We start from the raw sequence: 94678 nt of genomic DNA, 5'->3' as shown, positions 1-94678 counted from the left end.
ATGACCAGCCCTCCCCCACGCCCCTGACCAGGCGCAATGCGGTGGGCCCGAGGCCAGGGGTGCCACCCGGCAACGAGTCTCAGACACCAGCTTGCACCCCAACCACCCACCAACGGCCCGACGCTAAGCCGGTGCCGCCACCGCCCCATTCCACTGCCGCGCAGACCACCCACCGGCCAGCACCCGGCAAAGAAACGCCCCCCACAATCAAGCGCTTCCGGGGACCCCTCCCCCGGGCCGCCCCTCCCACTCACTCGCACTTGCGGGGGCGGGGCGGGTGTCAGGGGTTAAGCGCAGCGCAATCGGCGAAGCCGACGCGACGAAGGAGCGCCCTTGACACCCGACACGACCCCGCGAAACTCAAACCAGGAGGGGCGGCCCCCACCCGCATCCAACGGCCCCGGCCCACCCCAACTACCTCTTGGTATGAACCCCCACCCCCTCCACTACCCTCCCCCCATGCCCCCGCCCAAAAAGCGCCCCCGCGCCTACGACTCCAGCAAGATCCGGACCGCCGTGCTGGCGCAGTTCGGGTACGTACGTGAGGCGGTTGCCGTCCTTACGCCTGAGCAGCTCGCCCTGCCGACCGCCCTCGGTGATTGGACCGTTCGCGAGCTGGCCGCGCATCTTGCCACGGGCGTCGAGTCCGTCAACCGGTATCTGGAAGAGCCTGAGGTACGGGGCGCCGGCGGGCCCGTTCTCGTACTGTCCGAGTGGCCGTTCGTGACCGCCGCCTTCGCCGGGGACATCAGCGAGAACGTCAAGGCGATCGCCGCCGCCGCGCCCCCCGACGAACTGTTCGGGCGCACCGCCGAGCGGATCGCCGCGCTGCTGCCTGATGCGTCCGACGGCCGGCTGCTCGCCACCCGGGTCGGTGCGATGAGCCTCGGGGACTATCTGGTCACCCGGACCGTCGAGCTCATCGTCCACACCGACGACCTCAACCGGGCCGTCCCCGGGCTCGACATCCCGTACGACCGGCAGGCCCTCGCCGCCTGCACCCGAATGCTCGCCGACGCCCTCGCCGCGAAGGCGCCCGGCGCGTCGACAGAGGTGCGGATTCCGCCGTACGCCGTGGTCCAGTGCGTGGAAGGTCCCCGGCACACCCGTGGCACCCCGCCCAATGTCGTGGAGACCGACCCGCTGACCTGGGTACGGCTGGCCACCGGCCGTACGACCTGGCGCGAGGCGATCGAAGGGGCGCTCGTCAGCGCGAGCGGGGAGCGCGCGGACCTCGGGGATCTGCTTCCGCTCATGGGGTGACGCTGGTGACGCTGGGGTGACGCCAGCGGTGGCGCCGGCGTAGACCCGTTGGGGACGACGGAACCGTACGAGACAGCTCCCCGTCCCAAGGGTATGCAAAGGCAGAGGATCACTAACGTCACTGCGGTCACCGCAGTCACTACCGTCGCACTGTTCACTCTGGCCGCCTGCGGCACAGAGTCCGGCACCGGCTCCTCAAGCGGCTCCGGCTCAGGATCCGGCTCCGGCTCAGGATCCGGCTCCGGCTCAGGATCCGGCTCCGGCTCAGGATCCGGCTCCGGCTCAGGATCCGGCTCCGGCTCAGGATCCGGTTCCGTACAGACCGACCTCCCCCTCACCGGCGTCCACTGGAGCGTCGACAGCCTGACCGTCGGCGGCAAGAAGACCGCCGCGCCCGCCGGGGCCAGCGTGGAGATCGACACCAAGGGCCGGGCCAGCGCCCGTACCGGCTGCAACACCATCGGCGCGGACGTCACCATCGACGGCGACACGATCACCGTGGGGCAGCAGCAGTCGACCCTGATCGGCTGTCCCGAGGAGCTTCAGGCATTCGAGAAGGCCTTGAGCGGCGCCTTCTCCGGCACCCTGAAAGCCCAGGTCAAGGACAAGCGCCTCACCCTCACCACCCCCGAGGGCGACGCGATCGCCCTCACCTCCGAGCCGGCCGCGCCCCTCGCGGGTACGCGGTGGACCGTCAACGCGCTCACCGAAGGCGCCGTCGCGAGCTCGCTCCCGCAGGGCAGCGAAGGCAAGGCGTACTTCACGTTCGGTAAGGATGGCTCCGTCGAGGGCAGCTTCGGCTGCAACACCTTCCGTGGCACAGCGAAGATCACAGAGCCCGAAACAGGGCCCGGCGCCATCACCTTCGGTCGCCTCTCCTCCACCCGCAAGCTCTGCCCCGGGCCCGAAATGACCCTGGAACGCCAGATTCAGAAGGTGCTGGAGGGCAAGGTCACATATGAGCTGCGCCACCGTGCCCTGACCATCAACAAGTCCGACACCAAGGCCGACAACAAGTCCGACGTCCCGGACAACGGCCCAGGCCTGGCCGCTGCGGCGGCCCCCACAGCGAAGTAATCCGACGGGCGAACGCGGAGCCGGCCCGCGTCCCCACCCCGTCCCTCGCCCATCCCCCACTCATCCCCCACCCATCCCCAATTCGGACCAGTGGTCGATCTCGCCTACACTCGGTGGCGTGCCTCGTGGTGATGGACGACTCAGCCACGACCTGCTCCCCGGAGAGAAGGGCCCCCAGGACGCTTGTGGCGTCTTCGGAGTCTGGGCCCCGGGCGAAGAGGTCGCCAAGCTCACCTATTTCGGACTGTATGCCCTGCAGCACCGCGGACAGGAGTCCGCGGGCATCGCAGTGAGCAATGGTTCCCAGATCCTCGTTTTCAAGGACATGGGCCTGGTCTCCCAGGTCTTCGACGAAACCTCGCTCAGCTCCCTCCAGGGGCATATCGCGGTGGGCCACGCCCGCTACTCCACCACCGGAGCCTCGGTGTGGGAGAACGCCCAGCCGACCTTCCGGGCCACCGCCCACGGCTCGATCGCGCTCGGTCACAACGGCAATCTGGTCAATACCGCCCAGCTCGCCGAGATGGTCGCCGATCTACCCAAGGAGAACGGGCGGTCGACGCGGGTCGCCGCCACCAACGACACCGACCTGGTCACGGCCCTCCTGGCCACCCAGACGGACGACGACGGCAAGCCCCTCACGGTCGAGGACGCCGCCGCCCGGGTCCTGCCGGAGGTCAAGGGCGCCTTCTCGTTCGTCTTCATGGACGAGCACACCCTCTACGCCGCCCGTGATCCGCAGGGCATCCGCCCGCTGGTCCTCGGCCGTCTTGAGCGCGGCTGGGTGGTCGCCTCCGAGGGCGCCGCCCTCGACATCTGCGGCGCCGCGTTCGTCCGTGAGATCGAGCCGGGCGAGCTGATCGCCATCGACGAGAACGGTCTCCGTACCCAGCGATTCGCGGAAGCGAAGCCCAAGGGCTGTGTTTTCGAGTACGTCTATCTGGCCCGTCCCGATACGGACATCGCCGGCCGGAACGTCTATCTGTCCCGGGTGGAAATGGGCCGGAAACTGGCCAAGGAAGCACCCGTCGAGGCCGATCTCGTCATAGCGACTCCCGAGTCGGGCACCCCCGCCGCCATCGGCTACGCGGAGGCGAGCGGCATTCCGTACGGCTCGGGCCTCGTCAAGAACGCCTATGTCGGCCGGACCTTCATCCAGCCGTCCCAGACCATCCGCCAGCTCGGCATCCGCCTCAAGCTGAATCCGCTGCGGGAGGTCATCCGCGGCAAGCGGCTGGTCGTCGTCGACGACTCGATCGTCCGCGGCAACACCCAGCGCGCCCTGGTCAAGATGCTCCGCGAGGCGGGCGCCGCCGAGGTCCACATCCGGATCTCGTCCCCGCCGGTGAAGTGGCCCTGCTTCTTCGGCATCGACTTCCCGACCCGTGCGGAACTGATAGCGAACGGGATGAAGGTCGAGGAGATCGGCGTCTCCATCGGGGCCGACTCCCTCGCGTACATCTCGCTCGACGGGATGATCGAGGCGACCACGATCGCCAAGCCGAATCTCTGCCGCGCCTGCTTCGACGGCGAGTACCCGATGGACCTTCCCGATCCCGAGCTGCTCGGCAAGCGGCTCCTGGAGAGCGAGCTGTCGGCGGGACCGGCCGCCACCGCGGCCACGGACGCGCTGCGCCGCCCGTAACCCCGCCGCACCGCCATCACGCCGACGACCCGGCGATCCCATCCCCTCGTACAACCGAGCCCGTACCCCCCGCCCGCAGAACACGCCCGCCCGCAGACCCTCACCGACCGAACGCCGACCGAAACGCCGACAGGACGACAGGAAAGTACCCAGCCATGTCCGAGACGACGTCCGAGACGACCACTGGTGCCAGCTATGCCGCCGCGGGCGTCGACATCGAAGCCGGTGACCGCGCGGTCGAGCTGATGAAGGAGTGGGTCAGGAAGACCCGGCGCCCCGAGGTCCTCGGCGGCCTCGGCGGCTTCGCCGGCCTCTTCGACGCCTCCGCCCTCAAGCGCTACGAACGCCCCCTCCTCGCCTCCGCCACCGACGGTGTCGGTACGAAGGTCGACCTCGCCCGCCGGATGGGCGTGTACGACACGATCGGCCACGACCTGGTCGGCATGGTCGTCGACGACCTGGTCGTCTGCGGCGCCGAGCCGCTCTTCATGACCGACTACATCTGTGTCGGCAAGGTCCATCCCGAGCGGGTCGCCGCCATCGTCAAGGGCATCGCCGAAGGCTGTGTGCTGGCCGGCTGCGCACTGGTCGGCGGCGAGACCGCCGAGCACCCCGGACTGCTCGGCGAGGACGACTTCGATGTCGCCGGAGCCGGTACGGGCGTGGTCGAGGCGGACCGGCTGCTGGGCGCGGATCGTATCCGTACGGGTGACACGGTGATCGCCATGGCATCGTCCGGTCTTCACTCGAACGGGTACTCACTGGTCCGTCATGTGCTCTTCGACCGGGCCGGGTGGGCGCTGGACCGGCAGATCGAGGAGTTCGGCAGGACGCTGGGCGAGGAGCTGCTGGAGCCCACCAAGATCTACTCGCTGGACTGTCTGGCGCTCACCAGGACGACTGACGTGCACGCGTTCAGTCATGTCACCGGCGGCGGTCTGGCCGCCAATCTCGCGCGGGTGATCCCGGACGGGCTGCACGCCACGGTGGACCGTTCGACCTGGACGCCGGGACCGGTCTTCGACCTGGTCGGGACGGTCGGCCGGGTGGAGCGCCTGGAGCTGGAGAAGACGCTGAACATGGGGGTCGGCATGATCGCCGTCGTCCCGGCGGAGTCGGCCGACGCCGCGCTCACCACCCTGGCCGACCGCGGGGTGGACGCCTGGATCGCCGGGGAGATCACGGAGCGCGGCGAGCACACCACGGGCGCCGCACTGACCGGCGACTACCGGAGCTGACCTGGACAGTTACCGACCGAATCGCCGACCGAATCGCCGGCTGAACCGCCGACCGAATCACCCGCCGCCCTACCGACCGTGTTCACCAGCCGGGAAACAGCCACGACGTTCACCGGCCGGGACCAGCCACGACACGGCTGCGGCGAGCAGCCACGAAGCCGTTACGGGTGAGCAGCCACGAGGCGGTTACGGACAGCCACGGTCACGGGCAGCACAGAACCCGGTCCAGGACTACGGCCCCGGACCGGGCCACTGAGGTACTGCTCTGGGTATACGGACGTCAAGCGCCGCGGCGCTGCGCCGAGGGCCCGGACTCGTCGTCCTCGTCCTCGTCGTCGTTGTACAGATCCGCGTACTGTGCGTACGGGTCGTCTTCCTCGTCGTCGTCCTCGAACGGCTCGCCGTTCGGCGGCTGACTCGAGGTCGACGCGCCCAGCTCGTTGGCCAGACGCGACAGGTCTGTCCCGCCGCTGTTGTACTTCAGCTGGCGGGCGACCTTCGTCTGCTTGGCCTTGGCCCGGCCGCGCCCCATGGCTCGACCCCCTCGGTGACGGGGCTCGACGGCCCCAGAGTCTTGACACGCGTTCATGAATCAGAACGAGCTCTCCGCGGAGAGACCCGTCCGTAGGGCTTCAACGGTACCTGCTTCCGCGGCCATACGGTACGCCGCCCGCATGACGCGCCCCGGCGCAGGACCAGCGAGGCGCCCCGTCCTCCCTGGTCAGCCCCGATTTTAACCTCTTCTGGAGGGGCGACCCGCCGACCGGCGTGAGTCTCGTCTCCCGGGTGGCCCGCCGCCCCTCCCGAGCGGTCAGCGGCGGCGCGCCTCCGCCATCCGGTGCTCGGCGATCCGGTCGGCTGCGGCGGCCGGCGGAATACCATCTTCCTTTGCACGTGCGAAGATCGAAAGGGTTGTGTCGAAGATCTTCGCGGCCTTCGCACGGCACCGCTCGAAGTCAAAGCCGTGCAGCTCGTCGGCGACCTGGATCACGCCGCCGGCGTTCACCACATAGTCGGGCGCGTACAGGATTCCGCGGTCGGCGAGATCCTTCTCGACACCCGGGTGGGCGAGCTGGTTGTTGGCGGCCCCGCACACGACGGACGCGGTGAGGACCGGGACCGAGTCGTCGTTCAGGGCGCCGCCGAGCGCGCAGGGGGCGTAGATGTCCAGCCCTTCGGTACGGATCAGCGCGTCGGTGTCGGCGACCGCGGCGACCTGCGGGTGCCGGTCGGTGATCCGCCGTACGGACTCCTCCCGTACATCCGTGATCACCACGTGCGCGCCCTCCTCCAGGAGGTGCTCGACCAGGTGGTGCCCGACCTTTCCGACGCCCGCGATCCCGACCGTACGATCGCGCAGCGACGGGTCGCCCCAGCGGTGCTGGGCGCTGGCCCGCATGCCCTGGAAGACGCCGAAGGCGGTCAGCACCGACGAGTCGCCCGCGCCGCCGTGCTCGGGGGAGCGGCCCGTCGTCCACGCACAGGTTCGCGCCACGACATCCATGTCCTCGACGTACGTGCCGACATCGCAGGCCGTGACGTACCGGCCGCCCAGCGACGCAACGAACCGGCCATAAGCGAGCAGCAGTTCCTCGCTCTTGATCTGCTCCGGGTCGCCGATGATCACGGCCTTGCCGCCGCCGTGGTCGAGACCGGCCAGCGCGTTCTTGTACGACATGCCGCGGGAGAGGTTGAGCGCGTCGGCGACGGCCTCGTCCTCGGACGCGTACGGGTAGAAGCGGGTGCCGCCGAGGGCCGGGCCCAGGGCGGTGGAGTGGATGGCGATGACGGCCTTGAGGCCGCTGGCACGGTCCTGGCAGAGCATGACTTGCTCATGGCCCCCCTGCTCCGAGCGGAAGAGGGTGTGCAGGACGCCGTCGGTCAGATCGGTCACGGTGGTGACTCCCAAGTACGAAGCGGCGGTGGGAAGTCCCTCCTGTGGGTGGGGAGGGACCGGCTGGGCAACCAAGAGGGTAAGTCCTGCGGGGGCGCAGATCAGCCGCAGTGCCCAGGATCACCCCCTGGAGGAGTACAGGCGTGGGACGATGCGCGGCATGCCTGCGGTGTCTTCCGTCCTCGTTCCGTACGCGTCCTACCTGCGGGTCTATGAGCCGCTGGCGGCCTTTCCCGAGCCCGAGAGGAACCACTGGACGCGCTACGCCAGACGGGACCGTACACCCACCGCTCAGGACGAACTCAGGCGCTCCCTGGCCGACTTGCTGCCCACCCCGCCGGTCGCCGTGCCGGTGCACGAGAGCGGGGACGCGTTCGTGGCCGTGGTGGACGGGGTGGTGTGCGTCTGTCCGTGGCGTACCCGGCTGCGCGGCTGGCTGGCGCTGGAGGAGCTGACGGAGTCGCTTCCGACACCGCTGCTGGACGCGGTGCTGCCGCCGGTGGTGCGCGGGCAGGCCGTCGCGGACTACGAGCGGTGGCGGGACCGGAATCCGGACGCGCGGCCGTGGATCAGGACGGCGGTCTGGCAGGTGCCGGTGGGCTGGTTCGCGCTCTTCTCGGACGACGAGCGGGAGTACGAGGCGGCAGGACCGGGCGGCCTGGGAGTGCCGGTGCTGCGGTACCGGACGCCCATGGTGCAGGCGCGGCGCCGGCTGGCCCGGGCGCTGAAGACCCTGCGGGACACGGTGGACGACGGGCCGCTGATCGCCGGACTGGTGGATGTGGGGCGCTGGCTGGAAGAGTTCCATCCGCGCTCGCTGGTCGAACTGGACTACGGCGGACTGGTGCACACCCTGTCCGGCGAGCAGCTCGCCGAGGACCGCTCGGCCGCCGATGTGGCGACGGGGATTGCCGCGCTGCGGAACGGGGACGGCGACGGCGCGGGAGTGGCGTACGGTCGGCTCACGGAGCGCTGGAGAGCGGTACGCGAGCGGCTGTTCGCGAACTGACCGGGCGCTCTGCCCGTTTCGGGCGCACGAGGCAGGAACGGGCAGTCGGACGGGTATGGACCAGGCTTGAACCGGGCTTGAACGGAGCCTGAATACAGGCCTTTGTGCAGAGGTTCTGATCCGGAATATTGCCAACAAGGGTGACGGACCGCACTAACGGGGCTCTTGCGCCCATCACCCCTCCTCGTGTCAAAATAGGACAAGGAGTCCGGGGAGGGTTCCTTCCGCCCAAGTACGGGCGGATCGCTCAGCATTGCATGTTCTATGGGGGGTCCGGTGACTCCTGATCGCTCTGTGACTGATCGTATCTGTGACGTGACTGTCCGCTATGGCATGGTCCATCGGCTTCCGCCGCTGATGAACACCTCAGAGGGCAATTCCATCGGTTTGGCCGACGTGGCTGGACGGATGGTGTAGTTGTAGTGCCGAGGACAAGCCGTTCGTCCTATAACCGACTCGGCCCGCGTCCGCCATTTCGGGCAACGCGGGTCAAGGTGCAGAATTTAGAGGAAAGAACCGAGATGGTTCGGTTCTCCCGAGGAGGCCGCTCATGACCGCTCGCACCCCTGATGCCGAGCCGCTGCTGACCCCGGCTGAGGTTGCCACGATGTTCCGCGTGGACCCGAAGACGGTCACTCGCTGGGCAAAAGCCGGCAAGCTCACGTCCATCCGCACGCTCGGTGGGCATCGCCGGTATCGCGAGGCAGAGGTCCGCGCACTGCTTGCGGGTATTCCGCAGCAGCGCAGCGAGGCCTGACGCCCTTTTTTTGAAGGCTCAGCAAGGCAAAGCTAGGCGCAACACAGCGAAACCAGGCACAACAGGGCACAAATTGCAGGGTACTGCCGGGTCCCCCATATCCGGTCGTCCCGACCCATAGCTCCACACGACGGGCACCTGCCCCAACAGGTCCCATGCCCACGCAACACGGGTAAGTCGTCGATCGCGCTGGACTCCGCCGGGTCCAGCGCGATCTTTTTTATGTGCCGGCGGAGGCTTCGGAGGCGGGGGTTCCGCCCCGTTCGGGCGCTGTGTGAACGGTGGGGCGGGAGTTTCCGGAGGGATTCCACGGGAAGTGCAATTGCACATATTAAATTGGTGGATTGTAGGCAGGGTGTAAGCGCAGCCCTTCGTGAAAATTGTTCCGTGATGCCCGTCACACCGCATACCCCTTGCATGGGGCGCTCGTCTCACCTGATGGATCGGCGCGCGCTCCCGTGTCAGGGCGTGGACGGGGCCAGATCGTCAGGTAACTCGTCGTCGAGGAAGCCGCCGAACCCGTCGAACCCGTCGTCGCCCGCCAGGGACTCCATGGCGAGCCGCTGGAGGCGATGGCAGATCGGGCAGTAGCCCGTACGGTGCGGACGGCCTGACGCGGCCGCCAAATGGGCGCGCAGCAGCGCGCTGGTCCTGTGTCTTGCTGTCGATGACACCCGCACACCACCCCCGGTGCGGGCCCCGGGCTGGGACGAACAAGGGGCCCTGATGCTTGGGTACCCCCGGCGGATGACCCCGTCAAGACACGGAGGACGGGGCCCCGTGGATTTGGGTGCGCCATTACCGCGCCCATACCGCCACGTCGCCGACGCTTGCCCGAACCGATGAAGTCGGCCGGGTGCGCGTGCCGGGGGCCTCGCACCGTACGAACCGGGGGCCCGGGACCGTACGGATACGGGCCCCGCGCGGCGGTCCTGACGGGATTTGCTGGGTCTGATTGCGGCTCCGCTGCGGGCGCGGTCTCCTGGGGCCGGCGGGGTCCGGGGTCTGGGCATGCGAAAGGCCCGCACCGATCGGTGCGGGCCTTTCGTTACTGCGGTCCTGACGGGATTTGAACCCGCGGCCTCCACCTTGACAGGGTGGCGAGCACTCCAAACTGCTCCACAGGACCAGGTTGCGCGGCCTTGTTTCCTCGGCTGCGGAACGAGACTCTACAGCAGCTCGGAGGGTGCGGTCGAACTGACCGATCGCGGCGACTCCGGCACCGGCGCCGTCACGGCGCCACCGCGTCGATCGCCTTCATGATGCGCTTGTCCGAGACCGGCTGCGCCGTACCCAGCGCGTGCGCGAAATAGCTCACCCGCAGCTCCTCGATCAGCCAGCGGATGTCCAGGACCTGCTGCGGCACCGGCCGCCCCTTGGGGAGCTGTTCGAGCAGCCAGGCGTACTCGTCCTGCATCTCATGGACCTTCTCCATGCGTGTCGTGTCGCGCTGGACGGCCGTCGGCATCTGCTGGAGCCTGCGGTCCACCGCGACGAGATACCGCATCAGGTCCGGCAGCCGGCGCAGCCCCGTACGGGTCACGAAGCCGGCCGGTACGAGCGCCGCGAGCTGGTCCCTGACGTCCTGGACGTTGTTGATCAGGGTCAGGCTGGTCGTGGCCTTCAGACGGCGCTCACAGGCCTGCCAGGCGGCGAGTATCTGCTGGACCTGGCCGACGGTCCGTACCGTCGCGTCGACGAGATCGGCGCGCACCTTGTCGTACAGCTTCCGGAACGATTCCTCGTCCCACGCGGGCCCGCCGTGGTCCGCGATCAGCTTGTCGGCCGCGGCCATGGCGCAGTCGTCGAACAGCGCCTGGACCGAGCCGTGCGGATTGCGGGACAGCGCGAGCTTCTGCTGGTTGGTGAGCCGGTCCGAGGCGAACTTCGCCGGGTTCACCGGGATGTTCAGCAGGATCAGCCGGCGCGTGCCCGCCCACATCGCCTGCCGCTGCTCGGCCTCCGTGTCGAAGAGCCGTACGGCCACGCTCGCGCCCTGGTCGACCAGCGCCGGGTACGCCTTGACCGGCTGGCCGGCCCGCCGGGTCTCGAAGATCCGGGTGAGGGTGCCGATCGTCCAGTCCGTCAGCCCCGTACGTTCGATCGCCTCGCCGCCCGAGCGCTCCGCGGTGGCCGCGGCGGCCTGGGAGAGGGCCTGGCGGGCCTTGGGCCGCAGCTTGAGCCGCAGCGCCTCCAGATCCTTGTCCTCGGCGATCTTGCGGCGCCGTTCGTCGACGATCCGGAAGGTGATCTTCAGATGGTCGGGCACCCGCGACAGATCGAAGTCGTCGCCCGAGACCGGCACCCCCACCATCCGCTGGAGTTCCCGGGCGAGCGTCACCGGAAGCGGTTCCTGGAGCGGTACGGCCCGCTCCAGGAACGCCTTCGCGTAGTTCGGCGCGGGCACGTAATGACGGCGGACCGGCTTGGGCAGGGAGCGGATCAGCTCCATGACCACCTCTTCGCGCAGGCCCGGGATCTGCCAGTCGAAACCCTCCGAGGTGACCTGGTTGAGCACCTGGAGCGGTACGTGGACGGTCACGCCGTCCGCGTCGGCGCCCGGCTCGAACTGGTACGTCACCCGGAACGTGAGCGGCCCCTGTCGCCAGGTGTCCGGATAGTCGTCCTTGGTGACCGAGCCCGCCTTCTCGTTGATCAGCATCGACCGTTCGAAGTCGAGCAGCTCGGGCTCGTCGCGGCGCTTCTTCTTCCACCACGAGTCGAAGTGCGCGCCCGAGACCACGTCCTCGGGCACCCGCTGGTCGTAGAAGTCGTACAGCGTCTCGTCGTCCACGAGGATGTCGCGGCGGCGCGCGCGGTGCTCCAGCTCCTCGACCTCGCCGAGAAGTTTGCGATTGTCATGGAAGAACTGGTGGTGGGTGCGCCAGTCGCCCTCGACCAGGGCATGGCGGATGAACAGCTCCCGCGAGGCCTCCGCGTCGATTCGGCCGAAATTCACCTTGCGCTGGGCCACGATCGGTACGCCGTACAGCGTCACCTTCTCGTACGCCATCACCGCCGCCGCGTCCTTCTCCCAGTGCGGCTCGCTGTATGTGCGCTTGAGCAAATGGCCGGCGAGGGGTTCGATCCACTCCGGCTCGATCTTCGCGTTGACGCGCGCCCAGAGCCGGGAGGTCTCCACCAGTTCGGCGGACATGATGAAGCGCGGCGGCTTCTTGAAGAGCGAGGAGCCCGGGAAGACCGCGAACTTGGCGCTGCGCGCGCCGAGATACTCATTCTTCGCGCCCTCCTTCACGTCCTTCATCCCGATGTGGGACAGCAGCCCCGCCAGCAGCGAGACATGGACGGCCTGGTCGGCGGCGTCCTCCTCATTGAGATGGATGCCCATCTGCCGGGCGACCGTACGGAGCTGGGAGTAGATGTCCTGCCACTCCCGGATCCGCAGGAAGTTCAGATACTCCGACTTGCACATCCGGCGGAAGGCGGACGAGGAGAGTGTCTTCTGCTGCTCCCTGATGTACCGCCAGAGATTCAGGTACGCCAGGAAGTCCGAGGTCTCGTCCTTGAAGCGGGCGTGCTGCTGGTCGGCCTGCGTCTGCTTCTCGGCGGGGCGCTCGCGCGGGTCCTGGATGGAGAGCGCGGCCGCGATGACCATGACTTCCCGTACACAGCCGTTGCGGTCGGCCTCGATGACCATCCGGGCGAGGCGCGGGTCGACGGGGAGCTGGGAGAGCTTGCGGCCGAGCGGGGTGAGCCTCTTCTTCGGGTCCTTCTGCGCGCTCAGCGCGGCGTCGAACGCGCCCAGTTCCTGGAGAAGCTGCACACCGTCGCGGATATTGCGGTGGTCCGGCGGATCGATGAACGGGAACTTCTCGATGTCGCCGAGGCCGGCCGCGGTCATCTGGAGGATGACGGAGGCCAGATTCGTACGGAGGATCTCGGCGTCGGTGAACTCCGGGCGGGACTCGAAGTCGTCCTCGGAGTAGAGCCGTACGCAGATGCCGTCGGACGTACGGCCACAGCGGCCCTTGCGCTGGTTGGCGCTGGCCTGCGAGATCCGCTCGATCGGCAGGCGCTGGACCTTGGTGCGGTGGCTGTAGCGGGAGATACGGGCGGTGCCCGGGTCGATCACGTACTTGATGCCGGGCACGGTCAGCGAGGTCTCGGCGACATTCGTCGCCAGCACGATCCGGTGGGTCACGCCCGCTGAGGGACGCTGGAAGACCCGGTGCTGCTCGGCGTGGGAGAGCCGCGCGTACAGGGGGAGGACCTCCGTACCGCGCAGCTTGCGTTTCTCCAGGGCGTCCGCCGTATCGCGGATCTCGCGCTCGCCGGAGAGGAAGACCAGGACGTCGCCGGGGCCCGCCGACCGGAGTTCGTCGACGGCCTCGGAGATCGCGGTGATCTGGTCGCGGTCGCCCTCCTCGCCGTCCTCCTCCAGCAGTGGGCGGTAGCGGACCTCGACCGGGTACGTACGGCCCGAGACCTCCACGATCGGCGCGTCGCCGAAGTGGCGGGAGAAGCGCTCCGGGTCGATGGTCGCCGAGGTGATGACGACCTTGAGATCCGGGCGTCTGGGCAGGAGCTGGGCGAGATAGCCGAGCAGGAAGTCGATATTGAGGCTGCGCTCATGGGCCTCGTCGATGATGATCGTGTCGTACGCGCGCAGCTCTCGGTCCGTCTGGATCTCGGCGAGCAGGATGCCGTCGGTCATCAGCTTGACGAAAGTGGCGTCCTGGTCGACCTGGTCCGTGAACCGGACCTTCCAGCCGACCGCCTCGCCCAGCGGGGTCCGCAGCTCCTCGGCGACCCGCTCGGCGACCGTACGGGCGGCGATCCTGCGCGGCTGGGTGTGCCCGACCATGCCCCGGACGCCACGGCCCAGCTCCAGACAGATCTTGGGGATCTGGGTCGTCTTGCCCGACCCGGTCTCGCCCGCGACGATCACGACCTGGTGGTCGCGTATCGCCTCCAGGATTGTGTCCTTCTTCTGGCTGACGGGGAGCTGCTCGGGGTACGTGACGGCCGGCACGCGCGCCGCGCGCAGCCGCATCCGCTCGGCGGCCTTCCCGGCCTCGCCTGCGATCTCGTCCAGCACGGCCTGCCGTGCCTCGGGCTTACGGATGCGCCGGGCGCCTTCGAGACGGCGGCCGAGCCGCTGCGCGTCGCGCAGCGAGACATCGGCCAGCAGGGTCTGGAGGTCGGCGAAGGAAGTAGACATACCGAGCCAAGGATCTCACCCGCGGCTCGGGGGTGGCGAACCCATTTCGCCGGGGGTGCGGGTGGGGGACGCGGCTGGGGGTGTGGGGTGGTTGCGGGCGGCGGTACGGGCGGGGGTGCGCGGTGCTGCGCCGGGGGTACGGGGGCGGCGGGTCGGGCGGTCATATTGACGGATTTGCGGGGGTCTGCCCTTACGGTACGAAGGACATACCGCCATACCGCACCGGTCGAGCTTTCCGTACCGCGGGTATAGGGATGGACTCAGTGCCGGTCCGTACCTTTCATCCCTTCTGCCCCCTGTGTTACGGAGAGTCGTCCGCCCATGTCTGACACCCCGTCCCCCGCGCCGAAGCCCTCGCCTCCCGCGCCGTCGTCTGTGCCGCCTGAGCCGTCACCGTCACCGTCACCGTCGCCCGAGCTGTCGCCTGAGCCGGAGTCCTCAGGGCCGCCCAAGCCCGAGCCCTCCTCCTCGTCGCCCAAACCCGCGCCGCCGACTCCGCCCAAGCCTTCCGCTCCGCCCAAGCCGGTGCCGCCGTCGGCTTCGCCAAAGCCTTCCGCGTCTCCTGGGCCCAAGCCCTACCCGTCGTCTCCGAAGCCGCCCGGGCCACCCGAGCCGCCCCAGCCGCTTTCGCCCAAGCCAGCCCAGCCGCCCGAGTCGCCTGAGTCGCCTGTGGTCAAGCCGTCCGTCCCGGCCTCACCGAAGGCTTCACCCGAGCCGAAGCCGGCTCCTTCGCCTTCGCCTTCGCCCAAGCCGTCTCCGGCGCCGAAGCCCGGTCCGTCGCTGTCCAAGTCCGGCCCGTCGCTCATCAAGTCGGGGCCGTCGCTGTCCAAGCCGGGGCCGTCCCTTTCGAAGTCTCCGGCGCCTGCTACTCCGGCCCCGGCGCCCGCCGCTCCCGCTCCCGCTCCCTCTGCCCCTCCCGCTCCTGCCCCCGCCCCGGCTCCGGCGGGACCTCCCGCTCCTCCCGCTCCCGCCTCCCCGCCCCCGCCCTCCGGGTGGCCGCGGCCCTCTCGGCAGGCCGTCGCCGTCGGCGGGGGAGTGGTGGCCGCCGCCGTGCTGCTCGGGGTCGTCTCGTACACCGCCACCAAGCCCGAGCCCTCCTCCCGCGCCTCGTCCGGGGCCAGTACGGTCGCCGAGGTCTCCGCCGAGCCGCGCCCCGGGGTCTATCCCGAGCTGGTCAAACTCGCCCGCCGCGACGCCACCGACCGGCTCGCCGTCGGCCGCCCGGACGCACCCGTCGTCATGGTCGAGTACGCCGACTTCAAGTGCGGCTACTGCGGGAAGTTCGCCCGCGACAGCGAGCCCGCGCTCGTCAAGAAGTACGTCGGCGACGGCACCCTCCGTATCGAATGGCGCAACTTCCCCATCTTCGGCAACGAGTCCGAGTCCGCCGCCCGCGCCTCCTGGGCCGCCGGACGGCAGGGCCGCTTCTGGCAGTTCCACGCCGCCGCGTACGCACAGGGGTCCAAGGAGAAGGGTTTCAGCGCCGACCGGCTCGACGATCTCGCCCGTACGGCCGGGGTGAAGGACATCAACCGGTTCCGGGACGACCGCGAGAGCGACGCCGCCGAGGCCGCCGTGCGGAAGGACCAGGCGGAGGCGTACGGCCTCGGCGCCACCTCCACCCCGTCCTTCCTCGTCAACGGCCGCCCCATCGCGGGCGCGCAGCCGACGGAGACCTTCACCCGGGCGATCGAGGCGGCGAAGAAGGACGCGGAGAAGAACGGTCCCGTGCGGCCCGTGACGAGCGACCCCGCCAGGATCGTGCCGCCGAAGACCGGGTCCGCCACCGCCACCACAGGGCCCACGACCTCCGCGTCCACCTCCGCGTCCGCGAACGCCGAGCCATCCAGGAGCGGCACTGAGAAGAAGGACAGCGAGGGCAGCGAAGACGGGAAGGGCAGTAAAGGCGGCAAAGGCGCCGAGGGCGACCGGTGACGACCGACATCGGCTATCCGGTCGCGCTGCTCGGCGGCCTGCTCGCCCTGCTCAGCCCGTGCAGCGCCCTGCTCCTGCCCGCCTTCTTCGCGTACTCCATCGACTCCACGGGCCGCCTCCTCGCCCGTACCGGCATCTTCTACGCGGGGCTCGCCACCACTCTCGTCCCGCTGGGCGCCGCGGGCTCCTTCGCCGGGCGGCTCTTCTACGGCCACCGCGATCTGCTGGTCGCCCTCGGCGGCTGGCTGATCATCGCGCTCGGGCTCGCCCAGATCCTCGGCCGCGGCTTCGTCTGGCGCCGTATCACCGAGCTGTCGGGGCGGATCCGGCCCACGACCGTGCTGTCCGTGTACGCGCTCGGCCTGGTCTACGGGCTCGCGGGCTTCTGCGCGGGCCCGATCCTCGGCAGTGTGCTGACGGTGGCGGCGCTGGGCGGCAGCCCGTTGTACGGCGGGCTGCTGCTGGCGGTGTACGCGCTGGGCATGGCCGTACCGCTGTTCGTGCTCGCTCTGCTCTGGGAACGGTTCGGCCTCGGCCGGCGTTCCTGGCTGCGCGGCCGTGCCTTCCGCGCCGGCCGCTTCGAACTGCACACGACCACGCTGCTCTCGGGGCTCTTCTTCATCACCCTCGGCACGGTCTTCCTGGTCTTCGACGGGACGACCGCGCTGCCCGGGCTGCTCTCGGTCGACCAGTCCTTCGAGGCCGAGCGCTGGGCCCGCGGGGTCGGCGCGGCCGTACCGGACTGGGCACTGCTGGCCGCGGTGGTGCTGGTGACGGCCGCGGTCCCGCTGGTACGCCGCCTCCGCGCCCGGGACGCGGGCGATCCGGCTCGTACTCGTACTCGTGCCGGCACCCGTGCCCGTGCCCGTACTCGTACGGAAGAGCCCGAGACGGGCGTACCGGCCGGACAGACCGCATCGGCCAGCACAGGCACCGCCGAAACGGGCGCATGAGAAAGCCCCCTGCCGAGAACCTCGGGAGGGGGCTTCTGCCCTTACGGGCCTGGTGGCTGGGGCCGGGATCGAACCGGCGACCTATCGCTTTTCAGGCGATCGCTCGTACCAACTGAGCTACCCAGCCACGCAACCTGACGGCTGCAAGCGGTCCTGACGGGATTTGAACCCGCGGCCTCCACCTTGACAGGGTGGCGAGCACTCCAAACTGCTCCACAGGACCAAGCATTGTCGCGAGCACCAGTCTCGCACACGGAATCGCATGCCCCCAACGGGATTCCGGCACACTCTCCGCGACATCCACTCCGCGGCAAGCCCCACCGGCCTGGTGATTCCCAGTGACCGCCCGGACACATTCCGCTTGGCTGATGTCGCTGAATCAGCGTAGCAGACCCCACGTCATACCCCGTACGCGTGACCTGCAACCTCGTCCCCGGGTGGCCTTCTGCGCGGTTGTACGGCGTCGGGGCGGGGGGAGTACGCCGCGGGGCCCGGGCACGTAGTGTGCGATGGGGGTTACGCTGTGCGAGTGACGGCGGAGGGCGGGGACCTGGTCGCGGGGCGGTATCTCCTGGAGGAGCGTATCGGCGCCGGCGGGATGGGGGTCGTCTGGCGGGCGTACGACAGCAAGCTGGACCGGCCGGTGGCGGTCAAGTGCGCGCGGGTGGACGACGCGCGCCTGGTCAAGCGGCTGATGAGCGAGGCGCGGATCGCGGCGCGGCTGCACCATCCGCATATCGTCTCCGTCTTCGACCGGATCGACGAGATCGACAAGGGCGCAGGGTGCTGGCTCGTGCTGGAGTACGTGCCCTCGCGCAGTCTGGCGCAGATCATGGCGGCCGACGGGCCGCTGGCGCCGGAGCGGGTGGCGGCGATCGGCCGGCAGATCGCGGGGGCGCTGGCGGCGGCGCATGCCAAGGGGGTGGTGCACGGTGATGTCACGCCGGAGAACATCCTCATCACGGAGGACGGGCGTACGGGCGGCGTCGTGGGGGCCCTGGACGGGATCGCCAAGCTGACCGACTTCGGGATCGCCCGCGCGCTGTGGAGCGACGCCGGCCACAGTCTGAGCGGTGGGGTGCCGGGGAAGCCGCGGTACATCGCGCCGGAGGTGGCGCGCGGGGGGCCGCTGAGCCGCGAGGCGGATCTGTTCTCGCTCGGCGCGACGCTGTTCGCGGCGGTCGAGGGGCATTCGCCGTACGGGCAGGCCGACGGGGCCATCGCGTATCTGGGGCGGGCGATCGAGGGGCGTGTCGAGGCTCCGCGCCGGGCCGGTGCGCTGACCGGGCTGCTGACGGAGCTGTTACAGAAGGACCCGGAGGGCCGCCCCACCGCGGTCAGGGCGCGGGAGCTGCTGGGGGAGATCGCGCCGGAGCTGGGCGGGGCCGGCGGGGCGTTCACGGCGGGGGGCCGGTCGCGGCGGGGCCGTTCGTGGCGGACCGTACGGCTCCCGCGCCGGCGTACGCTCCTCGGCTCGGGCGTGGTGGTGGCGCTGGCGGCTGCGGTGGTGGCCGGTCTGCTGGTGTACGAGCCGGGCGCCGGGCGGAGCACCACCACCGGGCACGGCACTTCCGGGCACACCACCTCTGGGCACGGCAACAAGCCGGGCACGCCGGTCTGGACCCTGGGCGATGCGCGTACCGCCGATCCCTGCTCCCTGCTCGACACCGCTTCGCTCGACGGGTTCGGCCGGACCGAACTGACCGCCGACTACGGCAACTTCGACCGCTGCGACGTGCTGGTGGAGGCGGGCGACGAGTCCGCCGCCGATATCGCGGTCACCTTCATCGGCGCGGACCTGGAGGCCGGATCCCAGGTGCGTACGGAGCGGCACGGCCGGGGGACCGTCGTCAGGGAGCCGCTGAGCGGGGACGAGTGCGAGCGGATCCTCGGGCTCGCCGACGGCCAGTACGTCCAGGTCAGGGCGCGTCGTACGGAGGCCTCGTCGCCCGGTCTGTGCGCCATGGCCGATGCCGCCACCGATCACGCGCTGGTGGTGCTCGACCGTGGCCAGGTCCCCCGCCGCCCGGGGCCGCCGCCCCCGGGTTCGCTGGAGGGGGCCCACGCCTGTGCGCTGCTGGACGCCGCCGCGCTCGTCCGGGTCCCGGGCATGGACACGACGGGCGGCGGCGCGGCGCGCCCGGAGGCAGGGTTCGGGGACTGGGAGTGCCGCTGGGACGGTACGGCCGGGGACACCGGCGTACAGGTGCTGTTCGACCGGAACAGTCCGCTGGACGCCGAGGACGGGCAGCCGGCCGTGCTCGGCGGCAGGCAGAGTTTTGTGGCGCCGGAGTACCAGGACGAGGGCACCTGCACGGCCCGGATCGTGAACCGTACGTACAAGGACCTCGCCGGGGACGCCGGCCAGGAGCTGGTGGAGCTGACGGTGTCGGGGTCCGGACCGGTCGGGCAACTCTGCGATACGGCACGGGAGTTGGGGGCGGTGGCGGCGGCCGGGCTGCCCAAGCCGTGACCACCGGGCGGCGGGCTCTGTCCGGGGTGGCTGCCCGCCCCGGGGAAATGTGTATACAGTCGAATAAGGGGTAAAACCGGCAAATGAGTTTTCCGCATATACGCGCGGACCGCTCTCTTCTGCGGCAGTGGCAGTGGCTGCCGCAGCGGCTGCGGCTCCCGGGCCGTGGGCTGCTGGCGATCCCGCTCGCACTGGTTGTGGCGATCACCGCCGCGTGTCTTTATACGCCCGCGCACACCCATCTCGTACCGCTGCTGGTCGTCGCGCCCGCTCTCGCCGCCTCGTTCGCCCGGCCGCGGGTGACTGCCCTGTTCGGGGTGCTGGCGGTGGCGGCGATGGCGCTGGTCGTCGTGGTCCACGGTTGGCAGGCCACGAACAACCCGATGATCCAGTTCATCTCGGTGAGCGCGCTCTCGGCGCTGGTGGTTCTTTACTGCTACGTATGGCGGCGGCGCGACCGTGAGCTGAACCGGGTGCGGTCGGTGGCCGAGGTGGCGCAGCGGGTTCTGCTGCGGCCGCCGCCCCGCCGGATCGGGCCGCTCCGTATCGCCTGGATATATATGACGGCCGAGGACGAGACCCAGATCGGGGGTGATCTGTTCGCGGTCGCCCGCGGTGCCCATGCGGGCAGCCGGGTGATCATCGGCGATGTACGGGGCAAGGGTCTGGCCTCCATAGGCGAGGCGTCGGTGGTGCTGGGCGCGTTCCGCGAGGGCGCTCACCGGTGCGCGACCCTGCCCGAGCTGGTGGCGGCGCTCGAAGACAGCGTCAGCCGGAACATGGAGCAGGTCGCGGACACCGCGCACGACGCCGGCGAGCACTTCACCACCGCGCTCGTGATCGACATACCGGACCACGGTCCGGAGGCCGAGATGATCAACTGCGGCCATCCGCCGCCCCTGTTGGTGCGCGGCCACGAGGTCACGGTCCTGCACGCGGACAGCCCGGCGCCGCCGCTGGGGGTGAACGAACCGTCCGCTCTGAGCCATCGCACCGACCCGTTCACCTTTGAGACCGGCGATGCGCTGCTGCTCTACACGGACGGTGTCATCGAGGCGCGCTCGCCGGGCGGGGTCTTCTATCCGCTCGCCGAGCGGCTTGCCTCGTTCACCGACTCCGGCCCGGAGGCCCTGCTGCGCCATATCCAGCGCGATCTGCTGGCGCATACGGGCAGGCCGCCCGCGGACGACGCGGCGCTGCTGATCATCGAGCGCGCGCCGGCCCCGCGCTATCTGCACGCGCCCCGGATCACGGCGTATCCACGCAAGAGCCACCGGCGCGTGGACGCGGGGGGCGCGCCGTCGGCTTCGGCGCCGCCCGCGCTGCCGCCGACGGCTTCCCGCTGAGATGAGCGCTGAGATGAGGCGGGGCCCCGTCGGCTTGCCTCGTACGCCTCGTACGCTCGTACGCCGGCCGGCTTTGTAACTCCGCCTCGCGAATTCCGCGGAATTCGCTGGGGAATTCGGTGACAGCGCCGGGGACATTGTCACGGTCGAGTCTTCGGACGGTACGCGTCGAACAGGGCTCTGACCAGGTCCGTAGCTCCTGATGAGAACGCTCCGGAGTCGCCGGAGCGTCAGCGTCACCATCCTTCGGGGGTTACTCGATGTTCCGTACACGGTCCCGTACCCGCACCACCGCGCTCGCCTCTCTCGCCGTTGCGGGAGTCCTCCTGCTCTCCGCCTGCAACGGGGATGACACCGCGGCCGATTCGGCTGCGCCCGCCGGCGGATCCGCGGCGCCCGCCGACGCTTCCGGCTTCGCCTTCAAGTCCGGTACCGCGCAGCAGAACAACGCGGACCTGAACGCCGGCGACCTGGCCACCAACGCCGCGCCCGCGAAGGCGGCGGCCGAGAAGAAGCCGGTGGTCCGCAAGTGGGTGCAGCTGTCCGCCGGCAAGGCCGGGGCGCTGGACCCCGTGGTGATCAATGGCGCCGGTTTCACCCTCTACCGGTTCGACAAGGACACCGCGGACCCCTCCGTGTCCAACTGCTCCGGTGAGTGCGCCACGACCTGGCCGCCGTACCTCGTCGCCCCGGGCGGCCGGGTCTTCATCGACGGGGTGGACAAGTCGGCGATCGGCTTCATCAAGCGCGACGGCGCGTTCCAGGTGACGATCGGCGGCTGGCCGGTCTACCTCTTCAGCAAGGACACCAAGCCCGGGGACACCAATGGCCAGGGCGTGGGCGGCACGTGGTTCGGCGTCACGCCGGACGGCCAGAAGGCGGGCGAGACGGGTGGCGGTACGGACGGTGGTGACGGAGGTACGGACAGCGGTACGGGCGGTCAGGCCGCGAGCAGTGTCGTCCTCTTCGAGGGCCCGGCCTTCGCCGAGCCCGCGGAGGGCGTGGCCGGCCCCGGCTGCCAGAACGTCCGCTTCTCCGGCTCCCTCCGGATGACCGGCTCCGCCAAGATCTGGGACGGCCCGGACTGCACCGGCACGTCGAAGACGGTCGAGGGCGACATCCCCGACCTGGCGGCCATCGGCTTCCCCGCGGTGAAGTCCATCCGCTTCTCCAACTGAGGCCGGTCGCGGACCGAGTCCGATCCCGGGGCGGGCGGCCCTTCCGAGAACCGCCCGCCCCGAGCGCGACTCACCCCTGCCGGGACGGCTCCTCCGCACAACTGCCGCCGGGCGGGGGCGGCGACTGCCCAGGAGGAGGCGGATACGGTCGTGCGGTTGCTCGCAGCCGCGGCTTCAATTGAGCGGCAGCAGCTCGGCATTCAGTTGGAAGGTGAAGGCCACCACTGAGGCCCGCGCCGGGGACCCGCGTACGGCCGACTGACCCGACGCCCGCTGAAACGCCGCCGGCCCCCGCTGATCGAGCGGGGGCCGGGAAAGTATGCGCAACCGCGCCCCGGCCGCCTCGTACCGAGGCAGCCGAAACGTGCGAGGTTTGTACGTGCCCCCAACGGGATTCGAACCCGTGCTACCGCCTTGAAAGGGCGGCGTCCTGGGCCACTAGACGATGAGGGCTAAGGGCTCGCCTGGGCGCTTTCCAGCGCGTCGGGGACGCGTCAGCAGCATATGGGATGGCGGAGCGATCGCCAAAACGGGTTTACGGGGCCGGTACGGGGAGGCTCCTCGGGGTCGGGGAGGGGGTGGGCGAGGGGGCGGGGGGCGAGGCGCCGGGCCCCGGGCGCGCGGCAGTTCCCGGGCCGCCCGGCGGACCCGTGCCCGTACCCCTGCCCGTCCCCGTCCCCGTCCTCGTACCCGTACCGCCGCCCATGCGGCTCTCCGACGGGCGGGGGCCGTTCAAGGAGCCCGAAGAGTCCGATGAGCCCGCATCGTCAGGCGCGCCCGCGACCTCGCCCGGGCTCAGTGACGGGCTCGGTGACGGGCTCGCCCCCGGGGTGCCCGCCTCCTGCGGCAGGTGGCGGCTGACCTCGGCCGTCGTCAGGCCCAGGCCGCCCAGCGTGATCTCGTCCCACGCCTGGAGCCGCTTGGTCGTCCGGTCCAGATAGAGGACGGACGTGCGTACCTTCTCCGGCTCCTCGTTCTGTACGGCGCGCAGCCCGCCGCCCCCCGTCGAGCCCTCGATCTTCAGCCGCGTACCGTGCGCCATCACCTCGGTCTCGCGGTGGTGCACATGACCGGACAGGGCGAGCGGCACCAGCCCGTCGGTCTCCCGGGCCGCCACCGGGTTGTGCGCGACCGCGATATGTACGGGGGTGCGGGCCGCCGCCTGGTCGCGCAGGGCCGAGGCGAACTGGATGCCCGCCATCCGCTCCGCCGGATCGCCCCCCGCCGCCGTCGAGCGGTCGGGCGTGAACTGCGGATCGCCCATCCCCGCCACCCGCAGCCCGGCGACCGTCACGGCCCGCCCCTCGTCCAGGACCCGGACGTTCTTCATGCGCCGGAGGTAGTTCTGCGTGATCTCCGAGTCGTGATTGCCGCGCACCCAGATATAAGGGGCACCGAGGTCGGCGATCGGGTCGAGGAAGGTGTTCTCGGCGGAGGCGCCATGGTCCATGGTGTCGCCCGAGTCGATGATCACATCGATTCCGTACTGCTCGACGAGCGAGCCGATGATGTGCCAGGACGCCGGGTTCAGATGGATGTCGGAGACATGCAGGACGCGCAGGGTCGCCGGGTCGGGCTGGTACGTGGGCAGGGTCGAGGTCGCGTCGTACAGCTTGGTCACATTGGTGACCAGCCGCGCCAGCTCCTTCTGGTACACGTCGAAATCGGTCACGATCGAGCGGGCGTTGCCGACGACCTGGGGCGCGGAGGAGAGCAGTCCGGAGAACTTGGGCTCCAGCACCGACTTGGGGTTCCAGGTGGCGTACGCGCCGACGCCCGAGGCGGCCAGGAGCACGAGCGCGAGCCCGCCGGCGGCGAGGGCGCGGCGGGGGCGGCGGTAGACGGCGAGGCCGAGGGCGGTCGCGCCGGACACGACGGCGACACAGGACCGTACGGCCAGTTCGGAGGTGCCGTCGGCGACATCGTGGGTGACCTCGGCCTGGAGCCCCGAGAGGCGTTCCGGGTGCTCGACGAGGGCGGTGGAGCGTACGGGGTCGAGCTGGTCCACATCCACGTCGAGACGGATGGGCGCGGTGTGCGTCTTCAGCTCCAGCGCGCCCAGCGGCGAGACGTTGATCTTGGTCCCGCCGGTCAGGGACGGCCGCAGGGTCATCCGGGTGTCCATGGGGCCGACGGGCGTCCGTACGCTGCCGACGACCAGCAGACCGAGCCAGGCGCCGAGCATGACGACGGTGATCAGGCCGAGGGCCCGGGAGTAGGGGTGCGGGGAGTGGACCAGCGCGCTGGTCGGGCCCTCCCGGCGGGAGTGGAGATGGCCCAGGATACGGGTGCGTGTGGCACGGAACGGGATACGCGGTACATCACGGGCCATTGGGTCCGTATGCCCGGAGGGGCGGGCGGCCATGCCTTGGCTACGCCATCACGCGTAGTGGTGTGGTCCTCTGGGGGCTTGTTCCGTGTTTCGTGAGTGAGGTGTGGGGCGGGTGGTACGTCCGGAGCCCCTGCCGGATCGTCCGGGGCCTTTGCCGGATTGTCCGGGGCCCTTGCCGGGCGGGGCTCTGTAGGGCTTCGGCCTTCGGGCTTCGGTACGGGGTCAGCCCCAGCCCAGTTCGTGCAGGCGCTCGTCGCCGATGCCGAAGTGATGGGCGATCTCATGGACGACGGTCACGGAGACTTCGTGGACCACGTCCTCCGGGCTCTCGCAGTAGCGCAGGGTCGGACCCATGTAGATCGAGATGCGGTCGGGCAGGACCCCCGCGTACCACTCGCCCCGGTCGGTGAGCGGCGTTCCCTCGTACAGGCCCAGGAGTTCGGGGTCGGACGGGTCGGGCTCGTCCTCGACGAAGACGGCCACATTGTCCATGACCCGGGTCAGCTCCGGGGGGATCTGGTCGAGGGCCTGGCCGACCAGTTCTTCGAACATCTCGCGTGTCATCTCCAGCACATGGCCATTCTCCGTGATGACCGCTGTTCTGGTGAGGTCGCTCACAGGATCCACTTTCGAGTGATACGGCCGATACGGCGCCTATGGGTGGGGCGGCTTGGGCAGCGTGCGGGAGGGCGAAACGCCCGTAGCCCGTAAGCCAGAACAATCCGTACGTGCGAGCAGTCCGTGCGGCAGAACAATCCGTACGTCCGAACAAGAGGGGTTCCATTCCATGCGTCTTCGTCACACCCTGGCCGCCGCCGCGGGTGCTCTCGCGCTGCTCGTCTCCGTGCCCGGTTCCGCGTCGGCCGCCGAGGGCGAGTTCAGCTATCTCTTCACGGGGATGGACGGGCGGCCGACGAAGGGGATGCTGATCGATCCGCCGAGCGGAGTGTGCGTCACGCTGCCGGAGGTGGCAGGGGAATACGTGCCCCCGGCGCACTCACCTCGTAACGGCACGGCTTCTGTCGCGACGGTCTTCACGGGAGCCGACTGTGACGGGTATCACTACAGGCTGCGGCCGGGGGGATCGGCGAGCGAGCGGCTCAAGATGCGGTCGGTGGTGTTCTTCTGAGGGGCTGAGGGCCGGGGCGGGGGGCGGGGCGCTTCGGGGGCGCCCGGGGAAGGCGCTTCGGGGGCGGATACGGCATGAATGGGCCATGGGCCGGGCGTGAATGTGCCCCTGGCGTGTCCCCGGCGGGGCAAAGGGAGTTGGGCAGTGAAACCCTCCTCGCCCTCGGCGGGGAGCCCGTTCCTGTGCCCCGGAGGTGCCGCCCGTGCGCCAGTTGTCCGCCTTGTCCGCCCCAGGCCGTTTCGCCGTCCGGATCGTCACCTCACTGGCGGTCGTGGCGTCCGCGGGCTGCATGAGCGTCGGTGACGACGAGGGAAAGCCGGCTCCGTCGCGCTCCGCGGACCGCCGGGGTTCCGCGGCCGAGCCCGACGGGGGTACGGGCGCGGGACCCGGCGCGCCCCACGCCTGGCAGGGGCGTACGAGCGAGGGCGGCGCGGGAGGCGCCGGCGGGGGCGAGAAGGGTACGGCGCCGGGCGCCTCGCCGAGCGCCAGTTCCGCTGCGAAGCCCTCGTCCGAGCCGTCGAAGGGCGCGCGGCCCCGGCCCGGGGAGCCGACCCCGCCGCCCGGGCACGAGCCCGTACCGTCCAAGGAACCCACCCGCCCGGTGCCGTCCCCCACGCCGCCGGTGCCCCAGAGCCCGGACCCGGTCCCGGAGCCCGAACCGGAGCCGTCGAAGCCGCAGGACACGCCGACCGGATCGCCGGCGGGGGACATGCGTACGAGCCTGATGTCCGCGCGGGAGATGGCGGGGGAGGGAGAGGGGCCCGGGCCGGGGGCCGGACCCGGGTCCGGGAAGGGGAACGGGAACGGCAACGGGAACGGCAACGGGAACGGCATGCGGAAGGAGACGGCGGCATCACCGCAGATGGGACCGGTGTGACCGGGCCCGCGGCGTAAGCGGTTTGCCTTGGAGGGGGGAGGGTGCGTATGGTAGTAGATCGTTTGATCATTGCCTGGCGCCGACACAGAAGAGCGCCATGTGGCGCGTACTCTCCCTTGCCGTGGCTGACCGCATCGAGGCGGTCGATTTGCGAATCACGGGGTTTGGGCGCGTGCCGAGACTCCGGAAGGTTTCGCATTTCGCATGTCCATTTCCAGTACTGACCACGCCGTCATGCCCGAGAACGAGTCCACCGATTCCACCGGGCCGGTGGAGACCGTCGAGGGCCTGGAGGCCACTGTGGCCTCTGAGGCGGCGCCGTCCATGTCAGCCGATGCTGATGAGGCATCAGAAGCTCATGAGGCTCCTGTGAACGAGGAGACTCCTGGGGCCTCTGACGACTCCGAGACCTCTGACGACTCCGAGACCTCCGACACACCGGGGCTGACCTTCGGCGACCTGGGCCTGCCCGAGGGCATCGTCCGCAAGCTCACGCAGAACGGTGTCACCGCCCCCTTCCCGATCCAGGCCGCGACCATCCCGGACGCCCTGGCCGGCAAGGACATCCTGGGCCGTGGTCGTACCGGCTCCGGCAAGACCCTCTCCTTCGGGCTGCCGCTGCTCGCCACCCTGGCCGGCGGCCACACCGAGAAGAAGAAGCCCCGCGGCATCATCCTCACCCCGACCCGCGAGCTGGCGATGCAGGTCGCGGACGCGCTCCAGCCGTACGGCGATGTGCTCGGCCTGAAGATGAAGGTCGTCTGCGGCGGTACGTCCATGGGCAACCAGATCTACGCCCTGGAGCGCGGCGTCGACATCCTCGTCGCCACCCCCGGGCGGCTGCGCGACATCATCAACCGCGGTGCCTGCTCCCTGGACAAGGTGCAGATCGCGATCCTGGACGAGGCCGACCAGATGTCCGACCTGGGCTTCCTGCCCGAGGTTACCGAGCTGCTCGACCTGGTGCCCGCGGGCGGTCAGCGGATGCTCTTCTCCGCCACCATGGAGAACGAGATCAGCACGCTGGTCAAGCGCTATCTGACCAACCCGGTCAGCCATGAGGTCGACAGCGCCCAGGGCAATGTCACGACCATGACGCACCACGTGCTCGTGGTGAAGCCGAAGGACAAGGCCCCGGTGACGGCGGCGATCGCGGCGCGCAAGGGCCGCACGATCATCTTCGTACGGACGCAGCTCGGCGCGGACCGTATCGCTGAGCAGCTGCGGGAGTCGGGCGTGAAGGCCGACGCGCTGCACGGCGGTATGACGCAGGGCGCGCGGACCCGGACGCTGGCGGACTTCAAGGACGGTTACGTCAACGCGCTGGTCGCGACCGATGTCGCCGCCCGCGGTATCCACGTGGACGGCATCGATCTCGTACTGAACGTGGACCCGGCCGGGGACCACAAGGACTATCTGCACCGTTCGGGGCGTACGGCGCGGGCCGGCAAGTCCGGCGTCGTCGTCTCGCTGGCGCTGCCGCACCAGCGGCGGCAGATCTTCCGGCTGATGGAGGACGCGGGCGTGGACGCCTCGCGCCACATGGTCGGGGGAGCGGGCGCGTTCGACCCGGAGGTCGCCGAGATCACCGGTGCGCGGTCGCTCACGGAGGTCCAGGCGGACTCCGCGAACAACGCGGCCAAGCAGGCCGAGCGCGAGGTCTCCGAACTGACCAAGCAGCTTGAGCGTGTGCAGCGCCGCGCCGTCGAACTCCGCGAGGAGGCGGACCGGCTGGTCGCCCGCGCGGCACGTGAGCGGGGCGAGGACCCGGAGGCGGCGGTGGCCGAGGTGGCCGCCGAGGCCGAGCGCGCGCTGGAGGAAGCGGCGGCTGCCGCGGCTGCCGCCGCCGTACCGGCGCAGCGCGAGGAGCGCAGGGACGGCCGGGACGAGCGCGGGAACTTCGGCCGTCGCGACGACCGTGGCGAGCGCAGCGGCCGGGGCGGGGCGCGCGGGTACACGCCGCGTGACGGCGGGAGCGGCGAGCGCAGCGGCGACCGTGGTGGCTTCCAGCGCGGTGGTGACCGTGGTGGCTTCCAGCGTCGGGACGACCGGGGTGGCGAGCGCGGTGACCGTGGTGGTTTCCAGCGGCGTGACGACCGCCGGGACGACCGGGGTGACCGTGGCGACCGGGGTGACCGGGGCGGGTTCCAGCGCCGGGACGACCGCGGCGGCGACCGTGGTGGTGACCGCGGTGGCTTCCAGCGCCGCGACGACCGGGGCGCCGAGCGGGGCGGCTTCAGCCGTGACCGTAACGACCGCCGGGACGACCGTGGCGGCCGTTCCTTCGAGCGCGACGACCGTGGTGGCCGTCCCATCGAGCGCCGCGACCACCGGGCGCCCAGCGACCGCCCGTTCAACCGTGACCGCCGCGACGACCGCCCGGCCGGCGGCGGCTTCCGCTCCAGCGGCCCCAGCGCCCACGACCGCCCGTCCACCCGCCGCGACGACCACCGCGGCGGCTCCACGGGCACCGGCACCGGCTCCTTCGGCCGCCGCGACGACAAGCCGCGCTGGAAGCGCAACGGCTGACGTCCGGCGTCACCCGATCTGATGCCCCACCAGGGCCCGTGGCCCACCCCCAAGGTGAACCACGGGCCCTCCGGCATCCCCCACTCCCCCCGCCCTTCCCCACCCCCCGACACCCCCACCCCGATACCCGATCGGCGCACGTTCCCCGGCGGGCTATGCTCGTGTGTGTCGCACCGAGGGCCGTTAGCTCAATTGGCAGAGCAGCGGACTTTTAATCCGTTGGTTGTGGGTTCGAGTCCCACACGGCCTACTGTCGGCGGGCAGGGGATACCCCGTCTGACCTGCTATGAAGTGCCTCGATCGGTCCAGACCAGTCGAGGCACTCCGCTGTTGAGGGGCCTGTGCGTGAGCGATGCGTGATCGGATGTGCCCTCACCCGGCCGTGCCAGGGCGGACGAACGAGCATGGATCATCAGCATCGCGGACGCCCCAGAGGTGGGTCTGATCGACCACGGACAGGCGGGAATGTCGATGCGCCCTCGACGAGGCCGAGGACACAACGAGGTCAAGGCGCTGAGTGAACGGCTGAGCGCCGCCGAGGGTCTGCTGACATCGGTTCTGGCCGAGAAGGCCGAAGGCGATGCCGACCCCGAGACCGATCACAAGCCAGGCCGAGAGAAACGTTAGTACCGATTCTCCAAAGTGCGCCGACCAACCGCTTCCTCCGGCGACGAGCGGGCTACGGGCGTCCACCGTGAGCCGACCACAGCCACGGGAGTCCCAACATGGCGTATCGCCAACCAGCCGGACAGGCGATCAAGCGCCGCTCTGGCCCGGGGCGGAAACGCCAGCCGAACCACCACGCCCGCACCAGCCACCGCGCCTCGCGTAGACGGAGTGGATCGTCGCCGTCGCCGATAGCACCGCGGGCCGGCGGGCCCACACCGTGTAATGCGGCCTCAAGGCGGAGTCCGGGCCGAGGGACGGAGAGCACTCCGCGGCCCCGCACGCTGCGGTGGTCCCAGCGGGCTGATAGCCGCAGATACGGAAGGCGACTCCAACCGGACCACGCGGGCACCGGCCGGAAGTCATCGACAGGGCAGACGGCTTCTCGTCCAAGTGACATTCTTGGAGCTGCACGGCGGCGAAGGGGAGTTGGCTCATGCGGTGGACGGTTCATGGCGAGCGTCAGATTTACAGCAACCCGTGGGTCAACCTCTGGCTCGTGGACGTCCAGCAGCCGGACGGCCGACGCTGGGAGCACCATGTGGTCCGGATGCGGCACCTCGCGGTCGCCGCCGTGGTGGACGAGCAGAAGCGGGTGCTGATGATGTGGCGCCATCGGTTCATCACGGACACCTGGGGCTGGGAACTGCCGATGGGCCTGATCGAGGCCGACGAGACCCCGGAGCAGGCGGCGGCCCGTGAGGTGGAGGAGGAGACCGGCTGGCGGGTGGAGGGCCTGAAGCCTCTGGTGTACGCGCAGCCGGCGAACGGCATCACCGACTCGGAACATCACGTCTTCCGAGCTCAGGCCGCCACCTACGCTGGCCCGCCGACCGAACTGAACGAGTCGGACCGTATCGAGTGGATCCCGATGTCCGATGTCCGCGGCATGATCGACCGTCGTGAGGTGGTCAGCAGCGGCAGCCTGGTCGGACTGCTGTACCTGCTGCTGGACGAGGCCACCAGCGCTGCGAGTTAGCCGAGGGCCTCGCGCATGCGCTGCTCGAAGGCGAGCACGGGCGTCTCGCGGGCGTAGGGGGCGAGGCGCTGGTGGAACTCGTGGACGTGGCCAGCAACCCGGGGTGAGTCGAGGGACGCGCTGAGGTCCAGGGCGAGCCCGGCACTGTGGCATGCGGCGTCCAGCTTGCCCTGCTGGAGCTGGGCCGTGGCGAGCCAGAAGGCGTGGAAGGCGCGGCCACGCTGCTGGGCGCCTGTTTCCCGCCGTAGGCCCTCGGCGATCAGTGGCTCGGCGCGTTCCGACTCACCCAGTTTGGCGAGGGCGATTCCTGTGTCGACGATCAGTTTCGTCTCGTCGAAGTAGCGGACCCAGGAAGGCGCCTCGCCTTCTTGGCCGCGGGCTTGCTCGTACGCGTCCCGGGACCGTCCGATGGCCTGGTGACAGGAGGCGGCGTCGCGGAGTGTGGCGTGGGCGAAGGCTTCCCGCATGTGGAGCATCGACATCACCAGCGGCTGTCCGCCGGCGGCGCGGGCGCTGTCCTGGGCCTTGCAGGCCAGCGCCACCGCGTCAGCGGGCTGCCCGTCGTAGGTTGCCTGCAGGCTCATGCAGGACAGGACGTTGGCCATGAAGAGATAGTCGTCTTGCCCGTGCGAAAGCCGCAGGGCCTGGGTGAAGTGGGTGCGCGCGGTGCTGTACTGGCGGGCATCGAAGTAGGCCCATCCGGCGAGGCGGGCGAGTTCCGCGGCGAGTGACTGGAGATCGCGGCGCAGAGGGGCGCGGACGCTGCGCATCATCTGCGTCACGTACCGAAGGTGCCCCACGACAGCCGGGCGCAGGGAAGCGCCGCCGTGCTCGTCGTCACGGCGCCAGTAGTCCTCGACCGATGACCGCAGGGCGAGGAGCGTCGATCGCGTCACTCTTCCGTCGGCGAGCGTCAGCAAGTCGTCGAGATCACTGTGGGATTCGGCGTCAGGACTCCGCTCGGCGTCGGCGGAGGTCTCGGACGCCTGCACCGAACGGCTCGGGAGGCTCGCGAGGCGGTCTCGCGACGTCGCCGGGGACGGGATTTCCCAGGGCCTGTGGGCGAGCCCGATCATGGCGCCGGGGATACGGAGTCCATCGGCCACGCGCTCGATCACATCGATGTGGGCGAGCCCGCGCCGCCCCGACATGATCTCCCCGACCCGGCTCGGCGTCATCCCGCACAAGGCGGCCACACGGGACGGATAGATGCCCGCCTTCACCTTCACGAGGTGGAACACCTTCGCGAAGTCGCGCTGCCGACACGCGCGTTGCCACTCGGGGCTCGTGAGCAGTTCGGGGGGAAGTCCCTGATGAGGCTGGGATCCGGGCACATGCGCTCCTCTGCCGCATCAGGCGGTGGCGTCTGGCGGTTGGTCAGCCACTTTGGATATTACCCACGTTGGGTAATCACCGTGACCTGATTACGTGATGGCCCTTCGCGGTGAGCTGGTCCTCCAACCGCCCGCGATGAGGGAACGCGATGTACGCGATGGCCACGCACGACCAGCAGACCGCCCAGAGATGGCACATGCAGTTCACCTCGACCGCCGCATGCGTCTCCCTCGTCCGGCACCAGACCGAGAAGACCCTCAGCGAGTGGGGATACGTACTCGACGACATCGACCGGGTCGTCCTGGTCTCAAGCGAGCTCGCGACGAACGCCGTGCTGCACGGACACGTCCCCGGGCATCTCTTCGAAGTCGCTCTGACCTCGACGGACCACAGCTGCTTGATCGAGGTGTCGGACGCAAGCCCCCGCACTCCGATGGCACTGCGTCCTACGGCCGAGGAGGAACACGGTCGTGGGCTGCCGCTCGTCAGCGCCCTGGCTGTACGAGTCGGCCATCAGGCGCGCAAACCGACGGGCAAGACGGTCTGGGCCCACATCCTGCGTACATCCCACGGACCACGATGAGACGGCATCACACGAGCGCGTCCCACGACAGGCGCACGAGCTACCGCCCCGTCGAGACCAGCCCCCGGACCCGCCGTCGGCGAGAGGCGACAGCCATGATGCGCGTCATCGGCCGCCACGCCGGGGTCCTCTTCATCATCGGCATCAGCGCGTCATGCGGCCTCGTCGTCGGCCTGACACTCGCGACGGCGCCGACTCCGTAGACCGGTCCGCCCTGGGCGAGTACCCGCCCCGCGGGTCGGCTCCCCCGTGCCCACCTGGGGCGGACCCTCCGCCCTCCGTCGGCTGCCTATGAGCGAGCTCGGCAGCCGACGGAGGGCCACCCGTCGCTCTGCACCCCCGGCCGCAGTCGAGCCCTGTCAGCAGCGAGGGACGCGTCCTGCGCGCCGAGGCCCGTCGTACCGCAATCCGCTTCGATCCCACACAATGAGGCACGCCGAGTGATTCAGCACCCAGCACTAGAGAACATCGACCGCGCGGTCCCGATCACGGTCACCACTGACCGGACCCTCCGCGTCAAGGTCATCGACTCGTGTGGCATGACCTGCACCTTCTGCCACAACGAAGGCACCCCCGTCAGCGTGGACAACCGTGCCCACGCCGCCAGCGCATTCACCGACTCGGGCAGCTCCGGACGGGTATCGATCTACGTGGCCACCAACGGCGCGAACTTCCTCAGCGCGCCCGTCTTCCCGGACGAGTCCTTCCGCCGCGCACTGGAACAGCTCCGGAACGCCCTCGGCTTCAACGAGGTACACCTCACCGGAGGCGAGCCGACCCTCCACCCCCGGCTCCCCGAGATCGTGGCCACAGCCAGGGAAGCCGGCTACGCGGTGAGCATCACCTCGAACGGCGAGAACGGCGCCCGGATACTGCCCAGTTGCGCCCTGTCCGGGCTCGGGCGCGTCAACTTCTCCGTCTTCGGAACCACTCCCGAAGAACTGGTGCAGGTGCAGCACGTGCGATTCCGGAACAAGGCCCTGGCCCAACGCAAGATCGCAGCACTGGACGAGTCGATCAGGCTCGCGACGGAACTCGGCGTGGACGCACGCGCGAACATCGTCCTCCCGCACCGAGACCACGTGCCGCGCGTTCACCGCCTCCTCGCCAAATACTCCTCCTCCCTGTCCGTCCGGATCCTCTCCTCGCTGGCGGACGGCGACGAGTCCCTGAACGCCATCGACACCCTCCTCGACGAACTCGGCGCCGAACTCGAAGAAGTCCGCCTCATCGCGGGTACCTCGGGCTTCCGCATGTCCTACCGGCTGCCCGACGGCCGTCCGCTCATCGTCAAGCACATCCGGCCCGTCAGGCTGCCGACGACCTGCGCTGGCTGCCGTTTCAACAACAGCACCGACTGCGAGGAGGGCTACTACGGGGTGCGCCTGTACCGAGACACCGCCGGGCGCTTTCACGTCGGCGTCTGCATACAGCGCATGGACCTCTGCCAGCCCGTGGAAGAGTTCGTAGCCGGCGACGCATGCGACGAGGTCCTCCGGTTACGCGAGAACGACCTCCGAGACCTGACCGCCTGAAGACCGACCAACAGGAGCAGCACAGCGATGGCCCAGCACGAGTACGAGGCGAAATTCCTCAGCATCGACGTCGACGCGGTACGCGACCAACTCCGCGCCGCAGGCGCACAACAAGCCTTCGACAAGACCCTGTTCACCCGCCTCATCTTCGAGAACGACGCGGTCCAGGGCGAACAGTGGCTGCGGCTGAGGGACGAAGGAGGCAAGAAGACCCTCACCCTGAAGCAGGTCAGCGACGCCACCACCATCAACGGCACCACCGAAATCGAGATCGAAGTCAACGACCTCGACAAGACAGCCGAACTCCTCACAGCACTCGGACTCCGCCAGGTCCGGTACCAGCAGAACTACCGCGAGGAATGGCAGCTCGGCGACATCACCTACGACCTCGACACCTGGCCCGACCTCCCCACCTTCATCGAAATCGAAGGCCCCTCGGAAGAAGCGGTCCGCAAGGCAGTGGCCGCACTCGGCTTCGACTACGAACAGGCCCGCTACGGCAGCATCGACCTCATCTACAAGAGCGAACTGAACCGGGACATCCTCGCCGAGCCGACACTGCTCTTCACGGAGTAACTGATGTGCAGCGGGTGGGCCGCGCCCAGCGAGGGTGACGGCCCGCCCGCAAGTCCCACTCTTCAAGCCCGAAGCTGGGCTGATAGAGAAATGCAATACGACCGTGGATACGGATGACTGATCGGCCACGCCGAGTCGACTTGCCGCATGCTCCGGACAGGCCGTAGGGACAGACCGAGCCCTTCCCGCCCGGGGGCGCTTTTGCGCCGCGCGTAGGACGTTGACGACGGGCATCTTTTCTGTGATGGCGGCATGGGTGTGAGGACGTCCGCACAGGCGTCGGCGTCCTCAGCGGAACGCCCTTGCCTGAACAGGGGAACACGCAGACGGGCTGCTGTTGACGCTGTTCAGCCCCGGAACACCCCCGCCTGCGCGGGCACCACGCTCAGGACCCGGACGCGGCGGATACGGCGGTCGGAACACCCCCGCCTGCGCGGGGACCACAATGCGATCCCGCTCCGCGTACGGCCCTGCGCCGGAACACCCCCGCCTGCGCGGGGACCACAGCCCCGGATCCCACCTCGATGATCTGGACAACGGAACACCCCCGCCTGCGCGGGGACCACTGCTGGAGCCGGGCGATCATCCCGGTGACCCACGGAACACCCCCGCCTGCGCGGGGACCACCGATGCGCGACGCCCCGCCGTCCGCCGACAAGCGGAACACCCCCGCCTGCGCGGGGACCACTTCGTCGGCTCCAGCCTCAGAACCGTGCCCAGCGGAACACCCCCGCCTGCGCGGGGACCACTTGAGCGGGCGCAGGCCGCGCTCGGCGGCCGGCGGAACACCCCCGCCTGCGCGGGGACCACCGGATGACCGACCCAACCGCCGTCGGCCGTGCCGGAACACCCCCGCCTGCGCGGGGACCACTCGGCCGTCAGGTCACGGACCTTGTTCTCGGCCGGAACACCCCCGCCTGCGCGGGGACCACGGCAGGGGTGGAGCCGGGGCCCTGACCAGGGACGGAACACCCCCGCCTGCGCGGGGACCACCCGCCTGGACTGCATCCGGGGAGTTGCCTTGCGGAACACCCCCGCCTGCGCGGGGACCACGGTCCGACACGGCACACTGTGCATACGGAAACGGAACACCCCCGCCTGCGCGGGGACCACTTCTCCTCGACCCGGGCATCCTCGGCGGCCTTCGGAACACCCCCGCCTGCGCGGGGACCACGCCCAGCGGCCGGACTCCATGTCCCTCTGGTACGGAACACCCCCGCCTGCGCGGGGACCACGCGGCGGCCAGCCGATCGTCGTCCAGCTCCAGCGGAACACCCCCGCCTGCGCGGCGACCACGATTTCACTGCTCAGTCAGTCGGGGCGGTCAGCGGAACACCCCCGCCTGCGCGGGGACCACCTGACGGCCGCCGGGCTGCGGATGACCGCTGCCGGAACACCCCCGCCTGCGCGGGGACCACCTCAAGCGCGGTGACGGCGCGGGCCCCGAGGTCGGAACACCCCCGCCTGCGCGGGGACCACGCCCTGGCCCGCCTGGAGGCGTTCGAGCAGGTCGGAACACCCCCGCCTGCGCGGGGACCACGCTTCCTGACCTGCGACGTTAGAGGGGCTTTGCAGTTCCTTGACCATCGCTCGTTCTCACGCCTCCATGGTGTCAGAGGCATGTGGTGAAGTACCCCTCACTGGGAGAACGCACTCGGAGGGGCGGGACATGATCGACGCGCGTCTTTGGGGGAAGTCCGACGGGCTTGCGAAGCCGTACCCCGTCATCGGGCACTTCGTGGATTCGGCGATGGTCTGCGGGGCCGTTTGGGATGGGGTCCTGACTGCCGCTCAGCGCCTCAGTGTCGCGGAAGCGTTAGGCGTCGAGTTACAGCAAGCCCGGCGGGTTGTCATGTTCTGGGCCGGGCTTCATGACCTCGGGAAAATCATGCCGCAGTTCCAGGACTTGGCCGTCCGGGAGAGGCCGGCTCACTGCGGATTTCTCCGTGAGGCTGCTTACGCGCATGACCGGGTGAATGACAGCAGGGTCAAGAAGGTCCGTCATGAGTACGCCACTCATCGAGCGCTTCCACAGTTACTCGCCCAGTTCGGCTATCCCGCGTCCGGTGGGCGGATCGCGAAGCTGCTGCTTGCTCAAGTGGCTCAGATTCTCGGCGGGCACCACGGGTGGTACCCCGAAGGGATCGAACCGCAGGATCTGCGCGACCCGCTGATCGGCTTGCCGGAGCTGGGGGCCGGTGCCAGGGCGGAGTAGAGGCAAGAGCACGTTGGGGATCCGTTGCGGCGGCATATCGTCGACCCAGTGGCTCGGCCGGGGGCTGCGGACGAGGCTGAGGCGGGGTGGCAGCATGGATGTACGGGTGGTGTGGGGCAAAGCGGGGAGTGGCGGGCGCCCGCATCCGTTGGTGTGTCATGTGCTTGATACTGCGGTTGTGGCGGATGCGCTCTTCGATGTGGTGCCGGGGCCACATTGCCAGCGGGAGCTGACGGCAGCGTTGGAGCCGCTGGGGGATGCGCGCGGCTGGGCGGCGGTGCTGTGCGGGCTGCACGATCTCGGTAAATGCTCGCCGACCTTCCAGGGCCTACGGGCGGATTTGGTGGAGAGTCTGCTACCAGCCGCGCCGGCTGCCGATGTACGCCGACTCATGGGACGGCAGGGGATCGGGAAGCGGCTGGATACTCACCATGGTGTGCTGACGGCCCTTCATCTGCATCGGATCCTGACTCGATGGGGGGCATCGCCGAAGGTTTCCAAGTCCCTTGCCTGGGCGCTTGGCGGGCATCATGGAGTGATCCCTGAGAGCGCTACGGTGCAACAGGCCCGGTATGCGACGGGTGAACACGGTTGTCCGTGGTGGGCTGGGGCATGCGACGCGTTGGTGGCGACTGTCGCAAAGCTGTGGGGGCTGGCCGCTCCGGAGCATCTGCCCTGGGAACAGGTGCGGTTGAGTCCCGAGGCAGTGGTGGCCTTGGCGGGGCTGACGTCGACGAGTGACTGGATCGCCTCGTCTCGCGCGCAGGCGGACTACAGCGGTCCTGAAGTTGATCTGTCCGGCTATCTCGCTGAGGCACGGCGTACGGAGTCGGTGAAGCTGGCCGCGCTTCAGTGGTTGCCCTGGACGCCTCCACGCGAGTCCGGATTCGCGGCTTTGTTTCCCCAGGTGCAACTCCCTTTTCCGGTGCAGACAGCGGTGGAGCGGGCGGTTGCCGGGATGCGGGGTCCGGGGATCGTCGTGGTCTCGGCCCCGACTGGCGAAGGCAAGACCAAGGCGGCGTTGCAGGCAAGCACCGCCATGGTGGGGACGCTGGGGCTGCGGGGCTTCTACGTAGCGATGCCGTCCCGGGTGACGAGCAATCAGGTTTATGACGTGACCGAGCAGTTTCTCTCCGAGGCTGGCGACGGGGCTGCCCTCCGTCTCCTGCATGCGGCGGCCAAGGAGTACCTGAAAGGTCGCACTGCTCAGGAACCGCTGCTGCCACGTGACGTCGGCGTCGACGGGCCTGGAGACGGGGACGGCGAGGGCAGTGAGTGGTTCGCAGGCAAGCGCGGCTTGCTGGCACCGCTGGGTGTGGGCACGGTGGATCAGGTGCTGATGGCAGGATTGCGTTCCACTCATGTGTTTGTACGTCTGCTGGGCCTGTCGGGGAAGGCCGTTGTCTTCGACGAGGTTCACGGGTACGACGTGCATATGTCGAGGCTGCTGGACCGGGTGGTCTGGTGGCTGGGGCGTCTGCGGGTCCCGGTGGTATTGCTCTCCGCGACGCTGCCGTCGCGTCGGCAGGAGCAACTGGTGGCTAGTTGGCGGGCGGGCGCTTTGGGTGTTGCGGGCCGCGCTGATGAGCCGTCCGGGGACGCAGCGGTGGCTTATCCGCGTGTGGTGTGGGCGGACGTCGGCGGCGTCCCGCCTCGGCAGATCGCCGTGAAGGCGTCGAAGCTGAATCGGGACCGTCCGATCCGTCTTGAGCGAGTGTCACTGGCCGACCACGCCACCTGGGCGCTGAAACGGGCGCAGCGAGGGCAGTGCGTCGCGATCGTGCACAATCTTGTCCGCTGCGCGGTTGCCGTCTACAAGGAGTTGGCCAAGGCGATCTCCGAACTGCCCGAGGAGAACCGGCCGGAGCTGGTGCTGCTGCACGCCCAACTGACCGCTGCCGAACGTGCGTCGGCGGAGACCGCTGTGCGAACCCGGTTCGGTCCGCCGGAGGCGAGGAGCGGAGAGCGGCCGACGAGCGCGATCGTGGTCGGTACACAGCTGCTGGAGCAGGGCATCGATGTGGACTTCGACGTGATGATCAGCGCACTCGCGCCCGTAGACAGCCTGATCCAACGCATGGGACGTATTCAGCGGCACAGTCGGCGCGGCCCCCTGCTGCTGGCGTTGACCGGCGTACGGGAACTGGACAGCAAGGTCGAATTCCCGCAGTACACGACCCTGGTGTACGACGAGGCGGTGCTCCTGCGGACCTGGGCACTGCTGCGTGGCCGAGTGGAAGTGCGCTGTCCCGAAGAGGTGCAGGTACTGGTGGACGCCGTTTACGGCGAACAAACGGCGGTCACAGGTCCTCCGGGGTGGCGCGGTCAGTGGGACCGAGCAGCCGCGCGGCATGAGGGGCGCCGTCGTCGGGACGAGGCGGAAGCGGTGTGGCTGCGTCTGCCTCAGCCGCGCGAGGACTTGCAGGTGCAGGAGCTGACGCGACGGCCCGGAAGCGCTCGCCGTACACGTATCCAACGCGGCGAGCCTCGTGAGGCGTGAGGGCTGAACCCCGTGAGGCATGAGGAGAATCCGGTGGAGAGCAGCGAGGTTCTGTCGTGGGACGCGGCGACAGCCAGCATTGAGGTGGTGGTGACGCACCAGGTACTCGGCACACATCTGGTGACGCCACATGCCGGAGGCGATCCGTTGGACTTGGAGTGGGAAGGGCCACCCTCACGGGATCTTGTGGAGGTGCTGCGCGGGTCGCTGCTGCTGCTTCAGGCTGGCGGGGACGTGCCGCAAGCGGTGATCGAGGAGTTGCGGGGGTGGCCGGTGCCTGCGCTGTTCAGGGGTTCTCCGTGGCTGCGTCGCGCCCGCGCGCTGGTACTCATCGACGGGCGGAGCGAGGTCGCCGGAGCAGGCATCGGCTACCTGGCCGGCCTGGGGCTGTGGGTGGATGTCGATACCACCGATGAGACCGGATAGTTACCATCTGTAGCGTTCGCCCTCCGATTGTCAGAGGCGTCTGCAAGACTCATCTGCCGTTGCGCAAGTTGGCGTTGAGGGGAATTGTGAGCTTCGATCTGCTCAGTGAGCCGTGGCTGCCTATGGTGGACAACGGAGGTGAACCCGTCGAGGTCGGGCTTCGCCTGGTGTTGCTCGAGGCGGGTGCATTTCGTCGGTTGGCAGGGGAGACACCGACGGTGACTGCGGCCCTGTACCGTCTGGTGCTGGCGCTGATTCACAGAGTGTATGGGCCGGCGAGTCCGGACGAATGGGCTCTGCTGTGGGACGAGCACGAAGGACTTCCCGCCGGACCGCTGGACGAGTACATCGCCAGACATCCCGGTGCGTTTGACTTGCTGCATCCCGAGGTGCCGTTCCTGCAGTGCCCGCATCTGAAGATCACAGCCCCGGGCACAGTGGGGAAGATTGTCGCGTTCCGCGCCACCGGCAGCAACCGTACGCTGTTCGATCACACGACTGCCGACGACCGCCTGACGCTGTCCCTCGCAGAGGCCGCTCGCTGGATGGTGACCACCCTTGCTTACGACACGTCCGGCACCAAGCAGAGCTTCACCACGGTCCGTACCTCCGAGGGGGGACTGGCCAACAGGTTCGGCACCGCGCTGATCGAAGGGAAGACGTTCCACGAGACGCTGTTGCTGAACGCAGCGCTCTACAACCCCGACGCCGAATTGCCGCTGGGCACCACCGCCCAGGACCGGCCTGCCTGGGAAGCATCGCCTCCTGAGCCAGAACCCGACGAACGCCCTCCGTATGGCTGGACGGACCTGCTGACCTGGCCCTCGCGGCGCATCCTGCTGCACACCCGGCAGGAGAACGACGCCACCCTGGTCGACGGCGTTGTCCTCACCCCCGGCACGCGCCTTACTGCCGACCTGGACCGCGTCGAACTCATGGCGGGTTTCCGCCGCCCCTGGCTCAAGGGCAACCAGCAGGGCCGGATGCAGCCCGTCGCGTTGGACGAACTGCGAGGAATCTGGCGACACAGCCAGGATCTGCTGCTCTCCAGCGATCGCCGGTGGTGGAACACCTTCCAGGCCAAACTGCGCGACCGCGGCCTGCTGCCCGCCGAGGAACCCAAGCGGCAGCGCCCGGCCGCGCTGGACCACATCGCCGATCTGGTCGTGGACGGCCTCATCCCAGAGGAGACGGTCTACACCCTGCGGGTCTTCGGCCAACGGCTCGGCGATAAGGGCGGCGACACTTACTTCTGGCAGGAGGAATCGATGCCCGCCCCGGTCGCTCTGCTGCGCGCGGAGAACGCCCGGATTGGCTACCTGATCGGATACGCCGTATCCCTGGCCGATGACCTCGGCGAAGCCCTGGCCATGATGCAACGCGATTACCACACCACCTTCCACGGGGACCGTCCGGCGAAGGGCCGTCGGCAGGGCACGCCGGTCGAGGTAGTGACCGGCTACTGGCCGAGGCTGACCGTTCCGTTCGCCGACCTCCTACGGGAGTTGGGCACGGCGGTCCTCACCGGAGCCAGCGAAACCGTCCCCATGGAGCGCTGGGGGAATCGCACGGTGGAACTGGCCGATCAGGCCGCTGGGCGCTGGCTGCATGGCACACCGCGCCGCGACCGACTCGTTCTCGCGGCCGCAGACTGCTGGGACGCCTACGACGACCGACGCCAAGACCTGAGGCGGATCTTTCGCAACGGCCTGGCCCGCTACAGCACGCCGCAAGAAGAGAGGGTCTCGTGACGACCTCTGTCGACAACAACTCCGCGCCTGCTCTACGGCAGCGGCGCGGAGCTTTCGTCACCCACCTTTACCGGCTGCAGCGTGACTTCTCCTCGCCACGCCGTCCGGTCGCCTCCGACGCCCGCCGACAGCTGGCCGTACTGCGCCGCGCCGGCAGTGGACCGCGCTACGAGGCCCAGGGCTACCAAATCCTCTTCGCGTTCGACCCACCGCGCGAGGAAGAGCGTATGTGGTTGACCATTGCTGCGCTATTCGCCCAGAACCCCCAACCGCAGCCCGCTGAGCCGTGGCGCCGTGCGTCGATCGGCACCGCGATGGGCCTGCTGGCTCAGCAGCGTCAGGGCTCGATCGCTCGGCGCTTCACCCAACTGGTGTCCGTGGAATCCGCAGCATTGCCCTATTACCTGAGGCAGGCCCTACAACTGGTCGGCGATGCCTCTGTCGGGGTCGATTTCTACCGGCTCCTGGACGAACTGGTTGTCCTGCTCGGTAACGACCGCACCAGTGCCGGCGAGGACCACCGGGCCCAGATCCGGCTGGACTGGGCGCGTGACTACAGCCGTGCCCAGCGCGGTACTCGGGGTCGCCGCAAGATCTTGCCGCCCACAGCTCCCGACCCCGTCCCCGATGCCCCGACCGACTGACCGCTTCACCCAAGGAACTTCCATGCTCATCGAGTTGCACCTGCTCCAGTCCTTCCCGGTGTCCAACCTCAACCGGGACGATCTTGGCCAGCCCAAGACCACCCTGTTCGGCGGACACACCCGTGCTCGGATCTCCAGTCAGTCCCTCAAACGGGCGGTCCGGAACCTGCTGCCCCAGCATGGTCTGGATGTGTCCGAGACCGGCGTGCGTACGAAACGGCTGCGTGACGCCGCTGGCGCTTTGTTGAAGAGCGCAGGCGGAGACGAGGAGCAAGGCAAGGAAATCGTCCAGGCCGGCCTGGAAAGCCTCGGCTTTGGCGTCGACGCTCGCGGTCTAACCGAGTACCTGCTCTTCGTCGGTCACCCGGCTGCGAAGACACTCGCCGACTACTGCGACAGTAACTACGACCAGCTCGCCAAGGTGCTCGCTGCCAAGAAGGCCGCCGCCGCGAAAAGCGCCGCGAAGAAAGCTGTCGCGGACGATGAGAAGAAGCCGCGAGCGGTCAAGGCCACGAAGACCAAACCTGACAAGACTGCGATTGAGGCGGCACGCCGCATCCTGGACGCCACACGTGCCGCAGATGTCGCTTTGTTCGGACGCATGATCGCCGACAACAAGGACTTCTCCGTCGACGCGGCATCCCAGGTCGCTCATGCACTGTCCACTCACGCGGTCACTACCGAGTTCGATTACTACACGGCAGTCGACGACTTCCGTCCCGGTGACGAGCCCGGCGCGGACATGATCGGTACGGTCGACTTCAACACCGCCTGCTACTACCGCTATGCCAACCTCGACCTCGGCCAACTTACCAAGAACCTCGCCTCTGATGCGGACCTGGTCACGCGTAGCGCCCACGCCTGGCTGCACGCCTTCATCTGCGCTGTCCCCGGAGGCAAGCAGAATTCCACCGCGGCGCGGACAATGCCACACACCCTGTTGGGAGTCGTCCGCGACAACGGCGCGTGGAACTTGGCCAACGCCTATCTTCAGCCTGTAAGCGGAAGCGCTGATCTGATGGCGGCTTCCACCGAGCGTCTCATTCAGCACTTTCAGCAACTGAGCACCTTCTACGGCTTGGGCTCAGTACGCCGTACTGTCTTCTCCGCCATCGACGGCTATCTGCCTGGTGTTCCGGCGGACCAGACCGCACCGACCGTCGACGACTTCGTCGGCCGCCTCGTCGCCGCCAGCGCCAACTGAACGCCTACGACCCCATGTCTATTCTGTTCCTGCATCTTGACGCCCCCATGCAGTCCTGGGGCACCCGTTCCCACTTCGGCAGCCGCGACACCGCGACCGAACCCACCAAATCGGGTCTCGTCGGACTCATCGGCGCCGCTCTGGGCGTCGCCCGTCACGACACCGAGGCGATCGGGAGGCTCGCCGCCCTCCGTCTGGGTGTGCGCGTCGACCGGGAAGGCACGGTCGAAGAGGACTTCCACACCGTGCAGAACGTTCCCGATACGACAGGTAAGGGCCACCGCGGTGTGATCACGCGTCGCTACTACCTGGCTGACGCGCTCTTTCTTGCCGCACTTGAGGGTCCTGCCGAGGATCTCCACGCGATCCATCACGCTCTGGAACATCCACGGTGGCCCCTGTTCTTCGGCCGTAAGGCATTCCCACCGGCCCGTCCGCTGGTCGTACCCGTGGGAAACGAACCGTTCCCGCCCATCACCGACCACACCCTGGAGGAAGCCCTCCATCACCACCCTTGGCTCGAGGTCGGCACCGCCGTTCGTCGTCGTGCCATCCAGCGAGCCGAATCACTCTGGCTGCGCGCGGTCGTTGACAGCGAGCCCACCCACCCCGAGGCCGAACTGCGCCACGACCACCCGGTCACCTTCCAGCAGAACAACCGGCAGCACCGGACCCGCACCGTACGCACATTCCACATCCCCGTCTCTCCTGAACTTCTTGCCCGTGCTCAGCCGTAGCCCACACGCCCCAGCGCAAGAGAGCCCGGTCGCTTCACCCGGGCCGCCCATCTCGAAGGACAAGGACATGACCACCCTCTGGCTGACGCGCCTTGTGCCCGATCCGCGTAACCGCGAGGTCGCCAGAGACCTTGCGAGCGCCGTCAGTCTGCACCGTCGGATCATGTCGCTCTTCCCCGACAACGTCGGCAGCCAGGCTCGCCATGCCCTTGGCATCCTCTTCCGCGTTGAAGACGGTCCCGCAGGATCCCACTTGCTCATCCAAAGCGGCCATGAACCCGACATCGAGCGACTCCCCAACGGGTACGGACAAGCCCGCACGAAACCGCTCACCCCGATGCTGGACTTCCTCCGCCCTGGGCTTCCCCTGCGCTACCGCATCGCGGCCAATCCCATCCGCAAGCCGGGCAAGACCACCCGCGAACTGTACGGACTGAAGTCCGTCGTTCCCCTCGGTGGCGACGCCGCCCGGCAATGGTGGCTTCGACAGGCCCAGCAGTCCGGACTGCATATCCACACCGCCCACGCATCACCCCTCAGCGCCGTCGGCGGCCAACGCGACAGCGGTCAGCGCGTCCACCATGCCCGTTGCCTCTTTGAAGGCACGGCCACGGTCGCGGATCCCGACCTGCTCCGCACGAAAGTCACCGAGGGCATCGGGCGTGGCAAGTCCTACGGCTGCGGTCTCCTCAGCCTCGCCCCGACTGCGATGCTCAGTTAGCTCACGGCGGGCGGAAATGGCCCCCGTGTTCATGGGGTTGGCCCGGCATGGGCAAGGGTCAGGATGGTGTTGCCTGTTTGGGCGATTGAGTGGCCGTAGCGAAGGTGATCCGTGGCCATGAAGCGGCGAAGGCTGGACATGCGACGCGCCTCAGCAGGTTTATTTGCTTGCTGAGGCGTTCCGGCCATCGCCGACATCACCTGGGAATGACCCGCAGCCTTGGAGGCGGCAGAAATGTGCACTCTCGGTGAGGAAGATGGGATCGGCAGTTGCTGCGATCATTCCTGCGCGGCAGGAAGGAAGGGCTATACCCGTGCCCAGGTACTGATAATTGCCACTTCTGCCAGACCGAGGAGACTGAGACATACCTGCCACCACGCTGGCTGAGACCACCATGGCGATCGATCTTCCAGAACAATCACAAACATGTTCGCCTCCTACTTATCTGCGCCTGGTGGACTCACTGTCCGACGTGCCTAACTCACCTTAAGCCTCGAAGTCACGCGTTTCCCAAGAATCTATGTGATGGTAGAGGAAGGCGACCGCGCGGAAGTCCATCTTGGATCAAGCGGGGGAGTCGAATCCTCCTGAGTGGAACGTGTACGGCCGCTGCACCAGACGTCACTGGTGCAGCGGCCGCATATATGAAAGAAGTACCCCCGCGCGTGCGGGAATTGGTGTTTCTTGATGCCCCTTCCGTTGCAAAGATTAGGGTCACCCCCGCAAGAGCAGGGATTAGGTCCACTGGGACAGAGTGTCAGAGAGCTTGGGGGAGTGGACCCAGAGAGTCGTTGCGGCACTGAATCAGGTGAAGAGGCGCCAAGGCTTCCCATTTGCGGCAACTCGGTTGGCCGCCTGACCCAGGGCAGGACGAAGACGCATCGCTCGGAGGATGCTGTGGGTGAATTCGTGCGCTACCGGCTCCTTGGCAACGCGGTCCGCCGGTGCGGTCGCAACAGCATGGCGGGCAGGTGGAAGCAGGCCATCCCGCTGCACGGTGAAGAAGCCGACCGCTGGTGGACGGAGCGGGCGCCGGCCGCCGGCCTGTCCCTTCGTACGGTCCTCTCCGACTCGGCGGAGACGCTGAGCACGTGGCATGCGGGCGCCCGCGATCGAAGTGCCGGGCAGAGCAAGGCCGGGGCGGGCAGGGAAGGAGGCGGTGAGCGCCGGTCGGAAGTGCCCCGAGTGGCCGGCGGACGCCGCTGGCGAGAAGGGCAGGTGCTGGTGCCCCGCCAGGCCACGCTGTTCGAAGGGACCGCCGTCGTGCGCGACGCGGAGGCACTGCGGAACGCGCTGCTCAACGGCATCGGCCGCAGCAAGTCGTACGGATGCGGGTTGCTCAGTCTCGCGCCCGGCGCCCAGGACGGGTGAGGGCGGTACACCATGAGTGACTCCAGCTCTCCCCACAACAAGGGCACAGCGCGCCGTCGTATCGCCGCACCCACACTCGCCATGCTTCCGCGGGTGGGTGACTCCCTCTCGTTCCTGTACGCCGACGTGGTCCGGATCGTCCAGGACGACACCGGGGTTTGCGCCGAGACGACATCCGCAGACGGCGAGACGACACGCGTCTACCTTCCGACATCGTCCCTCTCCTGCGTCCTTCTCGGTCCCGGAACCTCCATCACCCAGCCCGCCATGGCCACCTTCGCCAGGCATGGCACCACGGTGGTGTGCGCGGGATCCGGGGGTGTCCGCTGTTACTCCGCGACCACGTCCGACGCCCTCACCACGCGATGGCTCGAACACCAGGTCCATCAGTGGAGCGACCCCGAACGTCGGCTGGCGGTGGCCAGGCAGATGTACCTCATGCGTTTCAACGACGCGGTCCCGGCGACGACGCCGCTCAACGCGCTGCGTGGCCTGGAAGGACAGCGCGTCAAGGCGCTCTACCGGCTCCTCACCCAGCAGCACGGCATCGGCCGGTTCCGCCGCAACTACGACCCTGCGGCCTGGGACGATCAGGACCCGGTCAACCTGGCCCTGTCCTCCGCCAACACCTGCCTCTACGGCATCGTGCACGCGGCCCTCGTCGCCCTGGGCTGTTCCACCGCGTTGGGCTTCGTCCACCAGGGCAAGCAGCACGCCATGGTGTACGACATAGCCGACCTCTACAAAGCGGAACTCACCATCCCGCTGGCGTTCTCCCTCCACGACTCGCCCCGCCCCGAGGCAATGGCCCGCCGAGGCTTCCGCGAAGGGCTCCGTCTGTACAAGCTGCTGCCGAGGATCGTTGCGGACGTACAGGCCCTCCTGGCACCGGGCGAGGCGCAGCCGTTGCCGGACGGGCACGCTGTGGAGATGGTCAACCTCTGGGATCCCGAGGTCGGTTCCGTACCCGCAGGCGTCAACTACGCGCAGCAGTCGGACACGTCGTACGTCCTCGGCCTCGATGAAGCGCCGCCCGAGACGGGGCCGAGCGAGCCGCGGTGAGATCCAAGCCTGCGAGCCGGGGGGGGGGCTCCCAGCCGCCGCCCCCGAGCCTTTACCAGCCCTCAAGGAAACCGGTGATTCATGCCGTCCATGACGGTCCTCTCCACCACTGCTGTTCCCGACCACGTGCGCGGCGCCCTCACCCGCTGGATGATCGAGCCCACCCCCGGCCTCTACGTCGGGACGCTCTCCGCCCGCGTCCGCGACGAACTCTGGCGCGTGGTCAGCGCCTCGATCGGCTCCGGTGCCGCCGTGCTGATCCACCCGGAAGCGAACGAACAGGGCTACACCCTCCACACGGCGGGCGAACGTCGCAGAGCCCTGGCTGATTTTGACGGCTTGACCCTTGTCGCCTTCCGCCCGGAGGAATACCAAGAACTGGCAAACCGCGCCTAGAACCCCAGCTCGGGAAGCGTGCTTCCCGCGCGGGCGGGGGTGAACCGCGTGGCGGCGACCGTACGAACCAACGGCGATTGTGCTTCCCGCGCGGGCGGGGGTGAACCGATCAGGCCCGGCGCCACCACCGGCGGCGCTCCGTGCTTCCCGCGCGGGCGGGGGTGAACCGCCCTCAGCCAGGCCCGCGGCCGGATCCGCGCCGTGCTTCCCGCGCGGGCGGGGGTGAACCGAACCTTGCTGGTGAGAAGGCTGCGGCCGACAAGTGCTTCCCGCGCGGGCGGGGGTGAACCGACATCCAGCCATGATCATCAGAGCGTGGGCGGGTGTTTCCCGCGCGGGTGAGGGTAAACCGGCGGAGGAGTGGCTCTGCGGTGGTTCGCGGAGCACCCCCGCCTGCGCGGGGACCACGGCAAGTACCTGACCGGCGACCTGGGCGCGGTCGGAACACCCCCGCCTGCGCGGGACCACTTCACGCGCAGCAAGTTGGGCGGGAAGGGGAGCGGAACACCCCCGCCTGCGCGGGGACCACGGGTACTCGGAGATGGCTGTGCCCATGGCGCACGGAACACCCCCGCCTGCGCGGGGACCACCGGACCGTGGTCGGCCCGAAGGACTTCATGGACGGAACACCCCCGCCTGCGCGGGGACCACGACGCTTCGGCCTGCGCCACCGCAGCCCGGAGCGGAACACCCCCGCCTGCGCGGGGACCACATGACCGCGCGCGGTAAGTGGCTCACTTGCAGCGGAACACCCCCGCCTGCGCGGGGACCACTGTCTCTGTACCGGGTCGGCTTCAAGCGGCTCCGGAACACCCCCGCCTGCGCGGGGACCACGGCTGGCCGGCCGCAGGGCCCGCCTGTGGGTGCGGAACACCCCCGCCTGCGCGGGGACCACTGCAGGTCGCTCCACCGATTGGAGCCCTGCTTCGGAACACCCCCGCCTGCGCGGGGACCACCGGTGAGTCCGCCGGCAAGGAGCGGGGTGCCGCGGAACACCCCCGCCTGCGCGGGGACCACGAGACCCGGCTCCACTGCTCGCTCCCGGCCACCGGAACACCCCCGCCTGCGCGGGGACCACCCGCACACCCTCTGCATGATCTGGGCCACCGCCGGAACACCCCCGCCTGCGCGGGGACCACCTGTCCGACGCTGGGTTTCACAAGCTGCTCTCCGGAACACCCCCGCCTGCGCGGGGACCACGCCGTCACCAGCGGCGCGCACATCTGCGCCAACGGAACACCCCCGCCTGCGCGGGGACCACGCCGTCACCAGCGGCGCGCACATCTGCGCCAACGGAACACCCCCGCCTGCGCGGGGACCACATAAGTGATCACACCGGGAATCGGGCCCGCGCCGGAACACCCCCGCCTGCGCGGGGACCACCCTTCCTGAGCTGCGGCGTTAGAGGGGTTTTGCCGTTGCTTGACCAAAGCTCGTCTGCATAACCCCATGGTGTCAGAGCTGTGTGGTGAAGTCCCCGTCGCTAGGAAAGCGTGCTGGCCAGGCGGAACGGTGCTCCTCCATAGTCGTGGCTGAACCGAGTGCCTACCTGGTCGCGCGACAGGTCGTCGGCCTAGCCCGGTCGGGGAGGGCTGCCGAGGTGTCCGAAGAGCCAAACGCGGCTGGTCAGGGCGGTGGATTGCGTGAGCGATGCGTGAGCGGATGGGGTGGCACGAGGCGTTTTGGGGTGGATCCCACGGCATCGTGGAGTGTTCTGACCAGGTGGTTCTGGACAGCGAACCATCATGCGGAGCGGGCCGGCACCGCCCGACCGGGACTTTTCATCCGTTGGTTGTGGGTTCGAGTCCCACACGGCCTACTGTCGGCGGGCAGGGCTTACGCCCCTGATCTGCTACGAAGCGCCCCACCCGGTCCCGCCGGGCAGGGGCGCTCCGTCGTTTCGGGGTCTGTGCGTGAGCGGATGGCGAAGCCCCGCCGCGGTGTTCGCGGCGGGGCTGAGTGCTGGTTTGGCCTAGGGCGTGTCCGGCGGATCATGTGACTTTCCGACCGGTCACTCGTTGGTTGGGTCATGGGTCGGGGGGATCTGACGAATCGCGAGTGGTCGCTGCTGGAGCCGCATCTGCCTTCGCCAGGTGGCCGGGGCGGCCGGTGGAACGACCACCGCACCGTGCTCAACGGGATTCTGTTCCGGATCCGCACCGGTGTCCCGTGGCGTGACCTGCCGGAACGCTACGGGTCCTGGAAAACCGTCTACGAACGGCATCGTCGCTGGTCGGCGGACGGCACCTGGGACTGGATCCTGCAGTCGGTCCAGGCCGACGCCGACCTCGCGGGCCGGATCGACTGGTCGATGGTCGGTGTCGACTCGACGTCCTGCCGGGCCCACCAGCACGCGGCCGGCGCCCGCAAGGCCAAGCCGCGGGTCCCGAAAAAAGGACGACGCCTCGGCACCACCGCCCCGACGAGGGACTCGGCCGGTCCCGGGGCGGCCTGACCTGCAAGATCCACCTCGCTGGCGAAGGCGGCTGCCGCCCCATGGCCCTCCTGCTCACGCCTGGCCAGTGGGGCGACGCCCCGCAGATGGTCGAGGTCCTGGACCGAATCCGGGTCCCCAGGCCACTGGGCGGACGGCCCCGGACACGGCCCGACCACGTCAGCGGCGACAAGGCATACAGCTCCCGCCGAAACCGCCGTTACCTGCGAAGACGCCACATCCGGCACACAATTCCTGAACCGAGGGACCAGCAGGCCAACCGGAGACGCAGAGGCAAAGAAGGCGGCAGGCCCGCCGGCTTCGACCGTGACCGCTACCGGCGCCGCAACGAAGTTGAGAGGACCATCAACCGGCTCAAGAACTCCCGTGCAGTCGCTACTCGTTACGACAAGCGGGCCTACGTTTTCCACGGCACCGTCACCGCTGCAGCGGTCCGACTCTGGCTCCGGCCATGATCCGCCGGACAGCACCTAGGCCCAGACGTAGAGGTGGTACTTCCACCTGCCGTCGGTGCCGTAGCCGCCCTCGCAGTACGCGGCGTCGTAGCCCTGGTTGATGACCGCGATCGCACCTCGTTCGCACTCGGCCATCGTCCAGTAGCTCCGCCAGAAGCGCCACGTTGCCATGGTGCCGACGTCGCCCTGCGCCCGGTCCACGGTGCCGTAGACCGTCGCGGCGGCGGGAGCGGTTGTGGTCGGGCTCGCGGCCGGCGCGGCCTGTGCCGGTGTGGCCAGACCGGCCACTGTGATTGCCGCTCCGAGTGCGAGCCCCGTAAGGGCGCTGCGGATTCGCATGGTGTCCCCTTTTTTTCGGTTGCATCTGAGTGGTGTGCATGTGCGCTGTTCGTGCTGTTCTCTGTGCAACTGTTATTGGCGGGCCTTGGAGGAACCTTGCGGAAACCTTGCTTCGGTCCTTGGCCGCTGTCGCTCGACGACGCCGGTGAGGTCGAGGTCGTGGAGGGAGACGACCCGGAGGCCCGGCTCACGCATTGACGAGATCGGCCATAGGTCACGAGTTCGGGGGTGGCTGGGGCTGTGACTTTGGCTGAGGTCTTTCGTTTTTTGCTCGGGGGCGCACGTGTAGGGATGTTGAATGCTTCCCCTGCTCCTGCGCCGCGCCTTGACTGCTTGGGCAGGGGCAAAGAATCTAATTCTCCGGCCAATTCACAAAGGTGAATCCATGACTACGAGTGACTCCGAGGGGAGTTCGGCGGCGGCTCCTGAGCCTGCGGGGCCCGCTCCTGGCGGGCGTCGACGGTTCAGTCTGAATCGCAACGCGGCGGCGTTGGCCCTGGTGTCCGCCGCTGCGGGGGCGGTTGCGGCTGCTTTTCTGACTCCGCTCGCGGAGCATTGGATAAATGATCTCTTTGATGAGCCGAGCTGTCCCGGCGAGGCGTGCGAGGGGAAGAATCCTCAAGGGCAAGGTTGTGCGGAGGGTGCCCGCACATTCAAGCCCGAAGTCGATAATCCGGCCCTTCTCCAGATCCGTTACAGCGAGGACTGCAAATCGGTGTGGGCGAGGATTCAGCAGGGCAGCCCCGGGGACCAGGTCACGGTGAAGGTCGCCGGCGGTACCGCGCGGGCCGCGGAGATCGATTACGACAATGACAAGTTCACCGACATGGCCGCCGTCCCGGACGGCGAGTTCCAGGTGACGGCCTGCGCGGTCCCGAAAGCGGGCGGGAAGAGCACCTATGAGGCCTACTGCGTGCATGCCACCGAGGCCAGCGCCTGGCGCTGACGTCATGCGCGCCTCATCGCGCTGACGTCACCGCGATGACGCCCTGCCCAGAGGGCGCCATGCGCAGAGAGCAGAGAGCAGAGAGCAGAGGGCAGAGGGCCGTCCGCTCGTGCCTCGGGGCGCTACTCGATCGTGGTAATAATCGTACTAATTGGGGTGTTTGGTGGGGGACGGTGGCATGCGTCTCGTGGTTGCGGTATCTCCGTGACACGTCGAACAAGGAGCCTCCTTATGCGTCGTACTCTCGCGTCCCTGGCCGCGGTCGGGCTGGGGCTGTCTGTACTGGTCGGGGTTGCCGGGACTGCCTCGGCCGCCCCCGCACCCGCCCCCGCCGGGCCCGGGGACTTTGTGCTGGCTTTCCAGTGCACCGGTGGCGGTGGGACGGTGGTGTACCCCATCGGGTCCGTCAGGTGTGAGGGCGGAAGGTTCGCCGGGTCCTACGTGCTTCTGTAGCGGCCGTGCTTCCGCGGCGGCAGCGTCCCTCCGCCCGGCCCTTACGCGGCCGGGCGGAGGGACGCGTGGCTGGTCGGGGGTTCTTTCGGGGGGCCGGGTTGCTGCGGGACGATCTGCGGGTGGTGCGTGCTCAGCACCTTCCCATCCGCCGAGATCTCGGAGGCCCACGTGACGGTGATAGTCGGACTGGTGCACAAGAAGCGTGTCTATCTGGGTGGCGACTCCGCCGGGGTCGCCGGACACCAGATCACCGTCCGCCGTGATCCCAAGGTGTTCACCAACGGGCCGTACGCCATGGGCTTCACCACCAGTTTCCGGATGGGACAGTTGCTCCAGCACGCCTTCAAGGTGCCGCGGCCCAAGGGGGATCTGGATCGGTTTATGGTCACTACGTTCGTCAACGCGCTGCGGACCTGCCTCAAGGACGGCGGCTGGGCGCGCAAGGAGTCCGAGCAGGAGCAGGCGGGGACGTTTCTGGTGGGGGTACGGGGGCGGCTCTTCGCGATAGACAGCGACTACCAGGTCGGCGAGGCGGCGGACGGATACGCCGCGGTCGGCGCCGGTGACGAGTTCGCCCTCGGCGCGCTGCACGCCACTGCCGACCTGCCCATGAAGCCACGCGTCCGGCTCGCCGCCGCGCTGGCCGCCGCCGACCATCACAGTGCCTGGGTGTGCGCGCCGTACACCTACGCCGCCACCCCGCGCCCGTCGTGAGCGGCCCCGTCGTGAACAGCCCCTCAGGCTCCTCAGACCGCTCAGGCTCCTCAGACTCCTCAGGCCCCTCAGACTCCTCAGGCCTCTCAAGCTCCTCAAGCTCCTCCGGCCCCTCAGGCCCGTCGGCCTCCGGTGCCGGTACCGCGCAACTCGTCCGCCGTCTCGGGCTGTTCGACGCCGTGACCATCGGGCTCGGCGCGATGATCGGCGCCGGGATCTTCGCCGCCCTCGCCCCCGCCGCCGCGGCGGCCGGCTCCTGGCTGACCGCCGGGCTGGCCGTCGCCGCCGTCGTCGCGTACTGCAACGCCACCTCCTCCGCGCGGCTGGCCGCCCGCTACCCCGCCTCCGGCGGAACGTACGTATACGGGCGCGAGCGGCTCGGCGACTTCTGGGGCTATCTGGCCGGATGGGCCTTCGTGGTCGGCAAGACCGCCTCCTGCGCCGCGATGGCGCTGACCGTCGGCGCGTACGCCTGGCCCGGGCAGGCGCACGCCGTCGCGGTCGCCGCCGTGGTGGCGCTGACCGCCGTGAACTGCTTCGGCGTACAGAAGTCCGCCTGGCTCACCCGCGCGATCGTCGCCGTCGTCCTGGCCGTGCTCGCCGCGGTGGTCGTCGCCTGTCTGACCGGTGACACCGCTGAAGGCATGGCACCCGCCTTCGGTACGGGAGTGGGCGCGGGCGGCGTGCTCCAGGCGGCCGGGCTGCTGTTCTTCGCCTTCGCCGGGTACGCGCGGATCGCCACGCTCGGCGAGGAGGTCCGCGACCCCGCCCGTACGATCCCCCGCGCGATCCCCCTCGCCCTCGGCATCACGCTGATCGTCTACGCCGCCGTCGCGTTCGCCGCGCTGTCCGTACTGGACACGGAGCGGCTGGCCGGTGCCGCGGCGCCGCTCGCCGAGGCGGTACGCGCGGCCGGCGTGCCCGGTCTTGTGCCGGTGGTACGGGTGGGCGCGGCGGTCGCCGCCGTCGGCTCGCTGCTCGCGCTCATCCTCGGTGTGTCCCGTACGACCCTGGCGATGGCCCGCGACCGGCACCTGCCCCACGCCCTGGCCGCCGTACACCCGTGCTTCAAGGTGCCGCACCGGGCCGAGATCGCGGTCGGCGCCGTCGTGGCGGTGGCCGCCGCGACCGTGGATGTACGGGGCGCGATCGGCTTTTCCTCGTTCGGTGTCCTGGTCTACTACGCCATCGCCAACGCCGCCGCCCTCACCCTCAGCGCCGCCGAGCGCCGCCCGCCGCGCGCCGTCCCCGTACTGGGACTGGCCGGCTGTCTGCTGCTCGCGTTCGCGCTGCCCGTGTCCTCGGTCGTGTCGGGGGCGGCGGTGCTGGCGGTCGGCGCGGCGGTGTACGGGGTACGGAGACGGACCGGGAAGGCGGCCTGAGCGCAACCCGGCCCGGACGGCCCGAGCCCCTTGGCCCGGCGGAGGGCGATGTGACGCGAAAGGAGATCCCCAGGGGCTGCGGAGCGGGCGCGGAGGTCGCACTCTTGGCCGTATGAGTGATGCACCGATCGTCGTCCACCGGGCGTCGGGGACAGGCGGGCGGCGGGTCACGGTCCGCGGGCGGATCATGGGACTCGCCCACTCCGACGACCACCTCATCGAATTCCTGCGGCTGGCCGGTCTGCCCGACGCCTGGGAACTGCTCGATGACCCGGCCTGGGTGGAGTGGCAGGGCGGCCCGGCGCACGAGTACGACGCCGGGTGACGGTACGGGTCGGGTGATGGTACGACGCCGGGTGACGGTACGGGGCCGCGTTCGGCCGTACGTACGGAACCGCCGGCCCCGGCCACCGCGCCCCCAGGCCACGGAGCCTCACTCGGTCCGAAACCCGGTCCGAAACCCGGTCCGAAACCCGGTCCGAAACTCAGTCCGGAGCGATCGTCGCCGCGATCGACGTGAGCTGTGTCAGGCTGTCGATCCGCCAGTCCGCCGCCTCCACGACTTCCGGGTCGTCCGCCCACAGATAGCCCCAGGGCCCGCGCCGCAGATGCGCCGTGCGCAGGCCCGCGCGCCGGGCGGGGAACACGTCGTACGCCGGGTGGTCGCCCACGTACACCGTCCGGCCGGCCTCGGCCCGTCCCACTTCGATCACGTGCTCGAAGAATTCCGGGTCGGGTTTGGCGACTCCCCATTCGGCTGAGGTGGCGACGAGGTCGACGGGCAGGTCGAGGCGGCGTAGCAGGTCGCCGGACTTGACGGTCTGGTTGCCCGCCAGGACGACCCGGATGCCGAGTGCCTGAAGACCGGCCAGGGCCGGCCGTACATCCGGGTAGAGGTCGGACTCGTCGAGATGCTCACCGCGGCCGGCGGCTTCTCTGGCGCGGTTGGCGGCGCCGATGTCCATACCGGGCTTGATGAGGCGGAGGGCGTCGGCGTCGCCCTTGTTCTGTACGGTCGCGGCGCCGATGAGCGCGGAGATGGTGTGCCGGGGGACACCCAGCCAGTCGGCCCAGGAGGCCCAGTAGCGGTCGTCGCGTACGAGGGTCTCGCCGACGTCGAACACGATGGTTTCGATCACCGGTCCACGCTAAAGGGACACGCTCTGCCGATTGTCAGTGGCTGGCCGTAGCCTGTCTCCTATGTTCGCTTCCTCGTCCGGTTCGCCTTCGACTTCTTCGTCCTCTGCCCCTTCGTCTCCTTCGTCCCCTTCAGTCGATGTTTCGACGGATACGGCCGATGTTTCGACGGATGCGGCTCCCGCCTCGGTGCCCGCGGACGGTTCCGTACGGTCCGCCGCCGTTGTCAATACGGAGATCCGCGCCCTGTGGGGCCGGGCCGGCGGCGCGCTGTCGCCCGCGGAGCAGGAGCGCTACCAGCGGCTTCTGGTGGAGTGGGCCGCGGCGGTACGGGCCGATGTGGTCGAGGCGGCCTAGCTTGTCCCCGGGGCCGGCCCGGCCCGGCCTGGACAGGCAATGGTGATGATCTTGCTCCGGATGGCGTAAGGTTGTGTTTACCGACGCGGGGTGGAGCAGCTCGGTAGCTCGCTGGGCTCATAACCCAGAGGTCGCAGGTTCAAATCCTGTCCCCGCTACTGAAGAGAGCTGAAGGCCCGGATTCCAAGTGGATCCGGGCCTTCGCCGTGTGCTGCCACAGGTCGTCGTGCGCCGCTGGCAGGTCGTCGCCGCGTGCCGCCCGCAGGGCTTGACCTTTACGTCTGACAGGGCTTGACCTTTACGTCGCGTCAACTTCTACCGTCGATGTCATGGAGTGGTCGATCCAGGAGATCGCGAAAAAGGCCGGGACCACCAGCCGTACCCTCAGGCACTACGGCGACCTGGGGCTGCTGATGCCCAGCCGGACCGGCAGCAACGGCTACCGCTACTACGACCAGGACGCCCTGGTCAGGCTGCAGCGGATTCTGCTCCTCCGGGAGCTGGGCCTCGGCCTGCCCGCGATCGCCCGCGTCCTCGACGGCCAGCAGGACACGGCCGCCGCCCTGCGCGCCCACCTCGGGCTGCTGGAGCGGGAGCGCGAGCGCATCGAGCGGCTGATCGCGTCGGTGCGGACCACTCTCCACAAGACCGCGACAGGAGAGGAACTCATGGCCGAGGAAGTGCTCGACGGCTTCGATCACACACGGTACGAGCAGGAGGTCACCGAGCGATGGGGCCGGGAGGCGTACGAGAAGGGCGACCGCTGGTGGCGCTCGCTGAGCGAACAGGAGCGGAAGGAGTTCCAGGACCGGCACGAGACCATCGCCCGCGACTGGGGACGGGCCAAGGAGGCGGGACTCGCCCCCGACAGCGACGAGGCTCAGGACATCGCCCGGCGTCACTGCGCATGGCTCTCGGTGACGGTCGAGACCACGAAGTCGTATGTCATCGGGGTCACGAAAATGTATGTGGATGACGAACGCTTCACAGCCGCATATGACAAGTACCGTAAAGGGACAGCAGTGCTCGTACGGGACGCCATGAAGGTGTACGCCGAGCGCCACCTGACCGACTGACTGACTGAACGAACGAACGACCGACCGGTTTACGGACCTACCGGTTCACGGACCGGCTGGTTCACAGGCCGACCGGTTTACGGACCGACCGGTTCACCGACCGGCCGGTTCACGGACCGGCCGGCCGCAAGAACGACCGGCCGTATCGCCGACTGGCCGTCTGACCTGCTGAGAAGCGGGCCGGTCCGACCGGCTTCCTAGCCCACTCGGCGGACGGCGAGTCGCCCCCGGACGTGGCAGCGGACAGCCTGGGTGGGGCGCGGTACCGTCCGTAGCCCTAGGCAGGTGACCACTGGTGGCGAAGGTGCGGAAGCTCACGGAGCGGCTGAGCGGCGGTGGCCGGCGTGCCGACGACATCGCCGGTCCCGTGTCGGGCGACGGCGTGCCGATTCCCACCGGACGGGTCCGTACCGGGCGGCGGCTGGTCCGCTTTCTCCCGGTGCTCGTGATCATCGGCGGAGTGGTCTTCGACTTCCTGACCCCGACGCGGGTCACGGCCGGCCCTCTCTACGCGGCCGCCCCGCTCGTCGCCGCCCCGTTCTATCCGATGCTCGGCACGCTGCTGGTCGCCGTCGCCTCACTCCTCGCCGAACTGGCCGTGCACATCTACGCCAAGTCGCTCATGTCGCTGGAGTCCCTCAGCGAGGTGCTGACCGTGGTGGTCGTCTCGCTCCTCGCGCTGTACATCAGCGGGGTGCTGCGCCGCAGCGGTCAGCGGCTCGCCTCCGCCCGCATCATCGCCGAGACCGCCCAGCGTGCGGTGCTGCCGAGACCCGCGGAACGGATCGGGGGGCTCCGTATCGCCGCGCGGTACGAAGCGGCGCAGGAGGGCGCGTTCATCGGCGGCGACCTCTTCGCCGTACAGGACACGCCGTACGGGGTACGTCTGGTGGTCGGGGATGTACGGGGGAAGGGGCTTGAGGCGGTCGAAGCGGTGGCGGTGGTCATCGGGTCGTTCCGGGAGGCCGCCGAGCAGGAGTCGTCGCTGGAGGGGGTCGCGCAGCGCCTGGAGCGCGCTCTCAGACGCGACGGGTCCCGGCGGGGCGGTCTTGACGCCTTCGAGGGGTTCACCACGGCCGTACTGGCGGAGATCCCGCACGACGGGGGAGTGGTACGGCTCGTCAACCGGGGCCATCCCGATCCGCTGCTGATGTGCGAGGACGGAGCCGTATGCATGCTGGAGACCCGGGACCCCGCGCTGCCGCTCGGGATGAGCGATCTGGGTGCCTGGCCGGACCGGGCGGAGCAGGCCATCTATCCGACGGGGGCGACGCTGCTCTTCTACACGGACGGGCTCACCGAGGCGCGCGATTCGCACGGGGTGTTCTACCTGCCGCGCGAGCGGCTCGACGGGCGGATCTTCCAGGGGCCCGACGAACTGCTCCAGGCGCTGATCGACGACGTACGGCGGCACACGGGCGGCAGCGGGAGCCAGGACGACATGGCGCTGCTGGCGGTGAACCGGCCGACGGAGGGGCAGCCGGAACGACGCAGGACCATGCCACTGGTTCCCTGACCAGGGTCCGTGGCGGCCGAGCGGCTTTGTGACGGCCCGCCGATCGGCCTTGTGACGGCCGAGCGGTACCTGTGACGGCCGAGCGGGACCGGGTCCGTGACGGGCGGCCGGGCCCGTGGCGGGCGTCGCCACCGTGTGTGATCGGTAGGTGCCACTCCGCATAACATTTGACATACCGTCAGGTATGCGGGGCGCACTGAAAGGCAGTCAGCTCGCCCGATTGCATGTGCATGTGCCCTGGTGTGTCCGATGCGAAGTTGTTAATGATCACCCGGAACGGCTTGGAATAAGGGCCCGGTCTCTATTAACGTTCGATAACGCAGCGCGGTCGTCCCAGCCGTCGCAAGAGATGGCACCGTGCGCACGCGCCGAATCCCGCAAGGGAACCGGGGAACCACCAATTGGGGTGAATCGGGAGTTCTTTGCTGCTCCGTGCAGCTCAGAGCCCCCGTAGGAGACCTTCCTGCTCCGAACCCGTCAGCTAACCCGGTAGGCGAGAAGGAAGGAAAGGAGTGCGCCTCAGTGGCGTCCAATCAGCCTGCCCCCACCGCCCCCTTCGAAACCTCCCCGTTCGGTGACGAGCCGGAGCGGGCCTGGGGAGAGTGGAACCCGACCGAGGAATCCGTACGGCCGGTACGCGGCAGGCACCGCGTCGGCAAGCAGCGCAACGGCTTCGCCCGTAGCTCCACGGTCCTCGGCGTCGGCGTCATAGCCGCGGTCGGCGCGGGCGGCATGGCCACCGCGCAGGACAAGCCCGCGGTCTCCATATCCCTGCCGGACGCCATCACGGACAACCTCCCCGACGCCACCTCCCTGCCGGGCATGGGATCGCTGGCCGGCGACACCGACACCGAGCCCGACCTGCTGGCCAGCGCGCCCCTCACCACCGCCGGGATGACGACGGCGGACGCCGAGCAGGGCGCCACCGACGCCGGCGAGGCCCTGCGGGCCCGGATCCTCCAGCAGGCCGAGCAGCAGCAGAACGAGGCCGACGCCGCCGAGAAGGCGGCCGCGGAGCGCGCGGCGGCCGAGCAGGCCGCGGCCCTGGCGAAGAAGCAGCAGACCGAGGCCGAGAAGAAGGCCGAAGAGGCGCGGAAGAAGGCCGAGGCGGAGGCCAAGGCCAAGGCGGAGGCGGAGCGCCTCGCGAAGCTGGCCGCCAGCTTCACCCTCCCGACCTCCTCGTACACGATCACCTCCACCTTCGGCCAGTCCGGCTCCATGTGGTCCTCCGGCTACCACACCGGACTGGACTTCGCCGCCCCGACGGGCACGCCCATCAAGGCCGTGCACAGCGGCACGATCACCTCGGCCGGCTGGTCGGGCTCGTACGGCTACCGCACGATCCTGGAGCTGGACGACGGTACGGAGCTGTGGTTCTGCCACCAGTCCTCGATGACCGTCACCGCCGGGCAGAAGGTCACCACCGGCGAGACCATCGGGCGGGTCGGCGCGACCGGCAATGTGACCGGGCCGCATCTGCACCTCGAAGTGCACACCCCGGACGGCACGGGCATCGACCCGATGAGCTGGCTGGCCGACAAGGGCCTGACTCCCTGACGTCTCTCACCGGTCTGACGCTCCTCACCGGTCCTGACGCTTCTCACCCATGAGGGCGCTCAGTGCGCTCATGGGTGAGGGCGTTCAGTTCTGGCGGGCTGAGGGTGTTCAGTACTGGCGGTACGGGTTGTAGCCGTCGTAGTCGATGTACGGCGGCGGCACCCGTACCCGTCCTGTGGCCCGCGCGGCGAAGGTCAGCGCGGGCCCTGCCGTACCCCCACGGGCCCACAGCCGGTCCAGCAGCTCACGCTCGCGCCCCGCGAAGTCCGGCCCCGCCGTGCCGCGCCGTGCGCGGTGGCGCAGAAACGCCAGGGTCGTCGCGGACGCCTCGTACTCCACCACCGCTCTGGCCGCCTGCGGTCCGAACGTGCGGTGTGCGAAATCGCGCGCCATGGTGCGCGCCCGCATCGAGGACAGCGCCTGGGGCGCGGCCGGAGGCAGCCAGCCGGCCTCGGCGTACGCGGGCAGCTCGGCCGCGACCGTCCGCAGCCCGCGCTGTCTGCTCCATATCGCCAGCCAGGTCACCAGACCGAAGACCGGGACCATGAACAGCCCGTACACCGCGTAGAAGCCGTACGGGCCGAAGAGCGACGACGAGCCGTTCCACAGCGCGTGCAGGCCCATCGCCAGCGCCAGCCCGAGCGACGGCAGGGCGAACCTGCGTATTCGCCGGCGGCGCGGGGCCATCGCCGCCAGTCCGAAGCCGATGCCCGTGAGCACGGTGAAGAGCGGGTGCGCGAACGGCGACAGCACCACCCGTACGAAGAAGGTCGCGGCCGTGACGGAGGCCAGGCCCGCGCTCCCCATGCTCCGGTCCTCGCCGAAGGCGCTGCCGAGATACAGGATGTTCTCGGTGAAGGCGAAGCCGGTGGCGGTGAAGGCCGCGAACACGATCCCGTCGACCAGCCCGGTGAAGTCCCGCCTGCGGAACAGGAACAGCAGCAGGACCGCCGCGGCCTTGGCGCTCTCCTCGACGACCGGGGCTATCACCGTCGCTCCGAGGGACTGCGCGCCGGCCGGGTCCGCGGTGGCGGTCGCTATCCACTGGGTCGCGAAGGTGTTGGCGATGATCGCGACGAGCGCGGCCGCGAAGGCGCCCCAGGCGAAGGAGAACAGGAGATTCCGCCAGGGGCCCGGATCGACCCCGTCCAGCCAGCGGAACGCCGCCATCAGCAGCGGTACGGGCAGGACGGCGAGCCCGAGTCCGACCAGAAAGCCTTCCGTGCCGGTCTGGTCGCGCACCAGCGCCAGGATCACCAGTCCGCAGAGCGCGAGCAGCGTGATCACGGCCGCCGCCCGCACCGCCCGTCGGCGCCAGAACGCACGGCGCGGCCGAAAACGCCCGGGGGCAGGCTCGGGACCGGCGGCCCCCGGTCCTTCGGGCCGCTGCGAGGGCACGTGGACAGGGATCGCCGGACCCGGTTCGAGCCGCTGCTGCGAGAGTTCCGACACCCGATGACAGTAGCGAGCGGCACTGACAACGGCGATGGTGCCTGTGCGGCTACCGGCGGTTACGCGGGGTCGGGGGCGCGTACGGGCGCTCCGGTACGGCGAGACTTCCGCGGCCCGGGGGCCGGGTCGGCGTTGCGTACGGGCGAGACTCCCGCGGCCTCGGCAACCGCCGTTACGCGGGCTGCGCGGGCTCCGCGGGCGGCAGTTCCCGTACGCGGCGGAACAGCAGGTCGTGGACGACATGGCCCTTGTCGAGGCCCTGGCCCTCGAAGCGGGTCAGCGGCCGGAAGGCCGGCCGTGGCGCGTATCCGCCATCCCGCTGGGTGTTCTCGAAGCCGGGGTGGGCCGTCAGTTCCGCGAGCATCTGCTCGGCGTACGGTTCCCAGTCGGTCGCGCAGTGCAGCACGGCTCCCGGCTTCAGCCGCCCCGCCGCCAGGGTGAGGAACTCCGGCTGGATCAGCCGCCGCTTGTGGTGCCGCTTCTTGGGCCAGGGGTCCGGGAAGTAGACGCGTAGCCCGTCCAGCGACTCCGGCGGCAGCATCTCCCTGAGCAGGATGATCGCGTCGCCGTTGGCGACCCGGACATTGGTCAGCCCGTTCTCCTCCGCGAGCCGCAGAAGGTTTCCCTGGCCGGGGGTGTGCACGTCGACCGCGAGGATTCCGGTGCCGGGATCGTCGGCGGCCATCCGCGCGGTCGCCTCGCCCATTCCGAAGCCGATCTCCAGGACGACCGGCAGCCCGCCGAACAGCTCGCTCGGATTCAGCACCCGCTGCCCGTCGATGTCCAGGCCCCAGACGGCCCACAGCCGGCGCAGCGCGTCGGCCTGGCCCGGGGTCACCCGGCTGCGGCGCGGCTGGAAGCTGCGGATCCGGCGCTCGAAGTGGGAGCCCGCGGGGTCGGCGGCGGGCCCGGTGCCGCCGGGGAACATCCGGCTCATCATCCGGTCCCCGGCCCGCCCGCCCGCACTGCCGCCACCGACGCCGTTGGCCGTACCGACGCCACTGGTCCCGCCGGCGCCGTTGGCCGTATCGGCGCCGTCGGTCCCTCCGGCCATGCCTCGCTCAACAGACTCGGTCGCCTCGGCCATCTCAGTCATCCCGGTCTTCTCGCGTTCGCCCACAACGCACCGATTCTACGGAGCGCCCACGGAAGCCCCCGCCGCACCCGTTCACACCCCGCCTCTTCACACCCCGCCCGTCTGCCAGTGTCCCTCGCCGAGGCGCCGCCCGGCCCACCCGTCGGCCACTCCGGGCACCGAAGTTGGTCGTCCCGAGCCATGAGCTGCCCGAGCCATGAGCTGAGGGGTTCATCGGTCGCGGGGAGTAGGTCCTGCGCCTCAGGCGCGCTTCGCGCCTGCTGGCTAGGGTCGGTCCTCATGGAGTCCACGGGGATCGTTCGTCGCCGGACGGCGGAGCGTGTGCGCGATGTTCTGGAGCGGCTCGTTGCCGAGCGGGATGTATGGGTGTCGACGGCTCATCCTGATCACGGGCCGCACCAGGTGCCGCTGTGGTTCTTGTGGGACGGGCGGGCGGTGTGGATGTGTACCGGCGCCGCTTCCGTGACTGCGCGCAACGTCCGCGCGGAGCCGCGCGTGCGCCTGGCGCTGCCGGACACCTTCGACGTGGTGCTTCTCCAGGGTGAGGCGGAGTGCTTCCCGGACCAGGAGGTGCCCGGAGGCGCGGCGGAGGCGTTCACCGGCAAGTTCGGGTGGGACCCACGCGTGGAAGAGGGTTCCTTTCTGTACGTACGAGTGGTCCCGAAGACTGTGCGCGCTTGGCGCGGCGAGCCGGAACTGCGCGGGAGAGTCATCATGCGCGACGGGATGTGGCTGGAATAACGGCCGTCCCTCACCGACACGCCTCTCCCGGATCACGATCTACAGCCATCTTTGGGCCGGTCAGTCCAGCAGCGCGGTCGTGAACATCTCATGGTGGGCCGTAAGCCACTCCTGGATGCGGTCCCACCGTTGCCATCCACCGCGCTCGGCCAGCGCCTGTGTGTAGACGGGATCGCCACCGGTCACTCGGTCGGCGACGAAGGCCCGGCAGGATGCGGTGGCCTGTTCGATGATGCCGGGTAGTTCCGCCCGCTCCTGCGGGGAGAGGCCGTAGCCGTCGGCGAGGAGTCGCAGTCGCGTCGAGACATCCAGCCCGGCGGGGTAGAGGGGGGCCGCGGACGTGGGATCGAGCATGGGGACCCAGTAGCGGGCCGTCATGGCGACATCCCACAGTGGCCGTCCGGGCGCTGCCAGGTCGAAATCGATCAGGGCCGTGGCGCGGCCGTCGCGGAAGACGACGTTTTCCAGGCACACGTCGTTGTGGCACAGCATCGTTCCTCCCTCCGGGTCGGCCAGAGCCCGCGGCCACGCGGCGCGGGTGTCCACAGCGATGGCCACGCTGGCGTCGTGCAGGCGACGCAGCAGGCTTCCCACCGAACTGAGAGCGGTCTCCGTCATCACCCAGCGGGGAAACGGCGGCAGGGCGACGTCGCCGGGGATGTAGGTCAGCTGTTCGCGGCCGTCCGCGGTGAGCCGGACCGGGGTCGGAGCCGCATCGAAGCCGTGCTCTTTGAGTGCGAGGAGATGGGCGTGGAGGGCGCGCGCAGTAGGCGGGGCCGGGCGTTCGACGAGGGAACCGCGGCGGAAGACCGCGCCCCCGTTCACCATGCCGCCGGCCAGTGCTTCGCCGTGTGCCGCCTCGTCCTCAGCTGTCATGCCGATCACGCTACCGACAGGTCGGCGGTCGTTGGGCCGGCTCCGAAATGCGCTTCGAACTCGGTGGCTCAGCTGGGTCATGAGGTCGGCAGTTGCCGTCCGTGGAGCCGGCGGAGGTGGGGGCGAGGACTGAGAACTGTGGGACTGGCGGTGGTGTCCGTGGTGAGGTTTTCGCCGTCCTGGGTCGCTCAGCGGGATCCCGCAGGGGTACGGAGTTGTTCGGCCAGTTGCTTGAGTTCGGCCGCCGTGGCAGGCGAGGGGTCGTTGAGTCCGCTGTGCACGGCCGTCGGGCTCTTCAGGAAGCGCCGGAGCACGGCCACAAGGAGCCCTTGCGGCAGAGCCCGCAACGCGGCGAACGCGCGGGGTACCGGCGGCGTCTCCATCGCGGCGAGGTTCTGCCGCATGAGGTGGAGCATGCCGCGGACCGCGTCCGGGGCGTCGGCCAGCGCTACCGGGCCGCCCGCCGCGTGTACCGCCTGGCCGAGCGGGACCTCGAACGCGGCGTGCGTCCTGAGCCAGGCGTCCATCTGCGGCTCGGCCCTGGCGTTGATCCCGGCGGTACGGAACGTCTCCACGATCCGTACCAGTCGCGGGGTGGTACGGCCGTCGGGCTCGCCGATCGGCATCGCGACCCGGCGGGTGATGAAATTGGTCTTGCGGTAGCGGACCACGTCGCCGTCCATCGTGCCGCCAGTGTTGGGGAAGCCGAGCAGCACCCGCTCGTGGCCGATCACCGTACCCAGCGTCTCCGGGCCGGCTGCCCAGTTGAGCAGGAACAGCACGTCGCCTTGGACACCAGCGAGTGATTCCAGCACCGCATCCACCTGGTGGGTGCGGACGAAGACGGTGATCAGGTCGTACCCGCCGTCCGGGTGCTCGGTCACCGGTATCGGCACCTGCCTGACAGGGCCGTCTTCCTCGGCGAGCTGCACTCCCTGCCGGCGCAGGGCGGTCAGGCGCTCGCCCCGGGCGAGGAGCGAGACGTCGTGGCCGGCCTCGTGCATGCGGGCGGCGAACAGGCTGCCGCAGACCCCGGCGCCGTACACGAGCAGCTTCATGGCAGTCCTCTTTCACACGTTCGTTTGATTCATACGTTCGTTTCATTCAAACATATGTAGAGTCCCTCGTGTGGCGACCCCAGACACCCGCACCCAGATCCTCGACGCGGCCGAGCACCTCTTCGCCGAGCACGGGTACCGCGGCACCTCGGTCCGCGCGATCACCAAACTCGCCGGAGCGAACCTGGCCGCCGTCGGCTACCACTTCGGCTCGAAGGCGGAGCTGATGGCGGCGGTCGCCCGCCGCGTGGTCGAGCCCATCACCGCTGCCCAGTGCGCCGGGCTCGACACATTGCTTGCCCGGACCCCCGACCCGCCGGTCAGCGAACTGGTGGAGGCATTCGCGGGGCCGCTGTTCGACGAGATGCCGGCCGGCGACGAGGGCGGCGCCCGGACGTCCCGGCTGATCGTGACGATCCTCAGCGACCCGGCCGAGGAGGCACGCAGCTGGACCGGCCCGGCCGAGGACTCGGTCCGCGAACGCTACTTCGCAGCCTTCGCACGCGTACTGCCCGGCCTTTCCCCGGAGGAGCTGTGGTTCCGGATGCGGGGGATCTTTGCCGTGACGGCCGTCGACCGCCTCCAGGTCCACCAGCAGCCCTCCCCCGGCTGCGCGTCCCCGGTAGCGGGCGAGGCGGCCCGGCGATGGGCGATCACGTTCCTGACGGCAGCGATGAGCGCGCCACCGCCCCGGACCTGACGACCCAAGACAGACGCCGGTGGCTGCCCGGAACGAACGGCCGACCGCCAAGGCACGGGCCCAAGTTCCGCTTCGCCAAGCCGGAGACCTGGCCTGAGCCCGCGGTCACCACCCGCACCGGCCCGGGTCCGCCGAACGTTTCGGAACCTCCGCCAGCGCATGCCCTGCCCCGCCAGAGCAATGGCACCAAGTCAGTTCTCGCGGGCCGGACTGCGCCCGGGTGTGAGGCGTTTCTGCCCCTCGGGCATGGGCAGGACCGCCAGTGCGGTGTTTGCGATGTCCCGCAGCGTCTCCGGGTCCAGGCCGGCCTTGCCTACCGCCTCGATACCTCGGACCACCGTCAGCAGCAGTGCCGCCAACCGCTCCGGATCCGCAGCGCCATCGATGTCGCCGTGACGCTGGGCGGCGCTGATCTCCGTCCGCAGCAGGGTCAGCAGTGCCGTCATGGTCTCGGCCGACCGTCCGGCGACCGTCGGATCGTGCTGGGCCGTCGTTCGTCACCGGCGCCGAACTCTTCGCCGACGGCGGCTACACCCGGGCCTGAAGCACGGCCGGTGGTGCGCATCCGGTTCCCCCGAAGCGATGGGGCGCACTCCCGGCCGCGCGTGTGCGTCGTACGAGGCCCAGTGCGCCGGGAGCAACGAGATCGTGGCCGCGGCCTCTTTGGATGACGTCGGCCGCCACCCCGGCTGCCGCTCCGGCAACGCCAACCTCCGCTGGATGCCCATCCATCTCGTCGATGAGACCAGCTCGTCGATGAGACCAGACGGCACGCGGGGCATGCGGACATCGTGAGGGAGCTGCTTGACGGGGCGAAGGGGTACTACTAGGCGTGTGCCTGCTGGCGGTGGCGGTGGCGCCGACCAGGCTCCTGGCGGTGCAGTACGCGGTGCTCGCCGCCGCCGTCGCCGTCGCCGCGCGCAGCTGCGAGTACCGGGTGGAGTTCGGGCGGGTGGCGGCCGAACCGGCGAGCCAGGGCGTGCGTCCGCCCTGTGTGGTGACCGGTAGGGAGGCCGTCCGTATCGCCGTCCGCGCGGGCTGCGCGTCCCGGCAGGCCGGCGGCCACGACGCCGGCATCACCCCGGCGGCCTCGTGGCCGCCGCCCGTGAACGCCCGGTGGCCGTCGTGGTGGCGGGCGGGGACGGACCGCCGGAGTACGCCAGGGGCCGGCGGCTCCGGCACCTGCCTGACCTGCGCGACTGCCGTGCCTACCTGGGTCCCTTCCGCCCTGCCGGGCGGGACTTGACGGCCGTTTTCTCGACGAGATGCCTCGTACGGAATCACCTGACTCGCAGGCGTCCGTCAGGCCGTCGACGCGCGGGCGAGTACCGCGTCCATGACGCGTACTACATCGGTGACATCCTGTGGCCCGTCCTGCCAGCGCGCCGCCACATGACCATCCGGCCGCACAAGGACGGCTCCTCCCGGCCTCTCGGCATCGCCGATCCGCAATTCGTAGAGCTCGGCCAACGCCTCAGGTCCCATGAGACCCAGATAGTCGTCCGCACGCAGCCCACCTGTCGGTTCGAGCCCGTGCACGCCGAACGTCCGGACCGGAACGCGGGCCGCGTCTTCTACGTCTTCCGCCCACTTCGCCGCGGGTCCGGCGAACGCCAGGCTCCAGTGCCCGTCGAAGAGCTGGACCGACGACCACGAGTCACCATGGGCGTCTCGCAGGAGTACATGCGGCGCGCGAGCCCCGGGACGCGCGGTGACGTTGTACTGAGTGACCGTGGAGTCCCGTCGCGGGCTTCCGTCGTCGACCAGCGCGTCGCTGCGGTAGACATACCCGAACTGCTGTCCCAGCGACTGGAACTCCTCATGCAAGTCATGCAGTCCGGAAGCCACGGCCGCTCGCAGGCCGCCGCCCTCGGGGCTCGCGAGCAGCGCCAGGAAGTCCGGGGACGCCATCGCCCGCGCGGCTTCCTGCTGCCGTCGGGCGTTGACCATGCTCTGCGTCGCGTTGTGAACGGCGACCGGACGGCGCTCGGCCTCGTACGTGTCGAGCAGCTTCTCGCCCGCCTGCCCGTTGAGGACCGCGGTCAGCTTCCAGGCGAGATTGTGCGCGTCCTGAATCCCGCTGTTCATGCCCATTCCCCCTGCGGGCGGGAAGGTGTGGGCGGCGTCGCCGACCAGAAACACCGGGCCGTTCCGGAGCTGGTCGGCGACGCCCATGCCCACTGTCCAGGTGAGGGTGGAGCGGATGTCGGGTTCGATGTCCGGGACACCGAGAGCGGCACGCAGGAGCGCGCGACACCTGGTTGCCGGGTAGTCGTCGGCCGACTCCCCGGCACTCATCTCGACGCTGTACACCCATCTGGTGCGACCGTCGAGGGAGATGAAGATGCCCTGGGTCGCGACATTGTGGATGAACCACAGGATGAACGGCCGGCTCCGCACCTGGCTCGTGAGGTCGGCGTGGAAGTAGATGTTCAACCGGCGCCCGAGCGGAGTGGCTCGGGGCATCTCGATTCCGGTCAGGTCCCGGAGCCAACTGCCGGCCCCGTCCGCTGCGATGAGGAACCGCGCGGACATACTGCTCGTCCTCCCCTGCGTGTCACGCGCGCCGACCGTCACATCGTCCTCGGACACATCGATATCGGTGACCTCGTGGCCGAATTCGACACTGACGGTGGGCAGCGCGCGGACCGCCGCCAACAACCGAGCCTCGATCCTGTCCTGCGGACAGTTGCACAGCCGCTCGGTCGAATACAACGCGGTCGCGTCCTCGTCGATGTCCAGTCTGCCGAACTCCTCACCGGACAGCTCGGTCAGCACACCGAAGGACGTCGCCAATTCGGGTGCGAGGCCGTCCTCGCGCACATCGTCGGCCACGCCCCAGCTTCGGAACAGCTCCATCGTCCGCGCGTTGAGAACGTGTGCGCGTGGCTGGTCCGAGGGCGTACGGCGGCGTTCGAGGAGCCGCACCCGGACGCCGGCCTTTCCGAGCTGAAGTGCTGACGCCAGTCCGCTCGGACCCGCTCCCACCACTACGACGTCACTGGTGTCGATCATGAAATTCCTTTCTTCGGCACAATCGGTATTCAGGGCACTGGAAACTTGTCCGTGAATTCCGAAGCATTCCGCGACTCTTCGTCGGAGCGGCTGGGGCCTGACATTTCCCTTCGGATTTCCATTTCCTTGCCGAAGGGGGCGTGCCTGAGCGTTGGCTTTTGAGGCTGCTCAGCCGCTCTGCGCGCAAGGTCAAGTGTGAGAGACTCGCTCCCGTGAAGGAAGACGGCACTTTAATGTCGGGAACGAACATCGATGTTCGTGCGCTGGAAAATTCCGGCGCGGTAAACGCCTGGATGCGTGGCATCCTCGCGCGGGTGGCCGACAAGTGGGGGGTGCTGATCATGGCCGTGCTCAGCCACGGCCCCCTGCGATACGCCGATCTTCACCGTCACGTCAACGGGGTCTCCCAGCGCATGCTGACGCTGTCCCTGCGCAGGCTTGAGCGGGACGGGCTGATCATCCGTACCGTTGTGCCCAGCACACCGCCACGGGTCGAGTACACCCTGTCCGAAGTCGGCCGGTCGCTCTACGAGCAGCTGTTGGGCCTGCTCAACTGGGCGATGGCGCAGGAAAACACCATCCGTGAGAGCCGCAGGCGCTTTGACGCGGCTTACGGCGACGGCGGTGCCACCGCGGACGGCGATGGCGATGGTGGGGGCGAAGAAGCCTGACTCGGTCGCACCGCCGCTACGAAGATCCGCCGGACAGGACCTAGGTCTCTCCGGTGGGTCGCGACCTCAAAAGAACAAGCTGAGCTTGTCGTTTAACCTCCGCTGTCGGTCTGGGCTGTCTCGTCACCGCGGACGGCGATGACTTGGCCGGTCCAGGTCGAGGGTTCTTGGCGTGGGTCCCAGGTCACTTCGACGGTGGTGCCGTGGGAGTCGCGTGCGAGTTCCTTCAGCATCGTGGTGGCGGCGGCCAGCGCCACTTCGGGATCGAGCAGTTCGTCGTTCCGACTCAGGTGCGGCGGCGGGGTTGGGTGCCGGTCGCAGCCGCGCCTGGAGGTTCCGGAACCCGCGGCGGACGCGGGCCGGGGTCGGCTTGTTCGGGTCGGCCGGTTTCTCCCAGGGGCGTCACAGGTCGACAGCGAGCCGGCGGGGCAGGCGGTGCTGGGCGTGTGCGGCGATGACCAGCCAGGTCCAGTCAGCGTCTGCCGAAGATCCTGCCTCGTGCCTCGGCCCGTTTCAGGTAGGCGGCGTGTTCTGCTGCCAGGTCCACGACCGTGAACTCCTGGAGTTCCATGATGAGTTGGCCGGCGAGGACCCAGGGGAGCCGTCGGCTCTTGAAGGCGACGCCGCCTGCTTCGTACATGACCGGGAGTATCCCGTTCGGCTGGTACACGACCCCGTGTACGCCGGCCACGACGAATGTCTTGACGCGCAACGCGACGTGGCGTTTGCGTAAGTGGGGGCAGGCTCCGACCGAGGTGACAGCGCAGGGTACGCACAGGGGTGGATGCGTGGTGACGAAGCCGGGTTTGTGCAGGTCCGGGTAGTCCGCGTTCTCGCCGAGCGCCCAGAGGGTGCCGTTGTCGGTACGGTCGGAGGGGCCGCCGCAGATCTGGCACAGCAGTTTGCGCATGGCGCGGCGCTGGCGGAGGAAGTGGACGTTGCCGAACTCCGGCCGTCCCTTCCCGGGGCTGATCCCCACCCGTTTCCACAGGACGCCCAGGTCGTCGCGCTCGTACGGTCCTTCGTCGGCGTACGCGATGCCGCCGCCCCGGACGACCAGCGTGCCCTGGGGCCGGTGCTCCGAGGACCAGCAGGCGATGTACGGGACGATGTCCGGCCGCCGTACCGCGCCGAGCGGAGGGCGCTCGCCCTCACCCGTCGTCGACAGGTCAGCCACGTCCTGGCCCCCCGTCCGTCGCGTTACGTTCCGCCGCGCCCTGCAACGACAATGAGGCCCAGATCATCTTCCCCGGGCCGGCCCGGTCGGCCACGCCCCACTCGTCCGCCAGCGCGTCCACGAGCAGGAGCCCGCGCCCGTCCGGCGCCTCGGGGTCGGGGGTACGCGGCTGCGGGCGGTCCGGACAACCGTCGTGGACCTCGATCCGCAGAGCGCCCGAGCTGCGGAAGTAGCGCGTCTCGATGATCTGTTCCGGCGTCACCTTGGCGTGCAGACCGGCGTTGCTGAGCAGCTCGGACACGATCAGGACGGCCGCGTCCTCCAGCTCCGACAGCCCCCAGCCGGCCAGCGCCTTGCGCAACTCCATCCGCGCCAGCGCCACGCACCTCGGGTGACTGCTCCACCGCAGCACAACGCTGTGGTCGGTTTGGTCCGGCCTGCGGTTCCCGTACATGTCACACGCCCTCCATCTGCCCTTTTCACTCTCGGCCAACTCGGCTGCGCCGCCACGGGACTTGCGAGGAGTGCGCTTGCAGGGCAAGGCTGGTTCCTCTCCGTAGCCAAACGACTACCGGGGGCACTCAGAGTGGCGTAGAGTCGAGACGCCTTCAAGTAATCAGGAGCGAAGGAAGGCTTGGGCAACGCATGGTCAATCGCAAGGAGTTGAACCCCGAGAGCAGCCCGCGAGCGGCGTTTGGGGCCCGTGTGCGTAAATTGCGGGAGGAACGCGGCTGGAACCAGGAAGACTTAGCCGGGCGTGTGTCATGTTCCAGCCAGCATATTTCGGCCCTGGAAACTGCCCGCAAACCGCCGACCCTCCCGCTCTCGCGCAAGCTCGATCTCGCCTTTGGGATTGTCGGCACTGCCGCCTCGTTCGAGCGCGAGTGGGGCGAGATGCGGCACGGTTCGCTGCTGGAAGGGTTTCCTGAGTACGTCGGACTTGAGGGCCGAGCGGTAGAGATCAGGGTGTTCGAGGTCGGGATCATTCCGGGGCTTCTTCAGACCCCGGAGTACGCACAGGTGCTGGCGGACAGCGCCGTACATCGGGGTGCCATCACACGCGAACAGGCAGATGAGCGAGTTTCATTCCTGGCCGAGCGGCAGTCCGCGTTGGTACGGGCCCGTCCTCCCATGGTGCTGGTGGTCATGGACGAGAGCTGCATCCGCAGGCCGGTGGGCGGACCCGGGGTCATGGCGGCTCAACTTGATCGGTTGATTGAGTTCGCCGCGCTCCCCAACACCGCGCTGCATATCGCCCCGTACGCGATCGGGGAGCACAGGACGTTTGACCGATCGGTCAACCTGCTCACCCTGTCCGATTGCTCCGTCGTCGCGTATATGGAGTCTCAGACCCAGGGACACCTGGACCGTGAACTCGTATTCGTCCGGGGCATGTTGACGGCCTACCATCAACTACAGGCCGTATCGCTGTCGCAAGCGGCATCAGTGGACATGATCAATGAGGTACGAAAGGGCACCCCGTGACAACCACGACCACGACCGAACTCCGTTGGGTCAAGTCCTCCTACAGCAACAACGGCGGCACCTGCGTCGAGTGGGCTCCCGCGTACGCGTCGGCTACCGGCGTGGTTCCCGTCCGCGACTCCAAGAACCCGAGCGGTCCGGTTCTGAACCTCCCTGCCGGTGCGTTCGCCTCGTTCGTGGCGGGCGTCAAGGCGGGCGAGTTCGGCCGTACCTTCGGCGCGTGATCTGCGCGCCTCCGCGCTGAGCCCCGCCTTTCCTTCCGTTCGGATCGGCGGGGCTCTTCGCTGCGGAGACGAATTCGAAGAACTCCTCGAAGCCGCCATCCTCGGACGGCTTCGTCAAGCCGAAGTCGTACGGGTCCGGCGTGCGGGCACTGGCCGTCTACCTGATCAACCGCCAACATCTGCCCTACGCACGGTGCGCGGAACTGCCGGCCGACTGCCTGGGCCTCCAGGTCGCCACGGCCTCGCTGCTGACGTGGAGCGAACAGGCCGCCGGCGCGGTGGCCGCGCACACCGAGACCGTCCGCGCCCAACTGGTCGACTGCGAGGTGGTCGGCTTCGACGAGACCGGGACCCGGGTGGCGGGGCGGACCTGCTGGGTACACACCGCCTGCACGCGCGCGCTGACCCTGTACTCCGTCTGGACGAACTGGAGCGATACGCGGACCGCTACGACACGCTCATCGCCGCCGGACGCCTACGGCACCCGTCCGGCGCACCAGGAACTCGAACGAGACGGTCGAAGACGGCGAACCTCTCCTCGACGTCACCCGCCGACTCTTCGACGACCGCGGAGCCTGGACCCCCGTCCCGACCTGACCCCTCGGGCATTTGACCCTCACACTCTGGGAGACCCTGTACTGGAGGAGTCATGTTCACCATCGGAGATTTCGCCGCCTACGGCCATGTTTCGGTCCGAATGTTGCGCCACTACGACGCACTCGGTCTGCTGCCGCCTGCCCGAGTGGACCCGTCCAGTGGCTACCGCTACTACGACGCGGCCCAGTTGTCCCGGCTCAACCGGATCATCGCGCTCAAGGACCTCGGCCTCAGCCTGCAGCAAGTGGGCGAGGTACTGGACGCGAAGGTCGACACCGAGCAACTCCGCGGCATGCTGCGGCTGCGGCGGGCCGAGTTGGCCGACGTCATCGCGCAGACCGCGGATCGGCTGGCACGGGTCGAGCGAAGGCTCCGCACCATCGAGAGCGAGGGCGTCATGCCCACCGACGAGGTCGTACTCAAGTTCCTGCCCGCCACCCGCGTGGCCGTGCTGTCGGCCACCGCCGAGAGCTTCGACCCCCGACACATCGGGCCGGTCATCCAGCCGCTCTACCGACGGCTGCACGCCCAACTGGAGGCAGCGGGCATCGCCATGACCGGCCCGGACATCGCCTGGTACGAGCTGGCCGGGGGCGGGAACGGTGACCACGGGGACTCGGGCTCGAACGCGATCACGGTCCACGCGGGCGCGTCGGTGTCCGTCGACGCGAGCGCGGCCGACACCGGCTCCACGCAGAACTTCGCGATCGTCGACCTGCCCGCCGTCGAGCAGGCGGCGACCATCGTGCACCGGGGTTCCATGGACGCGCTGCTCCCCACCATCCAGACGCTCGGGCGTTGGATCGAGTCCTCCGGGCGGCGGGCCGCCGAATTGGGGCGGGAGTTCTACCTGGAGTCCTGCGGCCCGCAGGACTCCTGGGTGACCGAGATCCAGGTGCCGCTGGAGGCCGTCGCTTCTTGATCCTCCGTGCCGTCGCGGCTCAACCCGCCGCGACGGCGTCGGCAACGCGGAACAGGGCGTCGCACCCCGCGCACCGGGCACGGCCCCAGCAAACCAGTCACCACTCGCGCTGCCACGCGCAAGATGCTCGGAGTCCGGCCAATGGATCTGAAGCGCTACACGCACGCGGACGCACGGGACGTGCGTTCGCTGCTGCTGGACATCCACGACGAGGCATACGCCGGTGATCCGGACCCGTTCCACTCGCGTGAGCGCTTCGCCTACTTCGTCGACCTCTGGTCCTCACGGAAGGACTGGCGGTGCGTTTCCGGCTGGGAGGAGGGTGGCCCGGTCGGCTATGCGTACGGCTCGATGTTCAAGCCGGGCGGCTGGTGGAAGGGGCATCGGCGTCCCTGCGGCCTCAGGGGCTCCGTGTTTGCTTTGTCCGAACTCATGGTGACTCCGCAATGGCGCGGTACGGGACGTGCGCGGCGGATCCACGACGCGCTGCTCGGGTCGGTGCGGGCCGACATGGTCACGCTCTTGGTGGACGCCGCACACCCAAGAGTCCAGGCTCTGTACGAGCGTTGGAACTACCGCAAAGCAGGCGAGGCAAAGCCCTCCGACGACTCCCCGCTGTATGCCGTGATGGTCCGGAAGCTGTGAGCGGGCCGCACCGCTGGTGCGTTCGCTTCGTTTTGAGGGGGGTAAGCGTGTGGTGACGCTGGCGGTGACCGGGCACATGGACCTGACCGTGGCGAGCGCGCCGCTCGTACGGGCCGCGCTGCGTGAGGTGTTGGCGCCGTATCGCGAGGACCTGACCGGGGTGTCGTGCGCTCGGGGGGCGGCTGGTCGTGGTGATCCCCTCCCGGGATTACCGGGAGAGGAAAGTGAAGCCGGACCACGCGCCGGTCTTTGACCTCCTGGTGCGGATACGAGACGGCCAACGCCGAGCTGTTGAAACGGGCGGATCGGCTGGTCGCGGTATGGAACGGCGAGCCCCCCTCGGGTAAGGGCGGCGGCACGGCGGATGTGGTGACCGAGGCGCGCGGGGCCGGGCTTCCGGTGGATGTGGTGTGGCCGAGCGGCGCTGCGCGCCGATCTGTGTGAGTAGTTGTCGTGCGGGCGGTCTGAGGTGCGTATCCGTGCGCCGGCCGTATACGCGAGGTTGCGTACGAAGGGGCGGGATCGCGGGACGTCGGGCTGTGGGTGGACGAGAATGTCCGCAGGGGCGAGCGGAACGGCTGCCTCAATTGCCCGTAGGGGGAGGAGGGTGAGCTGTGCCGGTTCCCCGAAAGTAAGCGAAACCAGCCCACGGCCCGGATAAACCCCCAGCTCAGGAAGAGTGCTCCCCGCGCACGCGGGGTTGGTCCCCCGAACAACCCGTTCGGATATTTCATCGGACGGTGCTCCCCGCGCACGCGGGGATGATCCCCGCCCAGGCCCCACGCCCCCGCCCGACCCCCTCGCCTCAGGCCTCCCCCAGCATCGCCAGCGCCCGCCGCGACACCTCCCTACCGATCGGCAGCGATGCCGTCGCCGCCGGCGAAGGTGCGTTGAGGACGTGGACTGTGCGGGGGCGTTCCTGGATGAGGAAGTCGTCGGCCAGGGTGCCGTCCCGTAGGACCGCCTGGGCGCGTACGCCGGCTGCAGCTGGGCGGAGGTCCGTCGGCGTGACCGCGGGGAGCAGCCGCCGTACCGCTGTCGCGAAGGCGCGCTTCGACAGGGAGCGGTGCAGTTCGCCCGCGCCGTAGCGCCAGTGTTTGCGTGCCGTACGCCAGGAGCCGGGCCAGCCCAGGGTGTCGGCCACTTCCGTGGGGCGTACGGCCTTCCAGGTGTAGCCCTCGCGGGCCAGCGCCGGGACCGCGTTCGGGCCGACGTGGACGGTTCCGTCGATGCCTCGGGTCAGATGCACGCCCAGGAACGGGAACGCCGGGTCCGGTACCGGGTAGACCAGCCCTCGTACCAGACCGGGCCTCGCCAGTTCGTAGTACTCGCCGCGGAACGGCACGATCCGCATCCCCGGGTCGTCGCCCGCCAGCCGTGCGACCTGGTCGCACTGGAGCCCCGCGCAGTTCACCAGGACCTGTGACCTGACGATGTCCCCGGCGGCCGTGCGGACCGCGACCCCCCAGGGGCGCCGGTCGACCGCCGTGACCTCCGCGCCGTACCGTACCGACGCGCCCGACCCGCCCGCGGACTCGGCGAGCTGCTCCGCGACCGCGAGGAAGTCGCAGACCCCGGTCGTACCGACCTGGATCGCCGCCAGGCCGCGCACGTGCGGCTCGTACTCGGTGATCTGCGCCGGGCCCAGCTCCCGTACCGGAATGCCGTTCTCCCGGCCGCGCTGGACCAGTGCGTGCAGCCGGGGCAGCTCGTCCCGTCCGGTCGCCACGATCAGCTTGCCTGTGACCTCGTGCGCGATGCCGTACTCGGCGCAGAACTTGACCAGCTCGGCGGAGCCGCGCACGGCGTAGCGCGCCTTGAGCGAGCCCGGGCGGTAGTAGACCCCGCTGTGGATCACTCCGCTGTTGTGGCCGGTCTGGTGCCGTCCGGGGCCCGGCTCCTTCTCCAGCACCACCACACGGGTGCCCGGCGCGGCGCGCGTGATCGCGTACGCCGTCGACAGGCCGACGATCCCGCCGCCGATCACCAGCACATCGCAGTCGAATCCCACGCGTCCGCTCATAGCGCGCGCCACCTCCCACCCCGATAGTGCACTGGCCCGCGGGCGACCTGCTTAAACCATGGATCTGTGAAGATCCACAGCACCCACCATGGCATCTGTCGCAGGCCCCGCGACAGCCACCCGCCCTACGCCGGCGCCACCAGCAGCGGACGCGCCCGCTCCCGCAGCTCCGCGACCCTGGGCTCGTCCCCGTACGGCTCCAGCCGGTGCAGCAGATCCCGTACGTACTCGGTGGTACGCGCCGAGGAGATACGGCCCGCCACCTCCACCGCCCGTACGCCCGCCGCGCATGCCGCGTCCAGGTTGCCCGACTCCAGTTCGGCGACCGCGCTGACGACCAGGCGCAGGCCGTGCGAGCGTACGAACTCCTCCGTCGGCCGGGAGAGCGCCTGCTCCGTGAAGCGCCGTACCTGACGTGGTGCCTTCAGGTCCCGGTAGCACTCGGCGGCGTCGGCGGCGAACCTGTCGTACGAGTAGAAGCCCAGCCAGGACGGATCGGCGTCGCCCTCGCGCGAGCGCTCCAGCCAGCCCTCGGCCGCCTTGAGCGCGGCCCCCGCCGCCACCGCGTCGCCCGCCTTCGCGTGCGCGCGCGCCTCCACCAGCCGGAAGAAGCTCATCGTCCGGGCGGTGGCCAGGCCGCGGTTGCGCTCCAGCGCCGCCTGCGCCAGGTCCACGCCCTCGTCCGCGAACCCGCGATAGGTCGCCTGGAGGGACATGGAGGCCAGCACATACCCGCCGAGGGGTACGTCGGCGGCGGCGCGCGCCAGCCGCAGCGCCTGGATGTAGTAGCGCTGCGCGGCCTCCTGCTGGCCGGTGTCGAAGGCCATCCAGCCGGCCAGCCGGGTCAGTTCGGCGGTGGCCCCGAAGAGCCCGCGCCCCACTTCGTCGCTGTACGCGCCGAGGAGCAGCGGTGCCGCGTCGACCCGCAGGCACTCCGGCACCATCGACGAACGCCAGTCCCCGCCGCCGTACTTGGAGTCCCAGCGCCGGGCGTCGGACGCCGCCTCCCGCAGCTTCGCCACATCGCTGTGGCCCACCCGCAGGGGCGAGACCTCGGCCGACGGGTCGGCCCCAGGGCTGCTCGTACTGTTCGTGCCGTGCGCTCCCTGCGCCGCCTCCGCGACCGCCGGATCCCGGGCGACCGAGGGGTCGGCGGGTGTTATCAGCCACCGGGAGGCCGGTGTCGCGTACGCGCTGACGGCGAACGATCCGGCCAGGGACTGCCAGATGCCCCCGCTGCCGGCGCGCCGGCCCGCCAGGTCCAGCCGGTACAGCTCCGTCGCCGCGCGCACCGCCTCGCCCACGTCGCGCGGGAAGGCGAGCCCGACCTCGGGGGCCGGATCCGCGTCCGCGAGGCCGATCTCATGAAGGGGGACAGGGCGTCCCAGTTTGGCTCCGATGGCGGCCGCGATGAGATGGGGCGCCGCACCCTGCGGAACCATCCCCTTCGACACCCATCGCGCCACGGAGGTCTTGTCGTAGCGAAGTGTCAGACCGCGCTGCGCCCCGAGGTCGTTGACCCGCCGGGCGAGACCGGCGTTGCTGATTCCCGCGAGGGCGAGAACGGTGCCGAGCTTTTCGTTCGGCCCGCGTAGCTCCCTGGACATGCGTCACCCCTCGACACACAGACGGCCGCCGCGTCGCGGCATAGGCGCGCGGCATTCGTAAACCCAGCGTAGTTCGCCACATCCCGACCGTTAAGGGGCGGACTTCCGTATGGCGGGATTGTTGTCCGTGGCATGCCTTGAGCGTAAGTCCCTTACCGGTGGTACGTGCTCCGGGTGTGTGGCCGTGCGCCCGGCCGTGCGCTCTTGGCCCGGGAACGGGGGGAGCGCTTCCATGAGACCTGCGTGGGTCGGCCCACTGCGTACTGGAACCAGTGGGCTGGGGGATCCCGCCGCCCCAATCCCCGCGGGCGGTGGATCAGTCCGGGAGGCGGGAAACGCCTCCCGGACTGAGCGTGTGCCGGTGCTGAAGTGCCGTACCGGGCCCGGAGTTTGGCTGAATCACGTCTGTCCGCGTACCGCTGGCGAACACCCGGTGAAGCCCGGCGAAGCACCGGTTCTGCGCCAAACGGCCCATGCCAGGGGCGCGTTCGCTTTGCCGCGCGTGCTTCCGTAGGCCCTCCTGTGCGCTGTTGTCGTGGCAGCATGTTCCCGAACGGGTTTGGTCGGCGGGTTCGGTGGACGGGTTCGGTTTCGGTCCGCTCGGATCGGGGTTCGGTCCGCTCGGAGCGGTTTCCGATCCTGCTCCGGGGGCTCTTGGGCCTGCTCGACTTGTCCACGGGCTGTGGAGGCGGCGATGCGCTGGTTGGTGGGATGGAGCAGTATCGCCGCGCGCTTCGGCACGGGAGGGCCGGTACGGACGGCGAGTACGGTCCGGTCGAACGGATCCACAGGGTCCGGTGGGTCTGGTGGGACCGGTGGATCTCTCGGGTCTTCCGTGGCGGCTGATTCTGTTGGTTCTGTTGGTACGGACGGGACTTCCGGGTCCGCGGGGGCGGTGGGCGAGGACTACGAGGGCCGCAGCGTGCACCCCGTCGGCTCCCAACTCCTGTGGGGCGACCCGGATCCGCTGTGGGCCGTGGGCGACTGGCGGCCCGACGAGGTCCGTGTCATCACCGTCGATCCCTTCACCAGGCTTGCCGTGCTGGGCTGTTGCGGGGCCAGCGACGAGGAGCTGAGGGTCGGTCTTTTCGCCGCCCGCGGCGGGGCGCTGCGCCATCTCACCGCCTGGCCCGGCAGTTACACGGCGGTCGCCCAGATCGGACGCCGTATCACCGTCGCCGGCGATCTGGCCGGGGCCAGACCGGTCTTCTACACGCCCTGGGCTGGCGGCACCGCGTACGCCACCGCCGCCCTGCCGCTCGCCGACCTCATAGAGGCGCAGCTCGACATCGGGCACCTCGCCGCGCTCCTCGCCTGCCCCGAAACCCCGGAGGCGCTGCGCGACTCCACTCCGTACGTGGGGGTCAAGCGCATCCCGCCCGGGCACGCGCTGGTGCTGCGCGAGGGGTCGCGCGAGATCACCGGGTACGAAACGGTCTCCTCCCTCGCCGTCGCGGGCCCCCAGCGGGACGCCGAGCGCGCGGTGGAGGGCGTACGGGACGCCCTCGTCGACGCCGTACGGGCCCGGCTCATGGCGCCGCGCCACGCGCCCGAGACCATGCCGCCCGACCCGGGGCCCGTCCCCGGCATGGGGCCCGCGGACCGGCGCGCCGCGCGCGGGGGCGGGCCGGTGCCGGGCATCGGCGCCGATCTCTCCGGCGGCAGCGCGTCCGGCACCCTCGCGCTGCTCGCCGCCGGGCTGCCGGGCGCACCGGGCACGGTCCTCGGGCACGGCACCGGCGCCGGGGAGCGGCTGCTCGCCGTCACCTTCAACGACCTGGCGACGGGGAGCCGTGACGAGGCCGAGCTGGAGCGGGCCCGGACCATCGCCGCCAACCCGCGGCTGCACCATGTGGTCGTCGCGGCGGGCGAGGAGGCTCTCCCGTACGCCGAGCTGGAAGGGCCGCTCACGGACGAGCCGGGTCCTTCGCTGGTCACCGCCGAGCGGCACCGGCGGCGGCTGGCGGCGGGCAGCGCCGACCATTTCGTCGGGGCGGGCGCCCGTGAGGTGCTGGACGCGCATCCGGCGCGGCTGGCGGATCTGCTGCTGGACCGGCGGCGACGCCATCTGCTGCATCCGGTGACCGCGCTCGCCAGGGCCGAGGGGCCTTCGCCGGCCTCGCTGTTCGTACCGCTGACCGTGTACCGCGCGGCGCGCCGGCTGGCCCGTACGCCGTACCGCGCCGGTCTCGAAGAGGCCGCGGCCCGGCTTCCCGAGGCCAACCGGGCGCTGATGTCGGCCGCCGCGAACGGGCCGCTGGACGCCTCGCTGGCCGCCCTGACCTGGTCCCGGCCCGGTCCGGCCGCGCGCTGGCTGACCGGGGAGGCGCTCGCGGAAGTATCGGTTCGGCTGACGGCTGCGGCGACCCGGCCGACGTCCGTGCAGCGGCCCGGCGAGGCGCGCGCCCGCGCGGCGCTGGCCCGGTACGCGGCGGACCACCGGGTCCTGGAGCAGGCCGCGGAGATCCGCAGCCAGCGGCTGCACGCGCCGTACCTGGACAACCAGGTGGTACGGGCCTGCCGCGAGCTGCCCGAGGCGCTGCGCGTCCAGCCGGGCGCCCGCGCGGAGGTCCTCCGTACGGTCCTCGCCGGGGCCGGTATCCACGACCTGCCGGAGGGCTGGGGAGCGACCTCCCGGGCGAGTTCGGGGGCGGCCACGAGGGCGGGGCTGCGGACCGCTGTCGGCGAGCTGATCAACCTCTTCGACGCGCCGCTGCTGGCGGACGCGGGCCTGATCGAGGCCCGTGTCGTACGCAAGGCACTCCGCGCGGCGGCGGAGGGCGAGCCGGTACCGCTGGACGGCCTCGCCGACCTGGTCTCCACGGAACTCTGGCTACGCCGCCTCCTCTCCCGCCGAGGCACCTGCTGGACAGGCACGGCGGCCCCGCGCCAACGGGCGGTGGCGGGCGGAGTAATCGCGAGACCTACGCTGCGTCCGTAGGGGCCTGGCGCTGGGCGCGGCGCAGCCGGCCCGCCCGGGGCAGCACCCGGCCTCGCGCGTCACTGCCGGCCCGCCCGGGGCAGCATCCGGCCTTGCGCGGCACTACCCGCCCGTCCGGCACCACCCAGCCGGTCCGGCACCATCCAGCCCGTCCGGGCAACACCCAGCCCGTCCGGCGTTTGAGGACAAACCGGCAGCTCGGGCGGACCCGGCAAATACAGCCCGTCCGGCGATTGAGGACACAGCACCCCAGCCCGTCCGCTGCCTGAGGACGGCGTCCGGCCTCGTCCGGCACCATCCAGCCCGTCCGGCGCTTGAGGACGAACCGCCAGCCGGGCGGCCCCGGCCACGGTCGCGCACCCGGCACCACCGCGGACCCGGCACCGTCACCGCCCCCGTTGTCATACCCGCCGTCCACAATGGCCCCGTGCGGTATCTCATCCTTGGCGCCACCGAGGCGCGCGACCAGCACGGCAAAGGCCCGACGCTCGGCGGCGCCCGCGTCCGCGCCCTGCTCTGCGCCCTCGCGCTGCGCCCAGGGCGGGCCGTCCCCGTCCCCGAGCTGGTCGACGACGTATGGGGCGACGAGCCCCCGCACGACGCCCCCGCCGCCCTCCAGGCGCTCGTCGGACGGCTCCGGCGCGTCCTCGGTAAGGAGGCGATCGATTCGGTGCCCGGCGGTGGCTACCGGCTGGCCGCCGTACGCGACGACGTCGATCTGTACGTCTTCGAGCGCCTCGCCCACGAAGGCGCCGCCCGGCTCGACGCGGGCGACCCCGAGACTGCCGCCCGCACCCTCCGCGAGGCGCTCGCGCTCTGGCGCGGACCCGCCCTCGCCGATCTGCCCGGCCATGACCGTGACCATGCCGTACGGCCGGAGGCCCAGCGGCTGGCCGCGCACAAGCACCGTATCGAGGCCGATCTGCGACGGGGCGCCACGGGCACGCTCGTACCGGAGCTGATGGAGCTGGTCGCGGCCCATCCGTACGACGAACCCTTCCGCGCCCAGCTCATCCGGGCCCTGTGGGCGGAAGGCCGCCGGGCCGACGCCCTCGCCGCGTACGAGGACACCCGCCGCGCCCTCGCCGACGGATTCGGCGCCGACCCCGGGCCCGAACTGGCCGCGCTGCACGAGAGAATGCTGGCCGGCGACGGGCTGTCGGTCGGTGAGACCGGTACGAGCCCACTGTCCGGCCCCGGCACCACCACCGGCACCGTCCCGGGCACTGGCACCGTCCCCGCCCCGGGCACCGGCACCGGCACCGGCCCCCGCACCCGCACGGAAACCGGTCGTCGCGCCGTCGACGCCCAGCCGTCGCGCGGCAATCTGCGCCCCCGGCTGACCTCCTTCGTCGGCCGCGAACCCGAACTCGACGCCATCCGCGCCGACTTGAGCCACTCCCGCCTTGTCACCCTCACCGGCCCCGGCGGCTCAGGCAAGACCCGTCTCGCCGAGGAGTCCGCGCCCCCCGACGCCTGGCTGGTCGAACTCGCCCCGCTGGAAGCCCCGTCGGCCGTGCCGGGCGCCGTCCTGAGCGCGCTCGGCCTGCGTGAGACCCAGCTCGTCACGCACGAGGGCAGGACCGTCCAGGACGACCCCACCGCCCGTCTCGTCGAGCACCTCGCGCGCCGCGACACGCTGCTGATCCTCGACAACTGCGAGCACGTGATCGGCGCGGCCGCCGCCCTCGCCGAGACCCTGCTCACCCGCTGCCCCGGTCTGCGGATCCTCGCCACCAGCCGGGAGCCGCTAGGGGTGGGCGGCGAGCTGATGCGCCCGGTGGAGCCGCTGCCGCCGGATCCCGCGTTCCGGCTGTTCGCGGAGCGGGGCCGCGCGGTGCGGCCCGGCTTTGACGCGGGTGAGGACCCGGGCGCGGTGGAGGAGATCTGCCGGCGGCTGGACGGTCTGCCGCTGGCGATCGAGCTGGCGGCGGCGCGGCTGCGGATGCTGTCCCCGCGGCAGATCGCGGACCGCCTGGACGACCGTTTCCGGCTGCTGACCAGCGGAAGCAGGACCGTACTGCCCCGCCAGCAGACCCTCCGCGCGGTCGTCGACTGGTCCTGGGACCTGCTGGACGAGCGGGAGCGTACGGTGCTGCGCCAGGTGTCCGTCTTCGCGGGCGGCTGGGACCTGACGGCGGCCGAGTGCATATGTGCGAGCGCTGCCACCGGCCCGAGAGCCCCGGCCCCGCCGGCCCGCGCCCGGGCGGCGACCGCCTCAGGGCCAAGCGGTCCGGTGGCGGCTCCGGTGGCGGCCGGTCCGGCGGCTCCCGGCCCGGGCGCCCCCGTCCTCGACGTCGCCGATGTGCCCGATGTGCTCGGGGCACTCGTGGACAAGTCCCTGGTCCTTGCCGCGCCCGCCGCCGGTGGCGCGATGCGGTACCGCCTGCTGGAGACCATCCACGAGTACGCCGCCGAACGCGCCGCCGAGGTACCTGCCGTACGGGCCGCCGCCGAGCGCGCGCACCTCACGTACTTCACCGGCCTCGCCGAGGAGGCCGATCCGCTGCTGCGCTCCGGGGAGCAACTCCACTGGATCCGGCGCCTGGAGACCGAACTCGACAACATCCGCGCGGCCCTCCACCGCTCCGTCGCGGCGCGCGACGAGGAGCCGGCGCTGCGGCTGGCCCTCGCCATGGGCTGGTTCTGGTGGCTGCGCAACTACCGTGCCGAGGGCCTGTCCTGGACGGAACACGTCCTGGCCCTCGCCCCGGACGAGACCGCCCCTGCCGGGACCTCCCTTGCCGAGACCTCCCTTGCCGAGACCGCCCCCGCCGACCCGTCGTACTGGGCCCGGATGCAGCTCCAAGTCCTCTGGCTCTTCTTCACCGGCGAGAGCGGCCAGACCGAACAGGTCCATACGGACCCGCTCTTCCGGAGCCGGGTCCGCCGGATGCTGGAGGTCTTCGGCCTGCCGGGACCGCGCTCCGCCCGCCTCCCCGGCCTGCTCTGGTGCATGTTCGCCCAGTTCGGTGACGAGACCGTCGACATGCGCGCCGTCATGGACGACGTCATCGCCAACTGCCGTGTGTACGCCGGGGACTGGGAGGTCGCCGTGGTGCTGATGGCGCGTACGCACATGGCCGTCGACCACTCCGGCGGTTTGCCGGGCGTCGACGAGGACCTGGCCGAGCTGCGTGAGCTGACCCGGCGCGTCGGCGACCGCTGGATGCTCGCACAGGTCGCGAGCGCCACCGGCGAGGCGCGGGTGGCGCGCGGGCGGTACGAGGAGGCGCGCGAGGCGTACGAGGAGGCGCTGCGGTTCGCCCGCGAGGTCGGGGCGCACGCCGAGGCGCCGTTCCTGCTCGCCCGCCTCGCCGAACTGGCGTACCGCGCCGGTGACCCCGGCGCCGCGGAGAAGGGCCTGGACGCCGCGTCCGCCGAGGCCGAGCGCTATGGCGTCCATGACACCCGCGCCTTCGTCCCCTTCATGCGCGCCGTACTCGCCCTGGACCGGGGCGAGTACGGGCAGGCCAGAGAGCTGCTGGACGCGGCGCGCGCCGCGGGCGAGTTCGGCACCCCGCCGCCGCACTTCACCGCCGGGATCGACGCGGTGGACGCGCGGATCGCCGCGCACGAGGAGAAGGGGCCGGTGGCGGCGGCGCGTTCCCTGGCGGCCGTGCTCCGGTCGGCGAGGGAGAGGCGCCTGTCGGACCTCTTCGTCGCCCAGCTCGCCGAGATGGCGGTACCGGTGCTGGCCCTCGCGGGCGAACCGGGCCTCGCCGTACGGCTCCTGGCCGCCGCGGGCACCTGGCGGTCCGGCAGCGTCCGTTCCGTACCGGAGCGCGCCGAGGCGGAACGAATCGAGGCGCACGCCCGCGCGGTCCTGGGGGCGCGGGGGTACGAGACGGAGCGCGCGGCGGGCCTGCCGCTGACGCCGGAGGACGCGGCGGAGCTGCTGGACCTGCCGCACCGGCCGGAGCACCCGGCCGCGGTGCTGGGCCCTTAGCCTTCGGACCGGCCCACTGTGCCATGCCCTGAGCCGCGGGACGGCCTGGCTGCGCAGCGTCCTCAATCGCCGGACCGGCCGGCTGTGCTTGGTCCTCAATCGCCGGACGGGCTCGGTTTTGCCGGATCCGCCCGGCCGGCGGTTCGTCCTCAAACGCCGGACGGACTGGATGGTGCCGCACAAGGCCGGACAGGACCGGACAGGACTGGCCAGGACCGGGACAGACCCTAGCGGCAACTGATCCGGGACTGGGCCCAGTCGGCGAGCGCCACCCGGTCGAACGGGCGGTGCGGCTCGACCACCAGCCGGATCGTCTTCTGCCCCGCGATCCCCACCTGCATCGGCACGGCCGCGTCCCCGCCGCGCAGCACCGGCGAGCGCCAGAGCCGCCCCCCGTCCCCGTACAGCGAGAAGCGCACCGCGCCGAAGCCATGCGTCAGATCGTCCACCCCGACCATCGCCGCGTAAGTGACACAGCTCCGGTTGAGGTCGATGGTGACCGACGACGACGCCTGTACGGTCACGCCGTCCCCGTACCGGGTGCCGTCCATGGTCATCCTGGAGCGCTGCCACAGCCAACTGCTTCCGAGGAGCCGCACCTCCGGCTCGGTGCCGTCGCCGAGGAGGTCGTACGAGAGCCGGTTGAGCCGGTAGTCCGCAGGCGGGGGAGGCGGCGGTGGCGTCGGGCTCGGGGTGGGGCTCGGTACGGGCGGGGGCACCGGCGGTACGGGAGGCCTGGGCTTCGCGGGCGTCGGCCGGGGGGTGGGTTTCGGCTTCGGCGGTGTTTTCGGGCTCGGGCTCGCGCTGCGCTTCGGGGACGGGGTCGACTTCGGGGCGGGGGAGGGCGTGGGCTTCTTCGGGGGCGGGCTGGGCTCCGGCGCGGGCGGCTCGGGCGAGGGGGGCGAAGGAACCGGCTTCGGCGGTACGACGGGCTGCGCGACCGGGGGCTTCGGCTTGGGCGGCCGCTGCGGCGCCGAGTCGTTGACCAGCGCGTACACCAGACCGGCCGCCGCCGCGACGGCCACCAGACCCGCGATCCCGGCCTTCGCGGGCGCGCCCAGCCCCTCGGACGCGGCGGCCCCTCCGGCCGCCCCGCCCCCGGCACCGCCAGAAGCCGCACCGCCGGAAGCCGCCCCGGCCGCACTGCCGGAAGCCGCGCCCGCCGCCCCCGCCGCGCTGCCCGAGGTCGCCGCGCCACCGCCCCCGGTGGCCGCCGCCGCGGCACACGCCCCGGCCGCGCCCGCGGCTCCGCCCGCCACGATCCCGGCGGCCTTGAGCGAATAGCCCGCGGCGAACCAGCCGATCACCGCGACCGGCAGCACCTGCGCCGGGATCTTGTCATTGATGTGCGCCAGCTCGCCCGCCGCGAGACGGCACTTGGCGCACTCCTCCAGATGCTTGCGCAGCCCGCGCTCCGCCCGCATCCGCAGCCCGCCGCGGGCATACGCCCCCAGCCGGTCCGCGTACCGGGCGCAGTCGCCGCCCGAGGTGTGCGCCGTATTCACATGGGCCTGCAAATAGGCCTGCTTGAGCCCCTCGCGCGCCCGATGGGCCAGGACCGCCGTGGCATTGGCGCTCAGCCCGAAGAGCGGCGCGACCTCGCTCGGCGACTCCTCCTCGACCGCGGTGTGCCAGAGCACCGCCTGCCAGCGCTCGGGCAGACTGCGGAAGGCCTGCATGGCCATGGAGTGCTCGGCCTCGCGCATCGCCAGCACATCCGCGCCGAGATCGAGGGTGTCCGTGTCCGAGACCTCGGAGGAGCGGGCGGCCTGGGCCGCGAACACCGCGAAGTCATCGACCAGTTGCTCCCGTTTCGCAGACTTCGTCCAGGAAGCGGCCACCCGCCGTACGGTCGTGAGCAGATACGCCCGCACCGCCTGCTCCGGCCCGGCCCCGCCCCGTACCGCCTGGAGGGTACGGGCGAACACCTCGGCCGTGAGATCGTCCGCGGTGTGCGCGTCGCGGCAGCACGTACGGGCATAACGGCGCACCGCGTCCGAGTGTCTGCGGAACAGCTCCTCGTACGCGCTGTCGTCGCCGTCCCGCATCCGCTGGATCAGATCGGCGTCCGAGGGAGGCCCCTCGGACGCCGACGGATCGACGACGGCCGGTGGGGCAGGGGCGGCCGAGGACACACCGCCGCGCTCGCGCTGCTGCGGCACACTGCTCTCCGCGTCGGCCGGCCCGCCGCCGGCCGGCGAACCCGTCGAGGGATGAGGCATCAGACCGCCCGGAAACCCGGCCGGCCGTCCGGACCCGCCGGGCCCGCTCTGCTCAGGAACGCTCGGCACACCCTGCACACCCTGCACGCCCGAAGCGCGTCCGCCAGGACCGCCGGTCCCGGCCGGACTGCCGGGACCGTCCGGGCCCGGAGCGCCTTTGGGGCCGCCCTGGTTCGGCACCTGCCGAGGGACCGTCCCGCCGGGTTCCGTACCGCCGTCGGCACCACCGCCACCGAGCGGCTCGTCCCGTCCGTCACCGCTCATCGCGGAAGCCCCCGTACGCGCCCTCTGAACGCACCCTCTGACCCGAACACCGGGACAGAGTGCCACAGAGCGCCCCGGCGCCCGGACCTTCGAGCCCGGCAACCACTCATCCGGGGACGTTTCCCGGACCCCGGCGTTAACGTTCACCCGTTCGGGGAAGGCTCAACCCCTTTCAGCGCTAAGCCAGTTCGAACAGAACCCCCGCCAACTCCCGGGCCCGAGCGGCCACAACCAAGCCGCAACGGTCATGCCTCAAGGCCGTAACCCGCCCGCGCCTCGGCCACAACCAGCGCGCCCCCAAGCCCCGATCGACCGCGCCCCTCACGAAGGCCGCGACCGCAGCCCCTCCAGCAGGATGTCCAGCAGCCGCGCCGAAGCCGCCGCCTGCTGCGCCGCGTCCGGCAGCGAGGGCGCCGCCGTGGCTATCACCAGCAGTACGTCCGCCACCGACACATCCCCGCGCAGCTCGCCCGCGGCCCGTGCCCGCTCCACCAACTGCCCGACGACCTCCAGCAGCTCCGCGGCTCCCGGATCGTCAAGCTCCTCCGCCGACGGCCGCTGCCCGACCACCCGCAGATCGGGCTGCCCGGCCTGCCGCTGATGCGGCACCCGCGCCTCGCCCTGCCCGCCGGGGCCCATGGCCGTCTCCTCGACGTCCACCCCGACCCGCAGCACATGCGGCGGCAGCAGCCGCCCCGCGCCCGACGCGACCGACGTACGCAGGAACCGCGAGAGCGCCGACCAGGGCTCCTCCTCCTGCCCCAGCGCCGTCCGCGCCTGGTCCGTCAGCCGGGCGGTCTCCTCCTCGGCTATCCGCCGCACCAGCACGTCCTTGCTGGGAAACCGCCGGTAGACCGTGCCGACCCCGACCCGGGCGCGCCGCGCCACGTCCTCCATCGGCGCCCCGTATCCCAGCTCGCCGAACACCTCGCGCGCCGCGCGCAGTACATGCTCCAGATTGCGCTGTGCGTCCACCCTTAACGGCGCCGGGCGACCTGCCCCGCCCGTACCGGCCCGTCCGCCGCCATCCGTGACGACAGCGGTCTGCCAATGCGAATCCTGAATGTGCATAACCGTTCCCCCGGTAATGATGTCTCCCCCCGGAGACCCCCGCCTCGACTGGCCGTGTGTACCGGCCCAGTCACGGACCGGAACACTCCGACGAGGTACGAACATAGTTGAGCCCGGGTCAATTCAGAAGAGGGTAGTTCCGCACGGAGCGCCCCCCGATCGGAGCAAGGACCGGAACGTGCCTGATTCACCCCCGGCCCGCCACCCCCCGCGCCCCCGCTGACCTGCGCCCCTCCGTCAATACCTGCGGTTTTGCCCGTCCCGGCCCGGCGAACGCCTCCGGTCACACAATCTGTCGCGGCTGTGGACAAACACGGGGCCCCGGTGCGTCATGGGATGGTGAAGGCAGAGATCTCCCCGAGGACGACCCCCGCATCCACGCCCGGTGCGCGCATCCTGATCGTCGGCGGCGGCTACGTCGGGATGTACACCGCGCTGCGTCTCCAGCGGAAGCTGAGGAGCGGCGAGGCCGAGGTCATTGTGGTATCGCCCGACCCTTATATGACGTATCAGCCGTTCCTGCCCGAAGCGGCCGCCGGGAACATCTCGCCCCGCCATGTCGTCGTCCCCCTCCGCCGCGTCCTGGAGAAGTGCACGATCATCATCGGCGAAGCCACCGCCATCGACCACTCCAGACGCACGGCCACCCTCAAGACCCTCGCCTCCGAGGAAGAGAAGGGCGACGGCACCGTCGAGATCGGCTACGACGAACTCGTCCTCGCCCCCGGCTCCGTCTCCCGTACCCTCCCGGTGCCCGGCCTCGCCGAGCACGGCATCGGCTTCAAGACCGTCGAGGAGGCCATCGGCCTGCGCAACCATGTCATCGAGCAGATGGACATCGCCTCCTCCACCCGCGACCCCGCGATCCGCGACGCCGCCCTCACCTTCGTCTTCGTCGGCGGCGGCTACGCAGGTGTCGAAGCGCTCGCCGAACTGGAGGACATGGCCCGCTACGCCTCGCGGTACTACCACAACATCAAGGCCGACGACCTGAAGTGGATCCTCGTCGAGGCCACCGGCCGCATCCTGCCCGAGGTCGGCGACGAGATGGGCCGCTACGCCGTCCGCGAACTGCGCGCCCGCAATATCGACGTACGGCTCGAAACCCGCCTCGAATCCTGCGAGGACCGCGTCGCCGTCCTCAGTGACGGCGCCCGGTTCCGTACCCGTACGGTCGTCTGGACCGCCGGCGTGAAGCCGCACCCCGTCCTCGCCGCCAGCGGTCTGCCGCTCAACGGCCGCGGCCGGCTGAAATGCACCGCCACGCTGGCCGTCGAGGGCACCGAGCACGCTTGGGGCGCCGGCGACGCCGCGGCCGTACCCGATCTGACCGCGGACGAAACGGGCGCCCTGTGCGCCCCCAATGCCCAGCACGCCGTCCGCCAGGCCGGAGTTCTCGCGGCGAACATCGTCGCTTCCCTGCGCGACGAGCCCCTCCAGGACTACCGTCACGCGTACGCGGGTTCGGTCGCGTCCCTCGGCCTCCACAAAGGCGTGGCGCATGTGTACGGCCGTAAGCTCAAAGGCTATCCCGCATGGCTGATGCACCGTGTGTACCACCTCAGCCGCGTCCCCACCTTCAACAGGAAGGCCCGCGTTCTCGCGGAATGGACCCTATCCGGGCTCTTCAAGCGCGAGATCGTCTCGCTCGGCTCGCTGGAACACCCGCGCGCGGAGTTCGAACTCGCCGCGGGCGGCGAACGGCCCAAGGACACGTGATGGCAGCCATATCACCGTCCCCAGGGCAGTACGGAACTCCCGCGCACCGCTGACACCGGCCGACCGCAACAGGCCACGGCCGGCGTCAACGACCTGAGTACGACCCGGACACGGCCGGCGCCCCCGTCAGTGTGCCCGACCAGACCGGACGTGTGACCATAGGTGGGTTCACATCTGCACAGAGTGATCCGGCCCGCTCGGCGCAACCGGCCCCGACGACCAGCCCGGCCCGACCAGCCCGGCCAAGACGAACCGCACGACGACACCATGAGGCCTGAGAATCCGTGAACTTCACGCGTTGGAGCGCCCGGCTCCCCGGTACACAGCGCCGCGCCGCCGCGCGGACGGACCGCGGTTCCGTGCCCGCGGCCCGTGCTGAGTACGAACAGCCGCCCGACCCGGTGACGGACCTTCCCGCCCTCGGCGACCTCTCCGTGGGCGACATCCTCGGCGGACTCCCCGCCCTGGTCGCCCTGCTGTACGGCCCCGAGCACCGGGTGGCCTATGTGAACGACGCGTACACCACCGCCTTCGGCGCCCGCCCGCCCGGTGCCACCGCCGCCGAGAGCTGCCCCGAACTCGCCGAGCTGGGACTGCTCCCGCTGCTGGACCAGGTGCTGCGCAGCGGCAAGCCCCGTACGGTCAAGTCCCGCAAGGTCCAGGTCGCCGGAGAGGGCTCGTACACCGTCACCTGCACCCCCGTCGACTGCCGCGGCACCGGCGGCGTCCTCGTCTTCGCCGCCGATGTCACCGACCACGCCGAGGCGGCAGAACGTCTCCGCACCAGCGAGCGCAGACACCGCAAGACCGCCGTCACCCTCCAGCGCTCGCTCCTCCCGCAGGAGCTGGAGCAGCCGGACGACCTCCGGGTCGCGGCCACCTACCAGCCCGGCGGCGCGGACGCGGCGGTCGGCGGCGACTGGTACGACGTGATCACCCTCGGCGCCGGGCGTACGGCCCTGGTCATCGGCGACGTCATGGGCCGCGGGGTCCGCGCGGCGGCCGTCATGGGCCAGCTCCGTACCGCCGTCCGCGCCTACGCCCGGCTCGATCTGCCGCCGCACGAAGTGCTCCAGCTCCTCGACGGACTCGCGTCCGAGATCGACGCCAGCCAGATCGCCACCTGCGTCTACGCCGTCCACGACCCCAACGAGGGCCGGCTCGTCTACGCCTCCGCCGGCCATCTCCCGATCCTGGTGCGCGCCGAGGACGGTACGGTACGGCGCGCCGAGGACCCGACAGGACCGCCCCTCGGCACCGGCGGCTGGCTCCACAGCTCGGGAACGATCCCGCTCCCGCCCGGCTCCACCGCCGTTCTCTACACCGACGGCCTGGTCGAGCGCAGGGGCGAGGACATCGACGAAGGCGTCGCCGCCCTGGAGCGCGCCCTCGCCGGTGCGCAGGGTTCGCCGCAGGTCGTGTGCGACCGGCTGATCCGCTCCCTCGGGGTCACCGCCGAGCACGACGACGATGTCGCGGTGCTCGTCCTCCAGCACCCCTCCCGTACGGGCCCGGACGCGGAGCTGTTCCACAACGCGGCGCTCGATCTGCTGGGCGGCATCGAAGCCGCCCCGCGCGCCCGCGCGTTCGCCACCGGGGTCCTCGCCTCCTGGCGCTTCCCGGTCGAACTGCGCGATCTGGGCGTGCTCGCCACCAGCGAACTGGTCGCGAACTCCCTCCAGCACGGCACCCCGCCGATGCGCCTCAGACTCCGCCGTACCGACCGCCGGCTGATCATCGAGGTGACGGACGGCGACGAGCATCTGCCGCGCCGCCGCAGAGCGGAACCGGCGGACGAGGCGGGCCGCGGTATCTCGATCGTTGCGACCATCGCCTCGTCGTGGGGCTCACGCCGTACCCCGGGCGGCGGCAAGGCGGTCTGGTGCGAATTCGCCCTGCCGCACTGAGACCTGCCGCACTGACCTGCCGCACTGAGATCCGCGACTGACTGACGGTCGGCTGACTGACGGTCAGTGGGCCGCGGCCGGCTCGGGGGCCGTCTCCGGGGTGTGCCGGGCGACCAGGCGCGAGGCCGGCGCGAGCGACGGCTGATCCTGTACGGGCGTGAGCAGCCGGCCAAGACGCAGCGCGAGCACGGTGATGCCCAGCGAGAACAGTACGAACGTCACGATGTACGGGCCGGGCAGCGCGGCCCCCATCGGCCCGCCGACAGCCGGCCCGAGCGCCAGCGCGAGCTGCTTGACCAGCGCGAACGCCGAGTTGTACTGCCCGACCGCCGACACCGGCGCCAGATCCGCCACCAGCGGCGCCACGGTCGGCGACAGCATCGCCTCGCCGAGCCCGAACAGCGCGTACGTGGAGATGAACGCGGCCGTCGCCATCGTGGCGCTGCCGTGCCCGAGCCCCGCGTACCCCGCCATCAGCCACGCGACGGTCCAGATCAGCCCGACCGCCGCGATCACCCGGCTGCGCCTGCGCCGCTCGACCAGCCGCAGGACGACGAACTGCGCGACCACGATGACCGCGGTGTTGGCGGCCAGCGCGACCCCGAGCGCGGCCGGGTCGATCCCGGCGGCCTCGGTGCCATAGGCGGCGAGACCCGATTCGAACTGCCCGTAGCAGGCGAAGAACAGCACGAACCCCAGCACACAGAGCTGCACCATGGCCCGGTGCCGCAGCATGGCCCGGGGCCCGCCGGGGTTCTTGACGCTCCGGTCGGCGGAAGTGCTCGCCGGGGCGCCCGGGATCGACGCGGGCCGGGGCAGCCGGACGGTGGCGGCCGTCCCCGCCAGTACGAGGAACATCAGCGCCTCGACGGAGAACAGCAGCGTGAACGAGCCCGCCCGGTCCTCGTCGACGATCTGCCCGCCGATCAGCCCGCCGACCCCGAGCCCCAGGTTCGCGAGAAAGAACTGCGTGGCGAACGCCCGGGTCCGCGTCGACGGCGTCGAGCACCAGACGATCATCGTGGCCAGCGCCGGCTGCATCACGGCCGTACCCGCGCCCAGCAGTACGGCGGCCAGAACAGCCGTCGGCACATTCCCCGCCAGCCCCATGACCGACGCCCCCGAGGACGCCAGCACCGCGCCGGTGATCAGTACGGACAGCGGCCCGCGCCGGTCGATGACCCGCCCGGTGAACGGCAGCACGACCAGCGCGGCCATGGCGAAGACGGCCAGCACGGCACCCGCCGTACTCGCGCCCAGGCCTCGCACCTGGGCGACATACACATAGAGATACGGAACCGTGAACCCGAGCCCGAACGCGCTCAGCGCGTTCCCCGCCTGGATCCGGCGCATCGCAGCGCCCATCGCCGTGGTCACACTCACCTGCCTCAAGAGATCGATCGAAGATCGAAGACGGATAGAAGCTGAAGCCTGAAGACTTCGAAGCTAAAGTTAGGACTTCAACAATACACATCGAAGGACTTCAACGCCAATGGACGCCCGTGGCATACTGCCCCGATGCCCGACACCCCCGAGAAGCCCGGCCCGCCGGATCCCCAGGAACCGAGCCTCGACGAGCAAATCGCGGCCTATCAACGCGAGTTCCGCGATCTGGACCCCCAGGTCGAACAGGTCGTCTCGGCGCTGGGCCGGCTGAACCGCCGTATGAACGTCTCGTACGGCCGCCACCTCGCCGAACTCGGCATCAGCAACGCCGAGTGGGAGGTCCTCAAGACCCTGGTGGTCTCGGGAACCCCCTACCGCCTGGGCCCCGGCGAACTGGCGAAGCGCCTCGGACTCACCCCGGCCGCGATGACCCACCGCATCGACCGCATGGCGACCGACGGACTGGTGACCCGGGACCGAGACGAGAACAACCGGGTCCGGGTCATCGTCGAGCTGACGGACGAGGGCCGTACGAAATGGCTGGAGGCGATGCGGATGGCCTCCCGCTTCGAGGAGGACCTGCTCCAGGACCTCTCGGGCGAGGAACGCCGAGGTCTGGGCGAAATGCTGATCCGCCTCCTGCGCCGCGTGGAACACGCCCAGCCGGACGCCGGCGGACGGCTGAACGATCTGGGGTGACGGCGGGCCGGCGTGGGCTGACCTGGTTCGGAGCGAGTGGGCAGGAACTCGTTTGACAGGTCCGGGGGTGATCCGTAAGGTTCTTCGAGTTGTCACGGGACCGGAACGGATCCGCGACAGCCACTCAGCCGCAGCAGCGGCACCCAAACTCAGCACGGACTCCCAGGCCGGGATGAATTTCGGCATGCCGCATTTCATTTCGAAGGCCCGATTATGAGCCGCCGGGGAAATCCGCTAGAGTTTGAAACGTCGGAACGGCCGAAGGGCCGGGAAGACAAGCCCCGCTGACCGGGAATCAGGCCCGAAAGGATCTGATAGAGTCAGGA

At 70.0% G+C, this 94678-nt stretch carries 74 protein-coding genes, 6 tRNA genes, 4 pseudogenes, 3 CRISPR repeat arrays and 1 riboswitch; of the genes and pseudogenes, 57 read left to right on the top strand and 27 right to left on the bottom strand.

Annotated features, from left to right (window positions below; all coding sequences use genetic code 11):
• Nucleotides 1-459: 459 nt before the first annotated feature.
• The 4 genes from ACFU9P_RS32870 (at nt 460) to purM (ending at nt 5223) form a co-directional block, all read left to right on the top strand.
• Nucleotides 460-1263 carry a sterol carrier family protein gene (locus tag ACFU9P_RS32870; RefSeq protein ID WP_384088001.1) on the top strand — a complete coding sequence of 268 codons (804 nt, stop codon included), beginning with the start codon at nt 460-462 and terminating at the stop codon, nt 1261-1263.
• A 93-nt stretch (nt 1264-1356) separates the two neighbouring features.
• Nucleotides 1357-2340 (top strand): META domain-containing protein, encoded by a 984-nt coding sequence (locus ACFU9P_RS32865; RefSeq protein WP_384087998.1) that lies wholly within the window; start codon nt 1357-1359, stop codon nt 2338-2340.
• Between the two features lie 118 nt (nt 2341-2458).
• Entirely contained in the window at nt 2459-3985 is a 1527-nt protein-coding gene (purF, locus tag ACFU9P_RS32860; RefSeq protein WP_384087995.1) for an amidophosphoribosyltransferase, read from the top strand.
• A gap of 155 nt (nt 3986-4140) precedes the next feature.
• Nucleotides 4141-5223: a phosphoribosylformylglycinamidine cyclo-ligase gene (gene purM / locus ACFU9P_RS32855; protein WP_376383789.1), complete on the top strand. Its 1083-nt coding sequence runs from the start codon at nt 4141-4143 to the stop codon at nt 5221-5223.
• Between the two features lie 280 nt (nt 5224-5503).
• On the opposite strand, the gene ACFU9P_RS32850 is transcribed toward purM, so the two are convergent.
• Entirely contained in the window at nt 5504-5755 is a 252-nt protein-coding gene (locus ACFU9P_RS32850; RefSeq protein WP_046508206.1) for a DUF3073 domain-containing protein, read from the bottom strand.
• 279 nt (nt 5756-6034) lie between these two features.
• Nucleotides 6035-7117 carry a Leu/Phe/Val dehydrogenase gene (locus ACFU9P_RS32845; RefSeq protein ID WP_376383786.1) on the bottom strand — a complete coding sequence of 361 codons (1083 nt, stop codon included), beginning with the start codon at nt 7115-7117 and terminating at the stop codon, nt 6035-6037.
• Between the two features lie 160 nt (nt 7118-7277).
• On the opposite strand from ACFU9P_RS32845, the gene ACFU9P_RS32840 reads away from it, so the two are divergent.
• Together ACFU9P_RS32840 and bldC are read left to right on the top strand one after the other, a co-directional pair.
• Nucleotides 7278-8126 carry a hypothetical protein gene (locus ACFU9P_RS32840; protein WP_384087990.1) on the top strand — a complete coding sequence of 283 codons (849 nt, stop codon included), beginning with the start codon at nt 7278-7280 and terminating at the stop codon, nt 8124-8126.
• A gap of 550 nt (nt 8127-8676) precedes the next feature.
• A complete protein-coding gene (gene bldC, locus ACFU9P_RS32835) occupies nt 8677-8883 on the top strand; it encodes a developmental transcriptional regulator BldC (protein WP_003949541.1) in 207 nt (68 codons plus the stop codon).
• 461 nt (nt 8884-9344) lie between these two features.
• Here bldC and ACFU9P_RS32830 read toward each other — a convergent pair whose 3' ends face one another.
• From ACFU9P_RS32830 to hrpA, 3 genes are all read right to left on the bottom strand, one after another.
• Nucleotides 9345-9557 (bottom strand): DUF6274 family protein, encoded by a 213-nt coding sequence (locus tag ACFU9P_RS32830; RefSeq protein WP_384087987.1) that lies wholly within the window; start codon nt 9555-9557, stop codon nt 9345-9347.
• Between the two features lie 380 nt (nt 9558-9937).
• A tRNA-Asp gene (locus ACFU9P_RS32825) sits at nt 9938-10012 on the bottom strand.
• Between the two features lie 102 nt (nt 10013-10114).
• Entirely contained in the window at nt 10115-14065 is a 3951-nt protein-coding gene (hrpA, locus tag ACFU9P_RS32820) for an ATP-dependent RNA helicase HrpA (protein WP_384087984.1), read from the bottom strand.
• A gap of 1035 nt (nt 14066-15100) precedes the next feature.
• Between hrpA and ACFU9P_RS32815 the strand changes: the two genes are divergently transcribed.
• Both ACFU9P_RS32815 and ACFU9P_RS32810 read left to right on the top strand, forming a co-directional pair.
• Complete coding sequence (locus ACFU9P_RS32815; protein ID WP_384087981.1) at nt 15101-16000, top strand: DsbA family protein; 900 nt, start codon at nt 15101-15103, stop codon at nt 15998-16000.
• Nucleotides 15997-16953 carry a cytochrome c biogenesis CcdA family protein gene (locus ACFU9P_RS32810; RefSeq protein WP_384087978.1) on the top strand — a complete coding sequence of 319 codons (957 nt, stop codon included), beginning with the start codon at nt 15997-15999 and terminating at the stop codon, nt 16951-16953. The genes ACFU9P_RS32815 and ACFU9P_RS32810 overlap by 4 nt, the downstream gene beginning before the upstream one ends.
• 50 nt (nt 16954-17003) lie before the next feature.
• On the opposite strand, the gene ACFU9P_RS32805 is transcribed toward ACFU9P_RS32810, so the two are convergent.
• A tRNA-Phe gene (locus ACFU9P_RS32805) sits at nt 17004-17080 on the bottom strand.
• Between the two features lie 21 nt (nt 17081-17101).
• A tRNA-Asp gene (locus ACFU9P_RS32800) sits at nt 17102-17176 on the bottom strand.
• Nucleotides 17177-17482: 306 nt separating this feature from the next.
• Here ACFU9P_RS32800 and ACFU9P_RS32795 point away from each other — a divergent pair.
• The 3 genes from ACFU9P_RS32795 (at nt 17483) to ACFU9P_RS32785 (ending at nt 21950) form a co-directional block, all read left to right on the top strand.
• Nucleotides 17483-19426 carry a protein kinase gene (locus ACFU9P_RS32795; protein WP_384087975.1) on the top strand — a complete coding sequence of 648 codons (1944 nt, stop codon included), beginning with the start codon at nt 17483-17485 and terminating at the stop codon, nt 19424-19426.
• Nucleotides 19427-19509: 83 nt separating this feature from the next.
• Nucleotides 19510-20772 (top strand): PP2C family protein-serine/threonine phosphatase, encoded by a 1263-nt coding sequence (locus tag ACFU9P_RS32790; protein WP_384087972.1) that lies wholly within the window; start codon nt 19510-19512, stop codon nt 20770-20772.
• A 260-nt stretch (nt 20773-21032) separates the two neighbouring features.
• Nucleotides 21033-21950, top strand: a complete 918-nt coding sequence (locus ACFU9P_RS32785) for a hypothetical protein (RefSeq protein WP_384087969.1) — start codon at nt 21033-21035, stop codon at nt 21948-21950.
• Between the two features lie 380 nt (nt 21951-22330).
• Here the strand turns inward: ACFU9P_RS32785 and ACFU9P_RS32780 are convergent.
• From ACFU9P_RS32780 to ACFU9P_RS32770, 3 genes are all read right to left on the bottom strand, one after another.
• A tRNA-Glu gene (locus ACFU9P_RS32780) sits at nt 22331-22403 on the bottom strand.
• Between the two features lie 82 nt (nt 22404-22485).
• Complete coding sequence (locus ACFU9P_RS32775; RefSeq protein ID WP_384087967.1) at nt 22486-24315, bottom strand: metallophosphoesterase; 1830 nt, start codon at nt 24313-24315, stop codon at nt 22486-22488.
• A 189-nt stretch (nt 24316-24504) separates the two neighbouring features.
• Nucleotides 24505-24855, bottom strand: coding sequence for a metallopeptidase family protein (locus tag ACFU9P_RS32770; RefSeq protein WP_217311163.1), 351 nt, complete (start codon nt 24853-24855; stop codon nt 24505-24507).
• A gap of 214 nt (nt 24856-25069) precedes the next feature.
• Between ACFU9P_RS32770 and ACFU9P_RS32765 the strand changes: the two genes are divergently transcribed.
• The 6 genes from ACFU9P_RS32765 (at nt 25070) to ACFU9P_RS32740 (ending at nt 30462) form a co-directional block, all read left to right on the top strand.
• Complete coding sequence (locus ACFU9P_RS32765) at nt 25070-25411, top strand: hypothetical protein (RefSeq protein WP_384087964.1); 342 nt, start codon at nt 25070-25072, stop codon at nt 25409-25411.
• Nucleotides 25412-25613: 202 nt separating this feature from the next.
• The gene (locus ACFU9P_RS32760) at nt 25614-26288 is read left to right on the top strand and encodes a hypothetical protein (RefSeq protein WP_384087962.1); all 675 of its coding nucleotides are present in this window, start codon (nt 25614-25616) and stop codon (nt 26286-26288) included.
• Nucleotides 26289-26492: 204 nt separating this feature from the next.
• Nucleotides 26493-28817, top strand: coding sequence for a DEAD/DEAH box helicase (locus ACFU9P_RS32755; protein ID WP_384087959.1), 2325 nt, complete (start codon nt 26493-26495; stop codon nt 28815-28817).
• A gap of 177 nt (nt 28818-28994) precedes the next feature.
• Nucleotides 28995-29067 (top strand) — tRNA-Lys (locus tag ACFU9P_RS32750).
• A 185-nt stretch (nt 29068-29252) separates the two neighbouring features.
• The gene (locus ACFU9P_RS32745) at nt 29253-29444 is read left to right on the top strand and encodes a hypothetical protein (RefSeq protein WP_384087956.1); all 192 of its coding nucleotides are present in this window, start codon (nt 29253-29255) and stop codon (nt 29442-29444) included.
• 475 nt (nt 29445-29919) lie between these two features.
• On the top strand, nt 29920-30462 hold the full coding sequence (locus ACFU9P_RS32740; RefSeq protein WP_384087953.1) for an NUDIX hydrolase: 543 nt from the start codon (nt 29920-29922) through the stop codon (nt 30460-30462).
• Here the strand turns inward: ACFU9P_RS32740 and ACFU9P_RS32735 are convergent.
• Nucleotides 30459-31796: a helix-turn-helix domain-containing protein gene (locus tag ACFU9P_RS32735; RefSeq protein WP_384087950.1), complete on the bottom strand. Its 1338-nt coding sequence runs from the start codon at nt 31794-31796 to the stop codon at nt 30459-30461. The genes ACFU9P_RS32740 and ACFU9P_RS32735 overlap by 4 nt on opposite strands.
• A gap of 149 nt (nt 31797-31945) precedes the next feature.
• Here ACFU9P_RS32735 and ACFU9P_RS32730 point away from each other — a divergent pair, with 149 nt between their 5' ends.
• The 15 genes from ACFU9P_RS32730 (at nt 31946) to ACFU9P_RS32660 (ending at nt 50428) form a co-directional block, all read left to right on the top strand.
• Nucleotides 31946-32380, top strand: a complete 435-nt coding sequence (locus ACFU9P_RS32730; protein WP_384087947.1) for an ATP-binding protein — start codon at nt 31946-31948, stop codon at nt 32378-32380.
• A gap of 440 nt (nt 32381-32820) precedes the next feature.
• Complete coding sequence (locus ACFU9P_RS32725; RefSeq protein ID WP_384087944.1) at nt 32821-33915, top strand: radical SAM protein; 1095 nt, start codon at nt 32821-32823, stop codon at nt 33913-33915.
• A 27-nt stretch (nt 33916-33942) separates the two neighbouring features.
• Entirely contained in the window at nt 33943-34491 is a 549-nt protein-coding gene (locus ACFU9P_RS32720; protein ID WP_384087941.1) for a class IV adenylate cyclase, read from the top strand.
• 354 nt (nt 34492-34845) lie between these two features.
• Nucleotides 34846-36031: a CRISPR direct-repeat array (repeat unit 29 nt; unit sequence CGGAACACCCCCGCCTGCGCGGGGACCAC).
• 129 nt (nt 36032-36160) lie between these two features.
• A complete protein-coding gene (locus ACFU9P_RS32715) occupies nt 36161-36706 on the top strand; it encodes a CRISPR-associated endonuclease Cas3'' (RefSeq protein ID WP_384087938.1) in 546 nt (181 codons plus the stop codon).
• A 178-nt stretch (nt 36707-36884) separates the two neighbouring features.
• The gene (gene cas3 / locus ACFU9P_RS32710; RefSeq protein ID WP_384087935.1) at nt 36885-39206 is read left to right on the top strand and encodes a CRISPR-associated helicase Cas3'; all 2322 of its coding nucleotides are present in this window, start codon (nt 36885-36887) and stop codon (nt 39204-39206) included.
• A 33-nt stretch (nt 39207-39239) separates the two neighbouring features.
• Nucleotides 39240-39632, top strand: coding sequence for a hypothetical protein (locus tag ACFU9P_RS32705; protein ID WP_384087932.1), 393 nt, complete (start codon nt 39240-39242; stop codon nt 39630-39632).
• Nucleotides 39633-39718: 86 nt separating this feature from the next.
• Entirely contained in the window at nt 39719-41383 is a 1665-nt protein-coding gene (gene casA / locus ACFU9P_RS32700) for a type I-E CRISPR-associated protein Cse1/CasA (RefSeq protein ID WP_384087929.1), read from the top strand.
• A complete protein-coding gene (casB, locus tag ACFU9P_RS32695; RefSeq protein ID WP_384087926.1) occupies nt 41380-42027 on the top strand; it encodes a type I-E CRISPR-associated protein Cse2/CasB in 648 nt (215 codons plus the stop codon). The genes casA and casB overlap by 4 nt, the downstream gene beginning before the upstream one ends.
• Nucleotides 42028-42049: 22 nt before the next feature.
• Nucleotides 42050-43231 carry a type I-E CRISPR-associated protein Cas7/Cse4/CasC gene (gene cas7e / locus ACFU9P_RS32690; protein ID WP_384087923.1) on the top strand — a complete coding sequence of 394 codons (1182 nt, stop codon included), beginning with the start codon at nt 42050-42052 and terminating at the stop codon, nt 43229-43231.
• A gap of 14 nt (nt 43232-43245) precedes the next feature.
• Nucleotides 43246-43968: a type I-E CRISPR-associated protein Cas5/CasD gene (cas5e, locus tag ACFU9P_RS32685; protein ID WP_384087920.1), complete on the top strand. Its 723-nt coding sequence runs from the start codon at nt 43246-43248 to the stop codon at nt 43966-43968.
• A gap of 67 nt (nt 43969-44035) precedes the next feature.
• The gene (gene cas6e / locus ACFU9P_RS32680) at nt 44036-44689 is read left to right on the top strand and encodes a type I-E CRISPR-associated protein Cas6/Cse3/CasE (RefSeq protein WP_384087917.1); all 654 of its coding nucleotides are present in this window, start codon (nt 44036-44038) and stop codon (nt 44687-44689) included.
• A gap of 897 nt (nt 44690-45586) precedes the next feature.
• Nucleotides 45587-46060 (top strand): type I-E CRISPR-associated protein Cas6/Cse3/CasE, encoded by a 474-nt coding sequence (locus tag ACFU9P_RS32675; RefSeq protein WP_384087914.1) that lies wholly within the window; start codon nt 45587-45589, stop codon nt 46058-46060.
• Between the two features lie 12 nt (nt 46061-46072).
• A complete protein-coding gene (cas1e, locus tag ACFU9P_RS32670) occupies nt 46073-47122 on the top strand; it encodes a type I-E CRISPR-associated endonuclease Cas1e (protein WP_384087911.1) in 1050 nt (349 codons plus the stop codon).
• 81 nt (nt 47123-47203) lie between these two features.
• Nucleotides 47204-47518 carry a type I-E CRISPR-associated endoribonuclease Cas2e gene (gene cas2e / locus ACFU9P_RS32665; protein ID WP_384087908.1) on the top strand — a complete coding sequence of 105 codons (315 nt, stop codon included), beginning with the start codon at nt 47204-47206 and terminating at the stop codon, nt 47516-47518.
• Nucleotides 47519-47536: 18 nt separating this feature from the next.
• Nucleotides 47537-47870: direct repeats of the CRISPR family, unit length 29 nt; unit sequence GTGCTTCCCGCGCGGGCGGGGGTGAACCG.
• 27 nt (nt 47871-47897) lie between these two features.
• Nucleotides 47898-48901: a CRISPR direct-repeat array (repeat unit 29 nt; unit sequence CGGAACACCCCCGCCTGCGCGGGGACCAC).
• A gap of 646 nt (nt 48902-49547) precedes the next feature.
• Nucleotides 49548-50428 (top strand): IS5 family transposase gene (locus tag ACFU9P_RS32660; protein ID WP_384087905.1). Its coding sequence is split into 2 segments (ribosomal slippage): nt 49548-49908 and nt 49908-50428, totalling 882 coding nucleotides; the frame shifts between segments, so codons are not numbered across the junction.
• A gap of 15 nt (nt 50429-50443) precedes the next feature.
• Here ACFU9P_RS32660 and ACFU9P_RS32655 read toward each other — a convergent pair.
• Nucleotides 50444-50767 (bottom strand): hypothetical protein, encoded by a 324-nt coding sequence (locus ACFU9P_RS32655; protein WP_384087902.1) that lies wholly within the window; start codon nt 50765-50767, stop codon nt 50444-50446.
• Between the two features lie 385 nt (nt 50768-51152).
• Here ACFU9P_RS32655 and ACFU9P_RS32650 point away from each other — a divergent pair, with 385 nt between their 5' ends.
• From ACFU9P_RS32650 to ACFU9P_RS32635, 4 genes are all read left to right on the top strand, one after another.
• A complete protein-coding gene (locus ACFU9P_RS32650) occupies nt 51153-51713 on the top strand; it encodes a DUF2690 domain-containing protein (RefSeq protein ID WP_384087899.1) in 561 nt (186 codons plus the stop codon).
• 621 nt (nt 51714-52334) lie between these two features.
• Nucleotides 52335-52880, top strand: a complete 546-nt coding sequence (locus ACFU9P_RS32645; protein WP_384087896.1) for a hypothetical protein — start codon at nt 52335-52337, stop codon at nt 52878-52880.
• Between the two features lie 167 nt (nt 52881-53047).
• Nucleotides 53048-54262: an APC family permease gene (locus ACFU9P_RS32640; protein WP_384088015.1), complete on the top strand. Its 1215-nt coding sequence runs from the start codon at nt 53048-53050 to the stop codon at nt 54260-54262.
• 112 nt (nt 54263-54374) lie between these two features.
• Entirely contained in the window at nt 54375-54587 is a 213-nt protein-coding gene (locus ACFU9P_RS32635; RefSeq protein WP_376383738.1) for a hypothetical protein, read from the top strand.
• A gap of 160 nt (nt 54588-54747) precedes the next feature.
• Here ACFU9P_RS32635 and ACFU9P_RS32630 read toward each other — a convergent pair whose 3' ends face one another.
• On the bottom strand, nt 54748-55398 hold the full coding sequence (locus ACFU9P_RS32630; RefSeq protein WP_376383809.1) for an HAD family hydrolase: 651 nt from the start codon (nt 55396-55398) through the stop codon (nt 54748-54750).
• A gap of 190 nt (nt 55399-55588) precedes the next feature.
• On the opposite strand from ACFU9P_RS32630, the gene ACFU9P_RS32625 reads away from it, so the two are divergent.
• The 5 genes from ACFU9P_RS32625 to ACFU9P_RS32605 all read left to right on the top strand — a co-directional run bounded on the left by ACFU9P_RS32625 (nt 55589) and on the right by ACFU9P_RS32605 (nt 59905).
• Complete coding sequence (locus ACFU9P_RS32625; protein WP_384087893.1) at nt 55589-55756, top strand: hypothetical protein; 168 nt, start codon at nt 55589-55591, stop codon at nt 55754-55756.
• A gap of 84 nt (nt 55757-55840) precedes the next feature.
• A tRNA-Met gene (locus ACFU9P_RS32620) sits at nt 55841-55914 on the top strand.
• Nucleotides 55915-56085: 171 nt separating this feature from the next.
• Complete coding sequence (locus tag ACFU9P_RS32615) at nt 56086-56832, top strand: TipAS antibiotic-recognition domain-containing protein (RefSeq protein ID WP_384087890.1); 747 nt, start codon at nt 56086-56088, stop codon at nt 56830-56832.
• A 355-nt stretch (nt 56833-57187) separates the two neighbouring features.
• Nucleotides 57188-58348: a PP2C family protein-serine/threonine phosphatase gene (locus tag ACFU9P_RS32610; RefSeq protein ID WP_376383806.1), complete on the top strand. Its 1161-nt coding sequence runs from the start codon at nt 57188-57190 to the stop codon at nt 58346-58348.
• A gap of 356 nt (nt 58349-58704) precedes the next feature.
• A riboswitch (cyclic di-AMP (ydaO/yuaA leader) is annotated at nt 58705-58859 on the top strand.
• A gap of 11 nt (nt 58860-58870) precedes the next feature.
• Nucleotides 58871-59905 (top strand): M23 family metallopeptidase, encoded by a 1035-nt coding sequence (locus tag ACFU9P_RS32605; RefSeq protein ID WP_376383730.1) that lies wholly within the window; start codon nt 58871-58873, stop codon nt 59903-59905.
• A 108-nt stretch (nt 59906-60013) separates the two neighbouring features.
• Here the strand turns inward: ACFU9P_RS32605 and ACFU9P_RS32600 are convergent, their stop codons facing one another.
• Both ACFU9P_RS32600 and trmB read right to left on the bottom strand, forming a co-directional pair.
• The gene (locus tag ACFU9P_RS32600) at nt 60014-61303 is read right to left on the bottom strand and encodes a PrsW family intramembrane metalloprotease (RefSeq protein ID WP_384088010.1); all 1290 of its coding nucleotides are present in this window, start codon (nt 61301-61303) and stop codon (nt 60014-60016) included.
• Between the two features lie 226 nt (nt 61304-61529).
• Nucleotides 61530-62297, bottom strand: a complete 768-nt coding sequence (gene trmB / locus ACFU9P_RS32595) for a tRNA (guanosine(46)-N7)-methyltransferase TrmB (RefSeq protein ID WP_384088007.1) — start codon at nt 62295-62297, stop codon at nt 61530-61532.
• 435 nt (nt 62298-62732) lie between these two features.
• Here trmB and ACFU9P_RS32590 point away from each other — a divergent pair, with 435 nt between their 5' ends.
• Nucleotides 62733-63194 (top strand): pyridoxamine 5'-phosphate oxidase family protein, encoded by a 462-nt coding sequence (locus ACFU9P_RS32590; RefSeq protein ID WP_384087886.1) that lies wholly within the window; start codon nt 62733-62735, stop codon nt 63192-63194.
• Between the two features lie 60 nt (nt 63195-63254).
• Here ACFU9P_RS32590 and ACFU9P_RS32585 read toward each other — a convergent pair whose 3' ends face one another.
• Entirely contained in the window at nt 63255-64070 is an 816-nt protein-coding gene (locus tag ACFU9P_RS32585) for a phosphotransferase (RefSeq protein WP_384087883.1), read from the bottom strand.
• Between the two features lie 188 nt (nt 64071-64258).
• Complete coding sequence (locus tag ACFU9P_RS32580) at nt 64259-65128, bottom strand: ketopantoate reductase family protein (protein ID WP_384087880.1); 870 nt, start codon at nt 65126-65128, stop codon at nt 64259-64261.
• A gap of 70 nt (nt 65129-65198) precedes the next feature.
• Between ACFU9P_RS32580 and ACFU9P_RS32575 the strand changes: the two genes are divergently transcribed.
• Complete coding sequence (locus ACFU9P_RS32575) at nt 65199-65828, top strand: TetR/AcrR family transcriptional regulator (protein ID WP_384087877.1); 630 nt, start codon at nt 65199-65201, stop codon at nt 65826-65828.
• A gap of 191 nt (nt 65829-66019) precedes the next feature.
• Here the strand turns inward: ACFU9P_RS32575 and ACFU9P_RS32570 are convergent.
• Nucleotides 66020-66316 (bottom strand): annotated as a pseudogene (locus ACFU9P_RS32570) (TetR family transcriptional regulator C-terminal domain-containing protein); the annotation flags it as partial.
• Between the two features lie 97 nt (nt 66317-66413).
• Between ACFU9P_RS32570 and ACFU9P_RS32565 the strand changes: the two are divergent.
• Both ACFU9P_RS32565 and ACFU9P_RS32560 read left to right on the top strand, forming a co-directional pair.
• Nucleotides 66414-66658, top strand: a pseudogene (locus tag ACFU9P_RS32565) (DUF664 domain-containing protein); the annotation flags it as partial.
• 2 nt (nt 66659-66660) lie between these two features.
• Entirely contained in the window at nt 66661-67074 is a 414-nt protein-coding gene (locus ACFU9P_RS32560; protein ID WP_384087874.1) for a hypothetical protein, read from the top strand.
• Between the two features lie 56 nt (nt 67075-67130).
• Here the strand turns inward: ACFU9P_RS32560 and ACFU9P_RS32555 are convergent, their stop codons facing one another.
• Nucleotides 67131-68843: an FAD-dependent monooxygenase gene (locus ACFU9P_RS32555; protein ID WP_384087871.1), complete on the bottom strand. Its 1713-nt coding sequence runs from the start codon at nt 68841-68843 to the stop codon at nt 67131-67133.
• Between the two features lie 212 nt (nt 68844-69055).
• On the opposite strand from ACFU9P_RS32555, the gene ACFU9P_RS32550 reads away from it, so the two are divergent.
• Nucleotides 69056-69514 (top strand): winged helix-turn-helix transcriptional regulator, encoded by a 459-nt coding sequence (locus ACFU9P_RS32550; RefSeq protein ID WP_376383705.1) that lies wholly within the window; start codon nt 69056-69058, stop codon nt 69512-69514.
• 92 nt (nt 69515-69606) lie between these two features.
• On the opposite strand, the gene ACFU9P_RS32545 is transcribed toward ACFU9P_RS32550, so the two are convergent.
• The 3 genes from ACFU9P_RS32545 to ACFU9P_RS32535 form a co-directional block, all read right to left on the bottom strand.
• The gene (locus ACFU9P_RS32545; RefSeq protein WP_384087868.1) at nt 69607-69771 is read right to left on the bottom strand and encodes a hypothetical protein; all 165 of its coding nucleotides are present in this window, start codon (nt 69769-69771) and stop codon (nt 69607-69609) included.
• A 215-nt stretch (nt 69772-69986) separates the two neighbouring features.
• Nucleotides 69987-70691: a hypothetical protein gene (locus ACFU9P_RS32540; RefSeq protein WP_384087865.1), complete on the bottom strand. Its 705-nt coding sequence runs from the start codon at nt 70689-70691 to the stop codon at nt 69987-69989.
• The gene (locus ACFU9P_RS32535) at nt 70684-71145 is read right to left on the bottom strand and encodes an ATP-binding protein (protein ID WP_384087862.1); all 462 of its coding nucleotides are present in this window, start codon (nt 71143-71145) and stop codon (nt 70684-70686) included. Before ACFU9P_RS32535 ends, ACFU9P_RS32540 begins: the two co-directional genes overlap by 8 nt.
• Before the next feature lie 191 nt (nt 71146-71336).
• On the opposite strand from ACFU9P_RS32535, the gene ACFU9P_RS32530 reads away from it, so the two are divergent.
• The 6 genes and pseudogenes from ACFU9P_RS32530 (at nt 71337) to ACFU9P_RS32505 (ending at nt 75008) form a co-directional block, all read left to right on the top strand.
• Nucleotides 71337-72176: a Scr1 family TA system antitoxin-like transcriptional regulator gene (locus tag ACFU9P_RS32530; protein WP_384087858.1), complete on the top strand. Its 840-nt coding sequence runs from the start codon at nt 71337-71339 to the stop codon at nt 72174-72176.
• A complete protein-coding gene (locus ACFU9P_RS32525; protein ID WP_384087855.1) occupies nt 72173-72400 on the top strand; it encodes a DUF397 domain-containing protein in 228 nt (75 codons plus the stop codon). Before ACFU9P_RS32530 ends, ACFU9P_RS32525 begins: the two co-directional genes overlap by 4 nt.
• Nucleotides 72401-72540: 140 nt before the next feature.
• Nucleotides 72541-72819, top strand: a pseudogene (locus ACFU9P_RS32520) (transposase); the annotation flags it as partial.
• A 230-nt stretch (nt 72820-73049) separates the two neighbouring features.
• Complete coding sequence (locus ACFU9P_RS32515; RefSeq protein WP_376383691.1) at nt 73050-73919, top strand: MerR family transcriptional regulator; 870 nt, start codon at nt 73050-73052, stop codon at nt 73917-73919.
• Between the two features lie 141 nt (nt 73920-74060).
• Nucleotides 74061-74564, top strand: coding sequence for a GNAT family N-acetyltransferase (locus ACFU9P_RS32510; RefSeq protein ID WP_384087852.1), 504 nt, complete (start codon nt 74061-74063; stop codon nt 74562-74564).
• 49 nt (nt 74565-74613) lie between these two features.
• A pseudogene (locus ACFU9P_RS32505) lies at nt 74614-75008 on the top strand (hypothetical protein).
• A gap of 361 nt (nt 75009-75369) precedes the next feature.
• Here the strand turns inward: ACFU9P_RS32505 and lhgO are convergent.
• Together lhgO and ACFU9P_RS32495 are read right to left on the bottom strand one after the other, a co-directional pair.
• Entirely contained in the window at nt 75370-76587 is a 1218-nt protein-coding gene (gene lhgO / locus ACFU9P_RS32500) for an L-2-hydroxyglutarate oxidase (RefSeq protein WP_384087849.1), read from the bottom strand.
• Between the two features lie 125 nt (nt 76588-76712).
• Nucleotides 76713-78194, bottom strand: coding sequence for an MFS transporter (locus tag ACFU9P_RS32495; RefSeq protein WP_376383669.1), 1482 nt, complete (start codon nt 78192-78194; stop codon nt 76713-76715).
• Nucleotides 78195-78888: 694 nt separating this feature from the next.
• Between ACFU9P_RS32495 and ACFU9P_RS32490 the strand changes: the two genes are divergently transcribed.
• Nucleotides 78889-81135: an asparagine synthase-related protein gene (locus ACFU9P_RS32490; protein WP_384087845.1), complete on the top strand. Its 2247-nt coding sequence runs from the start codon at nt 78889-78891 to the stop codon at nt 81133-81135.
• A 427-nt stretch (nt 81136-81562) separates the two neighbouring features.
• Complete coding sequence (locus ACFU9P_RS32485) at nt 81563-85084, top strand: BTAD domain-containing putative transcriptional regulator (RefSeq protein WP_384087842.1); 3522 nt, start codon at nt 81563-81565, stop codon at nt 85082-85084.
• A 227-nt stretch (nt 85085-85311) separates the two neighbouring features.
• Here ACFU9P_RS32485 and ACFU9P_RS32480 read toward each other — a convergent pair whose 3' ends face one another.
• Together ACFU9P_RS32480 and ACFU9P_RS32475 are read right to left on the bottom strand one after the other, a co-directional pair.
• Nucleotides 85312-87570 (bottom strand): sigma-70 family RNA polymerase sigma factor, encoded by a 2259-nt coding sequence (locus ACFU9P_RS32480; protein WP_384087839.1) that lies wholly within the window; start codon nt 87568-87570, stop codon nt 85312-85314.
• Nucleotides 87571-87891: 321 nt separating this feature from the next.
• Nucleotides 87892-88641, bottom strand: coding sequence for a TetR/AcrR family transcriptional regulator (locus ACFU9P_RS32475; RefSeq protein ID WP_376383657.1), 750 nt, complete (start codon nt 88639-88641; stop codon nt 87892-87894).
• A 336-nt stretch (nt 88642-88977) separates the two neighbouring features.
• On the opposite strand from ACFU9P_RS32475, the gene ACFU9P_RS32470 reads away from it, so the two are divergent.
• Nucleotides 88978-90360, top strand: a complete 1383-nt coding sequence (locus ACFU9P_RS32470) for an NAD(P)/FAD-dependent oxidoreductase (RefSeq protein ID WP_384087836.1) — start codon at nt 88978-88980, stop codon at nt 90358-90360.
• A 284-nt stretch (nt 90361-90644) separates the two neighbouring features.
• On the top strand, nt 90645-92267 hold the full coding sequence (locus ACFU9P_RS32465) for a SpoIIE family protein phosphatase (protein WP_376383651.1): 1623 nt from the start codon (nt 90645-90647) through the stop codon (nt 92265-92267).
• A gap of 63 nt (nt 92268-92330) precedes the next feature.
• On the opposite strand, the gene ACFU9P_RS32460 is transcribed toward ACFU9P_RS32465, so the two are convergent.
• Nucleotides 92331-93632, bottom strand: coding sequence for an MFS transporter (locus ACFU9P_RS32460; RefSeq protein WP_384088004.1), 1302 nt, complete (start codon nt 93630-93632; stop codon nt 92331-92333).
• Between the two features lie 153 nt (nt 93633-93785).
• On the opposite strand from ACFU9P_RS32460, the gene ACFU9P_RS32455 reads away from it, so the two are divergent.
• Nucleotides 93786-94352 carry a MarR family winged helix-turn-helix transcriptional regulator gene (locus tag ACFU9P_RS32455; protein ID WP_376383648.1) on the top strand — a complete coding sequence of 189 codons (567 nt, stop codon included), beginning with the start codon at nt 93786-93788 and terminating at the stop codon, nt 94350-94352.
• The last annotated feature ends 326 nt before the right edge of the window (nt 94353-94678 follow it).

It is taken from the genome of Streptomyces sp. NPDC057617, assembly GCF_042800555.1.
Classification (GTDB): domain Bacteria; phylum Actinomycetota; class Actinomycetes; order Streptomycetales; family Streptomycetaceae; genus Streptomyces.
The sequence above is the reverse complement of the archived record's forward strand: the minus strand, read 5'-3'. Positions and strand labels throughout refer to the sequence as shown.

Coding starts and splice junctions, on each gene's coding strand:
- ACFU9P_RS32870 (WP_384088001.1), top strand. CDS start 460: ATGCCCCCGCCCAAAAAGCGCCCCCGCGCCTACGACTCCAGCAAGATC.
- ACFU9P_RS32865 (WP_384087998.1), top strand. CDS start 1,357: ATGCAAAGGCAGAGGATCACTAACGTCACTGCGGTCACCGCAGTCACT.
- purM (WP_376383789.1), top strand. CDS start 4,141: ATGTCCGAGACGACGTCCGAGACGACCACTGGTGCCAGCTATGCCGCC.
- ACFU9P_RS32850 (WP_046508206.1), bottom strand. CDS start 5,755: ATGGGGCGCGGCCGGGCCAAGGCCAAGCAGACGAAGGTCGCCCGCCAG.
- ACFU9P_RS32840 (WP_384087990.1), top strand. CDS start 7,278: ATGCCTGCGGTGTCTTCCGTCCTCGTTCCGTACGCGTCCTACCTGCGG.
- bldC (WP_003949541.1), top strand. CDS start 8,677: ATGACCGCTCGCACCCCTGATGCCGAGCCGCTGCTGACCCCGGCTGAG.
- hrpA (WP_384087984.1), bottom strand. CDS start 14,065: ATGTCTACTTCCTTCGCCGACCTCCAGACCCTGCTGGCCGATGTCTCG.
- ACFU9P_RS32790 (WP_384087972.1), top strand. CDS start 19,510: ATGAGTTTTCCGCATATACGCGCGGACCGCTCTCTTCTGCGGCAGTGG.
- ACFU9P_RS32785 (WP_384087969.1), top strand. CDS start 21,033: ATGTTCCGTACACGGTCCCGTACCCGCACCACCGCGCTCGCCTCTCTC.
- ACFU9P_RS32775 (WP_384087967.1), bottom strand. CDS start 24,315: ATGGCCGCCCGCCCCTCCGGGCATACGGACCCAATGGCCCGTGATGTA.
- ACFU9P_RS32765 (WP_384087964.1), top strand. CDS start 25,070: ATGCGTCTTCGTCACACCCTGGCCGCCGCCGCGGGTGCTCTCGCGCTG.
- ACFU9P_RS32755 (WP_384087959.1), top strand. CDS start 26,493: ATGTCCATTTCCAGTACTGACCACGCCGTCATGCCCGAGAACGAGTCC.
- ACFU9P_RS32740 (WP_384087953.1), top strand. CDS start 29,920: ATGCGGTGGACGGTTCATGGCGAGCGTCAGATTTACAGCAACCCGTGG.
- ACFU9P_RS32730 (WP_384087947.1), top strand. CDS start 31,946: ATGTACGCGATGGCCACGCACGACCAGCAGACCGCCCAGAGATGGCAC.
- ACFU9P_RS32720 (WP_384087941.1), top strand. CDS start 33,943: ATGGCCCAGCACGAGTACGAGGCGAAATTCCTCAGCATCGACGTCGAC.
- ACFU9P_RS32715 (WP_384087938.1), top strand. CDS start 36,161: ATGATCGACGCGCGTCTTTGGGGGAAGTCCGACGGGCTTGCGAAGCCG.
- cas7e (WP_384087923.1), top strand. CDS start 42,050: ATGCTCATCGAGTTGCACCTGCTCCAGTCCTTCCCGGTGTCCAACCTC.
- cas5e (WP_384087920.1), top strand. CDS start 43,246: ATGTCTATTCTGTTCCTGCATCTTGACGCCCCCATGCAGTCCTGGGGC.
- cas6e (WP_384087917.1), top strand. CDS start 44,036: ATGACCACCCTCTGGCTGACGCGCCTTGTGCCCGATCCGCGTAACCGC.
- cas1e (WP_384087911.1), top strand. CDS start 46,073: ATGAGTGACTCCAGCTCTCCCCACAACAAGGGCACAGCGCGCCGTCGT.
- cas2e (WP_384087908.1), top strand. CDS start 47,204: ATGCCGTCCATGACGGTCCTCTCCACCACTGCTGTTCCCGACCACGTG.
- ACFU9P_RS32655 (WP_384087902.1), bottom strand. CDS start 50,767: ATGCGAATCCGCAGCGCCCTTACGGGGCTCGCACTCGGAGCGGCAATC.
- ACFU9P_RS32650 (WP_384087899.1), top strand. CDS start 51,153: ATGACTACGAGTGACTCCGAGGGGAGTTCGGCGGCGGCTCCTGAGCCT.
- ACFU9P_RS32635 (WP_376383738.1), top strand. CDS start 54,375: ATGAGTGATGCACCGATCGTCGTCCACCGGGCGTCGGGGACAGGCGGG.
- ACFU9P_RS32615 (WP_384087890.1), top strand. CDS start 56,086: ATGGAGTGGTCGATCCAGGAGATCGCGAAAAAGGCCGGGACCACCAGC.
- trmB (WP_384088007.1), bottom strand. CDS start 62,297: ATGATGAGCCGGATGTTCCCCGGCGGCACCGGGCCCGCCGCCGACCCC.
- ACFU9P_RS32590 (WP_384087886.1), top strand. CDS start 62,733: ATGGAGTCCACGGGGATCGTTCGTCGCCGGACGGCGGAGCGTGTGCGC.
- ACFU9P_RS32585 (WP_384087883.1), bottom strand. CDS start 64,070: ATGACAGCTGAGGACGAGGCGGCACACGGCGAAGCACTGGCCGGCGGC.
- ACFU9P_RS32580 (WP_384087880.1), bottom strand. CDS start 65,128: ATGAAGCTGCTCGTGTACGGCGCCGGGGTCTGCGGCAGCCTGTTCGCC.
- ACFU9P_RS32555 (WP_384087871.1), bottom strand. CDS start 68,843: ATGATCGACACCAGTGACGTCGTAGTGGTGGGAGCGGGTCCGAGCGGA.
- ACFU9P_RS32535 (WP_384087862.1), bottom strand. CDS start 71,145: ATGTACGGGAACCGCAGGCCGGACCAAACCGACCACAGCGTTGTGCTG.
- ACFU9P_RS32530 (WP_384087858.1), top strand. CDS start 71,337: ATGGTCAATCGCAAGGAGTTGAACCCCGAGAGCAGCCCGCGAGCGGCG.
- ACFU9P_RS32515 (WP_376383691.1), top strand. CDS start 73,050: ATGTTCACCATCGGAGATTTCGCCGCCTACGGCCATGTTTCGGTCCGA.
- ACFU9P_RS32510 (WP_384087852.1), top strand. CDS start 74,061: ATGGATCTGAAGCGCTACACGCACGCGGACGCACGGGACGTGCGTTCG.
- lhgO (WP_384087849.1), bottom strand. CDS start 76,587: ATGAGCGGACGCGTGGGATTCGACTGCGATGTGCTGGTGATCGGCGGC.
- ACFU9P_RS32495 (WP_376383669.1), bottom strand. CDS start 78,194: ATGTCCAGGGAGCTACGCGGGCCGAACGAAAAGCTCGGCACCGTTCTC.
- ACFU9P_RS32490 (WP_384087845.1), top strand. CDS start 78,889: ATGCGCTGGTTGGTGGGATGGAGCAGTATCGCCGCGCGCTTCGGCACG.
- ACFU9P_RS32480 (WP_384087839.1), bottom strand. CDS start 87,570: ATGAGCGGTGACGGACGGGACGAGCCGCTCGGTGGCGGTGGTGCCGAC.
- ACFU9P_RS32475 (WP_376383657.1), bottom strand. CDS start 88,641: ATGCACATTCAGGATTCGCATTGGCAGACCGCTGTCGTCACGGATGGC.
- ACFU9P_RS32470 (WP_384087836.1), top strand. CDS start 88,978: ATGGTGAAGGCAGAGATCTCCCCGAGGACGACCCCCGCATCCACGCCC.
- ACFU9P_RS32460 (WP_384088004.1), bottom strand. CDS start 93,632: ATGGGCGCTGCGATGCGCCGGATCCAGGCGGGGAACGCGCTGAGCGCG.
- ACFU9P_RS32455 (WP_376383648.1), top strand. CDS start 93,786: ATGCCCGACACCCCCGAGAAGCCCGGCCCGCCGGATCCCCAGGAACCG.